General features: G+C 71.3%; 101 protein-coding genes and 4 pseudogenes (1 of these 105 only partly in view). 41 read left to right on the top strand and 64 right to left on the bottom strand.

Features of this window, described 5'->3' with window-relative positions; translation table 11 throughout:
* The 7 genes from BCF74_RS00510 to hrcA all read right to left on the bottom strand — a co-directional run.
* Positions 1-585 carry the 5' portion of a hemolysin family protein gene (locus BCF74_RS00510; protein ID WP_106296007.1) on the bottom strand. Its footprint begins 777 nt before the window's first position, so 585 of the gene's 1362 nt are visible here — the first part of the coding sequence; the start codon lies at positions 583-585; the stop codon falls past the left edge of the window.
* Between the two features lie 51 nt (positions 586-636).
* Positions 637-1104 carry an rRNA maturation RNase YbeY gene (gene ybeY / locus BCF74_RS00505; RefSeq protein WP_106296006.1) on the bottom strand — a complete coding sequence of 156 codons (468 nt, stop codon included), beginning with the start codon at positions 1102-1104 and terminating at the stop codon, positions 637-639.
* Positions 1101-2210: a PhoH family protein gene (locus BCF74_RS00500; protein ID WP_106296005.1), complete on the bottom strand. Its 1110-nt coding sequence runs from the start codon at positions 2208-2210 to the stop codon at positions 1101-1103. Before BCF74_RS00500 ends, ybeY begins: the two co-directional genes overlap by 4 nt.
* Before the next feature lie 25 nt (positions 2211-2235).
* A complete protein-coding gene (locus BCF74_RS00495; RefSeq protein WP_106296004.1) occupies positions 2236-2598 on the bottom strand; it encodes a histidine triad nucleotide-binding protein in 363 nt (120 codons plus the stop codon).
* Between the two features lie 256 nt (positions 2599-2854).
* Positions 2855-3598, bottom strand: a complete 744-nt coding sequence (locus tag BCF74_RS00490) for a 16S rRNA (uracil(1498)-N(3))-methyltransferase (protein ID WP_106296003.1) — start codon at positions 3596-3598, stop codon at positions 2855-2857.
* Between the two features lie 43 nt (positions 3599-3641).
* Entirely contained in the window at positions 3642-4772 is a 1131-nt protein-coding gene (gene dnaJ / locus BCF74_RS00485; RefSeq protein ID WP_106296002.1) for a molecular chaperone DnaJ, read from the bottom strand.
* Between the two features lie 67 nt (positions 4773-4839).
* Positions 4840-5871 (bottom strand): heat-inducible transcriptional repressor HrcA, encoded by a 1032-nt coding sequence (gene hrcA, locus BCF74_RS00480; protein ID WP_106296001.1) that lies wholly within the window; start codon positions 5869-5871, stop codon positions 4840-4842.
* A 138-nt stretch (positions 5872-6009) separates the two neighbouring features.
* On the opposite strand from hrcA, the gene BCF74_RS00475 reads away from it, so the two are divergent.
* The 3 genes from BCF74_RS00475 (at position 6010) to BCF74_RS17500 (ending at position 7555) form a co-directional block, all read left to right on the top strand.
* Positions 6010-6891, top strand: a complete 882-nt coding sequence (locus BCF74_RS00475; protein ID WP_106296000.1) for a DUF3097 domain-containing protein — start codon at positions 6010-6012, stop codon at positions 6889-6891.
* A gap of 192 nt (positions 6892-7083) precedes the next feature.
* On the top strand, positions 7084-7341 hold the full coding sequence (locus BCF74_RS17505) for a hypothetical protein (RefSeq protein ID WP_218279167.1): 258 nt from the start codon (positions 7084-7086) through the stop codon (positions 7339-7341).
* Positions 7322-7555: a DUF4870 domain-containing protein gene (locus BCF74_RS17500; RefSeq protein WP_218279166.1), complete on the top strand. Its 234-nt coding sequence runs from the start codon at positions 7322-7324 to the stop codon at positions 7553-7555. Before BCF74_RS17505 ends, BCF74_RS17500 begins: the two co-directional genes overlap by 20 nt.
* A gap of 12 nt (positions 7556-7567) precedes the next feature.
* On the opposite strand, the gene BCF74_RS00465 is transcribed toward BCF74_RS17500, so the two are convergent.
* Complete coding sequence (locus tag BCF74_RS00465) at positions 7568-8320, bottom strand: SDR family oxidoreductase (protein WP_106295999.1); 753 nt, start codon at positions 8318-8320, stop codon at positions 7568-7570.
* 79 nt (positions 8321-8399) lie between these two features.
* Positions 8400-9635 (bottom strand): radical SAM family heme chaperone HemW, encoded by a 1236-nt coding sequence (gene hemW / locus BCF74_RS00460; protein WP_106295998.1) that lies wholly within the window; start codon positions 9633-9635, stop codon positions 8400-8402.
* Between the two features lie 300 nt (positions 9636-9935).
* Here hemW and BCF74_RS00455 point away from each other — a divergent pair, with 300 nt between their 5' ends.
* A complete protein-coding gene (locus BCF74_RS00455) occupies positions 9936-10757 on the top strand; it encodes a tyrosine-protein phosphatase (RefSeq protein WP_245889133.1) in 822 nt (273 codons plus the stop codon).
* The gene (locus tag BCF74_RS00450) at positions 10754-11368 is read left to right on the top strand and encodes an NUDIX hydrolase (protein WP_245889132.1); all 615 of its coding nucleotides are present in this window, start codon (positions 10754-10756) and stop codon (positions 11366-11368) included. The genes BCF74_RS00455 and BCF74_RS00450 overlap by 4 nt, the downstream gene beginning before the upstream one ends.
* 120 nt (positions 11369-11488) lie before the next feature.
* On the opposite strand, the gene BCF74_RS00445 is transcribed toward BCF74_RS00450, so the two are convergent.
* From BCF74_RS00445 to lepA, 3 genes are all read right to left on the bottom strand, one after another.
* Positions 11489-11929, bottom strand: a complete 441-nt coding sequence (locus BCF74_RS00445) for a nitroreductase family deazaflavin-dependent oxidoreductase (protein WP_106295997.1) — start codon at positions 11927-11929, stop codon at positions 11489-11491.
* A gap of 57 nt (positions 11930-11986) precedes the next feature.
* Entirely contained in the window at positions 11987-12445 is a 459-nt protein-coding gene (locus tag BCF74_RS00440; protein WP_106295996.1) for a hotdog fold domain-containing protein, read from the bottom strand.
* A 100-nt stretch (positions 12446-12545) separates the two neighbouring features.
* The gene (gene lepA, locus BCF74_RS00435) at positions 12546-14411 is read right to left on the bottom strand and encodes a translation elongation factor 4 (protein ID WP_106295995.1); all 1866 of its coding nucleotides are present in this window, start codon (positions 14409-14411) and stop codon (positions 12546-12548) included.
* 147 nt (positions 14412-14558) lie between these two features.
* Between lepA and BCF74_RS00430 the strand changes: the two genes are divergently transcribed.
* Positions 14559-15020, top strand: a complete 462-nt coding sequence (locus BCF74_RS00430; protein WP_342747521.1) for a type II toxin-antitoxin system PemK/MazF family toxin — start codon at positions 14559-14561, stop codon at positions 15018-15020.
* 121 nt (positions 15021-15141) lie between these two features.
* Entirely contained in the window at positions 15142-15852 is a 711-nt protein-coding gene (locus BCF74_RS00425; protein ID WP_245889131.1) for a lysozyme, read from the top strand.
* Between the two features lie 117 nt (positions 15853-15969).
* Here BCF74_RS00425 and rpsT read toward each other — a convergent pair whose 3' ends face one another.
* The 6 genes from rpsT to BCF74_RS00395 all read right to left on the bottom strand — a co-directional run bounded on the left by rpsT (position 15970) and on the right by BCF74_RS00395 (position 24806).
* Positions 15970-16230: a 30S ribosomal protein S20 gene (gene rpsT / locus BCF74_RS00420; protein ID WP_106295993.1), complete on the bottom strand. Its 261-nt coding sequence runs from the start codon at positions 16228-16230 to the stop codon at positions 15970-15972.
* Positions 16231-16449: 219 nt separating this feature from the next.
* Positions 16450-17442, bottom strand: coding sequence for a DNA polymerase III subunit delta (holA, locus tag BCF74_RS00415; RefSeq protein ID WP_106295992.1), 993 nt, complete (start codon positions 17440-17442; stop codon positions 16450-16452).
* Between the two features lie 230 nt (positions 17443-17672).
* On the bottom strand, positions 17673-19973 hold the full coding sequence (locus tag BCF74_RS00410) for an ATP-dependent DNA helicase (RefSeq protein ID WP_106295991.1): 2301 nt from the start codon (positions 19971-19973) through the stop codon (positions 17673-17675).
* Between the two features lie 315 nt (positions 19974-20288).
* Positions 20289-21110: a glucose 1-dehydrogenase gene (locus BCF74_RS00405; RefSeq protein WP_106295990.1), complete on the bottom strand. Its 822-nt coding sequence runs from the start codon at positions 21108-21110 to the stop codon at positions 20289-20291.
* Entirely contained in the window at positions 21107-23899 is a 2793-nt protein-coding gene (locus tag BCF74_RS00400; protein WP_106295989.1) for an MGH1-like glycoside hydrolase domain-containing protein, read from the bottom strand. The genes BCF74_RS00405 and BCF74_RS00400 overlap by 4 nt, the downstream gene beginning before the upstream one ends.
* Before the next feature lie 100 nt (positions 23900-23999).
* The gene (locus BCF74_RS00395; protein WP_106295988.1) at positions 24000-24806 is read right to left on the bottom strand and encodes a DeoR/GlpR family DNA-binding transcription regulator; all 807 of its coding nucleotides are present in this window, start codon (positions 24804-24806) and stop codon (positions 24000-24002) included.
* Between the two features lie 154 nt (positions 24807-24960).
* Between BCF74_RS00395 and BCF74_RS00390 the strand changes: the two genes are divergently transcribed.
* The 8 genes from BCF74_RS00390 (at position 24961) to BCF74_RS00355 (ending at position 36600) form a co-directional block, all read left to right on the top strand.
* Positions 24961-26754 carry a glycoside hydrolase family 35 protein gene (locus tag BCF74_RS00390; RefSeq protein WP_106295987.1) on the top strand — a complete coding sequence of 598 codons (1794 nt, stop codon included), beginning with the start codon at positions 24961-24963 and terminating at the stop codon, positions 26752-26754.
* Positions 26755-26793: 39 nt separating this feature from the next.
* Positions 26794-29415: a DEAD/DEAH box helicase gene (locus tag BCF74_RS00385; protein WP_106295986.1), complete on the top strand. Its 2622-nt coding sequence runs from the start codon at positions 26794-26796 to the stop codon at positions 29413-29415.
* Positions 29416-29687: 272 nt separating this feature from the next.
* Positions 29688-30599: a hypothetical protein gene (locus BCF74_RS00380; RefSeq protein WP_106295985.1), complete on the top strand. Its 912-nt coding sequence runs from the start codon at positions 29688-29690 to the stop codon at positions 30597-30599.
* Entirely contained in the window at positions 30596-31786 is a 1191-nt protein-coding gene (locus BCF74_RS00375; RefSeq protein ID WP_106295984.1) for a GNAT family N-acetyltransferase, read from the top strand. Before BCF74_RS00380 ends, BCF74_RS00375 begins: the two co-directional genes overlap by 4 nt.
* On the top strand, positions 31786-32835 hold the full coding sequence (locus BCF74_RS00370) for a polysaccharide biosynthesis C-terminal domain-containing protein (protein WP_106295983.1): 1050 nt from the start codon (positions 31786-31788) through the stop codon (positions 32833-32835). The genes BCF74_RS00375 and BCF74_RS00370 overlap by 1 nt, the downstream gene beginning before the upstream one ends.
* Positions 32832-34754, top strand: a complete 1923-nt coding sequence (locus tag BCF74_RS00365) for an O-antigen ligase family protein (protein WP_106295982.1) — start codon at positions 32832-32834, stop codon at positions 34752-34754. Before BCF74_RS00370 ends, BCF74_RS00365 begins: the two co-directional genes overlap by 4 nt.
* Positions 34751-35521, top strand: coding sequence for a polysaccharide deacetylase family protein (locus tag BCF74_RS00360; RefSeq protein ID WP_106295981.1), 771 nt, complete (start codon positions 34751-34753; stop codon positions 35519-35521). The genes BCF74_RS00365 and BCF74_RS00360 overlap by 4 nt, the downstream gene beginning before the upstream one ends.
* Positions 35522-35538: 17 nt before the next feature.
* Complete coding sequence (locus BCF74_RS00355; protein ID WP_106295980.1) at positions 35539-36600, top strand: glycosyltransferase; 1062 nt, start codon at positions 35539-35541, stop codon at positions 36598-36600.
* 3 nt (positions 36601-36603) lie between these two features.
* Here the strand turns inward: BCF74_RS00355 and BCF74_RS00350 are convergent, their stop codons facing one another.
* Both BCF74_RS00350 and hflX read right to left on the bottom strand, forming a co-directional pair.
* Positions 36604-37665 carry a GNAT family N-acetyltransferase gene (locus tag BCF74_RS00350; protein WP_106295979.1) on the bottom strand — a complete coding sequence of 354 codons (1062 nt, stop codon included), beginning with the start codon at positions 37663-37665 and terminating at the stop codon, positions 36604-36606.
* Positions 37666-37704: 39 nt separating this feature from the next.
* Positions 37705-39186: a GTPase HflX gene (gene hflX, locus BCF74_RS00345; RefSeq protein ID WP_106295978.1), complete on the bottom strand. Its 1482-nt coding sequence runs from the start codon at positions 39184-39186 to the stop codon at positions 37705-37707.
* Between the two features lie 20 nt (positions 39187-39206).
* Between hflX and BCF74_RS00340 the strand changes: the two genes are divergently transcribed.
* On the top strand, positions 39207-39842 hold the full coding sequence (locus tag BCF74_RS00340) for a class I SAM-dependent methyltransferase (protein WP_106295977.1): 636 nt from the start codon (positions 39207-39209) through the stop codon (positions 39840-39842).
* A 74-nt stretch (positions 39843-39916) separates the two neighbouring features.
* Here the strand turns inward: BCF74_RS00340 and ggt are convergent, their stop codons facing one another.
* The 4 genes from ggt to def all read right to left on the bottom strand — a co-directional run bounded on the left by ggt (position 39917) and on the right by def (position 44323).
* Complete coding sequence (gene ggt / locus BCF74_RS00335; RefSeq protein ID WP_106295976.1) at positions 39917-41770, bottom strand: gamma-glutamyltransferase; 1854 nt, start codon at positions 41768-41770, stop codon at positions 39917-39919.
* A 76-nt stretch (positions 41771-41846) separates the two neighbouring features.
* Positions 41847-42725 carry a diaminopimelate epimerase gene (gene dapF, locus BCF74_RS00330; RefSeq protein ID WP_106295975.1) on the bottom strand — a complete coding sequence of 293 codons (879 nt, stop codon included), beginning with the start codon at positions 42723-42725 and terminating at the stop codon, positions 41847-41849.
* Complete coding sequence (miaA, locus tag BCF74_RS00325) at positions 42718-43647, bottom strand: tRNA (adenosine(37)-N6)-dimethylallyltransferase MiaA (protein ID WP_245889129.1); 930 nt, start codon at positions 43645-43647, stop codon at positions 42718-42720. The genes dapF and miaA overlap by 8 nt, the downstream gene beginning before the upstream one ends.
* The gene (def, locus tag BCF74_RS00320; RefSeq protein ID WP_106295973.1) at positions 43637-44323 is read right to left on the bottom strand and encodes a peptide deformylase; all 687 of its coding nucleotides are present in this window, start codon (positions 44321-44323) and stop codon (positions 43637-43639) included. Before def ends, miaA begins: the two co-directional genes overlap by 11 nt.
* A 120-nt stretch (positions 44324-44443) precedes the next feature.
* On the opposite strand from def, the gene BCF74_RS00315 reads away from it, so the two are divergent.
* Complete coding sequence (locus BCF74_RS00315; RefSeq protein WP_106295972.1) at positions 44444-44680, top strand: antitoxin; 237 nt, start codon at positions 44444-44446, stop codon at positions 44678-44680.
* A gap of 171 nt (positions 44681-44851) precedes the next feature.
* Here the strand turns inward: BCF74_RS00315 and miaB are convergent, their stop codons facing one another.
* Positions 44852-46369: a tRNA (N6-isopentenyl adenosine(37)-C2)-methylthiotransferase MiaB gene (gene miaB, locus BCF74_RS00310; RefSeq protein WP_106295971.1), complete on the bottom strand. Its 1518-nt coding sequence runs from the start codon at positions 46367-46369 to the stop codon at positions 44852-44854.
* Positions 46370-46486: 117 nt separating this feature from the next.
* Here miaB and BCF74_RS00305 point away from each other — a divergent pair, with 117 nt between their 5' ends.
* Positions 46487-47824 (top strand): pyroglutamyl peptidase, encoded by a 1338-nt coding sequence (locus BCF74_RS00305; protein ID WP_106295970.1) that lies wholly within the window; start codon positions 46487-46489, stop codon positions 47822-47824.
* Positions 47825-48006: 182 nt separating this feature from the next.
* On the opposite strand, the gene BCF74_RS00300 is transcribed toward BCF74_RS00305, so the two are convergent.
* The 5 genes and pseudogenes from BCF74_RS00300 to BCF74_RS17495 all read right to left on the bottom strand — a co-directional run bounded on the left by BCF74_RS00300 (position 48007) and on the right by BCF74_RS17495 (position 51680).
* Positions 48007-48729 (bottom strand): regulatory protein RecX, encoded by a 723-nt coding sequence (locus tag BCF74_RS00300; RefSeq protein WP_245889128.1) that lies wholly within the window; start codon positions 48727-48729, stop codon positions 48007-48009.
* 41 nt (positions 48730-48770) lie between these two features.
* A pseudogene (locus BCF74_RS17835) lies at positions 48771-49256 on the bottom strand (recombinase RecA family protein); the annotation flags it as partial.
* A gap of 186 nt (positions 49257-49442) precedes the next feature.
* Positions 49443-50303, bottom strand: a pseudogene (locus BCF74_RS17830) (LAGLIDADG endonuclease); the annotation flags it as partial.
* A pseudogene (gene recA, locus BCF74_RS17825) lies at positions 50295-50915 on the bottom strand (recombinase RecA); the annotation flags it as partial. The pseudogenes BCF74_RS17830 and recA, both read right to left, overlap by 9 nt.
* Before the next feature lie 291 nt (positions 50916-51206).
* A complete protein-coding gene (locus BCF74_RS17495) occupies positions 51207-51680 on the bottom strand; it encodes a GNAT family N-acetyltransferase (protein WP_245889127.1) in 474 nt (157 codons plus the stop codon).
* A gap of 45 nt (positions 51681-51725) precedes the next feature.
* On the opposite strand from BCF74_RS17495, the gene BCF74_RS00285 reads away from it, so the two are divergent.
* On the top strand, positions 51726-52598 hold the full coding sequence (locus tag BCF74_RS00285; RefSeq protein WP_218279165.1) for a ribonuclease HI family protein: 873 nt from the start codon (positions 51726-51728) through the stop codon (positions 52596-52598).
* A 123-nt stretch (positions 52599-52721) separates the two neighbouring features.
* Here the strand turns inward: BCF74_RS00285 and BCF74_RS00280 are convergent, their stop codons facing one another.
* Together BCF74_RS00280 and BCF74_RS00275 are read right to left on the bottom strand one after the other, a co-directional pair.
* The gene (locus BCF74_RS00280) at positions 52722-53729 is read right to left on the bottom strand and encodes an NAD(P)H-dependent flavin oxidoreductase (protein ID WP_106295965.1); all 1008 of its coding nucleotides are present in this window, start codon (positions 53727-53729) and stop codon (positions 52722-52724) included.
* Positions 53726-53968: a DUF3046 domain-containing protein gene (locus BCF74_RS00275; RefSeq protein ID WP_106295964.1), complete on the bottom strand. Its 243-nt coding sequence runs from the start codon at positions 53966-53968 to the stop codon at positions 53726-53728. Before BCF74_RS00275 ends, BCF74_RS00280 begins: the two co-directional genes overlap by 4 nt.
* 130 nt (positions 53969-54098) lie before the next feature.
* On the opposite strand from BCF74_RS00275, the gene BCF74_RS00270 reads away from it, so the two are divergent.
* From BCF74_RS00270 to BCF74_RS17625, 4 genes and pseudogenes are all read left to right on the top strand, one after another.
* Complete coding sequence (locus BCF74_RS00270; protein WP_106295963.1) at positions 54099-54695, top strand: ArsR/SmtB family transcription factor; 597 nt, start codon at positions 54099-54101, stop codon at positions 54693-54695.
* Positions 54692-55963 (top strand): MFS transporter, encoded by a 1272-nt coding sequence (locus BCF74_RS00265; protein ID WP_218279164.1) that lies wholly within the window; start codon positions 54692-54694, stop codon positions 55961-55963. The genes BCF74_RS00270 and BCF74_RS00265 overlap by 4 nt, the downstream gene beginning before the upstream one ends.
* A gap of 76 nt (positions 55964-56039) precedes the next feature.
* Positions 56040-56663 (top strand): annotated as a pseudogene (locus BCF74_RS17630) (Mur ligase family protein); the annotation flags it as partial.
* Complete coding sequence (locus BCF74_RS17625; protein WP_281257154.1) at positions 56646-57221, top strand: glutamate ligase domain-containing protein; 576 nt, start codon at positions 56646-56648, stop codon at positions 57219-57221. The pseudogene BCF74_RS17630 and the gene BCF74_RS17625, both read left to right, overlap by 18 nt.
* A gap of 92 nt (positions 57222-57313) precedes the next feature.
* Here BCF74_RS17625 and BCF74_RS00250 read toward each other — a convergent pair whose 3' ends face one another.
* Positions 57314-57553, bottom strand: coding sequence for a hypothetical protein (locus tag BCF74_RS00250; RefSeq protein WP_218279163.1), 240 nt, complete (start codon positions 57551-57553; stop codon positions 57314-57316).
* An 85-nt stretch (positions 57554-57638) separates the two neighbouring features.
* Positions 57639-58313 carry a M15 family metallopeptidase gene (locus BCF74_RS00245; protein ID WP_245889126.1) on the bottom strand — a complete coding sequence of 225 codons (675 nt, stop codon included), beginning with the start codon at positions 58311-58313 and terminating at the stop codon, positions 57639-57641.
* A gap of 87 nt (positions 58314-58400) precedes the next feature.
* On the opposite strand from BCF74_RS00245, the gene BCF74_RS00240 reads away from it, so the two are divergent.
* Together BCF74_RS00240 and BCF74_RS00235 are read left to right on the top strand one after the other, a co-directional pair.
* Complete coding sequence (locus BCF74_RS00240; RefSeq protein ID WP_106295960.1) at positions 58401-59147, top strand: response regulator transcription factor; 747 nt, start codon at positions 58401-58403, stop codon at positions 59145-59147.
* The gene (locus BCF74_RS00235; protein ID WP_281257151.1) at positions 59144-60211 is read left to right on the top strand and encodes a sensor histidine kinase; all 1068 of its coding nucleotides are present in this window, start codon (positions 59144-59146) and stop codon (positions 60209-60211) included. Before BCF74_RS00240 ends, BCF74_RS00235 begins: the two co-directional genes overlap by 4 nt.
* Positions 60212-60333: 122 nt before the next feature.
* On the opposite strand, the gene BCF74_RS00230 is transcribed toward BCF74_RS00235, so the two are convergent.
* The 3 genes from BCF74_RS00230 to BCF74_RS00220 form a co-directional block, all read right to left on the bottom strand.
* Positions 60334-62511 carry a DEAD/DEAH box helicase gene (locus BCF74_RS00230; RefSeq protein WP_245889125.1) on the bottom strand — a complete coding sequence of 726 codons (2178 nt, stop codon included), beginning with the start codon at positions 62509-62511 and terminating at the stop codon, positions 60334-60336.
* 192 nt (positions 62512-62703) lie between these two features.
* Positions 62704-63408: a DedA family protein gene (locus tag BCF74_RS00225; protein ID WP_106295957.1), complete on the bottom strand. Its 705-nt coding sequence runs from the start codon at positions 63406-63408 to the stop codon at positions 62704-62706.
* Between the two features lie 131 nt (positions 63409-63539).
* Complete coding sequence (locus BCF74_RS00220; RefSeq protein ID WP_106295956.1) at positions 63540-63899, bottom strand: TraR/DksA family transcriptional regulator; 360 nt, start codon at positions 63897-63899, stop codon at positions 63540-63542.
* Positions 63900-63953: 54 nt separating this feature from the next.
* Between BCF74_RS00220 and BCF74_RS00215 the strand changes: the two genes are divergently transcribed.
* Positions 63954-68708 (top strand): ATP-dependent helicase, encoded by a 4755-nt coding sequence (locus tag BCF74_RS00215; protein WP_106295955.1) that lies wholly within the window; start codon positions 63954-63956, stop codon positions 68706-68708.
* A 104-nt stretch (positions 68709-68812) separates the two neighbouring features.
* Entirely contained in the window at positions 68813-69688 is an 876-nt protein-coding gene (locus BCF74_RS00210; protein WP_106295954.1) for a DNA-formamidopyrimidine glycosylase family protein, read from the top strand.
* 117 nt (positions 69689-69805) lie between these two features.
* On the opposite strand, the gene BCF74_RS00205 is transcribed toward BCF74_RS00210, so the two are convergent.
* The 3 genes from BCF74_RS00205 to BCF74_RS00195 form a co-directional block, all read right to left on the bottom strand.
* Positions 69806-70111 (bottom strand): helix-turn-helix domain-containing protein, encoded by a 306-nt coding sequence (locus BCF74_RS00205; RefSeq protein WP_106295953.1) that lies wholly within the window; start codon positions 70109-70111, stop codon positions 69806-69808.
* A 142-nt stretch (positions 70112-70253) separates the two neighbouring features.
* Positions 70254-71393, bottom strand: coding sequence for a nicotinamide-nucleotide amidohydrolase family protein (locus tag BCF74_RS17915; protein ID WP_342747520.1), 1140 nt, complete (start codon positions 71391-71393; stop codon positions 70254-70256).
* A gap of 7 nt (positions 71394-71400) precedes the next feature.
* The gene (locus BCF74_RS00195; RefSeq protein ID WP_106295952.1) at positions 71401-72861 is read right to left on the bottom strand and encodes a MiaB/RimO family radical SAM methylthiotransferase; all 1461 of its coding nucleotides are present in this window, start codon (positions 72859-72861) and stop codon (positions 71401-71403) included.
* 54 nt (positions 72862-72915) lie between these two features.
* Between BCF74_RS00195 and BCF74_RS00190 the strand changes: the two genes are divergently transcribed.
* A complete protein-coding gene (locus BCF74_RS00190; protein ID WP_106295951.1) occupies positions 72916-74136 on the top strand; it encodes a dipeptidase in 1221 nt (406 codons plus the stop codon).
* Between the two features lie 16 nt (positions 74137-74152).
* Here the strand turns inward: BCF74_RS00190 and BCF74_RS00185 are convergent, their stop codons facing one another.
* The gene (locus tag BCF74_RS00185) at positions 74153-74863 is read right to left on the bottom strand and encodes a potassium channel family protein (protein WP_106295950.1); all 711 of its coding nucleotides are present in this window, start codon (positions 74861-74863) and stop codon (positions 74153-74155) included.
* 103 nt (positions 74864-74966) lie between these two features.
* Between BCF74_RS00185 and BCF74_RS00180 the strand changes: the two genes are divergently transcribed.
* Positions 74967-76067 carry a MauE/DoxX family redox-associated membrane protein gene (locus BCF74_RS00180; RefSeq protein ID WP_106295949.1) on the top strand — a complete coding sequence of 367 codons (1101 nt, stop codon included), beginning with the start codon at positions 74967-74969 and terminating at the stop codon, positions 76065-76067.
* Here the strand turns inward: BCF74_RS00180 and BCF74_RS00175 are convergent.
* From BCF74_RS00175 to dapA, 5 genes are all read right to left on the bottom strand, one after another.
* Positions 76051-78852, bottom strand: a complete 2802-nt coding sequence (locus BCF74_RS00175) for an FtsK/SpoIIIE family DNA translocase (RefSeq protein WP_106295948.1) — start codon at positions 78850-78852, stop codon at positions 76051-76053. The genes BCF74_RS00180 and BCF74_RS00175 overlap by 17 nt on opposite strands.
* 190 nt (positions 78853-79042) lie before the next feature.
* Positions 79043-80716, bottom strand: coding sequence for a MauE/DoxX family redox-associated membrane protein (locus tag BCF74_RS00170; RefSeq protein WP_106295947.1), 1674 nt, complete (start codon positions 80714-80716; stop codon positions 79043-79045).
* 13 nt (positions 80717-80729) lie between these two features.
* Positions 80730-81215: a hypothetical protein gene (locus BCF74_RS00165; RefSeq protein WP_146132839.1), complete on the bottom strand. Its 486-nt coding sequence runs from the start codon at positions 81213-81215 to the stop codon at positions 80730-80732.
* Positions 81216-81867: 652 nt separating this feature from the next.
* A complete protein-coding gene (locus tag BCF74_RS00160; RefSeq protein ID WP_106295945.1) occupies positions 81868-83553 on the bottom strand; it encodes a ribonuclease J in 1686 nt (561 codons plus the stop codon).
* A complete protein-coding gene (dapA, locus tag BCF74_RS00155) occupies positions 83550-84437 on the bottom strand; it encodes a 4-hydroxy-tetrahydrodipicolinate synthase (protein WP_106295944.1) in 888 nt (295 codons plus the stop codon). The genes BCF74_RS00160 and dapA overlap by 4 nt, the downstream gene beginning before the upstream one ends.
* A gap of 120 nt (positions 84438-84557) precedes the next feature.
* Here dapA and BCF74_RS00150 point away from each other — a divergent pair, with 120 nt between their 5' ends.
* Both BCF74_RS00150 and BCF74_RS00145 read left to right on the top strand, forming a co-directional pair.
* Entirely contained in the window at positions 84558-85367 is an 810-nt protein-coding gene (locus BCF74_RS00150) for a thymidylate synthase (RefSeq protein WP_106295943.1), read from the top strand.
* Between the two features lie 88 nt (positions 85368-85455).
* The gene (locus BCF74_RS00145) at positions 85456-85944 is read left to right on the top strand and encodes a dihydrofolate reductase (RefSeq protein WP_106295942.1); all 489 of its coding nucleotides are present in this window, start codon (positions 85456-85458) and stop codon (positions 85942-85944) included.
* Between the two features lie 72 nt (positions 85945-86016).
* On the opposite strand, the gene BCF74_RS00140 is transcribed toward BCF74_RS00145, so the two are convergent.
* Positions 86017-86853 carry an FAD-binding oxidoreductase gene (locus tag BCF74_RS00140; RefSeq protein ID WP_245889124.1) on the bottom strand — a complete coding sequence of 279 codons (837 nt, stop codon included), beginning with the start codon at positions 86851-86853 and terminating at the stop codon, positions 86017-86019.
* 89 nt (positions 86854-86942) lie between these two features.
* Here BCF74_RS00140 and BCF74_RS00135 point away from each other — a divergent pair, with 89 nt between their 5' ends.
* Genes BCF74_RS00135 through BCF74_RS00120 form a run of 4 tightly spaced genes read left to right on the top strand, consistent with a single transcriptional unit; the run spans position 86943 to position 89393 of the window.
* Complete coding sequence (locus tag BCF74_RS00135; protein ID WP_106295940.1) at positions 86943-87671, top strand: enoyl-CoA hydratase-related protein; 729 nt, start codon at positions 86943-86945, stop codon at positions 87669-87671.
* The gene (locus BCF74_RS00130) at positions 87668-88285 is read left to right on the top strand and encodes a GNAT family N-acetyltransferase (protein ID WP_106295939.1); all 618 of its coding nucleotides are present in this window, start codon (positions 87668-87670) and stop codon (positions 88283-88285) included. Before BCF74_RS00135 ends, BCF74_RS00130 begins: the two co-directional genes overlap by 4 nt.
* Complete coding sequence (locus BCF74_RS00125; RefSeq protein WP_106295938.1) at positions 88282-89082, top strand: AzlC family ABC transporter permease; 801 nt, start codon at positions 88282-88284, stop codon at positions 89080-89082. The genes BCF74_RS00130 and BCF74_RS00125 overlap by 4 nt, the downstream gene beginning before the upstream one ends.
* The gene (locus tag BCF74_RS00120; protein ID WP_106295937.1) at positions 89079-89393 is read left to right on the top strand and encodes an AzlD domain-containing protein; all 315 of its coding nucleotides are present in this window, start codon (positions 89079-89081) and stop codon (positions 89391-89393) included. The genes BCF74_RS00125 and BCF74_RS00120 overlap by 4 nt, the downstream gene beginning before the upstream one ends.
* Positions 89394-89400: 7 nt before the next feature.
* Here the strand turns inward: BCF74_RS00120 and dapB are convergent, their stop codons facing one another.
* The 4 genes from dapB to BCF74_RS00095 all read right to left on the bottom strand — a co-directional run bounded on the left by dapB (position 89401) and on the right by BCF74_RS00095 (position 92496).
* The gene (dapB, locus tag BCF74_RS00115) at positions 89401-90144 is read right to left on the bottom strand and encodes a 4-hydroxy-tetrahydrodipicolinate reductase (protein WP_106295936.1); all 744 of its coding nucleotides are present in this window, start codon (positions 90142-90144) and stop codon (positions 89401-89403) included.
* Between the two features lie 518 nt (positions 90145-90662).
* Positions 90663-91379 carry a hypothetical protein gene (locus tag BCF74_RS00105; protein ID WP_106295934.1) on the bottom strand — a complete coding sequence of 239 codons (717 nt, stop codon included), beginning with the start codon at positions 91377-91379 and terminating at the stop codon, positions 90663-90665.
* 7 nt (positions 91380-91386) lie between these two features.
* On the bottom strand, positions 91387-91707 hold the full coding sequence (locus BCF74_RS00100; RefSeq protein ID WP_106295933.1) for a hypothetical protein: 321 nt from the start codon (positions 91705-91707) through the stop codon (positions 91387-91389).
* Positions 91708-91761: 54 nt separating this feature from the next.
* Positions 91762-92496: a hypothetical protein gene (locus BCF74_RS00095; RefSeq protein WP_106295932.1), complete on the bottom strand. Its 735-nt coding sequence runs from the start codon at positions 92494-92496 to the stop codon at positions 91762-91764.
* A 237-nt stretch (positions 92497-92733) separates the two neighbouring features.
* Between BCF74_RS00095 and BCF74_RS17200 the strand changes: the two genes are divergently transcribed.
* Positions 92734-92874 carry a hypothetical protein gene (locus BCF74_RS17200; protein WP_170070081.1) on the top strand — a complete coding sequence of 47 codons (141 nt, stop codon included), beginning with the start codon at positions 92734-92736 and terminating at the stop codon, positions 92872-92874.
* A 171-nt stretch (positions 92875-93045) separates the two neighbouring features.
* Positions 93046-94701 carry a hypothetical protein gene (locus BCF74_RS00090; protein WP_106295931.1) on the top strand — a complete coding sequence of 552 codons (1656 nt, stop codon included), beginning with the start codon at positions 93046-93048 and terminating at the stop codon, positions 94699-94701.
* A gap of 18 nt (positions 94702-94719) precedes the next feature.
* On the opposite strand, the gene BCF74_RS00085 is transcribed toward BCF74_RS00090, so the two are convergent.
* The 5 genes from BCF74_RS00085 to BCF74_RS00065 form a co-directional block, all read right to left on the bottom strand.
* The gene (locus BCF74_RS00085; protein WP_170070080.1) at positions 94720-96369 is read right to left on the bottom strand and encodes a serine/threonine-protein kinase; all 1650 of its coding nucleotides are present in this window, start codon (positions 96367-96369) and stop codon (positions 94720-94722) included.
* A 218-nt stretch (positions 96370-96587) separates the two neighbouring features.
* Positions 96588-99020, bottom strand: a complete 2433-nt coding sequence (locus BCF74_RS00080) for a polyribonucleotide nucleotidyltransferase (protein WP_106295929.1) — start codon at positions 99018-99020, stop codon at positions 96588-96590.
* Between the two features lie 170 nt (positions 99021-99190).
* Entirely contained in the window at positions 99191-99460 is a 270-nt protein-coding gene (rpsO, locus tag BCF74_RS00075; protein ID WP_106295928.1) for a 30S ribosomal protein S15, read from the bottom strand.
* A 155-nt stretch (positions 99461-99615) separates the two neighbouring features.
* Entirely contained in the window at positions 99616-100164 is a 549-nt protein-coding gene (locus tag BCF74_RS00070) for a hypothetical protein (RefSeq protein WP_146132838.1), read from the bottom strand.
* 229 nt (positions 100165-100393) lie between these two features.
* A complete protein-coding gene (locus BCF74_RS00065; protein ID WP_106295926.1) occupies positions 100394-101917 on the bottom strand; it encodes an amidohydrolase in 1524 nt (507 codons plus the stop codon).
* A 63-nt stretch (positions 101918-101980) separates the two neighbouring features.
* Between BCF74_RS00065 and BCF74_RS00060 the strand changes: the two genes are divergently transcribed.
* Positions 101981-102364, top strand: coding sequence for an ArsR/SmtB family transcription factor (locus tag BCF74_RS00060; RefSeq protein ID WP_106295925.1), 384 nt, complete (start codon positions 101981-101983; stop codon positions 102362-102364).
* 1 nt (position 102365) lies between these two features.
* Positions 102366-102860, top strand: coding sequence for an SRPBCC family protein (locus BCF74_RS00055; protein WP_106295924.1), 495 nt, complete (start codon positions 102366-102368; stop codon positions 102858-102860).
* Between the two features lie 212 nt (positions 102861-103072).
* On the opposite strand, the gene lpdA is transcribed toward BCF74_RS00055, so the two are convergent.
* From lpdA to BCF74_RS00015, 8 genes are all read right to left on the bottom strand, one after another.
* Positions 103073-104470 (bottom strand): dihydrolipoyl dehydrogenase, encoded by a 1398-nt coding sequence (lpdA, locus tag BCF74_RS00050; RefSeq protein WP_106295923.1) that lies wholly within the window; start codon positions 104468-104470, stop codon positions 103073-103075.
* Between the two features lie 81 nt (positions 104471-104551).
* Positions 104552-104965: a type II toxin-antitoxin system VapC family toxin gene (vapC, locus tag BCF74_RS00045; RefSeq protein ID WP_106295922.1), complete on the bottom strand. Its 414-nt coding sequence runs from the start codon at positions 104963-104965 to the stop codon at positions 104552-104554.
* Complete coding sequence (locus BCF74_RS00040; RefSeq protein ID WP_106295921.1) at positions 104962-105210, bottom strand: type II toxin-antitoxin system VapB family antitoxin; 249 nt, start codon at positions 105208-105210, stop codon at positions 104962-104964. Before BCF74_RS00040 ends, vapC begins: the two co-directional genes overlap by 4 nt.
* Before the next feature lie 36 nt (positions 105211-105246).
* Positions 105247-107376, bottom strand: a complete 2130-nt coding sequence (gene mrdA / locus BCF74_RS00035) for a penicillin-binding protein 2 (protein ID WP_245889123.1) — start codon at positions 107374-107376, stop codon at positions 105247-105249.
* Complete coding sequence (locus tag BCF74_RS00030; RefSeq protein ID WP_106295920.1) at positions 107373-107861, bottom strand: hypothetical protein; 489 nt, start codon at positions 107859-107861, stop codon at positions 107373-107375. Before BCF74_RS00030 ends, mrdA begins: the two co-directional genes overlap by 4 nt.
* A complete protein-coding gene (gene mreC, locus BCF74_RS00025; protein WP_170070079.1) occupies positions 107858-108697 on the bottom strand; it encodes a rod shape-determining protein MreC in 840 nt (279 codons plus the stop codon). Before mreC ends, BCF74_RS00030 begins: the two co-directional genes overlap by 4 nt.
* Positions 108694-109725 carry a rod shape-determining protein gene (gene mreB, locus BCF74_RS00020; protein WP_106295918.1) on the bottom strand — a complete coding sequence of 344 codons (1032 nt, stop codon included), beginning with the start codon at positions 109723-109725 and terminating at the stop codon, positions 108694-108696. Before mreB ends, mreC begins: the two co-directional genes overlap by 4 nt.
* Positions 109726-109902: 177 nt before the next feature.
* A complete protein-coding gene (locus BCF74_RS00015; RefSeq protein WP_106295917.1) occupies positions 109903-111174 on the bottom strand; it encodes an MFS transporter in 1272 nt (423 codons plus the stop codon).
* A 75-nt stretch (positions 111175-111249) separates the two neighbouring features.
* Between BCF74_RS00015 and BCF74_RS00010 the strand changes: the two genes are divergently transcribed.
* Both BCF74_RS00010 and BCF74_RS00005 read left to right on the top strand, forming a co-directional pair.
* Positions 111250-111777 (top strand): MarR family winged helix-turn-helix transcriptional regulator, encoded by a 528-nt coding sequence (locus tag BCF74_RS00010; protein WP_245889122.1) that lies wholly within the window; start codon positions 111250-111252, stop codon positions 111775-111777.
* Between the two features lie 167 nt (positions 111778-111944).
* On the top strand, positions 111945-113460 hold a 1516-nt coding region (locus tag BCF74_RS00005; protein ID WP_146132837.1), incomplete at its 3' end, for an HNH endonuclease signature motif containing protein.

Here is a 113460-nt window from a genome sequence, read left to right as displayed (position 1 = left end):
GCCGAGCTCGAAGACGGAGTGGATCATCTGGCGCTCGCCCGCCTCGATGAGCGAGGACTCCCCGGCGAGGTCGACGAGGTCACGCAGCTCGGACTCACTCTCGAACGGCCCGTCGCGGTAGCCCTTGCCCGGTGTCACCGCGTTGGCGAGCACGACGAGTAGCTTCGCGAACGGCCCGAGGACACGGCGTAGCCCGATGGCGACCGGGGCGGCGAGCAGCGCGACCCTGGTCGAGTGCTGGTTGCCGAGGGTGCGGGGCGAGACGCCGACGAGGGCGAACGAGAGCACCGCGAGGATGCCGATCGAGACGAGCAGCGGTGTCCAGGTGCCGTCGAGGGTCCGGTGCACGGCGATGGTCACGAGGACAGCGGTCGTCATCTCGGCGATGACGCGGACGAACGAGACCACGGAGAGGTATGCCGCGCTGTCGCCGACGACGGTCACGAGGCTGCGGGAGCCAGCGCGCCCCTCCTCAAGCAGCTCCTGCGCGCGCACGCGTGACGTGCGCTGCAGCGAGGCCTCTGCGGCCGAGAGGGCGAAGGCGAGAACGAGGCCGAGAAGGCTGATGATGACGAGCTGGGTCATGCCGCCGGCTCCCGGTGTGCGCTGGGGTCGTCCCCGCTGGGACTACAGGGGTCAGGCACCGGCCCGGCCCCTCGTCGCGAGGAAGGTGAGCAGGAGCTGGCGCTGCAGCTCGAACATCTCCTTCTCCTCCTCGGGCTCGGCGTGGTCGTAGCCGAGGAGGTGGAGGATGCCGTGCGTGGTGAGGAGGAGCAGCTCCTCCTCGGTCGCGTGTCCGGCCTGGGCCGCCTGCTTCTCGGCGACGCTCGGGCACAGGACGATGTCGCCGAGGACACCCTCCTCGGGCTCCTCACCGTCCCGGCCGGGCCGCAGCTCGTCCATCGGGAAGGACATGACGTCGGTGGGGCCGGGGAGGTCCATCCACTGCACGTGCAGGGTCTCCATGGCGGCCTCGTCGACGAGCCGCAGGACGAGGTCGGCCTGCGGGTGGACCTTCATCTCGCCGAGGACGTAGCGCGAGAGCGCCACCAGCTCGAGCTCGTCGAGCTGGAACTCGGTCTCGTTGAGGACGTCGATGCTCACGCGTCGTCCCGGTCGTTGGGGCCGGCGCCGGGCGGCAGGTCACCGGCGTCGTGGATCGCCTTGCGCGGCCGGCGAGCCGGCCGGTCCGACGAGGGGCGGCGGTGCTGGGACTCGTCCCAGCGGCCATACGCGTCGACGATCTCGCCGACGAGTCGGTGCCGCACGACGTCCTGTGCGGTGAGCTCGGAGAAGTGGATGTCCTCGACCCCGCGCAGGATGTCGCGCACGACCCGCAGGCCGCTGCGGGTGCCGCCGGGCAGGTCGACCTGGGTGACATCGCCGGTGACGACGAGCTTGGACCCGAACCCGAGGCGGGTGAGGAACATCTTCATCTGCTCGGGCGTGGTGTTCTGCGCCTCGTCGAGGATGACGAACGAGCTGTTCAGGGTCCGGCCGCGCATGAAGGCCAGCGGAGCGACCTCGATCGTCCCGGCCGCCATGAGGCGTGGGATCGAGTCGGGGTCGACCATGTCGTGCAGCGCGTCGTAGAGCGGCCGGAGGTAGGGGTCGATCTTGTCGTTGAGGCTGCCCGGGAGGAACCCGAGCCGCTCCCCCGCCTCGACCGCGGGACGGGTGAGGATGATCCGGTTGACCTGCTTGGCCTGGAGGGCGGCGACCGCCTTGGCCATGGCGAGGTAGGTCTTGCCGGTGCCGGCCGGGCCGATGCCGAAGATGATCGTGTTGTCGTCGATCGCGTCGACGTAGCGCTTCTGCCCCAACGTCTTCGGGCGGATGGTGCGACCGCGCGAGGAGACGATGTTCATCGTCAGGACGTCGGCCGGGCGCTCGGCGGTCTGCGAGCGCAGCATCGAGATGGAGCGCTCGACGGCGTCGCGGTTGAGGGCCTGCCCACCGTCGATGACGGCGAGCAGCTCGTCGATGACCCGCTCGACGAGGGCCACCTCGGCGCTGGGACCGGAGATGTGGAACTCGTTGCCGCGGACGTGGATCGTCGTCAGCGGGAACTGTCGCTCGATGGTGCGCAGCAGCTCGTCGCGCGGTCCGAGGAGGGACACCATCGCGACGTCGGCCGGGATGGTGACCGTGTGGACGGGAGTGTGCGTCGACGGTTCCGTCGACGCGGAGGGATGCGGTGCGTCTGTCATGTCGCCCACGAGTCTACGGTTCCGCTCACCCGGGAGGCCATTGCATTGCGCGACCACCGAGGACGTGGACGTGCGCGTGGAAGACGGTCTGGTGCGCGTCGGCGCCGGTGTTGAAGACGGAGCGGTAGCCCCCGTCGGCGATGCCCTCCTGCGCGGCGACCTCGCGAACGGCGTCGAAGAGGGCGACGGTGTCGTCCGGGCGTTCCTGCGTGAGCGAGCCGACGTTGGGCGTGTGGTGTCGCGGGATGACGAGAACGTGCACCGGCGCCTGCGGGTCGAGGTCGCGGAAGGCGACAGTCGCGTCGTCCTCGCGCACGATGTCGGCCGGGATGTCGCCGGCGACGATCTTGCAGAAGAGGCAGTCCGGGTCGGTCGTCACTTCGCTCATGCTCCGACAGTAAACCGATCACCGGTCCTGTGCGTCTTGACGGCCTGACAACGGCGCCCGTGGGAGCGCGCCCGAACGCCACCGAACGTGCGCGTCCCGAAGAGTGCCTTTGCTCCAGCCGGCTGAAGCAATGGCGTTGTTTGCTCCCGCTGGCTGAAGCACATGGCGTTGTTTGCTCCAGCCCGTTGGAGCAAAGGCACCTCTCGCGGAGTGACCGGTTCGGGGCTCGCTCAGGGCCTCAAGACGGACTCGGGGGTCAGCGCCAACGCGCGGCTGCGCTGAGGACGGCCAGGGCTGCCGGGCCGGCACTCGAGGAGCGGAGGACGGTGTTCCCCAGGCGCACCACCCGTGCTCCGGCGCCGGCCAACACGTCGAGCTCCTCGGGTGCGATCCCACCTTCGGGACCGACGACGACGAGCACATCGCCGTCAGCGGGCAGCGGCTGCGCCGGGAGCGGCTCGGTCCCGTCCTCGTGCAGCACGTATGCCGTCCCGCCCGCGGCGATGCGCCCGGCCAGCTCCGCGGTGGTCACCACAGGAGAGAGGACGGGGCGGCGGGCGCGACGAGACTGTTTCGTCGCGGCGAGCAGGACGGAATCCCACTTGCGCCATGCCTTCTGCCCCCGGTCGCCGCGCCACTGCACGATGCTGCGCGCGGCCTGCCACGGCACGACCTCGTCGACACCGAGCTCGGTTGCGGCCTCGATGGCCTGGTCGTCCCGGTCACCCTTCGCGAGCGCCTGGACGAGGACGAAACGTGGCGACGGCTCGGCCTCGTCGCCGACCTCCTCGACCCGCACGCCCAACCGGTCCCGCTCCACGGCGACGACCTCTCCGGTGACCACGCGGCCCATACCGTCGGCGAGACGCACCCCCTCCCCCGGCTGGGTGCGCTTCACGGTCGCCGCGTGCCGGCCCTCGGGGCCGTCGAGCTCGACCACGTCGCCGACGGCGACACCGTCGAGAGTGCCCGCGGCGACGAGGTAGAGCGCAAGGCTCATCGCGCCGTCACCGACGCCGCACTCGTCACCGCCGCGCCCGTCATCAGCGCGTCTTGAACGCGTCGCGCAGCTTGCCGAAGACCGACCCTTGAGCAGGGTTGGCGACCCGACCGGTGGGCTTCTCCTCGCCGCGGAGGGTGGCGAGCCGCCGCAGCAGCTCCTCCTGCTCACCGGAGAGCTTCGTCGGGGTCTGCACCATCGCGTGGACGATGATGTCGCCGCGGCCCGACCCACGCAGGTGCGTCACCCCGAGGCCGCGCAACGTCATCTGCTCACCCGACTGCATCCCCGCACGCACGTCGAGCTCACGCTCGCCGTCGAAGGTGTCGAACGGCACCGTCGCCCCGAGCGCAGCGGCCGTCATCGGGAGCTCGAGCGTCGCGTGCAGGTCGTCACCCTGGCGCTGGAAGCGAGGGTCGCGGCGCACCGCGACCTCGACGTAGAGGTCACCAGCCGGACCTGCACCCGGTCCGACCTCGCCCTCCCCCGCGAGCTGGATGCGCGTGCCGGTGTCGACGCCCGCGGGGACCCGGATCGTCATCGTGCGGCGCGTCCGGACCCGACCATCGCCGGAGCAGTCGTAGCAGGGCGCCTCGATGACCTGACCGGTCGCCTGGCAGTTCACGCACGGCCGCGAGGTCATGACCTGGCCGAGGAACGAGCGCTGCACCGACTGCACCTGCCCCTGCCCGTTGCACACCTCGCAGGTGCGGGTGCCGGTGCCGGGCTGCATGCCGTCGCCGTGGCAGGTCGGGCAGCCCACGGCGGTGTCGATCGTCAGCTCCTTCTCGGCCCCGAAGACCGCGTCGCGCAGGTCGATGTCGAGACGGACAAGTGCGTCCTGCCCACGCGACTGCCGCGAGCGCGGGCCGCGGGTCTGCGCGCCGGCAGCACCGGCACCGAAGAACGCGTCCATGATGTCGCTGAACGAGAAGCCCTGGCCGAAGCCCGCTGCGGCACCGGCATACGGGTCGGCACCCATGTCGTAGCTGCGCCGCTTCTCCGGGTCGGAGAGCACGTCGTAGGCCTGCGAGACGCGCTTGAACTCCTCCTCGGCCTCGGGGCCCGGGTTGACGTCCGGGTGCAGCTTGCGGGCGGAGCGCCGGTAGGCCTTCTTGATGTCCTCGGCGGTCGCGTCACGGGCCACGCCGAGGTCGGCGTAGTAGTCGTTCACTTCGGGGGGCGTCCTTCGTGGTCGTCAGTGGTGTGGCGGACAGGTCCGGGCAGGGGCGGGGCCGGCGTCACTCGGCGAGGATCCGGCTGACGTAGGTCGCGACGGCGCGCACCGCGGCCATCGTCGTCGGGTAGTCCATGCGCGTCGGGCCCACGACGCCGAGCGCGGCGACGTGGTCGGACCCCGCGCCGTAGCCGGTGGTGACGAGCGACGTCGACTGCAGCCCGGCATACGGGTTCTCGGCCCCGATGCGGACGGCAACGCTGTCACCCTGCTCACTCACCGTGCCCAACAGCTTGAGCAGCACGACGTGTTCCTCGAGGGCCTCGAGGACAGGGCCGATCGACGTCGGGAAGTCCTCACCGGCGCGCACGAGGTTCGACGTGCCGGCGACGACGACGCGCTCCTCGCGCTGCTCGACGAGCACCTCGGTCAGCTCGGCCGCAATGGCCGCCAGCAACCCGCGCGCGGCGGGGTCGACCTGGGTCGGCAGCTCCCCCAGCCCGCCCGCCGCGTCGGCGAGCGTGCGGCCCACCGTCGCGCCGTTGACGTCGGAGCGCAGCGAGGCGAGCATCCGCTCGGCCGCGGGCTCGCCGAGGTCGATGCCCGTCTCGAGGACGCGCTGCTCCACGCGGCCGGTCGTCGTGATGAGGACGACGAGCAGGCGCGTCCCGCCGAGCGGCACGAGCTCGATGTGCCGGACGGACGAGCGCGTCAGCGAGGGGTACTGGACGACGGCGACCTGCCGGGTCAGCGACGCGAGGAGCCGCACCGTGCGGTCGACGACGTCGTCGAGGTCCATCGCGCCGTCGAGCAGGGTGCTGATGGCGCGCTTCTCGGCGCCGCTCAGCGGCTTGACGGTGCTGAGCCGGTCGACGAAGAGCCGGTAGCCCGCGTCGGTCGGGATGCGCCCGGCGCTCGTGTGCGGCGCCGCGATGAGGCCCTCCTCCTCGAGGACGGCCATGTCGTTGCGGACGGTCGCGGCCGAGACCCCGAGCTGGTGCCGCTCGAGCAGCGCCTTGGACCCCACCGGCTCGGACGTCTCGACGTAGTCCTGGACGATGGCGCGCAGCACGGCGAGCCGGCGGTCCTCACTCATGCCCCACACCTCCCTCGTCGTGGCTGCTCCTGTGCGCGGGTGACACCGCGGCGCGTGGTGACCACGCGTCGCATACACGTTGGCACTCGGGCGTGGTGAGTGCCAATTCTACGCCGTCGCTCGCGTACCCTCGCGCAGGTGACCGACCGCTATGGATCCGATGTGCTCGCCGGCGACTGGAAGGCCCCGCGTGGCGGCCGGTCCACCCCGCTCGCCGCCGAGATCGGCGTCGTCGTGGAGGACGTCGAGACCGGCTGGGTCGGCGCCGTCGTCCGCGTCGAGAAGGCCGGGGGCGTCCACGTCGTCCACCTCGAGGACCGTCGGGGGCGCACCAAGGCCTTCCCCCTCGGTCCCGGCTTCCACGTCGACGGCCGCCCCGTCACGCTGACCAAGCCGGCCGCCGCGGCGAACGCCAGGCTGTCGGACGCCCGCGCCGCCGCGAGCCGCACCGCGAGCGGGTCGCGCGCCGTCCACGACGCCAGGGCCAAGGTCGCGAGCGCCTCTCGGATCTTCGTCGAGGGCCGCCATGACGCCGAGCTCGTCGAGAAGGTCTGGGGCCACGACCTGCGCGTCGAGGGCGTCGTCGTCGAGATGCTCGACGGCGTCGACGACCTCGAGGGCGCGATCCGCGACTTCGCGCCCGGCCCAGGCCGCCGGATGGGGGTTCTCGTCGACCACCTCGTGCCCGGAACCAAGGAGTCACGCGTCGTCGAGGCCGCGTCGCGGCTGCAGCCGTTCGCGCCGCACGTCCTCATCGTCGGGCACCCCTATGTCGACGTGTGGCAGTCGGTCCGCCCCGAGCGCCTCGGCATGCAGCAGTGGCCGGTCATCCCGCGCGGCACGTCGTGGAAGCACGGCATCTGTGCCCACCTCGGGTGGCCGCACGACGACCAGGCCGACATCGCCCGCGCGTGGAAGCAGATCCTCGGCTCGGTGCGCACCTACGCCGACCTCGAGCCGACCCTTCTCGGTCGCGTCGAGGAGCTCATCGACTTCGTCACCGCACCCGAGGGCGCCTGACCGCCGCCAGCACGCGCAGGTATGCCGGGTGCGCGCCTCGCGCGCGGGTCCCCCGCGCTGCGTGGTCCGGCACACCAGCCGTGTGGGGTCGTCCCTGAGCGCACCCTGATCCCACCCCGAAACGGGAAGCTGCACCCGGCGACGTGCGCTTTCATGGATGACAGCCCGAAACGTCCCCCGGAGGAGGACCCCATGACCGAGCACCCCCAGCACCAGCAACCTCAACCGCAGCCGCCGTTCGACACGACCGGCGCCCCGCCGGCATACGGACACCCGCAGCAGCAGCCTGCGCCTTACCAGCCCGGTTCCGCCGCCCTGGCGCCGCAGGAGCAGCGCACGCTCGGCATGCTGAGCCACCTCATCCCACTCCTGGCGATGGTCTTCAGCGCCGGACTGGCGGGCTTCGTTGGGGTCGCTCATCATCTACCTGATGTTCAAGGACCGCGGTGACTTCGTGCGCAAGAACGCAGCGAACTCGCTCAACGTCCAGATCATCACCGGCATCATCCTCGTCATCTCGGTGCCGCTGATGTTCGTCCTCGTCGGCTTCGCGACCTACGCGATCGCGCTCGTCTGGGCGTTCGTCGTCCACGTCATCGGCGCGATGAAGGCCAACAAGGGCGAGCTGTGGAACCCGCCGATGACGCCGCAGTTCGTCAAGTGACGAGCTGACCTCTCAGACGCCGCCGCCGAGGAGCAGGCCGCCGTCGACCACGACGAGCTGGCCGGTCATCCAGGCGGCGTCGTCGGAGAGCAGGAACGCGACGACGCTCGCGATGTCCTCGGGCACGCCGAGCCGCTTCAACGGATAGGCCTGGGCCACCTCGTCCTCGCGACCCTCGTAGAGCGCCGTGGCGAACTTCGTCTTGACGACGGCGGGCGCCACGGCGTTGACGCGTACCGACGGGCCGAGCTCGACCGCCAGCTCCTCGGTGAGGTGGGTGAGCATCGCCTTGCTCGCGCCGTAGAACCCGATGCCGGGCGCGGTGCGCACCCCCGCTGTCGACGAGACGTTGACGATCGAGCCGCCGCGCTCCTCAAGGCCTCCGGCGACGGCCTTCTGCACCCACGACAGGGCGGCGATGCAGTTGACCTCGACGATCTTGCGGGCGGCGTCGAGGTCGATGTCGACGAGCCGGCCGTATGCCGGGTTGATCCCGGTGTTGTTGACGAGCAGCTCGACGGGGCCGAACCGTTCGGCCACCGCGGCGAGCACCTCGTCCTGGTGGGCTGGGTCGTCGGCACGGCCGGCGACGGACATGGCGACCTCGGAGCCGCCCAGGGACGCGACGGCCTCGTCGAGCGCCTCGGGCTTGCGGGCCGTGATGCAGACTCGGGCGCCTTCTGCGACAAGGCGTTCGGCGATGCCCAGGCCGATGCCGCGGCTTGCTCCGGTGACGACTGCGACCTTGCCCTCGAGACGCTTCATGCCTCCCAACCTAGGCGGTGGCCGGCCGGCATCAGGCACCAGCGTGGTCTCGCGCACACGACGGCGGGACCTGGCGGCGTCAGGAGCCGACGCCGAGGAGTCGCCGGACGACGGTGTCGGCGAGGAGGCGGCCACGCAGGGTGAGCACGGCCCTCCGGTCGCGCACCGCTGCCGGGCCGTCGAGCAGTCCGTCCGCGACGAGGCCGGCGACCGCGCGCCGGCCGACCTCGTCGAGCTCGTCGACGGCCAGGCCCTCGCGCACCCGCACCCCGAGGAGCACCTGCTCGTCGCGGACCTGGTCGGCGGTGAGCGTCTCGCGTCCGGCAGCCGGGGACGCACCCTCGGCGAGGCGCGCGGCATACGCCCTCGGATGCTTGACGTTCCACCAGCGGACGCCGCCGACGTGGCTGTGCGCACCCGGCCCGACACCCCACCAGTCGGCGCCGGTCCAGTAGCCGTCGTTGTGCCGGCAGCGACCGGCTGGGGTGCGGGTCCAGTTGCTCACCTCGTACCACTCGAACCCGGCGCCGCGCAGCACGTCGTCGGCGAGCTCGTACTTCGTCGCCTCGTCATCGTCGTCGGGCCGGGCCACCTCGCCGCGACGGACCTGGGCGGCCAGCCTGGTGCCCTCCTCGACGACGAGCGCATAGGCCGAGATGTGGCGTGGCTCAAGGGAAACCGCGGCGTCGAGGCTGCGCCGCCAGTCCTCGACCGACTCCCCCGGCGTGCCGTAGATGAGGTCGACGCTCGTGACGAGACCGACGTCCTTCGCGGCCGTGACGGCGCGCTCGACCCCCGCGGGGTCGTGCGTCCGGTCGAGCGTCGCGAGGACGTGCGGCACCGCCGACTGCATGCCGAGCGAGATGCGCGTGAAGCCGCCTTCGGCGAGGACGCGCAGCGACTCGGGAGTGACCGAGTCCGGGTTCGCCTCGGTCGTCACCTCGGCATGGTCCGCGAGGCCGAACCGGTCCCGTATGCCGTCCACGAGCCGCACGAGGTCGGCCGCCGGGAGCATCGTCGGCGTGCCGCCGCCGACGAAGACCGTGTCCACCCGCGGGGCCCGGTCGCCGAGGACCGAGTGCGCCAGGTCGAGCTCGGCGAGCGCCGTGTCGGCGAAGCTCGCGGTGCTCGCGCCCGGCCCCAGCTCGGTCAGCGTGTACGTGTTGAAGTCGCAGTAGCCGCAGCGCACCCGGCAGAACGGGACGTGCAGGTAGATGCCGAGCGGCCGCTCGCCCAGCCCCGCCAGCGCCGACTCCGGGAGCTCTCCGGTGGCGGGAGCGGGGTCACCGTCGGGCAGCTGGGGCACGGGCTCCATCCTCCCACCGCCTGTCGAGCGCCCGAGCCGTGGGTGAACACGGCGTGTCCAGCAAGACACGCCGTGGCAACCGAGAAAAGTCGAGAAAGTTTCGCCGAACCTCTTGCGCCCTGCCCGAGAAGCCGACTAGACATACCTCTACGCACTCACTTCGGTGAGAGCCTCGAAGAAAAGGACTTCGGTTCTTCTCTTCGTCGAGGGCCTCGGAAACTCATACTTTCCGAGGCCCTCACCTTTGTGTCACCCGGTTGTCTCACCCAGTGCTCAGGCGGCGCCCACGCCACCTCCTACGATGGCGGCGTGAGCCACACCCCGGGTCGCGAACCGACCGAGCCCCCCGCCGACCCGACGCCGCTGGACCGCTGGGTCGAGCTCGACGGGGTCGTCAACATGCGCGATGCCGGCGGGCTCCCCACCCGGGACGGTCGCATGATCCAGCCGGGACGACTGTTGCGCTCGGACAACCTCCAGGACCTCAGCGAGTCCGACGTCCGGCGGCTCGTCGACGAGCTCGGCGTGAGCGACATCGTCGACCTGCGCAGCGACACCGAGGTGAGCACCGAGGGCCCGGGCCCGCTCTGGGAGGTCGAGTCGCTGAAGCACCACCACCACAGCCTCTTCGGTGACGGCCGCAAGGTCACCGCCGAGCAGGCCCTCGCGATGCCGGAGCACTCGACCCGACCGGTGCGTGACGCGCAGTTCTGGTCCGACCACTACCTCGGCTATCTCTCGACCCGACCCGACTCGGTGAGCGCCGCCCTCGACGTCGTGTCGCGCTCCACCGGCGCGACGGTCATCCACTGCGCCGCGGGCAAGGACCGCACCGGCACCGTCACCGCCCTCGCCCTCGACGTCGCCGGCGTCCCGCGCGAGGCGATCATCGAGGACTACGCCCTCACCGGCGAACGGCTCGAGCGAATCATCGCCCGCCTCATGCCGCGCGACCTCTACGGCAAGGCCCTCAGCCAGCAGAGCGTCGAGGACCAGCTCCCCCGGCCTGAGACGATGGCGACGATCCTCGACACCCTCGAGAGCGAGTTCGGCGGCGGCGAGGGCTGGCTGCGCGCCCAGGGCTGGACCGACGAGGACATCGCCCGGCTGCGCGACCGGCTCACGACGTGAGCGGCGCTGCCGGTATGCCGTCCGGTGCCGACGGGGGTGACCCTCACCTTCGTGGGCTGCCCACCGTGCGCCCGGCGCCGAACCCGGACACCCGCCCGCGGGTCGACCGGCGCGCCATGCGCGTGCTCCTCGTCGACGAGGACGACCGGATCCTGCTCTTCGAGGACCGCGACCCCCTCCTGGACCCGCCGGCCGTCTTCTGGATCACGCCGGGCGGTGGCGTCGATCCCGGCGAGAGCGACCGGCTCGCCGCGGTGCGCGAGGTCGCCGAGGAGACCGGGCTGGCCATCAGCGCCGACGACCTCGTCGGTCCGCTGGCCCGGCGGCGGGTCGTCCACGGATACAGCGACGTCATCACCACCCAGGACGAGGTGTTCTGGTTCGTCCGCTGCGCGGCGTTCGAGGTGTCGACGGCCGGGCACACCGTGGACGAGCTCGCGACGATGACGGCCCACCGCTGGTGGACCCGCGCCGAGGTCGCCGCCGCCACCGAGGACATCTGGCCGCGCGACCTGCTGACCATCTGGAGCACCCTGCGCGACGACGACGTGGCACCGGCCGAGCCGCTCGAGCTCGACGAGGTGGACGAGTCGACCGTCTCCCCCGGCTGAAGCCCTCGCCCTGCTGGCCTTGCGTCTGCGTGCATGGCCAGGAACCGGACCATCGACGCAGACGCACGCAGGCGGGGAGGCGCGCGGACGGCATACGGCCCACGCGCGCAGCGCGCCGGGTCAGCCCTCGTCGACGGGCTCGAGCACGAAGACGGGGATGAGGCGGTCGGTGTTCTGCTGGTACTCCGCGTACGGCGGGAACGCCTCGACGCAGCGCGGCCACCACTGCTCCCGCTCGGCGCCCTCGAGCTCGCGCGCCCTCGCGGTCCACGAACGGGTGCCGTCCTGGAGCTCGATGACGGGGTTCTTGAGCAGGTTCGCGTACCACTTCGGGTTGTCCGGCGCGCCGCCCTTGGACGCCACCGCGGCATACACACCATCGTGCTCGACCCGCATGAGCGGCACCTTGCGCACCGAGCCGGTGACGCCGTTCATCGTGAGGAGGACGACGGGACGGCCCTGGATGTCGACCGAGTCCGTCGTGCCGGTCTCCTCGATCTTCTCGACCTGCTTGCGCACCCAGTCGCTGGGGCTGGGGACGTAGGTTCCGGTGATTGCCATGGCACCGATGACACCACGGCCGGGGCTTCCGGCGCGACGGCGGGGCCAGAGGGCGGACTACTTCCTGTCGCTCACGTAGAGCGTGATCGTGCCCTCGACGACCGTCGTGCCGTCCTCGCGGATCGCGCGCACCCGCACCGGCACGTCGCCGCCGCGCTCCCAGTCGGCGGGGTCGCTGTCGGCGGTGCAGAGCAGGTCGGTCGTCGACTTCGCGGTGTAGGCGACGTCCATGCCCTTGGGGATCCAGCGCTTGCCACGCGGCACGGTCGCCTCGGCGAGCAGGCCCATGACAGCCTCGAGACCGTTGCACGCGGCGATGGCGTGGACGGTGCCGATGTGGTTCTCGACGGCGCGGCGCTTGCGGATCGTCAGCTCGGCGTGGTTGGGCCGCATGTCCCGCACCTGCGGGCGGACCGTCCAGAAGTACGGCGCCTTCTGGGCGTAGAGGAACGAGAAGAGCTTCTTGCCCAGGGGCAGCGCGGCGGTGCGGCGGTAGAGCGCGAGGACATCCGTCATGGTGGCGATGTTACTTGCCGGTATGCCGTCCGCTCACCGCGCGTGGCCGCGCTCACCCCATCGCCCCGACGTCCTGGCGGGAGCGGTATGCCGCGCGCGGCTACTTCTTCTTCGGCTCGGCGGCGTCGGAGGACAGCGCGGCGATGAACGCCTCCGGCGGGACCTCGACGGTGCCGATGTTCTTCATTCGCTTCTTGCCGGCCTTCTGCTTCTCGAGCAGCTTGCGCTTGCGGCTGATGTCGCCGCCGTAGCACTTGGCGAGGACGTCCTTGCGGATGGCGCGGATGTTCTCGCGGGCGATGACCCGGGCGCCGATGGCGGCCTGGATCGGCACCTCGAACTGCTGCCTCGGGATGAGCTCCTTGAGCTTGCCGGCCATCATGTTGCCGTAGGCGTAGGCCTTGTCCTTGTGGACGATCGAGCTGAAGGCGTCGACGTTCTCGCCCTGGAGGAGGATGTCGACCTTGACGAGGTCGGCGGCCTGGTCGCCGGCCTCCTGGTAGTCGAGGGAGGCGTAGCCGCGGGTGCGCGACTTCAGCTGGTCGAAGAAGTCGAAGACGATCTCGGCGAGCGGCAGCGTGTAGCGCATCTCGACACGGTCCTCGGAGAGGTAGTCCATGCCCTGGAGCGAGCCACGCTTGCTCTGGCAGAGCTCCATGATCGCGCCGATGAACTCGCTCGGCGCGAGGATCGTCGCCTTGACGACCGGCTCACGGACCTCGGCGACCTTGCCGTAGGGGAACTCACTCGGGTTCGTCACCTCGACGTGGGTGCCGTCGTCCATCGTCACCTCGTAGACGACGTTGGGCTGGGTCGAGATGAGGTCGAGGTCGAACTCGCGCTCAAGCCGCTCGCGGACGATCTCGAGGTGGAGCAGGCCGAGGAAGCCGCAGCGGAAGCCGAACCCGAGCGCGGCCGACGTCTCCGGCTCGTAGACGAGCGCCGCGTCGTTGAGCTTGAGCTTGTCGAGGGCGTCGCGCAGGTCCGGGTAGTCCGAGCCGTCGATCGGGTAGAGCCCCGAGAAAACCATCGGCTTGGGGTCGCGGTAGCCGCCGAGCGCGTCGGTCGCCGGCTTGTTCGCCGTCGTGACGGTGTCACCGACACGCGACTGACGCACGTCCTTCACGCCGGTGATGAGGTAGCCCACCTCGCCGACCCCGAGTCCCTTGCCGGGAACCGGCTCGGGCGAGATGACACCGATCTCGAGGAGCTCGTGGTGCGCCTTGGTCGACATCATCGAGATCCGCTCGCGCGGGTTGAGGTTGCCGTCGACGACACGCACATAGGTGACGACGCCGCGATAGGTGTCATAGACCGAGTCGAAGATCATCGCGCGCGCCGGGGCGTCCGGGTCACCGACGGGCGCCGGGATCTGGCGGACGATCTCGTCGAGCAGCGGCTCGACACCGACACCGGTCTTGCCGGAGACGCGCAGGCAGTCCTCCGGCTCGACGCCGATGAGGCCGGCCAGCTCCTCGGCGTACTTCTCCGGCTGCGCCGCCGGCAGGTCGATCTTGTTGAGGACCGGGATGATCGTGAGGTCGTTCTCCATCGCGAGGTAGAGGTTCGCGAGGGTCTGGGCCTCGATGCCCTGAGCCGCGTCGACGAGGAGGATCGCGCCCTCACAGGCGGCGAGCGAGCGCGACACCTCATAGGTGAAGTCGACGTGGCCGGGGGTGTCGATCATGTTGAGCGCGAAGACACCCTGCTCCCCGGCAGCATCCTGCGCCTCCCACGGCATGCGCACCGCCTGGCTCTTGATCGTGATGCCGCGCTCACGCTCGATGTCCATGCGGTCGAGGTACTGCGCCCGCATCGCCCGCTCGTCGACGACTCCGGTGATCTGGAGCATCCGGTCGGCGAGGGTGGACTTGCCGTGGTCGATGTGGGCGATGATGCAGAAGTTGCGGATCGCCTCCGGCGGCGTGGCGTGCGGCTGCAGCACGGTGCGGGCGCGGGGGGACACTGGTGGAGTTCCTCGGGGGTGGTTCGTCGGCGCAGGGCGGGCCTGCCGGTCAGGCGTCGGACAAGTCTCCCATGCCGCAGGCGGGCGCCCGACCACCCCGGCGTGGACACGGCATACGGACAGGTTGCTCGCGTAGCGTCGGCGAACGTGACGACGAGCTACCCCGGCGACTACCTCGGACCGCTGAACCCGGCATACGCGCCGGACCCCGACGGCGACCCGGACACCGGCGAGGTCGTGTGGGCGTGGGTGCCCTACGAGGAGGACCACGCCCGTGGCAAGGACCGGCCGGTGCTCATCGTCGGGTTCGACGGGGTGTGGGTGCTCGGGATGCACCTCACGAGCAAGGACCACGACCGCGACGTCGAGCAGGAGCGGCGCGAGGGGCGGCTCTGGGTCGACGTCGGACCCGGCGGCTGGGACAGCAAGGGGCGGCCGTCGGAGGTGCGGGTCAACCGGATCGTGCGCATCGACCGGGCGAAGATCCGCCGCGAGGGTGCCGTGCTGGACCGGGCGCGATGGGACGAGGTCATGGCCGTCTGGGCGACGGTGAGCCAAGAACGGGCAAAGACTTCGTCAAGAACGTCTGCTCCGGTTGCGGACGATTAGTAGCCACCCCTTGGCTGGTCAGGCGAGCACTCGACGGGAGTGCCCGGCCCCGTCCTGACTCGCCAAGGAGTGCACGATGACCCGCCACCTGTTCACCCGCCCCGCCCACAGACGAAATGCCTTGAGACGCCTCGCGGCCGGCGTCACCGCGGCGGCCGCACTCGCCGTGGGGTCGGTCGCGGTCCGCGACGCCGTCCCGACGGCCGCTGCCGCCACCCAGACCCCCGGCATGGACGTCGCCTCGCACCAGGGCAACGTCGACTGGAACTACTGGTGGGGTCAGGGCATGAAGTTCGCCTACGTCAAGGCGACCGAGGGCACGACCTACAAGAACCCGTACTTCACCCAGCAGTACAACGGCTCCTACAACGTCGGCATGATCCGCGGCGCCTACCACTTTGCGCTGCCGTCGAACTCGAGCGGGACGGCGCAAGCCGACTGGTTCGTCAACAACGGCGGGGGCTGGTCGCGCGACGGCAAGACCCTGCCCGGCGCGCTCGACATCGAGTACAACCCTTATGGCGCAACGTGTTACGGCCTGTCCCAGTCGGCGATGCGGTCGTGGATCGCCGCGTTCCTCTCGCGCTACAAGGCCCGCACCGGCCGCGACGCGGTGATCTACACGAACCTCGACTGGTGGACCCAGTGCACCGGCAACACCACCCAGTTCAACGCGACGAACCCGCTCTGGGTGGCCCGCTACAACACGACGGTGGGCACGCTGCCGGGCGGCTGGCCGTACTACACGTTCTGGCAGTACACGAGCAGCCCGCTCGACAAGAACTGGTTCAACGGCGACCTGTCCCGACTCAAGGCACTGGCCCTCGGCTGAGACGAGGCCGCGCGCCGAGCTGCTGCACGGCATACGCGCCGAGGTGCCGGCGCAGGGCAGACGCGCAAGGGCCCGTCACCGATCACGGTGACGGGCCCTCGCGGGTGTGCGGGTCGATCAGAGACCGGCGACCTTCTTGGCCATGGCCGACTTCTTGTTCGCCGCGTTGTTCTTGTGCAGGACGCCCTTGCTGACGGCCTTGTCGAGCTTGGTGGAGGCGACCTTGAGGGCCTCCTTGGCAGCGTCGACGTTGCCGGCGTCCGCGGCCTCGCGGACCTTGCGGACCGCGCTGCGGACCTCGGACTTGACGGCCTTGTTGCGCTCGGTCGCGACCTTGTTGGTCTTGATGCGCTTGAGCTGGGACTTGATGTTTGCCACGAAGAGAAACTTTCTGGTGCGGTCGGTTGGTTGCCGTAGAGGGCGGCAGACGCGGCTCGGGACGGCGGCGTGGGGCACCGCTTGCGTGAGCCGCTCTGGGTGGAGCGTCGTGCGCGCACGACCTGGGCGCGCACGCGAGGGGCAAATCTACCAGCGGCGGTCCTGACCGGGCAAAACGATGCGGTATGCCGTGTGGTGGCCGTCGCTCGCCTGCGGCGGTCAGCCGGCGGCGGCCTTCTCGTGGGTGATGGTGAGGACGGCACGCTCGACGGCGTAGACCGGGTCACGGCCACCACCCTTGACCTCGTAGTCGGCGGCGGCGACGGCCTGGAGCGATCTCGCGAGGGACTCGGCAGTCCAGCCCTGGAGCGAGCGGCGGGCCTTGTCGACCTGCCACGGCGCCATGCCGAGGTCACGGGCGAGATCGGCGGAGCGGCCGCGGCCGGCCGAGCCGACCTTGATGAGCTGGCGGAGCTGCTGGGCGAGGACGGCGACGATCGGCACGGGGTCCACGCCGACGGCGATGGCATGACGGAGCAGACGCAGCGCCTCCCCCGCGTCGCCCGCGACGGCGGCGTCGGCGACCTTGAAGCCGGTGGCCTCGACCTTGCCGCCGTGGTAGGTCAGGACAATTTGCTCGTCGATGGTGCCGGTCGTGTCGGAGATGAGCTGTTGGGCGGCGGCGGCGAGCTCGCGCACGTCCTTGCCGACGGCGTCGACAAGGGCTTGCACGGCGGGGCCGGTGGCCTTGCGCTTGGCCCGGCGGAACTCGTGCATGGCGAAGTCGGCCTTGTCCCGGTCGGTCTTGATGGCCGGGGCGTCGATGACGCGGGCGCGCGACTTCTTCAGGGTGTCGAGGACCTTCTTGCCGCGGTTGCCACCCTTGTGGGTGACGACGAGCGTGACCTCCTCCGGCGGGGTGTCGAGGTAAGCCAGCAAGTCCTGCTGCAGCTCGTCGGTTGCCTCGTCGAGGTCGTGCACGACGACGCACTTGTCGCCGCCGAAGAGCGACGGGCTGGCGTGCACCGCAAGCTCGCCCGGCTGGTAGGCACTCGCGTGCAGGCGGATGACCTCGACATCGGGAGTGCGCTCGCGCACGGCCGCGAGGACCTCGGCAAGGCCGCGCTCGGCGAGGACCTGCTCGGGCCCGGCGATGAGGACGAGCGGTGGCACGCGGCGCTGCACGAGGGCGGGGTCACTCACGCGGGTCACTCTGCCACGCGGGTCCGACGACGAGCGCCCGGCTGGGGTGCTGCGGTGGTGGGGTTCAGCATTTCTGCGCCGATGGCTCGACCGGCGCCGAGGCTGGTCCGGGGCGCACCCATACCGACGCCCCTGGCCACGATCTGCGCCCCCGGCGTGAGGGGCGCAGCAACGCCGAAGGCGAGCGGGCGGCATACGGCGCAGGAACGGCCACGCGACCACCCCGCGCGCGGACGACCTCAGTCGAAGGTGAGGGTGGCGCCGGTGCCGGCCTCGAGGCCGAGGCTGTCGAGCCGGGCCGCGACGGCCTCGGTGGGCAGCTCGAGGGACTCGGCGAGCTCCTCGACCGACAGGCCGAGCTCGACACCGTCGCGCAGTTCCTCGTCGGCCTGTTCGGTCCACGCGTGGCCCTGCGTCACGGCCGTGCGCGCCGACGCCGACGGGGCGGGCGGTGGCGCGGTCGCGATCGGGCGCGAGTCTGTGGCGTCGACCTCGCCCTTCGCCTCGGCCTCGGCGACCGCGGCGTCCCCCATCGCCGTGCCCTTGACCGCTCCGGTGAGCCCGCGCAGCGCCGGGTCGGCGACCTCGAGCGGCGGCGGGGCGGTCGCATCGAGCCGCTTCAGGGCATTGAGCACGAGGTTGCGGTCCGCAGTGGGCCAGAAGGGAGGCAACGAGCGCTGGAGGAACCCGGCATACCGCGCACTCATCATCCGCGAGTCGAGGAAGGCGACGACGCCGCGGTCGTCTCCCCGTCGGATGAGGCGACCGGCCCCCTGGGCGAGCCGGAGCGCGGCGTGAGTCGCCGAGACGGCCATGAAGCCGTTGCCGCCCATGCGGGCGATGGCCCGTGAGCGGGCCGAGGCGAGCGGGTCGTCGGGGCGCGGGAACGGGATGCGGTCGATGATGACGAGCTGGCACGACGAACCGGGCACGTCGACGCCCTGCCAGAGGCTGAGGGTCCCGAAGAGGCAGGTGCGCGGGTCGCGTGCGAACTGCCGGACGAGGGTGGAGATCTGGTCCTCGCCCTGACAGAGGATCGTCAGGTCGCCCTCGAGGTCCTTGAGGCGCTCGCGCATCTCGTCGGTCGCCGCGCGGGCGGCGCGCATCGATGAGAAGAGGCCGAGGGTACGGCCCCCGGCGGCGCGGACCAGCGCCTCGATCTCGTCCATGCTCTCGGGCGAGGCACCGTCCCGGCCGGGCGGCGGGAGGTGCTTCGCGACGTAGGCGATCCCCTGCTGCGGGTAGTCGAAGGGGCTGCCGACGTCGAGACCGGACCACTTCGGCGACCCCTCGCCGCGCAGGCCGATGGTGCCGGCGACCGCGTCGAAAGTGCCGCCGAGCTCGAGCGTCGCGCTCGTGAGGACGACGGTGCGGTCCTCGAAGACCTTGTCGCGCACGAGCATCGCCACGCTCATCGGCGCGACCCGCAGCACGCTCCCCCGCCGTGGGTCCTTGTTGACCCAGACGACGTCGAGCTCGCGTTCCTCGAGGATGCGGGCGGCGTTCTCGTGCAGCTCGTCGACCGCGGCGCGGGCCATCTGCCGGGCGCCGTCGGGCTCCTGACCGGGTGGCGGCTTGAGCTCGGACTGCACCTGCCTCGTCGTGTCGCGGAGACGGCCGAGCGCGAGAGCGAGGTTGTCGGGGATCGCCGTCAACCGGCCTTCGGGGATCTCCTCCAGGACCGACTCGAGGAAGGTCGCGGCGTCGTCGATCGTCTCGCTCGAGTCCGCTTGTCTCCCAGCCCTTTTCGAGGCAGTGCGGGCCATGCCGGGGGTGACCTCGTCAGTGATGGTCGCGGTGACACGGTCGACGAGCTCGTGCGCCTCGTCGACGACGAGGACGTCGTGCTCCGGCAGCATCTGGCGTCCCTCGAAGGCGTCGATGGCCATGAAGGAATGGTTCGTGACGATGATGTCGACGTCCTTGGCGGCTTTGCGGGACAGCTCGACGAAGCAGTCGTTCACCATGGGGCACTTGCTGCCGAGACACTCCTCTGCACTGACCGACACCTGCCGCCAGGCACGCTCGGAGACCCCGGGGACGAGCTCGTCACGGTCGCCCGACTCGGTCTCGCCCGCCCACTCGCGCAGCCGGACGACCTCCTGTCCGAGACGGCCGGCCTGCTTGTCGACGTCGCCGACGCTGAGCAGGGAGCTTTCGTCGTCGTCGGGGAAGCCGCCCTCGAGCTTGTGCAGGCAGACGTAGTTGCGGCGGCCCTTGACGATCGCATAGGTCGGGCGACGGCCGAGCAGCGGCTCGAGCGCGTCGGCGACGCGGGGCATGTCGCGGTCGACGATCTGCGCCTGGAGGGCGAGGGTCGCGGTGGCGACGACCGCCGGGGTGCCCGTGTCGACGGCGTGCTGGACCGCCGGGACGAGGTAGGCGAGGGACTTGCCGGTGCCGGTGCCGGCCTGGACGAGGAGGTGTTCTCCGGTGTCGACGGCCTTGGCCACGGCGTGCGCCATCGTCACCTGGCCGGGGCGCTCGCTGCCTCCGACGCCGCTGACGGCGGCGGCGAGGAGGTCGTCGAGGGTCGGCACCGGGTCAGCCTATGCCGCGTTGGTTCGCCGCTCGTCCCGCCACCCACAGGTGCGTGCCGGAGGGGAGGAATTGGTGAGTTGTGCACGCACTCTCAGCGGACGGCATACCGGCGAGTCCCGTCCCGGAGCGTCCAATTGGGTGAGATCGGGACGGAAGGTGAGCGGACGGCATACCGGCGAGTCCCGTCCCGGAGCGTCCAATTGGGTGAGATCGGGACGGAAGGTGAGCGGACGGCATACCCGCGAGTCCCGTCCCCAACCGTCCAATTGGGTGAGATCGGGACGGGGGTGAGTGTGGTGGGGGTGGGCAGCCGGTCAGACGGCGCCGGGCTTCTGCATGAGGCCGCCGTCGGCCATGACCGTCGTCGCGGTGACGTAGGAGGCAGCATCGGACGCGGCCCAGCACACGACCTTGCCCATCTCCTGCGTGGTTCCGATGTAGCCAAGCGGGATCGCCGCCTCGAGCGCAGCGGTCTGCTCGGGGGTGTCGTCGGCGTTGATCGGGGTGTTGATGGCGCCGGGGCCGACACCGACGACGCGGATCCTGTCCGGACCGAGCTCGACCCCGGCGGTGCGGGTGAGCATGCGCATGCCGCCCTTGGAGATGCAGTAGGCGAGGTCGCTCGGCATCGGCCAGTCTTCGTGCGTCGAGGTGATGTTGATGATGACGCCACCGTCGCCCTGGCTGCGCATCTGCTCGGCGGCGAGCTTCGTGCCGAAGACGGCACCCTTGAGGTTGATCGCCATGAGGAGGTCGTACTTCTCCTCGGTGAGCGTCGCGACGGTCTCGCCGAACTCGACGCCGGCGTTGTTGACCATGACGTCGAGCCGCCCAAACGTCTCGACTGCGGTGTCGACGAGCTTGCGCAGGTCGGCGACCTTGGACACGTCGGCCTCGCAGCCGACGGCCTGCCCACCGGCGGCCTCGATGTCGCGGATGATCGCGTCGGTGTCCTCGGGCCGCGAGACGTAGTCGATGACGACCTTCGCCCCCTGCGCCGCCGCCTCGCGGACGATGCCCTCGCCGATGCCGGAGTTGCCGCCGGTGACGACGACGACCTTGCCCTCGAGCGGGCGAGCCTGTGCGCCAGCGGTTTTCGCGCCGGTGTGTGAGTCGCTGCGTACCTCGGTGCTCATGAGTCGATCTCCTTCTGCAGGTCTTGGGGCGTGGTGCAGATGAGGTGGGCGACGAGTGCCGTCCACCCGGTCTGGTGGGTGGCGCCGAGGCCGACGCCGGTGTCGCCGTTGAAGTGCTCGCTGAATGTCGGGTGGGCGTCCCACAGCGGCCCCGACGGGTGCTCGCGCGGCGTGCCCGGGCGACGCCCGCCCGCGCCGGCGCGGAAGAGTGAGATGAGCCGGTCCCTGATGCCGTAGGCGGCCTCCTCGAGCGACACCTGTGTCCCGGAGCCGGTCGGGAACTCGACCCGAATGTCACCGTCCGCGCTGTCGGCGAAGGTGAGCAGCGCGTCGAGGATGAGCACGTTGGTCGGGAACCAGATCGGCCCGCGCCAGTTGCTGTTGCCGCCGAACATGCCCGTCGAGGACTCGCCCGGGTCGTACTGGATGTGCACGCTCGTCTCGCCGAGGTCGAGGCTCTGCCCGCCGCGGTAGGCCGCCGAGAGGGAGCGGATGCCGTGCGGCGCGAGGAACTCGCCCTCGTCGAAGAGCCGCCGGAGCAGCGCCTCGATCCGCGGACGTGGAACCGGCGTGAGGGTGTAGTGCGAGCCGTCGCCGTCCTGGGTGTGCAGCAGCGCGTCGGTGAGCTCGGGCCGACGCTCCTGTGACCAGCGCAGCCTGGCCGCGAAGTCGGTGAGCTCGTCGAAGGACCAGCTGGGGACCTCGGCCACCGCGATGAGCGGGAGCAGCCCGACGAGGGAACGCACCCGCACCGGGTGGGCCTTGCCCTCGGGGTCGACGAGCATGTCGTAGAAGAACCCGTCCTCCTCGTTCCACAGCGAGACACCGTCGGTGCCGAAGTACTCCATGGCGTCGGCGATGGAGAAGAAGTGCTCGAGGAAGGTCGTGGCGAGCCCGTCCCACGCGCGGTCGACCCGGCTCAGCTCGAGAGCGATGCGCAGCATCTGCAGGCAGGTGAACGCCATCCAGCTCGTCGCGTCGGACTGCTCCAGCCGCCAGCCGGCCGGCACCTCCCGCGAGCGGTCGAAGACGCTGATGTTGTCCATCCCGAGGAAGCCGCCCTCGAAGAGGTTCGACCCGTCGCTGTCCTTGCGGTTGAGCCACCACGAGAAGTTGAAGAGCAGCTTGGTGAACACCTTGATGAGGAACGCCTGGTCCCGCGAGCCGTCGAGGACGTAGACCTGCCACGCCGCCCACGCGTGCACCGGCGGGTTGACGTCACCGAAGGACCATTCGTATGCCGGCAGCTGCCCGTTGGGGTGTTGCGCCCACTCGCGCACCATGAGGAGCAGCTGGTTCTTGGCGAACGCCGGGTCCATGTGGGCGATGGCGACGGTGTGGAACGCGAGGTCCCACGCCGCGAACCACGGGTACTCCCACTCGTCGGGCATGGAGACGACATCGGCGAGCGCGACATGCGTCCAGGAGGTGTTGCGCCCGTAGGGCTCCTTGGCCTTTCGGCTCTCCGGCGGCGGCGGTCCCGCCGGATCGCCCTCGAGCCACTCGCGCACGTTGTAGCGGTAGAGCTGCTTGCCCCAGTTGAGGCCGGCGAAGGCGCGGCGGGCGACGAGTCGCTCGTCGTCGGTGACCTGCCCGGGGATGACCGAGGCGTAGAAGTCATCGGCCTCGCGGCGACGGAGGGCGAGGACGTCCTCGAAGTCGTCGCCGAGGCCGGCGCCGAGCGGGCCCGGGTCGCCCGGCGTGCCGGGAGGCGGCGCACTGGCCGGTGTCGCCGAGTCCTGGATCACCGCGGGCGCCGCGGCCGTGGATCGTCCCGGCTCCCAGGCGTCATCACGCAGCCGGAGCCGGATGCGCACGGTCTCCCCCGGCGCGACAGCGTCGAAGCGGTAGCGGAGCCCGACCTTGGTGCCGCGGCCGTCGGGTGAGAGCAGGCTCCGGTCGCCACCGACGATCGCCGCCTCGACAGCGTTCTTGGGATAGGGGCTGAGGCTCTCGCCCGCACCGAAGCAGGCGGGCACGTTGGTCTCGTTGTCGCAGACGAGCACCTCCGGCGCCCCCTCGGCGACGAGCTCGACGACGCCGATGTGGGCGTGGGTGGCACGCAACAGCACCGTCCCGTCGGGCGCGTCGCCGACGACCTCGATGACCGGTGTGCGGGTGTCCCGGCCCCAGGCCCAGGTGTTGCGGAACCACAGCTGCGGGACGAGGTCGAGCGGCGCCGCCTCCGGCCCGCGGTTCGTCGCCTCGTAGGTCACGAGGACGTCGCCGACATCCGCCTTGGCATGCGTCGTCACGACGTCGAAGAACCGATCCTCGTCGAGCACACCGGTGTCGGCGAGCTGGAACTCGGGAACGTCGTAGCCGCGCGCGGCATTCTCACTGCGCAGGACGGCATACGGGAAGGCGCGCTGCGGGTAGCGATAGAGGTGCTGGGCCCAGCTGTGCGTCGGGGTCGCGTCGAGGTGCCACCAGTACTCCTTGACGTCCTCGCCGTGGTTGCCCTCCCCGTTGGTCAGGCCGAAGTAGCGCTCCTTGAGCCGGTCGTCCTGCCCGTTCCACATCGCGATGGCGAGGTTGAGGAAGCCGTAGCGGTCACAGAGCCCGGCGATGCCGTCCTCGCCCCAGCGGTAGGTGCGCTTCGAGGCGTGGTCGAAGGGGAAGAAGCTCCACGCGTCACCGTCGGCGGAGTAGTCCTCGCGGACGGTGCCCCACTGCCGCCCGGACACGTAGGGTCCCCAGGCGCGCCAGGGGTCACCGTCCTCCGGCGAGTCGAGGAGCCGTTGGTGCTCCGGGGTCTGCGGGCGTTCATCGGGCTCGACGGACGTCATGGCACCACTCTGTCAGGAGTCGACCTCGCGACGGCCGTGGGGGCGCGCCCTCGCGGGCCCACGAGGCGCGCCGACGACGAGGTCGGCGAGCGTGCGTGACCTACTGGCCGCGGTGTCCGTTCTCCTTGCCCGGCGGGGCCACGACCACCTCGATCCCGGAGGCCTTGACGGCCTCCTGGAGCGTCGCCGGCAGCGGACGGTCGGTGACGAGCGTGGTCACCGCCTCGAGGTCGACGATGCGCGCCAGGGTGACCCTGTCCAGCTTCGTGTGGTCGGCCACGACGATCGTCCGGCTGGCGCCCTTGATGAACTGGCCGCTCACCTTGGCCTCGGCCGGATGGATGGTGGTGACACCGCCGCGGACGCTGAAGCCGTCGACGCCGATGATCGCCGTGTCGACGACGATCTTCGCGAGCACGTCGTCGCTGAGCGGCCCGATGAGCTCGAACGACTGCGAGCGCGCCGTGCCACCGGTGACGACGATCGTGACGTTGGGCCGGATCGACAGCTCGTAGGCGATGTTGAGCGCGTTGGTCACGACGGTGATGCTCGCGTCGGCGGCAAGGTCCTCGCGGCGCACGATCTCGCGCACGACCTCGGTCGTCGTGGTCCCGCCGTTGACGGCGAGGACCTCGCCGGGGCGCACCAGTTGGGCGACCGCCCGGGCGATGGCGCGCTTGGCGTCGGCCTCCTTGGCGATCTTGTACTGCAGCGGCAGCTCGTAGGCCGACCCCAGCGCCGTCGCACCACCGTGCGTGCGAGTCACGAGGCGCTGCTCGGCGAGGAGGGAGATGTCGCGGCGGGCGGTGGCGGCCGAGACGCCGAGTGCCTCCTCCACGTCGGGGATCGACACGTGCCCGCGTTCGCTGATGAGCTCGATGAGGGCGTTGAGTCGTTGCTGTCGCATGAGGGTCGCAATCGTCGTGGGTGGGCGGCGCGGCGGTGGGGAGCGGGGCCCATGATACTTTTTCGAGCACCGCTTGTCCGCGTGAACCTGAGCAGAATCTCACTGATCCGGGCAGATTCACTCACCTTTCCGTCCACTCCTGAGCGGAGGCCCCATGGGCGCGTCAGACGCCGAGTCCGCCGACACCACCCCCGCAGCCGACGGCCCCTTCCCCGACCGCGTCGTGTCCGGCGCCGTCCACTACTTCCGTGTCCACCCGGACCTCTGGGAGGACCGGCTGGCCCGGCTCGCGGCGATGGGCCTCAACACCATCGAAACCTACGTCGCGTGGAACTTCCACTCGCCGGCGCCCGGGGTGTACGACTTCAGCGGCTGGCGCGACCTGCCGCACTTCCTCGAGATCGCCCAGGCGCAGGGCCTCGACGTGCTCCTGCGGCCGGGTCCGTTCATCTGTGCCGAGTGGGACTTCGGCGGCTTCCCTGGATGGCTGCACCGCACTGCGGGTATGCAGCTGCGCACCTCCGATCCCGCCTACCTCGCCGCGGTGGACGAGTACCTCGACGAGCTCATCCCGCGCGTGCTGCCGCGGCTGGCCACCCAGGGCGGGCCCGTCGTCGCGGTCCAGGTGGAGAACGAGTACGGCTCGTTCGGTGACGACACGGCATACCTCGAACACGTCCGCGACGGACTCGTCCGGCGCGGCGTCGACGTGCCGCTGTTCACCTCGGACGGGCCCGGCCCGGACTGGCTGGCGAACGGCACCCTCCCCGGGCTCGCCGCGACGGTGAACTTCGGCTCGCGGGCAGCGAAGGCGTTCGGCGAGCTCGAGGTCTTCCGCCCCGGAGAGCCGAAGATGTGCATGGAGTTCTGGCACGGCTGGTTCGACCACTGGGGCGAGGACCACCACACCCGCGACCCGCAGGAAGCCGCTCAGGTCCTCGACGACATGCTGTCCGCCGGCGGCTCGGTGAACTTCTACATGGCCCACGGCGGCACCAACTTCGGCCTGTGGAACGGTGCCAACTTCGACGGCGTCCTCCAGCCGACGGTGACGAGCTACGACTACGACGCCCCGGTCGGCGAGGGCGGTGAGATCACCGCGAAGTTCCACGCGTTCCGCGACGTCATCGGCCGGCATTTCGAACTCCCCGACGTCGAGCCGCCGCCGCTCCTGCCGCGTCTCGAGCCGCGCACCGTCGAGGTGGACCGGTGGGCGTCGTTCGACGACAGCGCGTCGTCGTGGGGCGAGCCGGTGCGCCGGCCGATGCCGGTGACGATGGAGGAGCTCGGCTCGGGTCGCGGGCTCGTGCTCTACCGCGGCAGCGTGCTCGTGCCACCGGACGGCCGCCAGCTCGTCCTCGACGACCTCGCGGACCGTGCCCACGTCTTCGTCGACGGCACGCGCGTGGCGGTCGTCGACGCGCCCGAGGCCGCGGCCGGCATACCGCTGACGCCGCGCACCGACGGTGAGCCCACCCCGGTGGAGGTGCTCGTCGAGAACCGCGGCCGGATCAACTTCGGCCCGCGCGTCGGGCGGGACCGCAAGGGCGTGTCGGGCATCCGCATCGCGCACCGCTTCATCCACGGCTGGGAGAGCACGGCCGTCGAGCTCGACGCCGAGGGGTTCACTGCCGGGATCTCGTTCGGCTCGCCTGACGAGGTGCCCACCGAGGGTCCGGTGTATGCCGCCGCGACCGTTGTCGTCGACGCGCCGGCGGATGGGTACCTGGCTTTGCCGGAGTGGGGCCGGGGGTTCCTGTGGCTCAACGGTTTCCTGCTCGGTCGCTACGACGCGGCGGGGCCGCAGCGCACGCTCTATGCCCCGGCACCGCTGTGGCGCGAGGGCGAGAACGAGCTCGTCGTCCTCGAGATGGGGACGCCGGGGAAGGCGATCGAGATCCGCGACCGGGCCGATCTCGGGAAGGCCGCCGAGTTCCGCGCCGAGTGACCAGACCGGCGGTCACGCCGGATGGGAGGATGGCCCGCGATGAGCCCGTCCTCCCCGCAGTCCTCCGCCCCGGCCCACCCCCTCGCTCAGCGTGCCCTGTCCTCGGTGACCACCGACGCGGACGAGCTGTATGCCGCGTTCGTCGAGTGGGCGGAGACCTCCGGTGTCGCGCTCTACCCGCACCAGGACGAGGCGGTCATCGAGGTCGTCTCCGGCCGCAACGTCGTCCTCGCCACGCCGACGGGGTCGGGCAAGTCACTCGTCGGGGTCGCGGCCCACTTCGCGGCGCTGTCCGGGGACCGGGTGAGCTTCTACACCGCCCCCATCAAGGCGCTGGTCAACGAGAAGTTCTTCGCCCTGTGCGAGGTCTTCGGCGCGGAGAACGTCGGCCTGCTCACCGGTGACGCATCGGTGAACGCGGACGCCCCGATCATCTGCTGCACCGCCGAGGTCCTCGCGAACATCGCTCTGCGAGAAGGGTCCTCGGCCGATGTCGGGCTCGTCGTGATGGACGAGTTCCACTACTACGCCGACCCGCAGCGCGGCTGGGCGTGGCAGGTGCCGCTCCTCGAGCTGCCGCAGGCGCAGTTCCTCCTCATGTCGGCGACGCTCGGCGACATGACCGCGATCTCCGAGGACCTCGAGCGGCGCACCGGTCGCGAGGTCGCCCACGTGACGACGGCCGAGCGACCCGTGCCGCTGAGCTTCACGTGGTCGCTCACGCCGCTGGCCGAGATGGTCGAGGAGATCGTCTCGACGCACCAGGCACCCGTCTACGTCGTCCACGCCAGCCAGCAGGCGGCCGCAGAGTATGCCGCCTCGCTGACGAACCTCTCGCTGCTCACCAAGGAGGAGAAGGCGGCGATCGCCGAGCGACTGGCCCCGGTCCGGTTCGCCGCGGGCTTCGGCCGGACGCTGTCGGGGCTGCTGCGTCGCGGCATCGGTGTGCACCACGCCGGGCTGCTCCCCCGCTACCGCCGCATCGTCGAGCAGCTCGCCCAAGCCGGGCTGCTCAAGGTCATCGCCGGCACCGACACCCTCGGCGTGGGCATCAACGTGCCGATCCGCACGGTGCTCTTCACCGGTCTGGTGAAGTTCGACGGGCAGCGCGAGCGCGTCTTCCGCTCGCGTGAGTTCCACCAGATCGCCGGGCGCGCCGGTCGGGCGGGCTACGACACGAGCGGGTCGGTCGTCGTGCAGGCTCCCCCGCACGTCATCGAGAACGAGCGCAACCTCGCCAAGGCCGGCGACGACCCCAAGAAGCTGCGCAAGGTGCAGCGCCGCAAGCCGCCCGAGGGCACGGTCGTGTGGACCGAGCAGACCTTCGACAAGCTCGTCGCGAGCGAGCCGGAACCGCTCGTCTCGCGCATGCGGATCGACAACGCGATGATCCTCAACCTCATGGCCCGTCCCGGCGACCCGGTGGCGGCGATCAGCCGGCTCGTCCGCGACAACCATGAGACCCCGCAGGGACAGGCCCGCCTCGCCCGGCGCGCGATCCGTCTCGGCCGATCACTCCTCGAATCCGGGGTCATCCAGCGCCTACCCGAGGCGGGACCGGGCGGCCGCACCGTGGACCTCACCATCGACCTGCCCGCCGACTTCGCCCTCAACCAGCCCCTGGCCCACTTCGCCCTCGCCGCCCTCGACCTGCTCGACCCCGAGTCGCCGACGCACGCCCTCGACGTCGTCTCCGTCGTCGAGGCCGTCCTCGATCCGCCCCGCCCGGTGCTGCGCGCCCAGGAGCGGGCGGCGCGAGGTGAGCGGATCGCCGAGCTCAAGGCCGAGGGCGTCGAGTACGACGAGCGGATGGCCCTCATCGAGGAGGTCACCCACCCGCAGCCGCTGCGCGAGCTGCTCGAGCCGGCATACGAGACCTATCGCCAGACCCACCCTTGGCTCCCCGACGACGCGCTCGACCCCAAGAGCATCGTGCGGGAGATGTGGGAGCAGGCGATGGGCTTCGGGGACCTCGTGCGCCGCTACGGCCTCGCTCGTTCCGAGGGCGTCGTGCTGCGCTACCTCTCCGACGCGTGGCGCACCCTGCGCCAGACCGTGCCCGAGGCGCACCACGACGAGGAGCTCGACACGATCATCGAGTGGCTCGGCGAGACGATCCGCCAGACCGACTCCTCGCTCATCGACGAGTGGGCCGCTCTCACCGACCCGGAGGCGGTCCGCAACGCCGCCGCCGCACACGGTGAGGCGCCACCGCCACCACGCCCGATCACGGCCAACGAGAAGGCTTTTCGCGCCATGGTGCGTCAGGCGATGTGGCGACGGGTGGACCTTGCCTCGCGCGATGACGTCGACGCGCTCACCCGGCTCGAGGCCGATGTCGCAGCAGCTGCCGACGACGGCCGCACGGTCGCCATGGACGAGGACGCCTGGGACATCGCCCTCGGTGACTACTGGGACGAGCACGGCTCCATCGCCACGGACGCCGACGCCCGTGGGCCGTCGCTGCTGCAGATCGAGCCGGCACGCGATGCCGTGCCCGGTCTGGAGGATGACGGGCCCCAGCGCATCTGGCGGGTGCGCCAGATCCTGAGCGACCCGGTCGAGAACCGCGACTGGGTCATCGAGGCGGTCGCCGACCTCGACGCGAGCGACCGGACGGGCGAGCTCGTCCTCGCCGCCACGGCGCTGCGTCGTCTCTGACCACATCGGCGCCCCCCGCACCCGCGCGCCGATCATCCCGCGCCAGCTGAGCCGGCCGCGCCGGCCGCGTCGTCCACCCACGCGGCGGGCGATCGCGGCCGTTCCGCGAGGCCCACCTCACGCCGTCTCCGGCGACGGCCCTCCAATCTCGTGCTCGTACGACTTGCCGACTCCCGCATCTCCATTAGAGTGACGCTCAGTCACAAGTGAGAACGCTGTACTCACTTGTGACTCATAGTCTCGATGAGGTTGGGAAAGGGTGTGGGGTTCGGATGAGGACGTCGTGGACGTACGAGGACATCGGACGTTGGGAGTCCGGTGGCCCGCATGTGGCGCGGCACCGCCTGCATGAGGACCCGGTCTTCGACACTGACGGGCTGGCCGCACTGCTCGACCGCATCCCGCGCGACATCGTCCACCCGTACACGATGGGCACCGACGTGACCCGGACCGACGAGTGGCAGCGCGGCCGCACGACCGATGTGCCCGGCGCCGAGCTGCTCGAAACGGTGGCCCGCGGACGTCTGTGGCTCAACGTCGTCGGCGTGGGGGACGCCGACCCGACTCTGGGTCGACTGACGCGCGGTCTCTACGAGGAGATCTCCGAGCTGGTGCCGGGGTTCGCCCCGACCTCGGTCAAGACGACGCTGCTGATCTCCTCACCGACCGCGCAGGTCTACTACCACGCCGACAATCAGCCGAACGCGCTGTGGCACCTGCGTGGCAGCAAGCGCGTCCACGTCTATCCGAGAGGGTCGCGGTTCATCGAGGCGCGTCAGCTCGAGGCGATCGTCGCCGGTCGCAGCGACGAGCAGCTCCCCTACGACCCGGCCTTCGAGGAGCACGCCTGGTCGGCCGTGCTCGAGCCCGGACAGGTGGCGTGGTGGCCGCAGAACTCCCCGCATCGCGTCGCCAACCTCGAGGGGCTCAACGTGTCGCTGTCGACGGAGCACCGCACACCCGCGTCGACACGGCGTGAGCGGATCGACGCCGGCAACCACCTCGTGCGGCAGCGACTCGGGCTCGCCCGGGTCGCAGAGCACGACTCTCCGGTGCTCGACCACGGCAAGGCCATCGCCGCGCGAGTGGACGGACGCATCGCGCGGGGCCGTCAGCTCCCCGGGCCGCGCCCCACGTTCGTCGTCGACCCGTCTCAGCCGACAGGAGTCCGGGAGCTCGCATGACGACCGCCTCCCTCGGTGGCCGTGCCACCGTCCGGATTCCCCGTGCCCAGACGGTCGACCTGTCCGCCGCCCTCGACTCCGTCACCGAGCTGCACGAGCGGCTCGGGGTGCCGGTGACCACCCGTGCCGACCACGTCGCGACCTGGAGCCGGCTGACCCGGACCCCCGTGACCGCGGTCATCGTGCCCGGCCCGGACGGACTGCGGGCAGCCGCGCTGCTCACGGTCCGTCGACGTGGGCCGCTGCTCGACGTGCGACTGGCTCTGGACGGGATCGCCGACGAGCAGCGCCTGCCCGCATGCGACCAGGGCGCAGCCGAGGAGCTCGCCGGCCAGGTGGTGCGCCTCCTCGACCATGCCCCTCTCTGGCGGCTCGATCTCGAGCAGCTGCAGCCCGGTAACCCCGTTCTCGCGCACCTCGAGACCGTGCTCGCGAGCCGGGGGCCCGTCGCAGTGGGTGCCGGCGACGTGCTGCCCGAGGTGCGCTGGTCGGGCGGCCGGCCGAGCGAGGGGTGGAGCCGCAAGAAGACCCGCCAGAAGGTGCGCCAAGCTGCCCGTCGGCTCGACGAGTCTGGCCGCCCGTGGAACCTCGAGCGGCTGCTCGACCCGGACGCGGTCCGGGCCGCCCTGCCCGCGACACTGGCCCTGCGCGAAGAGCGCGAGGTCGCCCTCGGTCGGGCGGACGACCTCGCCGACCCCCGCCGCCGGGAGCTGCACACCGCCCTCGTCGAGCGCCACCTCGAGCGCGGCGCCGTGGAGCTGTGGCAGCTCACGGTCTCCGGAGAGCTCGTGATGTATGCGATCGCCGTCGCAGACGGCGAGAACGGCGAGGTCCGCCGACTCGTCGACAGCCGTATGCGGCCCGGTGCGGAAGAGCTGTCCGCGGGCATTCTGCTGTTCGGGCGCATGCTGCAGGCCTGGTACGCCGACGGGCGGGTCGAGGTGGTCGACCTCGGGCGAGGACTCAACGACTTCAAACGGCAGATCCACACGGGCGATCGACCCACGGCGCACCTGCGAGCCTGGTCCCACCCTGCGCTCGCCCGGGCCGAGGACGTCACCCGTGCTGGCGCCGAGACCCTCCGCATGCGGCTGCGCCATCTGCGGGACAGCTCCAGCGCCGCCGCCGCGACGGTGCGCACGATGCGCCGCCTCCAGAACCGACGGCGCGGGACACCGGTGACGTGATGGCGGCCTACGACATCTATCCCGCATCCACCGTGACATCCACCGCAACCGCGAGCGCGGGAGCCGGGCTCGCCGCAGCACCCGGCGCGAGCCAGGCCCCGCCGCCCCTCGACGACACGGGCGCAGCGACCACGCGGGCCGACCGCCACCCCCTACCGCAGGGCCGCACCCCCCGGCACTTCTCCGCCGCGCCGCTGGTCCTCGTGGACCTCCTCGTGCCGGCCCTGCTCCTCGTCACGGGGTCGGGACGCGCCCTCGCTGCGGTGTCCCTGGCACTGGGGACCACCCTCGTGCACCGCTGGCTCGGCCTCTACCGCCGCCGCCTCACCGAGAACGCTCTCGACGACCTGCCCTACCTCGCCGTCGGCGTCCTCGTCGGAGCGAGTGCCGTCGCGGTCATCGCCGAGGTCGTCGACCCGCTCGAGCTGCGCCACCTCTGGGCCGTGGCCCTCGTCATGCTCGCCTGCATCGTCCTGGGCCGCAGCCAGGTCTACGCACACCACCGTCGGCAGCGACGCCGGCCCGGCGGGCAGGTCCGGCTGCTCGTCGTCGGTGAGGGTGAGGCGGCACAGGAGCTCAGCCGACGGGTCGCGAACAACCGCGACCAAGGCATCGAGCTCGTCGGCTATGTCGGCTCGCACCGGACCCGCGAGGACGCCACGCTCACGCCGCTGGTGAGCCCCGACCCGATCGTCCTGCGCGCGAGCGCGGTGGCCCTCGGCCTCAACCTCGCGCTCAACATGCTTCTCATCCCGCGGTTCGGTGCCGTCGCCGCCGCCGCGACGACGACCCTCGCCTACCTCGCCCAGGCCCTGGTCGCGATGCGTGGGCTGCGGCGCGAGCTGCGCCCGGACGGCGTCCGCCGCAGCCTGCTCGTCGCCGGAGCCGCAACCCTGCTCAGCGCCGTCGTCCTCGTCCTGCCCCTCCCCGCCCTCGTCGCGGTCGGGCTGGGTGGGATGACGTATGCCGCCGCGTGGTGGCTCGCGAGCAGCCGCTTCGACCCGGTGTCTTCGGGCTTCGTGCGCAACGCGATGGGGCGAACGGCATGAGCGCACTCGTCGCCTCCCCGGCCGCGCGACCCGCCTCCGGCCCCGCCACCAGCCCCGCCGTCGCCGCCGCGACCGTGCCGCCCATGACCCGGGCCGAGCTCCGCACCCGTCGGACGCAAGAGCAGACCCGATCGCCCGTCCTGGAACGGATGCTGGCGTTCTCGCTCGTCGCCGTCGTCGTGGCCACGCCGTGGTTCCCGAGCCTGCTGCCCGTCCTCATGCTCGGCCCGTGCGCACTCGTGTCGCTGCAGGCCGCCGCAACCCGTCGGCTGCGCCGTCCGCGGGTGCTCGCCGTGCTCGCCGTCGTCCCCCTCACCCAGCTCGTGAGCCTGCCGACCGCACCCGATCTCCCGCGGGCAGCGGTGCTCGCGATCATCAGCGTGCTCGGCTGGGGGTGCGCCGCGGCCATGGTCCAGCTGACCGACCCGCGTCGAGTCAAGCTCGTCCTCACCACCCTCCTCGTGGTGCTCGTGGCCGTCCAGGCGCAGGCGCTGGCCTCGACCGGCCAGCTCAGCAGCTCCGCCGGTGGGGCCGTCGTGAGCGGACGCCTCCAGGGGGTCTTCGCCCAGCCGAACGAGCTGGGTGCCTTCGTCGTGCTGCTGCTCCCGGTGCTCGTGGCCGCAGCGGTGCAACCGCGCCTCCACGCGGCGCTGCGAGGCCTTCTCGCGCTGGCCGTGCTCGTGGTCCTCGGCGGCCTCGTGATGAGCCTCTCGCGCGGCTCGTGGCTCGGCGTGATCGCCGGGCTCCTCGCGCTCGCACTCATGCTCCCGGCCGCGCGCCGGCCGCTCGGGCTCGGTGCGATCGCCTCGGTTCTCGGCCTCGTGGCCGTCATCGTCGCCGCCCCGAGCGGGGTCATCGGCATCATCGGACAACGGGTGGGCTCGATCCTCACCCCGTCGGCCTCCCCGTCCGACGAGCGTCCCTTCATCTGGCAGCTGGCCTACGACGTCTTCCGCGCGCACCCGGTGACGGGCGTCGGACCCGGTGGTCTGGAGCGCGCGGCGAGCGCAAGCACGTCGCCGGTGTCGGTCGAGCCACCGCTGCACGCACACAACCTGCCGCTCACGGTTCTCGCCGAGACGGGCATCATCGGCCTCGTCGGGCTCGCGGTCCTCGCCGCAGCGGTTCTGCTCGCCCTGGGTCGGGTGCTCCGGAGCACCGACCCTGCTTCGCGGATGTGGAGTAGCGTCGGCCCCCTGGCCGGTGTCATCGGCGCGGGGGCGCACGGGGTGATCGACTTCCCATGGCGGAACCCCGCGCTGACCTTGACCGCATGGCTGCTTGCCGGAGCGGTGGGCGCCAGCCCTCTCGCCGCGCCACGATTCACGACACTCCTGAGGAACATCGACTTCATGACGTCATCACCCGCCAGCGGCCGCGCCACCACCCGAGCAACCCGCACGAACGGACGTGGCCGCGTCCTGCCCGTCGTCGTCGCTCTGCTGGGCCTCTCGGCCCTCGCGGGAGCGCTCTACGTCATGCCGCAGAACTACAAGGCGACGGCGACGCTCGGCCTGCGCTCCACCGGTGACTCGCGCCCCCCGGCCGACGAGCTCAAGCTGCTCGCCCAGCAGTATGCCGTTGCGCTCTCGGCGGACACCGTCGTGGACCGCGAGCAGGCCCGCCTCGGGATCGCCGGCAAGCCGTCGGTCGACGCCAGCACCGACCCGGACACCGCAACCATCCGCGTCGTCGCCACGGCGTCGAGCCGACGCGATGCCGCGGAGCTGGCAAACGCGATCTCGTCGCGCGCCGATGAGAACCTGTCCCCGGACCGTGGCGTGAGCATCGTGCAGCTCGCGCCGGCATCGGCGGCACACGCCTCGGACAGTCCTCCGAAGCTGCTGGCCTTCGGGGTGGGCAGCGTCGTCGTGCTCTGCCTCGCGCTCGGGCTCTGGCTCCTGCGGAGACCGGCATGAGGGGCCGTACGCCGCTGGTGCTGATGTATCACGGGCTCGGCGTGGTGCCTCGTGAGCTGGACCCCGCGCACCTCTTCGTCCCCGTCGCGGCCTTCGCAGCTCAGCTCGACCGGCTCGCGTGCAAGGGCTTCGAGCTCATCGACGAGTCGGCCTACCTCGACGTCCTCGACGGCCGCGCAGCCCACCCGCGCGGCGTCCTCGTCACCTTCGACGACGGCTACTGCTCGATCCTCGAGCACGCCGCTCCGGTGCTGGCTCAGCGGGACGCCCCCGCCATCTGCTTCGTCTCGCCCGGCCTCGCCGGGCAGAGCGCCGCTCCGGCGGCCGCACCGGCATACCAGCTCATGGACGACGACGAGATGCGCGCCCTCGCGCAGACGCGGGTCGCCCTCGGCTGCCACTCGTGGACGCACGACTCGATGGTCGACATGAGTGACGCGTGCCTCGACGAGGCGACGACACAGGCCCGTGAGCGAATGCGTCAGGTTCTCGGTCGGACGCCGCGCACGTATGCGTACCCGTACGGCGACCACGACGCCCGTGCGCGGCAAGCGGTCCGAGAGGCGGGCTTCGAGTGCGCTTTCGCGACCTACACGGGCGGGGGGCGGTTCGCGATCCCGCGCATCGACGTCAACGCCGGTGACACGCCGCGCACGTTCGACCTCAAGCTGCAGCGCGCCTACCCCCTCGCCCGTCGCGCCCTGGGTCACGTGCCCCGGGTACGCAGCTTCGTCCACGACCTCGTCGGGCACGCCGAGCGGGTCTGAGACACGGAGACGACGACATGGCGATGACCGACCGGCCGATCCGCGTCCTGCACGTCACCGAGTGCTACAGCACCGGCGTCAGCAGGGCCATCCGCAGGCTCGTGTCGCTGCGCCCCGACGCGGAGCACCACCTCCTGTGGACCGGCGACGACGACCCCGCCGCCGACGGGTTCGCCACGTGCACGCCACTCCCGGCCACCCCGCCGGCCCGTGTCCGGGCGGTCGCGCGGGTCGCCCGTGACATCGATGCGGACGTCGTGCACGCCCACTCCAGCTGGGCCGGGGTCTACGCGAGGGTGGCTCCGCTGTCTGCCCACGTGGTCTACCAGCCGCACGGCTACAAGCTCACGGACCCCGACCTGCCGCCGCCACTGCGTGCCGCGTATGCCGTCGCCGAACGCCTGCTCGGTGCGCGCACGGACGAGGTCGTGGCCTTGTCACCGCAGGAGACCCGGCTGGCGGCACGCCTGTCTCCGCAGGCGGTCCGTCAGCTCATCCCCAACGTCGCCACGCTCGCCGGACCGGTCCCGGCCGCGCCCCAGCCGGTGGTCGCCATGGCTGGGCGCGTGTCCGCCCAGAAGGGTCCGGAGTTCTTCGCCGAGGTGGCCCGACGAGTCACGGCCACGGTTCCCGAGGTGCGGATGGTCTGGATCGGCAGCGCCGACGACGAGCGCCTCGGTGACGTGCTGACCAAGGCCGGGGTCGAGATCACCGGCTGGGTCGACCAGCGCCGCCTGGCCACGCTGCTGTCGAGCGCGAGCGCCTACCTGCACACCGCCGCCTACGAGGGGTTCCCGCTCAGCGTCCTCGACGCCGCGGTCTGCGACCTGCCCATCATCGTGCGCGACATCCCGGCGTTCGAGGGCACACCACTGGAGCGGGTGACCGACCCCGCCGAGGCGGCCGACACCGTCCTCGAGGTCCTCGCCCGGGGTCCGGCGCGCGAGCGCGCGCTGGCCGGCGCGCGCCGGCTCGTCGCGAGGATGAGCGTGGACGCCCAGCGCGCCGCCGCCGCGGACCTCTACGCGACGGCGAGGCGCCGAGCGGTCAGCGAGCGCGAGCCGTCCCTGTCCGCATGACCCTCAGTCGCGGACATCGGGTGTGAGCACCCGACCGTCGAGACGACGAGCCATCCAGATGTCGTCGCGGTCGTCGCCCGGGGCGACCCGGATGGCACCGAGCACCCGGCCGGTCACCTCGTAGCCGCACGCCTCGTAGAACCGAGTCGTGCCGGTGCCGCTGCGGACGTTGAGGGTGAGGATTTCGAGGCCGAGCTTGCGCGAGACGCGGTGCACCCCGGCCATGAGGAGCCGGCCGAGGTTGCGACCGCGTGCGTCCGGGTCGGTCATCACCCGCCAGACCGTGGCGACGTGAGGCATGAGCGGTGTCGGCGCCGGCGTCACGAGGGCCATGCCGATGACACGGCCGTCGACGGCCGACCGCAGCAGCACGGCCGTCGATGCCCCTTCGGCCATCGCTTCCTCGTGCCGGGCCAGGGCAGCGTCGACGTCCCCGCGCGGCGCACCCGGGGTGAAACCGACCGCTCCCCCGGCGTCGTTGGTGCGCACCCAGAGGTCGAGCACCTGCTCGCGCGTGGCCGCGTCGAAGGCGGTGGCCGCTTCGACCCGCGGCGCCTCGAACACGATCGATGGGGCCTCGTCGGGCAGGTCGTCGCGCAGGACCTTGGCCCCGACCGCTTGGAACCCCGCTCGGAGCGCCGTGCGCACCGAGGGGACGTTGACCTCCTTGACGAGGGCGCGCACCGGCAGCTCGGGCAGGAACTCGAGGGCATGAGCGGCCGCCGCCCGGGCGATCTCCGTGCCGAGTCCCTGGCCGAGCCGGTCGAAGGCGAGCCGGTAGTAGAGGTTGAGGAAGGCTCCGTCGATGTCCTTGACCCCACCCACTCCGACGAGCTCGCCCGACTCGCGATCGAGGGCCACCCAGAAGCCGAATCCGCGCTCGTCCCAGTGCTTTCGAGCCGCGTCGAAGAACTCGACCGCCGCGTCGTCAGTCTGCGCCATCGCGTGCGGGGCATGCGAGTAGGTCCGTGGGTCACGATGCAGCGAGACCCACGCGTCGCGGTCCGCCGCGGTCGGCGGCCGAAGGGTCAGGCGAGGGGTCTCGACAACGCGCGCGGACGGCATACGGTGATCTTATTGCAAATAACTTGCAATAAGGGAGGTTCAGGCGCGGTATGCCGCGAGCTCGGCGGCGAGGTCGGCGTTCACCTTCGCGGTGACGCGCGTCCCGTTGCCGACGTGCTCGCTCGCGAGGACCTCACCCTCCTCGTGGAGGCGGCTCACGAGGTCGCCGCGGTCGTAGGGCACGAGGACGTCCACGTCGATGTCCGGCTGCGGGAGCTCTTCGGCGATGAGCTGGCGCAGCTCCTCGATGCCCTCGCCCGTGCGGGCCGAGACGGCGATGGAGTGCTTCTCGTGACGGCGGATCCGGTCGAGCACCTCGGGGTCGGCGATGTCGGCCTTGTTGACGACGATGACCTCCTTGACGTCGGCCGCGTCGACGTCGGCGAGGACGGCGCGCACCGCGGAGATCTGGCCCTCGGGGTCGGGGTGGGAGCCGTCGACGACGTGCAGCAGCAGGTCGGAGTCGGCGACCTCCTCGAGCGTGGACCGGAACGCCTCGACGAGCTGGTGCGGCAGCTGGCGGACGAACCCGACCGTGTCGGCGAGGGTGAACTCGCGCCCCTCGGGGGTCTCGCTGCGCCGGACCGTCGGGTCGAGCGTCGCGAAGAGCTGGTTCTGGACGAGCACGCCGGCGCCGGTGAGCCGGTTGAGCAGCGAGGACTTGCCCGCGTTGGTGTAGCCGGCGATGGCGACGCTCGGGATGGCGTTGGCCCGGCGCGAGCCGCGCTTGGTCTCGCGGTGGGTCTTCATGCCGGAGATGTCGCGGCGCAGCTTGGCGATGCGCGAGTTGATGCGGCGCCGGTCGAGCTCGATCTTGGTCTCACCGGGGCCGCGCGAGCCCATGCCCTGGCCGCCGGCCGCCTGGCCACCGGCCTGCCGGGACATCGACTCACCCCAGCCGCGCAGGCGCGGCAGGAGGTACTGCAGCTGGGCGAGCTCGACCTGGGCCTTGCCCTCCCGGCTCTTCGCGTGCTGGGCGAAGATGTCGAGGATCAGCGCGGTGCGGTCGATGACCTTGACCTTGACGACGTCCTCGAGCGCACGCCGCTGCGAGGGCGCGAGCTCGGTGTCGCAGATGACGGTATCGGCGCCTTCGGCGATGACGATGTCGCGCAGCTCCTCGGCCTTGCCCTTGCCGAGATACGTTGCGGTGTCGGGCTTCTGGCGTCGCTGGACGACGCCCTCGAGGACGAGCGCACCGGCGGTCTCGGCGAGGGCGGCGAGCTCGCGCAGCGAGTTCTCGGCGTCCTCGAGGGTGCCCTCGGACCAGACGCTGGCGAGGACGACGCGCTCGAGCCGGAGCTGGCGGTACTCGACCTCGGTGACGTCCTCGAGCTCGGTCGAGAGGCCAGCGACGCGGCGCAGGGCCGCACGCTCCTCGCGCTCGAGCTGGTCGCCGTCGTAGAGGCGGGGACGGGAGGTGTCGTCGCCGTCCTCCTCGATCAGGAAGCCGTCGCTGTCGTAGGCATCGTCGGAGAGGGCGGCGGCGTTGTCGGAAAGGATGTGGTGTCGCTCAGTCATGTTCCCTCTAGGGTCTCACTATGACCGGCTCAGGGCGAACGGATTCCGGCGAGCACTACTTCACTGCGCAGCCGGCGACCCGCGACGAGCGACGACCGCTCACCGTCCGGCTCGCCGGGCGCGACGTCACCGTCGAGGTCGCCCCCGGCATCTTCAGCCCCGGTGGCTTGGACAAGGGCACCAGCGTCCTCCTCGACGAGGTGCCCGACCCGCCGCCGTCCGGCCGGTTCCTCGACCTTGGCTGCGGATGGGGGCCGCTCGCCCTGACGATGGGCCTGCTGTCCGAGCACGCCGACGTCCTCGGCGTCGACGTCAACGAGCGCAGCGTCGACCTCACGAACCGCAACGCCACCGCCCTCGGCCTCGGCCACGTCCGCGCGGCGACGCCGGACGCGGTCGGTGACGACGCGGCCTACGACCTCATCTGGTCCAACCCGCCGATCCGCATCGGCAAGCCCGCCCTGCACGAGCTGCTGCGCACCTGGCTGCCGCGTCTTGCCCCCGGCGGGGAGGCGTGGCTCGTCGTGCAGCGCAACCTCGGCTCGGACAGCCTGCAGAAGTGGATCGAGTCCGACCCGTCAGGGCCGCGTATGCCGTGTGCGCGCCTCGCGTCCTCGAAGGGCTTCCGCGTCCTGCGCGTCGACCAGCCCGCCTGATCGCCACTGGCCTCGTGTGCCTCGTGTGCCTCACGCAGACGCAGGTGTCTGCGTGAGGCACACGAGGCGAGGGGTCACTGCGGGTCGACAACCATCGCCGACCCGCCACCGCGACGCTTGGTCGGCTCGGCTGCGGCGGTGAACAGGTCGGTCGAGAAGGTGCGGATCGCCGTGCCGTTGCCGATCACCGGCCGCAGGCGGAGGACGTGTCCCTTGGCCCGCAGCTCGTCACCGATCGCGCCGGAGAAGACAGCTGCCTCGGCCTCCTCGGTGCCGTTGCGGGAGGAGAGCCGGGGCGCCGCGACGGCCTCGCCGACGGGGAGGCCCCGGTCGATGACACCGGCGACGATCTGGGCGACGGTCGTGATGATCGTGGACCCGCCCGGGCTGCCGGCCGTGAGGTACGGCGTGCCGTCCTGGAGGACGATCGTCGGGCTCATCGAGCTGCGCGGCCGCTTGCCGGGACCAGGCAGGTTCGGGTCGGGCACACCCGGTGTCGTCGGCGTGAAGTTGAAGTCGGTGAGCTCGTTGTTGAGCAGGTAGCCCCAGCCCGGGACGACGATGCCCGAGCCGCCGTACTGCTCGATCGTCAGCGTGTAGGTGACGACGTCGCCCCACTTGTCCGCGACGGTGAGGGAGGTCGTCGACTGGCCCTCGTGAGGAAGGGCGGACGTGCCCGCGGGAGTGCACCCACCGGCATACGAGCCGTCGGGTGAGCCGAAGGGCACCGGACGCTTCAGAGCACGCTCAGGGTCGAACAGGCACGACCGCTCGTCGGCGTAGGCCTGCGAGGTGAGCTCCGCGGTCGGCACGCCGGGCACGTCGCCGACGTAGCGGTTGCGGTCGGCGAAGGCCATCGCCGACGCCTCGCTGAACCAGTGCAGGTACTCCGCCTCGCTGAGGTCCTTGACGCTCCTGCCGGTGCGCTTCTCGAACGACTCGAGCAGGTTGAGGATCTCCGAGACCGCGATGCCACCGCTGCTCGGCGTGTCCATGCCGTAGACGTCAAAACCCTTGTGCTCACTGCGTGTTGGCGCCTTGAAGGGAGCCTCGTATGCCGCGAGGTCGGCTTCGGTGAGCTGCCCCTTGGGGACCGTGACCCCCGGCGCGGTCGTGGGGTTGCGGACCTCGTCGACGAGCGCCTCACCCATCCGTCCGGTGTAGAGGGACGCGGCGCCGTGGGTGCGCAGCTCGCGGTATGCCTTGGCGAGGTCGGGGTTGCGCTGGACCTTGCCGACCGGGACGGGCGCCCCGCCGGGCAGGTAGATCTCGGCGGTGGCCGGGAACATCGAGAACCGCTCCTGGTTGTCGAGCGTGTCCTGGTAGAAGGTCTGGTCGACGACGAAGCCGTTGCGGGCGATCTTCTCGGCGGGCTTGAGGGCCTGGTTGAGGCTCATCGTGCCGTAGCGCTCGAGGGCCCGCTCCCACGTGGCGGGCGTGCCGGGGACGCCGACGGACAGGCCGGAGTTCACGACCGTCATGAAGTCCATCGCCGAGCCGTCGGGGTTCTGGAAGACGTTCTCCGTGAACGTCGCCGGGGCGGTCTCGCGGCCGTCGATCGTCTCGACCTTGCCAGTCTTGGCGCTGTAGTGCACGAAGAAGCCGCCACCGCCGATGCCCGACGAGTAGGGCTCGACCGCGGCGACGGCAGCGGCCGTCGCGACGGCGGCATCAGCGGCGTTGCCGCCTCGCTCGAGGATGTCGATGCCGACCTGGGAGGCCACCGGGTCGACGGAGGCGACCGCTCCCCCGCCGCCGGTCATGACGGGGACCTTGGGCAGCTCGTGACCGACCGGTGGCGGGCCGGTGCGGGTGGGGGCCTTGGCCGAGGGACTGTCCGGGGGTGGCGCCGCCGTGGCGGGGACCGTGAGCGCCGCGACGACGCCGGCGGAGGTGACGAGCGTGAGCAGGGTCGTGGGAGTTCTCATGCATCGACGCTAGGAGTGACTGGCCAGTACCGCATCCGGAGCGGTGTCGTATGCCGGCCGCTCGCCGGGGCGGGTCTCAGGCAGGAAGGTCGACGGTGCCGTCGGCGACGAGGGCCGCCGGGCCGGCGAGCTCGACCTCGTGGTTCGGCATACCCCGCACCCGCAGGCGGCCGCCGGGCACGTCGACGGTCCAGTCCTGGGTCGGCTCGGGCTGCCCGGCCCACCAGCTCGTGGCAAGGGCCGCAGCGACGACGCCCGTGCCGCAGGACCGGGTCTCGCCCACTCCACGCTCGTGGACCCGCATGGCGATGTGGCCGGGGCCAAGTGGCCGGACGAACTCGACGTTGCTGCCGTGTGGCGGCGCCGGGCTCACCTCGGGGGCGCTCGTGAGGTCGAGGGTGGCGAGGTCGACAGCCTCGGGCAGGGCGACGACGGTGTGCGGGTTGCCCACGTCGATCGAGAGTGCCGACCACGGCTCCTCATTCGCGTCGAGGCGGACGAGGGCGTCGAAGCCGTCGCGGGTGGCGACCTGCTCGTCGACGAGGCGCCACGGCCCCATGTTCGTCGCGACGAGGTCACCCTCGAAACGGATGCGCCGCAGCCCCGCGCGCGTGGCGATGGCGAACTCGTCGCCCGTCTCGAGGCCCTCGCGCCGGAGGTACTCGGCGAAGACGCGCGTGCCGTTGCCGCACATCTCGGCGACCGAGCCGTCGGCGTTGTAGTAGTCCATGAACCACGCCGCCTCGCCCGCCTGGGCTCGCACGCCGTCCTCGGTGGCAGCGGACGTCGGCACGACCCGGATGACGCCGTCACCGCCGATGCCGGCCCGCCGGTCGGTCAGCCACCGCACCGTGTCGGCGTCGAGGGTGAGTCGCGCGTCGGCGTCGGGCAGCAGGACGAAGTCGTTCTCGGTCCCGTGACCCTTGGTGAAGCGCAGCGTCGTCATGTCAGCCATTGTCGGCCACGGCCCTGTGGACGTGGGCCACCGCCTCGTCCAGGGCACCCTCGGCGAGCGGGTTGAACCAGGTAATCCGCGGGTCCGGTCGGAACCACGACAGCTGCCGGCGGGCATAGCGACGCGTCAGCTGAGCTGTCTCGGCCCGCGCTTCGGTCTCGGTCATCGTGCCGTCGAGCTGGGCCAGCGCTTGGGCGTAACCGAGGGCTCGCGACGCGGTTCGACCATCCCGGATGCCCTGCGGCACAAGGCCTTCCACCTCGTCGACAAGCCCTGCCTCCCACATCCGGTCGACCCGGGCATCGATGAGCCGGTCGAACTCGTTGCGCCCAGGTGCCAACCCCACCATGACCGTCGGCAGGAGGAACCGCCGCTCCGGCATGGACGCACTGAACGGCCGCGCGGTCAGCTCGATGACCTCCAACGCCCGCACGATGCGGCGCGTGTTGCGCGGCTCGATGGCCTCAGCGGCGACCGGATCGCGGTCGCGCAGCACGGCATACAGCTCCGCGACGCCATGCGACTCGGCCTCCCCCTCGAGGCGCGCGCGCACAGCCGGGTCGGTCGGCGGGATCTCGAGATGGTCGAGGGCAGCCCGCACGTAGAGGCCCGAGCCGCCCGCGACGACCGGGTGCAGCCCGCGCCCGCGCACGTCCGCGATGTCGCGCCGCGCCTCGCGCTGGTAGGCCGCGACGCTCGCCTCGTCGGTGACGTCGAGGACGTCGAGCTGGTGGTGCGGTATGCCGCGTCGCTCACTGATTGGCAGCTTGGCCGTCCCGATGTCCATGCCGCGGTAGAGCTGCATGGCGTCGGCGCCGACGACCTCACCACCGAAGGTCTCGGCGAGCCGCAGGGCCAAGTCGGACTTGCCGCTGGCCGTCGGTCCGACGACCGCGAGGACGAGCGGGCCGTCAGCGGGCAAGCTCGTCCTCGGCGGCCTGGGTGCCGGACGCGCCGGACTCGGCCGTGTCTGCGTGCCCGCCCTCGGCGATGACGTCCTCGTCGTACTCGTCGTCATCGACGTCGTCGTGCCCGAACGGGTCACGGTCGACGCCGGGCATCCAGGTCAGGCCGGGCACGCCCCACTCGTGCCCCTTGATCGCCTTCTTGGCCTTGCGGGCCCACTTGCCCTGGAGGCGGTCGACGTAGAGGAAGCCGTTGAGGTGGTCGTACTCGTGCTGGAACATCCTCGCGAACCAGCCGGTGGCGGTGTACGAGATCTCGTTGCCGTCGAGGTCGAGCCCGGTGAGCGTGGCGGTCTCGCCCCGGCGCAGCGGGAACGACTCACCCGGCACCGACAGGCAGCCCTCGGACTCGTCCGAAGGGCTCGGGTCCCCGACCGGCGGCTTGCTCGCGGAGACGTAGGGGTTGATGACGACGCCACGCGGCGGGATGCCGTCGTTGTTGTCCATCTGCCAGGTGAAGATCCGTAGGCCCACCCCGACCTGCGGCGCGGCGAGCCCGACGCCTCGCGCGGCGTCCATCGTCTCGAACATGTCGGCCACGAGCTCGCGGATGCCGTCGTCGATGACCTCGACGGGTTCGGCGCGACGGTGCAGGACCGGCTCGCCGGTGATGGTGACTGGGCGGATCGTCATGAGCCCATTGTCGCAAACCCCTCTCCTCTCATCGAACTCACAGAAAGCTCGCGGTGGAACGACCCGACGTCATGAGGCACAGTGGGGGCTGTCCGATTCCCAAGAAGTGAGGAACGAACCATGAGCATGTTCGACAAGGCCAAGGACCTCGCCGCCGAGAACTCCGACAAGGTCGAGCAGTTCTCCGACCAGGGCCTCGACAAGGCGGGCGAGTTCGCCGAGTCCAAGGGCCTCGGCGCCGACCAGGTCCAGCAGGGCCGCGACTTCGTCGACGGCCGCATCGGCAACGACGGTGAGGCCGGTGCCGAGGGCGCCGCAGCCGACGGCACCCAGGGCGCCGAGGGCGAGCAGGCCTGACGCCAGCCGCCCCAGCACGACGAAGGGCCCCGACCACTGTGGTCGGGGCCCTTTCGCGTGCCGTCGCGAGCTGAGCAAGGGAAAGGGGGCCTACGCAGGGGAACTGTTCCCTTGTTCGGGGCCCCTTTTCCGGGGACGGCGGGAAAGGGGTGACAGGCGCTCGTATGCCGGTCAGGCGCCGCAGGCGGGCGCGCTCACCGGCGCGGCGGCCGGCTTGCCGATCGACGGCATCCCGAGCGAGACCGCGGGCTTGCCCGGGACGGCCGCGTCCTGGAGGGCGGCCCACGCGTCACCACCGGAGGTGCGGCGCACGGCATACGTCCCGCCGTGGAGGGCACCGTCGGCGACGAGGTGGTGCGGCGCACCGTAGGTGACGTCGACGCTCACCATGTCGCCCGGGCGCGGCCGCTCGCCACCCTCGGGGATGGAGAAGTGCACGAGGCGGTTGTCGCGGGCGCGGCCACTCATCCGCGCGGTCTCGGTGTCCTTGCGACCCTCGAACGGCGCGACGAGCACCTCGACGGTGCGCCCCTCGATGGCGCGGTTCTCGGCCCAGGACAGCTCGTCCTGGAGGGCGACGAGTCGGTCGAACCGTTCCTGCACAACGGCTTTCGGCACCTGCTCGTCCATCGTCGCGGCGGGCGTACCGGGACGGATGGAGTACTGGAACGTGAACGCGCTCGAGAACCGCGACTGCTCGACGACCCGCAGCGTCTCGGCAAAGTCCTCCTCGGTCTCGCCGGGGAACCCGACGATGATGTCGGTCGTGATCGCCGCGTCGGGGATCTGCTCGCGGACGCGCTCGAGGATGCCGAGGAACTTCTCGCTGCGGTAGGACCGTCGCATCGCCTTGAGAACGCGGTCGGAGCCGGACTGCAGCGGCATGTGCAGGCTGGGCATGACGTTCGGCGTCTCCGCCATGGCGGTGATGACGTCGTCGGTGAACGCCGCCGGGTGCGGGCTGGTGAACCGCACCCGTTCTAGGCCCTCGATCTCGCCGCACGCGCGGAGCAGCTTGCCGAAGGCCTGCCGGTCGCCGAACTCGACGCCGTACGTGTTGACGTTCTGCCCGAGCAGGGTCACCTCGACGACGCCCTGCGCGACGAGCGCCTCGATCTCCGCGAGGATGTCGCCGGGCCGTCGGTCGGTCTCCTTGCCGCGCAGGCTCGGCACGATGCAGAACGTGCACGTGTTGTTGCAGCCGACCGAGATCGAGACCCACGCGGCATACGCGGAGTCACGACGGGTCGGCAGCGTCGACGGGAAGGTCTCGAGGCTCTCGAGGATCTCGACCTCGGCGCGCTTGTTGTGCCGGGCCCGGTCAAGCAGGGCGGGCAGGCTGCCGATGTTGTGGGTGCCGAAGACGACATCGACCCACGGCGCCTTCTGCACGATCGTCGAGCGGTCCTTCTGCGCCATGCAGCCACCCACGGCGATCTGCATGTCGGGGTTGCGCGACTTCACCGGCCGCAGCTGACCGAGGTTGCCGTAGAGCTTGTTGTCGGCGTTCTCGCGCACCGCGCACGTGTTGAAGACGACGACGTCCGCGGCCTCGGGCCGGGCGTCCGCGGGCAGGCTGGCGAGGTCGACGTAGCCCGCCGTCTCGAGCAGCCCGGCGAGGCGCTCGGAGTCGTGGACGTTCATCTGGCATCCGTGCGTGCGCACGTCGTAGGTCTTGGTCTCACTCATCGCACTGTCAAGGGTACGTCCCGATCGGACAGGTTCTGGTCACCGCTTGCCGTGGGTGCCCGGCGGTCCTAGCGTCGAAGGTCTCCCTGCCGCAGTGCTCACCGAGGAGTTCTCCGTATGCCGTCCCGCGCCCGTTCCGCCCTCGTCCTCACCTCGACCGCCGCACTGGCGGTGACCCTCGCGGCGGGTGCCGCGACCGCCGCCCCGGTCGCCGCAGGCTCGACCGCCGCAGCTTGCGTCGACACCTCAGCGACGCTGCCGTATGAGGAGTCGTTCCTTGCCCGCACCGAAGCCCAGCAGCTCATCGCCGGCGGCGGCTTCGACGACACCGTCGCCGCGTTCCGGGAGGCGCTGTGTGGTGTCGGCTCCGCCGGTGCAGCGGCGACGCTCGTCAAGGAGCAGGGCGCGGCGCTGTGGCGGCTCGCGGTCGACCGGGTCCAGGGACGCGTCGACACCGGCGGCTGGCTCAGCGCCGGCGACGACCGGCCGCTCTACTGGGCGCGGCTCGCGATGGTCGCCGACCTGCGCCGGTGGACGCCGGACTTCGAGCTCACGGCGGCCCAGCGTCAGCAGCTCATCGACACGATGGACCGGGTCTTGCGCGGGCAGGACGACATCCGCTTCCCGGCCGCCGACCGGATCACCCGCACCCTCGTCACCGGGTTCGACCCGTTCACGCTGAACCGGGACGTACGCCAGGCCAACCCGTCCGGTGCCAGCGCCCTCGCCCTCGACGGTGTCACCGTCAAGGGACCGAACGGGCCGATCCGCATCGAGGCGGCGCTGTTCCCGGTGCGGTGGCGCGACTTCGGGCAGGGCATGGTCGAGAAGGCGCTGCTCCCCCACTTCCGCCCCGGCAAGAAGCAGGTCGACGTCTTCGCGACGACGAGCCAGGGCCGGGTCGGCCGGATCGACATCGAGCACTACAACGGCGCGTGGCGGGCGGGCTTCGGTGACAACGAGGCGGTCTGCTACCGCGGCATCGCGCCGATCCCGGCCGGTATCCCGACCGTGACGCCGCAGCCGCAGTGGACGGTGTCGACCCACCCCATCACGGCGATGGTCAAGGCCGGCACGGGCCCGTTCCCGGTCTACGACAACACCCAGGTCACCGAGGTTCCGGGCGACACCCCGATCGACCCGGTGACGACGACGTGCCCGGCCGCGCCGAGCCCGGGCACGGTGCGCGCGGACGGGCCGACGCCGGGGTCGCAGGCGCGTGCCGGCGGTGGCGGCAACTACCTGTCGAACGAGATCGCCTACCGCGCGACGCTGCTGCGTGACGCGGTCGGTCTCGATGCGCCGGGTGGGCACATCCACACGCCGGTCCTGCAGGGGCTTGACGCGAGCAAGCCGCAGGAGCTGACGAACCCGACCTTCGAGGCGAACCGGGCCGCGATCAACGCCCAGATCCGCGACCTCGTCCTCGTCGCCGCCGGAACCGTCAACGACTGACCCCCCCAACCCCGACTTATTGCGCACAGTTCGCATCCGCAGCGGCGCAAGGATGCGAACTGTGCGCAATAAGTCGTCAGGCGGCGCGACGAGGTCGGACGACACGTCGGGCGCGAGGCGCCGCTCCGGGCGTGTCGCCCGATCTCGTCCAACGGGTCGAGATGGCGATGCCCCGGGGCGCATCAGTCGCGCTGGTGTTCCGGCGCTGCGTCGAGGGCCTCGCGGATGACGCGCATGGACACCTCGGACGGGTAGCCCTTGCGCGCGAGCATCCCGGCGAGGCGGCGCATCTGCACGGTGCGGTCGAGGCCGTGCAGCCGTCGCAGCCGCTTCTCGACCAACGAACGCGCCCGGTCCTCCTCGGCCGCGGGGTCGACCTCGTCGTCGAGCACCGCCTCAGCGAGCTCGTCGGAGACGCCCTTCTGCCGCAGCGTCTGCGCCAGCGCCCGGCGGGCCAGGCCGCGCCCGACCTGCTGGGAGCGCACGAGCATGCCGGCGTAGGCCTCGTCGTCGACGAGACCGACTTCCTCCATGCGGTCGAGCACCCGTGTCGCCACGTCGGGGTCGCAGCCCTTGCGCGCGAGCACCTGCTCGAGCTGGCTGCGTGACTTCGGCGCGTTCGTCAGCTGCTTGAGGACGATCTGCCGGGCGACGTCGTGGGCATCCGGCTCGGCGTCCTGAGCTGCCGGATCCTCCGGCGGAGGAACCTGCCGGGCGTCGCGCCGCGAGCCTCCACGCCGCGCCCCTCCCCGCCCTGGTCGACCCGGCTGGGCTCCACCTCGCCGCGGCGTCTCGTCGGCGGGTGCGGCGAGGGCTGCATCCATGGCAGCACGCAGCTCCTCGGGGGACGCCTTCGTCCCCGCCGCCCACTCGGGCGGCGGGGACGAGGAGTCCGCAAACGGCATACGTGATGCTTTGGATCAGGCTGTGCGAGAGGCGAACCCGGTCAGAAGTCGACCGGGACCTCGGGCACGGCCTCGAGCGGCTTGTCGGTCTTCGGGCCGACGCCGAGCTTGTCCTTGACCTTCTTCTCGATCTCGTCGGCGAGGTCGGGGTTGTCCTTGAGGAAGGTCCGGGCGTTCTCCTTGCCCTGCCCCAGCTGGTCGCCCTCGTACGTGTACCAGGCACCGGCCTTGCGGACGAACCCGTGCTCGACACCCATGTCGATGAGGCCGCCCTCGCGGGAGATGCCCTGCCCGTAGAGGATGTCGAACTCCGCCTGCTTGAACGGCGGCGAGACCTTGTTCTTGACGACCTTGACGCGAGTGCGGTTGCCGACGGGGTCGGTGCCGTCCTTGAGGGTCTCGATGCGGCGCACGTCGAGTCGGACCGACGCATAGAACTTCAGCGCCTTGCCGCCCGTCGTGGTCTCGGGGCTGTTGTGCACCATGACCCCGTCGACGAAGTAGTTGTGCGTGCCCGCCACCTCGATGTCGAAGCGGTGCATGGACCGCGTCGGCGGCTTGACGTGGATGTCGAGCACCTTCGCCGGGACGAGCACCTCACGCGGCTCCACGAAGCTCGGCTCGACACCGAACTTGCCCCGGTGGCGCGGCAGCAGCTTGTACTCCATCGACGGGTGGACGTAGGGCGCGACGATCGACTGGAAGCGGTCCGTCCCGGCGGTGGTCATCTGCAGGACGGCCTTCTGCCGGGCTCCGCGCAGCGACACCCGGGACTCGACCCCGTGCTCGTCGCGCAGGTAGTCGACGAGTCGGCCACGGCTGGCCTCGCTCATCGCCTCGACGCAGATCGCGATCCGGCCGCTGCCGCCGGCCGTACGCTGCTGCAGTCCCTTCGACCGCAGCGCGAACGTCCCGTCGTCCATGTACCAGATCGCGAGCGCGAGCGGCGTGAGGGACTTGATGACGTCCTCGGTGAGGTGCTTCTTGCCGTCGCCCCAGTACATGACCGAACGCAGCTCGCCGAGTTCGGGCAGCGGGGTGAGGTCGATGTGCACCGAGCCGTTCGGTCGGACCGAGCGGGACTGGCCGATGTTGCCGAAGAGCGAGGCCTTCCAGTCGGCGTACTCGGTCTGCTTGGCGCCGTGCCCCATCCGGAACCGGACACCCGAGCGGCCGCGCGTGTTGGGCGCGAGGTGGCCGTCACCCATGAGCCCGCCGAGGACGATCTGGAACTGCTCGTCGCTCAGTCGCGCGGTCTCGTTGACCATGACCCGGTCGCCGGCGAGCAGCTCACCGGCCTCGCGCCAGCCGCCGGGCGTGCGCACGAGGTGGTTCTCGGTCGCGGCGAACTGCGAGCGTCCGTTGCCGCCGCTCTTGGCGACGGTGAACTGCAGGAAGCGGTCGGTGACGCCGTTGTCGAACCAGTTCGTCACCGGCCGGTTGGCGATCGTGTTGGTCTCGGGGTCGTAGGTGCGGACCTCGACCGGCAGCTTCTGGTTGACGATCTTGCCGATCTTCTCGGTGGAGCCGTCGGCGAGGGTGACGCGGGTGTTGTAGGAGAAGCACCCGAACATGACGCCGATCTTCTCGCGGAGCTGGTTGATGAAGATCGCCGTCGTGCCGGTGCTGTTGAGGGCACCGGTGATCTTGCGCAGCGCCTGGCTCATGAGCCGGGCCTGCAGACCGACGTGGCTGTCACCCATCTCGCCCTCGATCTCGGCCCGCGGCACGAGCGCGGCGACGGAGTCGATGACGATGATGTCGAGGGCGCCGGAGCGGATGAGCATGTCGGCGATCTCGAGGGCCTGCTCACCGGTGTCCGGCTGGGACACGAGCAGGTTGTCGGTGTCGACGCCGAGCTTCGCGGCGTACTCCGGGTCGAGGGCGTGCTCGGCGTCGATGAACGCCGCGATGCCGCCGGCCCGCTGCGCGTTGGCGACCGCGTGCAGCGCGACCGTCGTCTTGCCCGAGGACTCCGGGCCGTAGATCTCGACGACACGACCCCGGGGCAGGCCGCCGATGCCGAGGGCGACATCGAGCGAGATCGACCCCGTCGGGATGACCTCGATCGGGGGTCGCACGTCGTCGCCGAGGCGCATGACCGCGCCCTTGCCGTGCTGCTTCTCGATCTGCCCCAGGACCACGCCAAGGGACTTCTCACGGTCGTTCGTGACTGCTGCAGCCATCTGTCCGCACCTACTCTTTCCGTACTCGTGTCGGGCGCGCCCACCGGCGACCTGTCGTTCGCGGTCGGTCTCGTCGCGATCTTCGGGTCAGACGCTAGGTGCTCGTACCGACAGCCGTCCGCAGCTGCCGTGGAGGCTGTGGACAACCGCTGCCGGTCGGGTCACCTGTGGACAACATAGACGAACACGTGTTCGACCTCGGGAGGTGCCTCGCGACACGCCGCACCGTGTCGTGCCGGTATGCCGTCCGCCCTCGTATGCCGTCCGCGCGCCTCGCGCGCGACCCTCACCTCACGTCGTCGCGGCCGGCGCGGCGACGCGGCGCATCGGGACGTGCGGGATCCCGTCCTCGAGGAAGCCACGGCCGTCCACGACGAAGCCGAGCGCGGCATACCAGTCGACGAGGTGCGCCTGCGCGTCGAGGACGATGTCGCGCTCCCCCCAGCGCTCGACGACCTCGCGCACCATCGCCGCCGCAAGCCCGCGACCGCGGGACTCGCGCGCGGTCGCAACCCGGCCCACACGGCATACGTCACCGTCGTCGAGGACCCGCAGTGTCGCGACCGGCTCCCCCGCGGCATCGGCGCACCAGACGTGCCAGGTGCCCGGTTCGAGGTCGCGGCCGTCGAGGTCGAGATAGGGGCAGTCCTGCTCGACGACGAACACCGCCTGCCGCAGCGCCCACAGCCGATACGCCACCTCCGGCGCCAGCTCGGTGAACCGCTGCACCCGCACGTCCACGACGGAATCCCTCGACTCGTCCACGACCCCACCGTAGATCGGCACCCCCAACTGGCAGACTCCCCCACCGTGACGATCATCGCGGCTGCAGACGGATCCGCCCTCGGCAACCCCGGGCCCGCCGGATGGGCGTGGTACGTCGACGACGAGCACTGGGCCGCCGGCGGCTGGCCGCACGGCACGAACAACCAGGGCGAGCTCACCGCCGTCCTCGACCTGCTCGAGCAGACCGCCGACACTGACCAAGACCTCGTCATCCACTGCGACAGCATGTACGTCATCAACTCGATCACGAAGTGGATGCCGGGCTGGAAGCGCAAGGCTTGGCGCAAGGGTGACGGCAAGCCCGTCATGAACGTCGAGATCATGCAGGCCCTCGACGCTGCGATGCAGGGCCGGAAGGTTCGCTTCGAGTGGGTCAAGGGCCACTCCGGTCATGAGCTCAACGAGAAGGCGGACCGGCTCGCGAACGGCGCGGCCGCGGCATACCAGCGCGGTGCGGCACCCGACAGCGGACCCGGCTGGTCGGGCGCCACGCCAACCACCCGCGAAATCCCTTCTGCGACAACGGAACCCGACCTCTTCAGCGAGCTCGTCGCCGAGCCCACCGACGAGGAGCAGGTCATCGCCCTCGAACGCTCGCTGCTCGCCGACGAGACCCGCTCCGACCCCGCGGCCGTCGCCGCCCTGCTCCACCCGCAGTGGTCCGAGATCGGTCAGTCCGGACGGCTGTGGACCCGCGAGGAGATGCTCGACGAGATCGCTCCCCTCGCCTCGCCGGTCACCCTCGACGTCGTCGCCTGTATGCCGGCCGGTCCCGACGCGATGCTGCTCACCTGGCGCGCCGTCACCGACGAGGGTTCGACGCTGCGGTCCTCGCTCTGGGTGCGAGCCGGTGGCGGCTGGCAGCAACTGTTCCACCAGGGCACGCCCGAGGCCTGAGCGCGGAGGCGCCGCAAGAACGTCCCGCTCCACCCGAGAAGCCTTGTCGGGTGCAGCGGGCCATTATCGGGTGACCCGATAATGCTGAGGCGGGTGTGACGCGGGGGCGGGGCGAGTTGAGCGTCAGACGCGCGAGAGCAGCTCCTCGGCGATCTCGGCCGCCGGTGCCGAGCGCGCGCTCCGGTGGCCGGTGCCCGCCCAGAGGTGCACGAGGTCGGGCTGACCGGTCGCCTTGCCGTGGGCGCGCAGCGGCGCGGTGAGGTGGTGGACCTGCGGGTATGCCGCGGGCGCGACCTCGGTGAAGACCTCGGTCCACGACGTGGTCAGGGCGCGGGCGCTACGACCGGTGAACGCGCGCGTGACGACGGTGTCGGTGCGGCGGGTCAGCTCGTGCCGGTGGACCTCGGCCGTCCCCGCCTCGTCGGCGCGCAGGAAGGCGGTGCCACACGCCACCGCCTGCGCTCCCGCATCGACGAGCGCGGCGAGGTGCACCGAGTCGGCCACTCCCCCAGCAGCGATGACCGGCAGCGTGGTGAGGCGGCGCACCGCCGCGAGCAGGGCCCGCGTCGCGGGCTGCGGACCGCCGCTGTCGACCGGGCCGCCACGATGCCCGCCGGCCTCCCACCCCTGCGCGACGATGCCGTCGACACCGAGCTCCTCCGCCCACGCTGTCTCGCTCGCGTCGTTGACGGTCACCCACACCTCGATCCTGGCCTCCCGCAGCCGGTCGACGACGTCGGCCGGCGGCCAGGCGACGGCGAACGAGACCACGGCCGGCCGCTCCGTGAGCAGCACCTCGATCTTGGCGTCGAAGGAGTCGTCGTCATGGACCGGCTCCCCGAGCGCGACCCCGGCCTTGTCGGCGAGCGGCTGCAACCGGGACGCGTAGTCGAGGACCCGAGACGTGCTGCGCGAGTCGAACGGCGACGGGGCGAACACGTTGACCCCGAACGGCGCGTCCCCGACCGCCTGGCCCAAGAGCACGATGTCGTCGCGCAGCCGCGCGGGCGACAGATACGCACCGGCGAGGAAGGCGAACCCGCCGGCCCCCGTCACGGCCGCGGCGAGCTCGACGGTGCTCGGCCCGCCGGCCATCGGCGCGAGGACGAGCGGACTGCCGATGACGGTCACGGGGCGTCCGGGCCGGCGCCGGGTCGCGGAGGGCGGTCGACGCCGAGGCGGCGCTCCTGCGGCACGTCCATGTCGTCGCAGAGCGCGAGCCAGACGATGCGCGGGTGCACGCCCTCGTCGAGTGCCTGCTGGACGGTGCGACCGCCGAGGACACCGAGCACGTGACCTCGGGCGAGGGTGCGCGCGTAGGACTCCCCGAACTCGTCGTCCATCAGCTCCCAGAAGTGGCTGATCCGCATGGCCGCGAGTGTGTCACACGCCCCTCTCGACACCGCCCGGGCGGGGGCCGGCCCGGAGGGTTCCTCAAACGGGGAGATCGCGGGCTCCTTCATCCTGCGTTCACACAGATTCCTTTGTAGGGTCATCGACATGTCGCGCCCCCTGGAGCCAGACCCGCGCCGGGACGTCGTCCTCGACGCCACGACGCTCAAGGCGCTGACGCATCCCCTCCGGCCGAGGATCCTCAGCGCACTGCGCCTCCACGGACCGTCGACGGCCTCCCGGCTCGCCGAGCACCTCGGCGTCAACACCGGTGCCACGAGCTACCACGTGCGCCAGCTCGCCGAGGCCGGCTTCGTCGTCGAGGACCCCGAGCTCGGCAACGCCCGCGACCGGTGGTGGCGGGCCGCTCACGCACGCACGTTCTTCGACACCCATGACGCGGACCAGGAGATGTCCGCCGCCTACCTGTCCGCACTCGCCGCGGGGTACGCCGACAACGCCCAGCGCGCCATCGCCGAGATCGCCACCCTGCCGGCCGAGTGGGAGGACGCCGGGACGTTCAGCAACTGGACGCGGCGCCTCACCCCCGAGGAGACCTCCGAGCTCATCCACGAGCTGACCGAGACCGTGCGGCGCTACCGACCCCACCAGGGCACGGACGACGCACCGGAGGGCGCCCGCCCCGTGTCGGTCAACCTCGAGGTGTTCCTCGCTCCCGGCATGGGTGACGAGAGCTCCCCGTGACGACGGGCAAGGTGCGCCGCAGCCGGCGCAGCCTCTACGGCATGCTCGCCGCGTCGGGTGTGTCCGTCCTCGGCACCCGCATCACGACCGTGGCGCTGCCGTGGTTCGTCCTCCAGGAGACGGACTCCGCGGCGCTCACGGGTCTCGTCCTCACCGCCGAGATGGCTCCGTACGTCGTCGTCAAGGCGCTCGGTGGTCCTCTCGTCGACCGCCGCGGTCCACGCATCATCAGCGTCGCCGGCGACGTGCTCAGCGGAGCGCTCCTCGCGCTCATCCCGATCCTGTATGCCGTGGGGCAGCTTTCGCTGCCCGACCGGATGCCGTTGCTGCTCGCCATCGTCGCTCTCGCAGGAGCGGTGCGCGGCCCGGGTGACGGGGCACGCAACGCGATGATTCCCGCCGTCGCGGACGCCACCGGGATGGACGTCGAGCGCGTCACCGGGCTCGACTCGACCGTCGACCGGGCGGCCGCGCTGCTCGGCATCGGAGCCGGCGGGTTCCTCGTCGCCGGGTTCGGCGGCCCGCAGACCGTCTCGGTCACCGCCGCCATGGCCTTCGCCAGCGCCGTGCTCGTCGCCATCTTCATCCCGCGGGTGGTCCTCGGGGACCCCGACGAGGAGGGGTCCTACTTCGCCCAGCTCCGCACCGGGTTCGCCTTCCTCCGCCGGGACCGGCTCCTGCGCGCGATCATCGCGATGATCACCGTGACCAACCTCCTCGAGGCGGCCTACATCGCGGTGATGCTCCCCAACTGGGTCCACGACCACGGCTACAGCCCTGCCCTCATCGGCATCCTCGGCATGCTCTACGGCGGCGCCGCCGTGCTCACCAGCCTCGTCGCGACGACGATGGCCGGCAGGTTCAGCCGCCGGACGGCATACCTCCTCGGGTTCTGCCTCGCCGGCGCCCCCCGGTACCTCACCCTGGCGTTCGACGCGCCCCTGTGGCTCATCATCGTCAGCAACGTCGTCGCCGGGTTCGGCACCGGGTTCATCAACCCGACGATCAACTCGCTGTTCTTCGAACGAGTCCCGCGCGAGATCGTCGGACGCGTGGGCTCGCTCGGCAACGCCCTCGCCTGGGCCGGGCTGCCCCTCGGCGGCATCGTCGGAGGCGCCGCGGTGACCGTGCTGGGACTTGCGCCCGCGCTGGGACTGGCGGGGGCGGCATACCTCATCTCGACGGCACTCCCCGGCGCACGGCCGGAATGGCGCGAGATGGACCGTGCACGAACGCCCGTCGACAAGGTCCACAGCGCCGGCACGTGAGCGCCGCGAGCTCGTCGCTCCCGTAGGCTCGGCCACGGGAGCGACGAGAGGGGGCAGCGTGATCCAGCCGGTGTCGATGCCGGACGGCCGACCGCTCGTGCTCGCCGTCACGGGGACCAATGGCAAGACCTCGGTGAGCACGGCGACCCTGCAGCTGCTGCGCGCCATCGGGTGGCCCGCCGCCGGCTACGACTCGACCGGGATCACCGACGTCTCCGGAGAGCTGCACACTCCCCGGGTCCGACGTTCGCCCGACTACCTACCGGACATGATCGCGCACCAGGCTCGCGCCGGCGCCCGGGCCATGGCCATGGAGGCGTTCGTCGGAATCCTCGCCGAGGGCATGTTCGAGCGGGTGGTCGTCGACACAGCGGTGTGCACCGGGCTCGAGCTCGACCACCTCGACGTGCACGGATCACCCGAGGCGTACTGACGGGCCAAGCTGTCGCTCTTCGGGAAGCACCTGCGCCCCGACGGCATCGCCGTGATGTCGGCCGACTGCGCCCTCGGGGACCGGGTTGCCGCGACGGTCGCCGAGCGGGGCGCGCGGCTGGTCACCCTCGGCGAGGGTGGCGATGCCCGCCTCGTCGGGGCGGAAGCCGTCGACGGCACGCTGCGGGGCAGCCTCGTCCTTGGCGGTGACGCGTTCGACGTCACCCTGCCCTTCACCCATGACATCGCCGTGACGAACGCACTGCTCGCGGCACTCGCCGTCATCGGTGCGGCTGGCGACCCGTCTGCCGTGACGGCTGCGCTGGCGGGCATCGCCCCACCCCCGGGACGGCTCGAGACGGTGGCCGAGAGTGACGGCGTGACCGTGATGGTCGACACCGCGCACAACCCGGGTGCACTGCGCACTGCCCTGACACACGTGCGCCGACGAACCTCCGGACGGGTGGTGCTGGTCTTCGGGGCCGGAGGCGAACGCGACCAGGGCAAGCGGCCCCTCATGGGCCGCGTGGCGGCGGAGCTCGCCGACCTCGTCGTGCTCACCGACGACAATCCTCGTCGGGAGCCACCGGGGCGGATCCGCCGGCAGGTCCGTTCAGGGTGCCCCGGCTGCATCGAGATCCCGGACCGGACCGACGCGATCGTCGCCGCGCTCGAGATGGCTCGACCGGGCGACGTCGTCCTCGTCGCGGGCAAGGGTGACGAGACGACACAGCTGCGGTCGTCGGGGCCCGTCCCCCATGACGACCGTGAGGTCATCCGGCGCGCGATGGACACCCGCGCGATGGACGCCCGCCCGCAGCAGTGACGCGGCGGCGGCTCGTCGGAGCCGCCGCCGCGTCGTGGTCACACAGTGCCGCCGTCGGGGTCCCAACCGCCATCGGTGCCGCCGTCGGGGTCTCACCCGCCATCCGTGCCACCGTCGGGGTCCCAACCACCGTCCGTGCCGCCGTCGGGGTCCCACCCACCGTCGGTGCCGCCGTCGGGGTCCCACCCACCGTCGGTGCCGCCGTCGGGGTCCCAACCACCGTCGGTGCCGCCGTCGGGGTCCCAACCGCCATCGGTGCCGCCGTCAGGGTCCCAACCGCCATCGGTGCCGCCGTCAGGGTCCCAACCCCCGTCAGGTCCGTAGTCCGACATCATGATCCCCTCTCATGTTCGTGACGTTGCCCTTCGACGGTAGCGGAGCCCACGGGACCCGTCGAGAGATCGACGCGGCCGATCGTCATTGCATCCGCGGGTCCTGCGTCGGGTCGTCGTACATGCGCGGGCAGCCACTCGTGACCGCGTCGGGCAGCAGCTCGAAGTGCCACGGCTCGTTCCGGTAGGTCTGGCACAGCCCGTATGCCGCACCGTGACGGGCAAACCACGTCGCCCCCCGCGTCGGTCCGATGTCGACAGCGTCACCGGAGACGTGGGCGGAGGCTTCCGGTGTTGCCACCCAGCGTGCGGCCTCGGCCTTCGAGCCGTACGTGTCGATCGCGTCGTCGAGCAGCTCCCGCTGTTGTTCGGGGGTGCGCCAGCCGCTGTTGAGCTCGACGCGCACCCCCTCGGTTGCGGCGTCGGCGGCCGCCCGGCGCAGCGCTCCTCGAAGGTCCGCGTCGAGACCGACGACCTCGTCGTCATCGGAGTCGAAAACCGTTGTGACGCTGGACTTCTCGCTGTGCACCCCCGGCGCGTGCGCTGGGGGCGCGGTGTCCCGTGAGGTGACGCCGACCTCGCGAACGACCCCGCCGGCACCGCTGGCCGTCGGGACGCTCGAGGTGTCGCCGACGCCGTCGCGGGCCGTGACGGTCATGGCGGCGACGCCGATGAAGAGGGCGGTGACGAGGGCGACGGTCAGCCGGACGACGGCTCGCGCCGGGCTCTGTCGGGTGGTCTGGGCAGGTGTCGGTCTCATGCGTCCAGTGCACGAGGAGGCGCGTTGCGAGGACGTATGCCGTTTCCGATACGTTCGCGATACACGCGGGCTCCTAGGCTCGGGGCCATGAGGGTTCTGGTGGTGGAGGACGAGCCGCTCCTGGCCGAGGCGATTCGTGACGGGCTGCGTCTGGAGGCGATCGCCGCCGACCTCGCCGGTGACGGAGACACCGCGCTCGAGCTGCTCGCCGTCAACTCCTACGACATCGCCGTCTTGGACCGCGACATCCCCGGCCCGTCGGGGGACGAGGTCGCGGCGCGGATCGTCGCATCCGGGAGCGGCACGCCGATCCTCATGCTCACCGCCGCGGACCGTCTCGACGACAAGGAGTCCGGGTTCGAGCTGGGCGCCGACGACTACCTCACCAAGCCCTTCGAGCTGCGCGAGCTCGTCCTGCGGCTGCGTGCCCTGGACCGCCGGCGGGCGCAGCCGCGGCCGCCGGTGCGAGAGATCGCCGGGCTGCGTCTCGATCCGTTCCGCCGTGAGGTCTTCCGCGACGGGCGTTACGTCGCGCTGACCCGCAAGCAGTTCGCCGTCCTCGAGGTCCTCGTCGTCGCCGAGGGTGGCGTCGTCAGCGCCGAGGACCTGCTCGAGCGGGCCTGGGACGCCAACGCCGACCCGTTCACGAACGCCGTGCGGATCACCGTGTCCGCGCTGCGCAAGCGGCTCGGCGAGCCGTGGGTGATCGCCGCGGTGCCGGGGGTCGGCTACCGCATCGACACGGCATACGACACGGCATCCGACGCCGGCGCCGCAGGCGACACCCACAGCGGGGCGACGACGGACAGCGCGTGGCTAGGCGACCGGGGATGAGCGTGCGGCTGCGACTGACCCTCAGCTATGCCGGGTTCCTCCTCGTCGCGGGCGGGCTGCTGCTCGCGACGGTGTGGGTCTTCCTGCTGCGCTACGTGCCCGACCGGACGCGCTACGGACCCGGCCCCGGACCCCACAGTCCGTCGCGGACCGAGCTCGTCGACGCCTTCCTGCCACGGGCCGGTCAGGCGATGGTGTGCCTGCTCGTCCTCGGGCTCGTCGGAGGCTGGTACCTCGCGGGCCGGATGCTCGCGCCACTCACCCGGATCACCGCGGCCACCCGGAAGGCCGCGGGCGGGTCGCTCTCGCACCGGATCGACATGGACGGGCGGCAGGACGAGTTCCGCGAGCTCGCCGACAGCTTCGACGACATGCTCGCGCGGCTTGAAGCACAGGTGGCCGAGCAGCAGCGGTTCGCGGCCAACGCCTCGCACGAGCTGCGCACCCCCCTCGCGATCACCCGAGCGATGCTGGACGTGGCGGGTCGGGACCCCGGCACGGACCCGCGCGAGCTCATCGACCGGCTGGCGCTCGTCAACGACCGCGCCATCGCGCTCACCGAGGCACTGCTCCTGCTGAGCCGGGCCGACCAGCAGTCCTTCGTGCGCGAGCCGATCGACCTGTCCCTGCTCGCAGAGGAGGCCGCGGAGACCCTGCTCCCACTCGCCGAGGAGCGCGGCGTGACGGTCGAGGTGTCGGGCGAGGCCGCCCCCGCGAGCGGCTCACCGGCCCTGCTCCAGCAGCTCGTGACGAACCTCGTGCACAACGCGATCGTGCACAACCTGCCGGGCGGTGACGATGGGTCGGTATGGGTCCGCACGGACGCCGAGCCCGGCGCCGCCGTACTGAGGGTCGAGAACACCGGTGCCGGGCTCACCCCGGCGGTCGTGGGCACCCTCGCCGAGCCGTTCCAGCGTGGCAGTGAGCGCGCCCGCAGCGACCACGCGGGGGTCGGCCTCGGCCTGGCCATCGTCGCGAGCATCACTCGCGCCCACGACGGGACGCTCACCCTCGAGCCCCGGCGTGGCGGTGGCCTCGTGGTGACGGTGTCACTGCCAACCTGACACCGCCCGCCCCGGAGCTGTGGCGCAGTTTGCGCGTGAACGCCCAGAAAAACCTGCGTCCGAGAGCGCAAAGTGCGGCTGCCGACCGTCCAGCCGCGGCGCACCCACTCGGCGAGCACCCCTCAGGCTGCGGCGGCCTTGGCCTCCAGTGCCTCGGTCAGCAGTGCCACCAGGGCCTCGAGCTGGACGTCGGCGGACGAACCGACCTCCTCGTCGGACCCGTCGAGGGCGCGTGCCGCGAGCCCGGCCTTGTCGTCGATGAGGACGGCGATCTTGGGGTCGAGGGTCTGCGCCGCGATGATCCGCCACGCCGTCACCGGCTCGGTCTGGCCGATCCGGTGGACGCGGTCGATCGCCTGGGTCTGCTCGGCCGAGGTCCAGGACAGCTCTGCGAGGACGACGTTCGACGCGACCTGCAGGTTGAGCCCGACGCCGGCAGCCGTCAGCGAGCACACGACGATGTGCGTGTCCGGATCGGTGAGGAAGGCGTCGATCGCCTCCTTGCGGGCCTTGGCACTCTGCTCGCCGCGGATGGACGAGTAGCCGATGCCGCGGTCGGCGAAGAGCTCCTCCGCCTTGTCCATGACGTCGACGTGCTTGGCGAAGAAGACGACCTTGCCGACGTTGCGGGCCAGCTGCGCGGCATAGTCCGCCGCGAGCCCGGCCTTGGCCTGGCCGATCCGGCGCATCATCGTGAAGACGTTGTCACCGGTCTTGTCCGAGCCGGCGCCGTCGCGCTCGGCCTTGGCGACCCGGCGCACGAGCGCCTCGTCGATCGCCGAGCCGACACCACCGGCACCGACACCGATGCCGGCGCGGGCAGCCTCGTCACGCGCCGCCACCGCGGCCTCGTAGCGCGCCACGAGCCGCTCGGCCAGCTCCCGCTCGGCGGCCCGGATGGAGCGCTCGGCGCTCTCGTCCAGCTCGACCGGGACGTCGGCGACCCGACGCGCGGGGATGTCGGAGGCGACGTCCACCTTGCGACGGCGCACGATGCCGAGGTCGATGACACTGCGGCGGGCCGCGGCATAGAAGCCCGGCTGCGCCGGCGTCAGGCCGGTCTCCTCGAGGGCCGCCTTGAGCGCCGGGCGCGGCGCCGTGTCGTCGATCCAGCCGAGGAACTGCCAGATCGCCCGGAAGTCCTCGATGTCGTTGATGAGCGGCGTGCCGGTGAGCGCCATGAGGAGCGGGTTGGCGCGGCGGGCGCGGATGCGCTCGGACAGCTCGAGCACGTGCTGGGACCGCTGCGAGCGCTTGTTCTTGATGAAGTGCGCCTCGTCGACGACCATGCCGCCGAAGCCGTGGTTGCCCAGCCAGCCGACGTGCCGGTCGAGGATCTCGTAGTTGACGATGACGATGTCGGCGAAGCCGTCGATGCCCTCGCCGTCACCGTGGATGACCGTCGCGGTCCGGTTGGGCGTCCACAGCTGCGCCTCGCGGGCCCAGTTCGCCTTGACGACGTTGGGCACCGCGACGAGCAGCGGGAACGCCCCGGCCGCCTCGGCGGCGAGCAGTGCCTGCGCGGTCTTGCCGAGGCCGGGCTCGTCGGCGAGGAGGAAGGTGCGGTGCCCGTTCGCGGCCGCCTGCACGAGCTGCGCCTGGTGGTGCATGAGGTCGAGCCCGCGCATCGAGAACGGCAGGTCGGTCGGCTCCGGCAGCTCCATCGAGGTGGCGTCGCCGCCGGACTCGAACGCCCGGAAGAGCGGCGTCAGCAGCTCCCAGCTGCCGAGCCGGTTCGTCGTCGGGCGGCGGGTGGCCTGCACCGCCGAGAAGTCCGGCGCGAGGAACGGGTTGGCGAGCTGGCGCGCGATCGCCGTCGCGGGAGCGACCCGCTTCGACGGCGTCACCGCGGCGGCGTCAGCGGCCACGGGCGCCGGCTCGGGCTCGGGCTCCGGCTCGCGACCCGCGGACCGCAGCATGTCGTTCTTGAGGTTCATCGCGGCATACGAGACCTCGGCGTCCTCGGCGAGCAGCGCGAGCAGCGAGGTGTCGCGGGCGGCGGTCTTCGCGAGGATCGTCGCCACCCCGTCGAGCCTCGTGAGGACGTTGGTGCGCTCGGCCTCGGAGACGCCGGTGTCCGCCTTGATGCGCGCGCGCTCCTCGCGCACGAGCAGCGCGATGACCTGGTATGCCGTCCGCTGGCTTGGGCGGATCCTGCCGCGTTGCGCTGCGGCCTCGACCTGACGGACGGCCTTGGCGAGGACGGGGATGATGCCCTCGTTGTCGCGGGGCTGGGTGCGGCGTCGGTCGCGCGACGCGGTGCGCGGCGCGCCGGTGTGACGCGAAGTCTGCTGAGCCAAGCGGAGCCTTCTCCTGACGTGTGCCTCGCCGACGTGTGTCGGCGCCGACCGGGGTGCCCCGACGAAGAGGCGGGGCGGACGACCGAGCCGCGCGGGCGGCATACCGGTCTCGCGGTGCGCGTGCCGAAGGTGATCCTTCGGCCCCCGTGTCACTGACGTGCCCGCGCCGATGCGGCCGGGCACTCGGCAAGTCTACGCCCTCGGACCCTCGGGCTGGCGCGGACCGGCCGCAACCTCCTCGCGTGTCTCGTCGGTGCGGCTGGCGGCGTAGCGGCCGTGCGCGCGGCGGACCACGACGACGAGGGCCAGCACCGCGAGGCCGCCGAGGATGACGTCACTCGCGACACCGACCCACTGACCCACGAGACCCCACTGGGTGCCCAGGGCGTAGCCGGCGCCGACGAGTGCCGTGTTCCAGAGGGCGCTGCCGGCCGCGGTCGCGATGCTGAACGGCACCAGCGGCATGTGCTGGGCACCGGCCGGGAGGGAGACGAGGCTGCGGACGCCCGGGACGAACCGGCCGAAGAAGACCGACGACCGGCCGTGACGGTGGAACCAGTCGGACGCCTTGTCGAGGTCCTCACGGTCGACGAGCGGGATCTTCGCGACGAGGGTGAGGGCCCGCTCGAGCCCGAGCCGGTGGCCGAGCCAGTAGAAGACCCACGCACCGACGAGTGACCCGAGCGTCGCGAGCACGATCACGAGGACGAGGGAGAGCCGGCCCTGCTGCGCGAGGAACCCCGCCAGCGGCAGGACGATCTCGCTCGGGATCGGCGGGATGAGGGTCTCGAGCAGGGTGAGCGCGCCCACGCCGACCTCCCCGACTGCCTCGATGACGTCGGCGAAGAGGCCGGTGAGGCCGGTGAGCTGGGGGTCGGCGGCTGCGAGCGCAGTCATGCTCCCAGCGTGCCTCAGCGACCTGAACGTTGTCTGAGCCGCGAGTGGGGAGCAGGAATGTCCTGTGCCGTGTCTTTCGTATGCCGTGTCTTTCGTATGCCGTGTCGTTCGCCTGTGTCGGTGGCGGGGGGTCAGGGTGCGCTCGTCGCGCAGTCGATGCAGGTGCGCGCGACCGGGCGGGCCTCGAGTCGGGCGGGCGCGATGGGCTCCCCGCAGACCTCGCAGGTGCCGTAGCTGCCGTCGTCGATCCGCTGCAGGGCGGCGTCGACCTCGGCGAGGTGCCCCTCGACCTGTTGTGCGAGCGCCGACACCTGGGCGCGCTCGAAGGCGATCGTCGCACCCTCGGGGTCGTGCTCGTCGTCGGCGTTGGAGTCCTTCGAGGCCTCGACGACGTCGGCGAAGTCACCGCGTAGACCCGCGAGGCGGCGCAGTGCTTCCTCGCGCTCGGCCTCCAGGGCTGCGCGGGCGTTCTCGGGCGGACGGGACGTCATCGGTCGAGCATCGCAGCCACCACTGTCAGTGCCGGGTGAGAGGCTGGGCGTCTCATGACAGGCGACGTCCTCGACCGGTTCTCCCCGGCCACCCGCGCGTGGTTCGAGGGGTCCTTCAGCGCGCCCACCGCCGCGCAGGCGGGCGCCTGGGAGGCGATCAGCTCGGGGCGGCACGCCCTCGTCGTCGCTCCGACCGGGTCGGGCAAGACGTTGTCCGCGTTCCTGTGGGCGCTCGACCGGCTCGCGTCGACGCCACCGCCGGAGGAGCGGCTCCAGCGCTGCCGGGTGCTCTACGTGTCGCCGATGAAGGCGCTCGCCGTCGACGTCGAGCGCAACCTGCGCTCGCCGCTCGTCGGCATCGGTCACGCCGCGACCCGCCTCGGCCTCACTCCCCCGGACATCACCGTGTCGGTGCGCTCCGGTGACACCCCGGCGAACGAGCGTCGCGCGTTCGCCCGCACTCCCACCGACGTGCTCATCACGACGCCGGAGTCGCTCTTCCTCATGCTGACGAGCCAGGCGCGCGAGGCCCTCGCCGGAGTCGAGACGGTGATCCTCGACGAGGTGCACGCCGTCGCCGGCACGAAGCGCGGCGCGCACCTGGCGCTGTCGCTGGAGCGGCTGGATGCCCTGCTCGACCGGCCGGCCCAGCGGATCGGCCTGTCCGCCACGGTCGAGCCCGTGGAGGAGGTGGCCCGCTACCTCGCGGGTGGCCGCCCGGTCGAGGTCGTCCGGCCGGAGTCGACCAAGGAGTGGGACCTCGACGTCGTCGTGCCCATCGCCGACATGTCCGCGCTCGGCGAGGTCGTCGAGGACGACCTGTCCGGTCCGGCTGCCGGTGCCGAGCGGCGCGCGTCGATCTGGCCGCACGTCGAGGAGCGCATCGTCGACCTCGTCGCCGCCCACCGCTCCACCCTCGTCTTCGCCAACTCCCGTCGCCTCGCCGAGCGGCTCACCTCCCGGCTGAACGAGATCTGGGAGGACCGGCTCGACGCCGCGGCGGAGCCGGACGGCGAGGCGGACGCGCAGGCGCGCGGACGGCATACCGGATCGCCGGCACGCACACCCGCCCAGCTCATGGCGCAGTCCGGCGCATCCGCGGGGGCGCCGGCCATCCTCGCCCGCGCACACCACGGTTCGGTGAGCAAGGAGCACCGCCAGCTCATCGAAGAGGACCTCAAGGCGGGGCGGCTGCCCGCGGTCGTGGCGACGAGCAGCCTCGAGCTCGGCATCGACATGGGCGCCGTCGACCTCGTCGTGCAGGTCGAGTCACCGCCGTCGGTCGCGTCCGGGCTGCAGCGCGTCGGCCGCGCCGGCCACCAGGTGGGGGCCGTGTCGCGCGGCGTGCTCTTTCCGAAGTTCCGCGGCGACCTCGTCCAGACCGCCGTCGTCGTCGAGCGGATGCGCGCCGGTGCCATCGAGTCGCTGCGCGTGCCCGCCAACCCCGTCGACGTCCTCGCCCAGCAGGTCGTCGCGATGTGTGCGATGGACGACTGGACCGTCGACGACCTCGAAGCCCTGGTGCGCAAGGCGACCCCGTTCGCGAGCCTGCCGCGGCCGATCCTCGAGTCCGTGCTCGACATGCTGTCGGGCCGCTACCCCAGCGACGAGTTCGCCGAGCTGCGGCCGCGCATCGTGTGGGACCGCGTCACCGGCGTGCTCACCGGCCGCCCCGGCGCGCAGCGCCTCGCCGTCACCTCCGGCGGCACCATCCCCGACCGCGGCCTGTATGCCGTGTTCCTCGCGTCGTCGGAGGGGGCTGGTCGGCGGGTCGGGGAGCTCGACGAGGAGATGGTCTACGAGTCGCGCGTCGGCGACGTGTTCACGCTGGGGACGTCGACCTGGCGGATCGAGGACATCACCCACGACCGAGTGCTCGTGACACCGGCGCCGGGGCTGCCCGGTCGCCTGCCCTTCTGGAAGGGCGACCAGCAGGGGCGCCCGGCGGAGCTGGGGCGGGCCGTCGGGGCGTTCGTGCGCGAGGTCGTGGGTCTCTCGGACTCGGCTGCGCGAGAACGGGTTTCGGCTGCCGGGCTCGACGAGTGGGCGACGGACAACCTGCTCGCCTACCTCGCCGAGCAGAAGGAGGCGACCCGGCACGTCCCCGACGACCGCACCATCGTCGTCGAGCGGTTCCGCGACGAGATCGGCGACTGGCGCGTGGCCGTGCACAGCCCCTTCGGCGGTCAGGTCCACGCGCCGTGGGCGCTCGCCGTGTCGGCGCGGATGCGGGAGCGGTTCGGTGTCGATGTGCAGGCGATGCACGGCGACGACGGCATCGTCTTCCGGCTGCCGGACCTCGAGTTCGACGATGGCGGCTCCGGGTCGGGTGACAGCGCCGGTGCCTCCGGCGGCATCGGGCGCGAGCTGCTCGATCTCGTGACTCTGGACGCCGACGACGTCCACGACCTCGTCACCGCCGAGATCGGCGGGTCGGCACTCTTCGCCGCGCGGTTCCGCGAGTGCGCCTCGCGTGCCCTGCTCCTGCCGCGCCGCCGCCCGGACCGGCGGCAGCCGCTGTGGCAGCAGCGTCAGCGCGCGGCGCAGCTGCTCGAGGTCGCGTCGCAGTACGCGTCCTTCCCCATCGTCCTGGAGACGGTGCGCGAGTGCGTGCAGGACGTGTTCGACGTGCCCGGGCTCGAGGCACTCATGCGCTCGGTCGCCTCGCGCGAGGTGACGATGGTCGACGTCGAGTCGCGCCAGCCGTCGCCCTTCGCGCGGTCGCTGATGTTCGGGTACGTCGCGCAGTTCCTCTACGAGGGCGACTCCCCACTCGCGGAGAAGCGGGCCGCGGCGTTGGCTCTCGACCCGTCGCTGCTCGCCGAGCTGCTCGGACGCGGCGAAGGGCTGTCCCTGCGCGACCTCCTCGACCCCGAGCAGGTCGCCCGCACCGAGGCCGAGCTGCAGCGGCTCGTGCCGGAGCGGGCCTGCCGCGACGCCGAGGACGTCGCCGACCTGCTGCGCACCCTCGGCCCACTGACCCTCGCCGACATCCGGGCCCGGTCGCGAGAAGGCCTCTCCCACAAGGAGATCGGCGCGTGGCTCGTCGACCTCGAAGGTGCTCGGAGGGTCATTCGGGTCCGCGTCGCCGGTGACGAGCGCTGGGCCGCCATCGAGGACGCCGGGCGCCTGCGCGACGCGCTCGGCACGTCCCTGCCCGTCGGCGTCCCGCAGGTCTTCCTCGAGTCCGTCCCTGACCCGATGGGTGACCTCGTCGCCCGGTTCGGCCGCACGCACGGACCCTTCACCGTCGCGACCGTCGCGTCGTGGTGGGGTGTCGGACCGGCCGTGGCGCAGGACGCCCTGCGCCGCCTCGTCGGCGCCGGTCGGGTCGTCGAGGGCGAGCTGCTCCCGGTCGAGAACGGCGGCGGCCGGCACGGCATGGACTTCTGCGACGCCGAGGTGCTGCGCATGCTGCGTCGCCGCTCCCTCGCCGCGCTGCGGGCCGAGGTCGAGCCGGTCGCCTCGGTCGAGCTCGCTCGCTTCCTCCCGTCGTGGCAGGGCGTCGGCGGCGGGCTCCGTGGGCGCGAGGGTCTCGTGCGTGCCATCGAGCAGCTCGCCGGGGCCGTCCTGCCCGCGAGCGCCCTCGAGTCGCTCGTCCTGCCTGCGCGCGTGTCGGGCTACTCCCCCGCCCTCCTCGACGAGCTGACCTCCTCCGGCGAGGTGCTGTGGCGCGGGCACGGGTCCCTGCCCGGCGATGACGGGTGGGTCTCGCTGCACCTCGCCGACACCGCCCACCTCACTCTCGCCCCACCCGAGGACCGCGAGCTCACCGACGGCGAGGCCGCGATCCTCGACGCGCTGGCCGGGGGTGGCGCGTTCTTCTTCCGGACCCTCTCGGACACCGTCGGCTCCACCGACGACGATCAGCTGCTCACCGACCTCTGGTCCCTCGTGTGGTCGGGACGCGTCTCCGGTGACACGCTCGCCCCCGTGCGCGCCCTGCTCGCCGGTGGCCGCACGACCCACCGTCGCTCCTCGACCAGCCCGCGCTCCACCAGGTATGCCGGCCGGCGCGGTGCCCTCGGAGCCCTCTCGGGCGGTCGTGGAGCCGGGAGGCCGCAGCTTCCGAGCCGCTCGGGCCCGCCCGCGGGGGCGGGGCGCTGGTCCCTGCTGCCGGAGGTCGAGACCGACGCGACCGTGCGGGCCTACACCACGGCCGAGGTGCTGCTCGACCGCTACGGCGTGGTGACCCGGGGGTCGGTCGTCGCCGAGGACGTGCCCGGCGGTTTCGCCGGGGTCTACCGCGTTCTCGCCGCCGCCGAGGAGTCCGGTCGTGTGCGGCGGGGCTACTTCGTTGAAACCCTCGGCGCGTCCCAGTTCACGACCACCGGCGCCGTCGACCGGCTGCGCGCCGGTGCGCGCCAGCCCGGTGAAACCGAGCGCGGCGGGCCGGCCGCACCCGCCGCGGTGGTGCTCGCCGCGACGGACCCAGCGAACGCCTATGGTGCCGCCCTGCCGTGGCCCGAGCGGGGCTCGGACGTCGAGGACGACGAAGGAGTTCCCGGCGCTCGGCGCGGCCACCAGCCCGGTCGCAAGGCCGGCGCCCTCGTCGTCCTCGTCGACGGCGAGCTCGTCCTCTATGTCGAGCGGGGCGGCAAGACGCTGCTCTCCTGGACCCAGGACCCGGACCGGCTGCAGGCGGCGGCCGACGCCCTCGCCCTCGCCGTGCGCGAAGGGGCCCTCGGCCGGCTCACCGTCGAGAAGGCCGACGGCGACGCGATCCTCGGCTCCGAGCATCCTCTGGTTCAGTCGCTCGCCAACGCCGGCTTCCACGCCACCCCTCGCGGGCTCCGGCTGCGGCGATGAGGTACCCGACGTGAGAGCCGACTGTCCAGTTCTCGTTGCGACGACGCATCACACACGCCTCGCCCCGGGGACACGTTGCCCTGTCCTCGACGGAAGGACGTCCGATGCCCGAGGGTGACACCGTCTGGCGCACCGCTCAGCGCCTGCACAGGGCCCTCGCCGGTGAACCGCTCGTGACGAGCGACCTGCGGTTCCCTTCGGTCGCGACCATCGACCTGCGCGGTGGCACGACCCTCGAGGTCATCAGCCGAGGCAAGCACCTTTTGCACCGCATCGACCACGAGGGCCGCGCCGTCACCGTCCACTCCCACCTCAAGATGGAGGGCCAGTGGCGCGTCGAGGCCACCGCTGACGCCCGGGGCTGGCTGCGGCGAGCGGACCTGCGCGCCGCCCTCGGCACCACCACGTGGACCGCGCTCGGGCTTCGGCTCGGCACCCTCGACGTGGTCCCGACCGCGGGAGAGGCCGACCTCGTCGGGCACCTCGGCCCCGACGTGCTCGGCCCCGACTGGGACGCCACGACCGCTGTCGCCAACCTGTGCGCGAGCGACACGACGATCGGCGCGGCCCTGCTCGACCAGCGCAACCTCGCCGGTGTCGGGACGCTCTGGGCTTCGGAGTCGCTGTTCCTCGAGCGGCTCCATCCCTGGGCGCCGGCAGCCGACCTCGACCCGGCCGCGGTCGACGCGCTCGTCGCGCGCGCCCACGCCCTGCTCGTCGCGGCGCGGGCACACCCCATCCAGACGAGCACCGGGAGCCGGCGCAAGGGCGAGGAGACCTTCGTCCATGCCCGATCCGGTCGACCGTGCCGCCGCTGCGGGGACACCGTGCGGGTGGCGATGATCGGACCGCCCGGGCGTGAGCGCACGATGTTCTCCTGCCCCACCTGTCAGGGCGGGATCGCCCCCACCGACGACGGACGACCCCAGCGACCACTCGGCTCGAGCCGCGGCCGGAGCAGCCCCTACCGTCGCGCCTGACGAGCGTGACCCCTCGGGCTCGGCAGCCGCTCCCGGGCAACCTTGAGACTCAGCCGACGTGAGCCACGACCGGGGGATTCCCGCTGTCGGCAGCTCCCGACAGCGCGACAGCGACGGTCAGGCAGCCGAGGCAGAGACGACCGGCTCGCGGCCGGCGCCGACGGGCAGGGTGACCGGGGCGCTGAGCGACTCGACGACGGCGATCCGGCGGCTGACGTCGTCGAGGACGACGGACATGGGCACGTCGAGCGCCTCGCAGACGGCGGCCAGCAGCTCGGAGGACGCCTCCTTGACCCCGCGCTCCATCTCACTGAGATAGCCGAGCGACACCGATGCCGCGGCGGCGACGTCCCGCAGGGTGCGGTCCTGGGCCCGGCGCCGCTCGCGCAGCACCTCACCGAGCTCCTGTCGGAAGAGAATCATGCGCGCCTCCCATCGGCGTCGGTCCGGCGACCTTCGCAGCGAAGGTCTCTGGTCGTGGAGTCCACGCTACATCGCGGACCACGCGACACGCCCGACAGCCCGGCGCGGACAGTGCGGCGGCGTGTCGAGGGCATCGCTCTGGTCAACCCTGGACGGGCCCGTCCTCTTCCATGAGTCGCGCCTTGGCGAGGTCGAGCGCGGCGACGACCGAAGCCGCCCGCACGGTCTCGCGACTCCCCGAGAGCTCAAGGCGCTGGGAGCGAGCGCTCCCGGCATACGCCACGGCGACGAAGACGGTTCCGGCGGGCACACCGTCCTGCGGCCCCGGGCCGGCGACGCCGGTCGTCGAGATGCCGACGTCGGACCCGAGCTCCCGGCACACCCCGAGCGCCATCTGCTCGGCGACGTCGGCCTGGACGGGACCACCGGTCTCGAGCAGGGTGGGGTCGACTCCGAGCTGGTCGGCCTTGACGTCCGTCCCGTAGGCCACGATCGAGCCACGCATCGTCGCCGACGAGCCGGGGATCTCCGTGAGTGCGGCCGCGACGAGACCACCGGTGAGCGACTCGGCCGTGGCGACGGTGAGCCCGCGGGACACGAGGGTGTCCACGAGCGCGCGTGGGGACGCCGCCTTCGTGCCGACGCGCTCCTGCGCCAGCCGGCTCGCCCGCTTCATCATGGCGCGCTCGCTCGTCTGCCGCAGACGCAGCGCCTTGGCCGCGATGTCCAGGCCGGTCACGACCGTGATGACGACGGCGACCGCGAGCACGACTGCGGCGCACCAGCGCCACACGTCGGGTTCCGGCAGCGACCACAGCGGCATGCTGAAGAGGAAGAGCCCGAGGCTCTGCACGGCGGTCTTGACCTTGCCGCCGCGACCGGCCGGCATGACGCCGTGCCGGATGACGAAGAGGCGCAGCACGGTGATCCCCCACTCGCGCAGCAGCACGACGAGCGTGACCCACCACCACACGTCACCGATGACCGAGAGCCCGATGAAGGCCATGCTCATGAGCAGCTTGTCGGCGATGGGGTCGGCGATCTTGCCGAAGTCGGTGACCAGACCGCGTTTGCGCGCCAGGTCGCCGTCGACGCGGTCGGTGAAGGTCGCGGCGGCGAAGATGCCCGCCGCCCACCAGCGCAGTCGCGCATCCGTCGACCCGGCGGAGAGGAGCAGCGCGCCATAGACCGGGACGAGCAGGATGCGCAGGACCGTCAGGGCGTTCGCGAGGTTCCACGAGCTGACCGGACGAGCCGCGTCACCGAGCGTCGCAGGAGTCACGGAGCCCTCACACCGGGTCCGCGACGAGGTCGACGCCTTCGCCGCCCGACACGACCGCCAGCACCGTGTCGCCGACGGCTGCCCGCACCCCCACGACGCGGGTGGTGCCGTCGACATCGGGGCCCTGGTGCTCGGCACGACCGACGACGTATGCCGTCCGCGCACCGTCGGCGGGGTCGTTGCGGTCGCCGTCCGGGTACCCGCCGACCTCCTCGACGAGGACGCGGACGGTCTCGCCGAGACGGTCCTCGGCGCGCTGGGCCGTCAGCTCCTCGACGAGGTCGGTGATCCGGGCCACCCGCTCCGCGATGGCGTCGTCGGGGACCTTGTCGTTGAGCTGCTCGCCCTCGGTGCCGTCCTCGTCGGAGTAGCCGAAGACGCCCACGACGTCGAGCCGCGCCGCGGTCAGGAACTCGGCGAGCTCGTCGACGTCGGCCTCGGTCTCCCCCGGGAAACCCACGATGACGTTGCTGCGTATGCCGGCCAGGGGCGCGCGCGTGCGCGCGTCATCGATGAGCCCGAGGAAGGACTCGGTGCCTCCGAAGCGGCGCATCCGCCGAAGCAGCGGTGCCGACGCATGCTGGAAGGAGAAGTCGAACCACGGCATGACCTCGGGCACCGCGACCATGGCGTCGAGCAGCCCGGGGCGGACCTCCGCCGGCTGGAGGTAGGACACCCGGACTCGCTCGATTCCGTCGATCCCCCCGAGCTCGGGCAGCATGGCGTCGAGCAGCGCCAGATCGCCGAGGTCCTTGCCGTAGGACGTCGAGTTCTCACTGACGAGGAAGAGCTCGCGCACCCCCTGCGAGGCCAGCCAGCGAGCCTCGTCGATCACATCCGTGGGACGGCGCGACACGAAGGACCCGCGGAACATCGGGATGGCACAGAACGCACAACGCCGGTCGCAGCCGCTCGCGATTTTCAGCGGCGCCCACGGGCCCGAGTCGAGTCGCCGGCGAGGCGCGCCCCCGGACTCGGTGGACGCGCCGTGGCCGGGCAGCGCGACGGAGGCCGCGGCGTCCTGGCGGGTCACGGGGGACAACGGGAGCAGCTTGCGCCGGTCCCCGGGCGTGTGGCTCGCGACGGTACCGCCGTCGAGGATGGTGCGCAGGTGGGTCGACATGTCGGCGTACGAGTCGAACCCGAGCACCGCGTCCGCCTCCGGCAGCTCGTCGGCCAGCGTCTGACCGTAGCGCTCGGCGAGGCAGCCGACGGCGACGACCTTCTGCGTGCGTCCCGTCTCCTTGAGCGAGCTGGCCTCGAGCAGGCTGTCGATGGAGTCCTTCTTGGCCTGCTCCACGAAGCCGCACGTGTTGACGACGGCGACATCGGCCTCGGCGGCGTCCTCGACGAGGGTCCAGCCACCGGCCGCGAGCCGCCCGGCGAGTTCCTCGGAGTCGACGTCGTTGCGGGTGCAGCCGAGGGTCACGACCGCGACCGAGCGGGAGGTCGTCGCGGGTTCAGCCATGCCGTCCACTCTAGTTGGCCTCGAAGGTGGCGCCGTGCCGCATACGTTGGGGCCATGACGACACCGAGCCGCATCACCGACCTCCTTGCCACCCACCCCGTCTGGGACGGCCACAACGACCTGCCGTGGGCGGCTCGTGAGCAGGTCCGCTACGACCTCGACCGGCTCGACATCGCCGCCGCCGTCGCGAGCACCCACACCGACATCCCCCGCCTGCGCGCCGGTGGCGTGGGCGCCCAGTTCTGGTCGGTCTATGTCGACGCCAAGCTCGCCGGCGAGGCCGCCGTCACCGCGACCCTCGAGCAGGTCGACTTCGTGCACGTCATGACGCACCGGTATGCCGGCCAGCTCGCCCTTGCGACGTCCGTCGCCGAGGTCCTCGCGGCCCGGGAGACCGGCCGCATCGCCTCGCTCATGGGCGCCGAAGGTGGGCACAGCATCGACAGCTCGCTCGGCACCCTGCGCATGCTGTACGCGCTGGGCGTGCGCTACCTCACGCTGACCCACAACGACAACGTCCCCTGGGCCGACTCCGCCACGGACGAGCCGGCCCTCGGCGGCCTGTCCCCCTTCGGCCGCGAGGTCGTGCGCGAGATGAACCGGATCGGCATGGCCGCCGACCTGTCCCACGTCTCGGCCGACACCATGCGCGACGCCCTCGACGCGACCAGCGCGCCGGTGATGTTCTCGCACAGCTCCGCGCGCGCCGTGTGCGACCACCCACGCAACGTTCCCGACGACGTGCTGGCGCAGCTCCCCGCGAACGGTGGCCTGTGCATGGTCACCTTCGTCCCGAAGTTCATCTCCCCCACGGTGCGCGAGTGGGACCTCGAGGCGGCCGACGCCGCCGCTGCCGAAGGTATCGACTCCGCCGACTACACGGCGAACCGCGACTTCCTCGCCACCTACCGGGAGGACCACCCCGAACCGGCCGCGACCATCGACGACGTCGTGGCGCACGTCGAGCACGTCCGTGAGGTCGCCGGCATCGACCACATCGGGCTCGGCGGCGACTACGACGGCGTGACGCTGCTGCCGGACGGGCTCGAGGACGTGGCCGGCTATCCGCGGTTGCTCGAGACGCTCGCGGAGCGCGGCTGGTCCGACGACGACCTCGGCAGGCTCACCTGGTCCAATGCACTGCGCGTCCTCGGCGGCATCGAGGACGTCGCCCGTGACCTCTCCGCGTGGCGCGGGCCGAGCCTGGCCACCATCGAGGAGCTCGACGGGGCGGTCGCCGGCACCGCCGACACCGGCGACACCGGCAGCGCCTGAGCCCGCGCGCGCAGCGTCAGCGCTGGGTGTTGCGCATGACGGTGAGCGCGACGAGGCGCGAGATCACCATGGCGACGTACATGACTCCGCTGAGCTGCTCGATGATCGACACCGAGCGGGCCTGCGGCAGCACCGGCACGACGTCGGACAGGCCGACACTCGTGAGGTTCGCGCCGGAGAAGTAGAGCAGCTCGAGGAACTGCTTCTTCGGCGCCTCGTTGTAGCCGATGAACGACCCCGGCCACACCTCCTGGATCGCGAGGAAGACGTACGCGTACGCGAAGAGCAGCACCGTGAACGCGGCCCCCACGGCGAAGAGCTCGTCCTTGGTCACCCAGGCGTCCTCGAACATGTAGGACACGAGGCCGTATGCCGTGTAGAAGTAGAAGATCGCGAGCGCCGTGTGCGCGAGCGGGACGACGAGCGAGTTGCCCGGGTCGATGGCCGCCCAGATCTCGAGGATCCCCGCGGGGAGGCCGAGCAGGATGGACAACCACGTCAGCGCCGGCGTGCTGCGGACGGTGAAGACGGCAACGGTGAGGGCACACAGGCTGAGCACCGTGAGTGCGACCCTGCCGTAGGTGAGTCCCTGGAGCCACGGCAACAGCAGGACGACGAGCAGCTGGACGGCGAGCAGGAAGGCCGATGGCTGCTTGCGGAGCACCGCTCGCCAACGCTGAGCGCGCGTGGGCCGCTCGCGCAGGTCGTCCCAAGGGGTTGTGTCCATCACAGCGGACAACTCTAGGCGCGTTCACGCATGGGTGAGCCCGTCGGGCCGGGGTGACGTCGACCGCGTCCTGACGACGTCGACCGCGGCCTAGCATGTGCCCATGCAGCAGGCCGCGTGGGTTCTCGCCCCCCTCGTCCTCGTCGCCGTGCTCCTCCTCAGCGCCGCGGCCAAGGTCGGCAAGGGCGCCTCGCTGCAGTCGGTCATCGCGAACCTCCGTCTCCCGGCCCGGATCCTTCCCGCTCGGCTGGCTCGGGCCATCCCGGCGATCGAGCTCGCGCTCGCGCTCGGCCTGCTCCTCCCTTGGTGGCCCTTGGTGCTCGTCGCCGCCGTGGCCACACTCGGGCTCATGGTCGTCTACTGGCTGCTCATCGCCCGCGGGTTGACGATCACGCCGCGGCCGTCGTGCGGCTGCTTCGGTCAGGCCGGTGACCACCGGATCCGCCCGCGCACGCTGTTGCGCAACACGCTCCTCGTCGCGGCGGCCGTCGCCACCGTCGCCCTGGCCCAGTCGGGACGGACCGTCTGGTCCGTGCTCGCCGGTGCCGCACCCGGTGACGTGCTGTGGCTCGCCCTGGCCACCCTCACCGCACTCGTGACGTGGATCGTGGCCGGTGGGCAGGGCATCGCGCTCCCGCGCCGCACCGCGCGGCAGCAGCAGGAGCCCATGGACGCCCCGGACGGCAGCGACGTGGACGGTGCGGAGCTCGACTACGTCCGAACGCCGTTCCCCTCCGCGGTGCTCTTCGACCCCGCGTCCGGCCCGGCGACCCTTGCCGAGCTGGCCCGGGAGCGCGCCCAGCTGCTCGTCTTCGTCAACTGCTATTGCGCCTCGACCAGGGACGCCATGGCCGCCCAGCCCGGGTGGCAGCAGCGGCTGGAAGCGCTCGACGTCCGGCTGGTCTTCTCGGTCCCGATCAAGGAGGAGTTCGTGGGCGACCCGCCGTCGGGAACCCTCCTCGACCACGCTGCCCTCGCGTGGCAGGCGTTCGACCTCACCGCCTCACCGAGCGCCGTCCTCCTCGGCGCCGACCAGCTCCTCGCTGGCGGCCCCGTGGCCGGTGAGGACGAGGTGAGGAGCTTCATCGGTGAGATCGAGGAGCAGCTGCGCGGCGGCATACCGGACAACGACGACGGCGCCGGCCCCGAAGGAACCGGCACCGTCGTGGAGAGCGAGCAGGCGGGCGTCACCGACGCCCGGTGAGCTCCCAGGCGTCCTCGCTGTCGTCCTCGTCCTCGTCCCAGGCGTCGGCCTGGGGGCGGGAGTCGAGGTCGGCCGCAACCGCGTCGCTGCCGTAGCGGTCCGTCGCAGGCGGCGCAGCGGGCTGGGCAGGCTCCGGAACCGCGTCGTATGCCGTTGCCGCAGAGGGCTGTTCGCCCACCTCGGCGTGGGTGGACTCCGTCTCGGCCTGGTCGTCGTAGACCGGCTCGGCGTCGGGCACGTCCTCACCGCGCAGCAGTGCGAGGGTCGTCGGCAGGTCATCGGGGCGGACGAGCACGTCGCGCGCCTTCGAGCCCTCGGACGGGCCGACGACACCGCGCGACTCGAGGAGGTCCATGAGGCGCCCGGCCTTGGCGAAGCCGACGCGCAGCTTGCGCTGGAGCATCGACGTCGAGCCGAACTGCGTCGTGACGACGAGCTCGGTCGCCTGCAGCAGCAGGTCGAGGTCGTCGCCGATGTCGTCGTCGATCTGCTTCTTCGCCGCGGCGACGGTGACGTCCTCGCGGTAGGTCGGCTTGAGCTGGCCGGTGACGTGGCCGACGATCTCCTGGATCTCGGTCTCGGTGACCCACGCGCCCTGGACGCGCATCGGCTTGCTCGCACCCATCGGCAGGAAGAGCCCGTCACCCTGGCCGAGCAGCTTCTCGGCACCGGGCTGGTCGAGCACGACGCGGCTGTCGGCGAGCGAGGAGGTCGCGAACGCCATGCGTGAGGGCACGTTGGCCTTGATGAGTCCGGTGACGACGTCGACCGACGGCCGCTGCGTCGCGAGGATGAGGTGGATGCCGGCCGCACGCGCGAGCTGGGTGATGCGGACGATCGACTCCTCGACGTCGCGCGGGGCGACCATCATGAGGTCGGCGAGCTCGTCGACGACGACGAGGAGGTAGGGGTAGGGCTGGATGACCCGCTCCGACCCGGGCAGCGGCTGGACCTTGCCGGCGCGGACCGCCTTGTTGAAGTCGTCGACGTGCTTGTAGCCGAACGCGGCGAGGTCGTCGTAGCGGGCGTCCATCTCGCGCACCACCCACTGGAGGGCCTCGGCGGCCTTCTTGGGGTTGGTGATGATCGGCGTGATGAGGTGCGGGATGCCCTCGTACGCCGTGAGCTCGACGCGCTTGGGGTCGACGAGCACCATGCGGACCTCGTCGGGCGTGGCCCGCATGAGGATCGAGGTGATCATCGAGTTGACGAAGCTCGACTTGCCCGAGCCGGTGGCACCGGCGACGAGCAGGTGCGGCATCTTCGCGAGGTTGGCGATGACGTAGCCGCCCTCGACGTCCTTGCCGACGCCCATGACCATCGGGTGGTGGTTGTCGCGGGCCGCCCGGCTGCGCAGGACGTCACCGAGGCAGACCATCTCCTTGTCCGGGTTCGGGATCTCGATACCGATCGCGGACTTGCCCGGGATGGGACTGAGGATGCGCACGTCCGCCGACGCAACGGCATACGCGATGTTCTTGGAGAGCGCGGTGACGCGCTCGACCTTGACGCCGGGACCGAGCTCGACGACGTAGCGCGTGACCGTCGGGCCGCGGGTGAAGCCGGTGACCTGCGCATCGATGCCGAACTCGTCGAGGACCGTTGTCAGCGACTCGACGACGCGGTCGTTGGCCTCGCTGCGGTCCTTGTGCGGCGCGCCCTGCTTGAGTGCGGAGTTGTCCGGGAGCGTGTAGGTGACGTCGCCGGCGAGGCTGAGCTGCTCGACCCGCTGCGGGAGCGGTGTCGTCGGCGGCGCCTCGAGCTTGGCCGGCTCGTGCGGGATGGGTGCGGTCGCCTTGGGTGCGGCGTCGGCGACACCGGTGGTCGCGCCGGGGGCGAGCACGCCGGGCGCGGTCGGGCGCTTTTCTCCCGGGCGCGGACCGCCCTTGGCGGCCTTGCCCTTGCCGGGCTTGCCGGCGTCCTCGTAGTCCACGACCGCGGCCTGCTCGTAGGCCTCGTCGCCGTCCATCGGCTCGTCGCTGGACTGCGCGCGCTTGCGGCGCGGCTTGCGGACCGGCACCTCCTGGGTGTCGTCGGTCGCGTCGTCCTCGTCGTATGCCGGGTGGCCCAGCAGCGTCGCGCGCAGCTGGTCGAGACGGTCGGGGATCTCGTGGACCGGGGTGGCGGTGAGGACGAGGATGCCGAACATGCCCAGCAGGATCAGCAGCGGGATCGTGCCGTAGATCGACACCGCGGCCTCGAGCGGGCTGGAGGCGAGGAAGCCGATGATGCCGCCGGCGGCGCGCATGCCGTCGGCACCGGCCGGAGGCTCGGGGATGCCCGCGGAGACGTGCACGATGCCGCACGCCGAGAAGGCGAGCAGGACCGTGCCGATGAGCATGCGGTTCGTCGCGGGGTTCTCGCGCGGGGTGCGCCACAGGTGCAGGCCGAAGAGGAGCAGGACGATCGGGAGTGCGTAGGCGACCCTGCCGAAGGTGCCGGCGGCGACGGCGTGGACGACGTCGCCGACGTAGCCCTGCAGGCCCCACCACTCGCGGGCGGCGACGACGACGGCGAGGGCGATGAGCGCGAGGCCGAGGCCGTCACGACGGTGCTCGGGCTCGAGGTCCTGGCCGGCGTTGCTCACCTTGCGGACGGTGCCGCCCGTGACGTGCGCGAGGCCCATCCACGCGCCGCGCACGGCGGCGACGGGCATGGGGGCGCCGGCCTTCTTCTTGCGGGCCGGTGCCTTCGTGCGGCTCGTCGTGCGAGCGGGTGCGCGGCGGTTCGCCGGCCGCGAGGAGGCCGTGCGAGCGCGCGCAGGTGTGGTCGAACGTGACGCCATGCTCCGCAGGCTACGCGACAGTCACACCCATCACACGGAGCACACGCGCACCACGCCTGACCAACCTCGCCCGCCTCAGTGTTATCGGGTCACCCGATACCGCCCTGCTTCACCGGACAAGCCTTCTCGGGTGGAGCGTGAGGTCCCGGGGTGGCCGCGGTCCCTGAGGGCCGTATGCCGTGGGCGCGGCTCAGTGGTCGTGCGCGTGGCCCGCGTGGGCGTGGCCGTGCGCATGGTCCGCGTGGGCGTGGACGGGTGCCGTCGACTGGGCCGCCGAGGGGGCACTGGCCGAGCGGACGGGGAGCAGTTCACGGTCCTCGGGGTCGGGGACGCCGCCCTGGAGCTGGAGCTGCTCCACCTGACGCGTGGCAGGGGTCTCGACGAGCGTGCCCTTCGCCCGGGCACGCTCGACGAGCATGCGCAGCACCGAGCCGCCGCCGACGCCGCCACCGGCCCCGACCCGCGCCTCCTCGACGGGGAAGCCCGCAGGGGTGCCGGGCAGGCCGAGGATGCCAGACGCGTCGATGTCGACGGTCTGGAACGCCGGGCCGGTGAGACCCTGCGATCGGACCGAGCTGATCGGCTCGTTGACGAGGAGGACCACCTCACCGCGCTCGGAGAACTGCACCATCTCTGCGGCGATCTCGGAGCAGTAGGGGCATGAGTCACGCCACGCCACGACCGGAACCGGACCCGTGCTGACAGAGGCCAGCGCGTCCATGAACGGGACCTGCTCCCCCGTCTCTGTCCGCACGAGGAAGTCCTGCAGGTCGCTCCCGGTGTCCGGAAGGTGCTCCTGCCCGCTGTCGCTCCCCCCGATGGGCCTGGGTTCCCTCGCCTGATGGGCCATGCCCGTCATCATGTTGACGCCGATCGCCTGGATGACTGCGGTGATGAGCTCCATGATGCTCTCGCCACCGAGGGCCGGGCCGGCAGCGACCTTGCCATTGGTGCCGAGCACGACTGCGCCCGGAGTCCCGCCGATGCCGAGCGCGCCGAGGGCACGTCCGTCGGGGTCGGCATAGAGGAAGTCGGCGTCATCGGGGTATGCCGCAACGCTCGACCCGAGGTCAGCCCACGACACGATCGTGACGCCCACCTCCTTGTCGAGGGCCGCCCGCCAGCCGGCGAACGCCGGCGAGAGCTCTTTGCACACCGAGCACGTCGGGGAGACACCGATGACGAGTTGTGCCTTCTCCCGGGCCAAGTCGGCGAGGGGCACGTAGGCGCCGTCACGTCCCAGTACGGCGGCTTCGGGGATGTCGAGTGTCGGACGAGCCGCGGGTCGCGCCAGCGCCGCGTCACGCTCCGACGTGAGGGTGACGATGGATCGTCGAGCCGCGTCGAGGCGGGACCAGAGGATGGCAGCCGTCGCGACGAGAACCGTTGCGGTGAGGGCGAACGCGACCTCGGCGGCCCCCAAGCGCACCAGCGACGGCACGACTCCGGGGAACGGTCGGTCGAGCAGCAGTGCCGCCGCAGCGGAGAGCGCGATGGCAACGTTCCGCAGGAGAGTGCGCTCGCTGATCGGCTCCGCCGAGACCTCCCCGAAGCAGTGGCATGTCGGTCGTTCTCCACGGGCCAGGCTCAGGCCCACGACGATGACGAAGCCGATGGCGAGGGCGAGTGCGAGAGCGGCCACCCCGGTGAAGGCGCTCCCCCACGTCACGAGCAGCAGGACACCGAGCGCGATCTCGACATACGGCAGCACCCGGGCGATGACCGGGACGAGCGGCTCGGGCAGGAACGAGAAGCCTCGCACCCCGGCCAGGGCACCCGCACGGTCGCGCAGCTTGAGGACACCGCTGGTGAGGAACAGTCCGGCCACGACGAGCGTCGCGACCAGGTGCAGCGCCGTGATCATTGTCAGCGCGCGCTCACGGTGCTGCCGGGGTGCATGCCGGGTAGGGAATGTTGCTCGCCGCCCCGAACGGGGTCGTATCGCGGGGACCACACGTCTTGGTGTTGTCGTCGCACTGGCAGTACCCGATCCCGATCGAGAACCCGAAGCTGGTCACGCCGGTCACGGATGCATATCCGATCGCCACACTGGCGATGTCCTTGCAGACGTACCCCGTCGCACATCGAGGCGAGACCAACACGTCCAAAGCCGCCAGGCTGGAGATCAGGGTGTTGTAGGCAGTGGTCACCACGCCCAGTGGAACGCCAATGAGAGAGGTGTTCCCACATGAGGACGAGTAGGAACAAAGGGTGCCGAGCCGCCCGTCGTTGAACGGCGACACGCACACGTTGGTGGGGAGTCCGGCGGAGTTCTCGCAGATCTCGATCCCAGCGATGCTCAACAGGCGGACGGACCGCGCGAATGCTGACAGCGCTGTCGTGAAAGCGTTGATCGCCGTCACGAGTGCGCCACCGGTATCCAGGCACACCCCGAAGCAGGTGCTCCCCGCACACGTTGAAGTGAACACATTCGAACCGACACAGACATTGAACAGGCCGAGTGGGCCGGTGCCGACACAGACGAGGCCAGACGGGCACTGACACGTCCCTCCGGGCACGCCTGCCAAGATGCACTGCGGTGGCCCGCTGGCACCTGTGCATGCAGCACAGATCGGTGACGCAGCCATGGCCGGTGCCGCGATGGCGGTGGCCAGCACCGGCAGACTCCACGCCGCCCCCCTTGGCGACCGCCCGTCGTGATGGCGCCTGCGCCGGCGCGATCGCGTCGGCCAGGTCGTCGATGTCGATGTCGATGCTCATGAGCCGACCCCTCGCGAACGGTTCGCACGCTGGCAACTGGTCACTCCGGGCATCGGAGTGAACTAGTTCATATAGATACTCCCCGGCACAGTGAGCTCACAAGGGTTGAACAGTGTTCTTCTTGGCGTGGCCCAATCACGTTGCGCTGCAAGGGTTCTCGGCACGTCACCCGAGGGAGGGGCATCGTCGGACCAATCTCCCGCTGCCTGTTACGGGGTAACCAGATCCCCCGGCTCGATCGAGCCGGTTACCGATCAGACACGTCCGATCACCCACCGCACCGACCGCGGGCGCTCAGGCCTCGATGACCACCGGAATGATCATCGGCCGGCGGCGGATCTTGCGCCCGACCCAGCCACCCACGGCACGGCGCATGACCTGCTCCAGCTGGTAGGTGTCCGTGACGCCCTGCGCGGTCGCCTCGTCGAGGGCCTGGGTCAGCTTCGGCATGACGTCATCGAAGACGACGTCATCCTCGACGAACCCGCGCGCGGTGATCTCCGGCCCCGCGACGATCTTGCCCGTCGAGGAGTCCATGACGACGATCACCGAGATGAAGCCCTCGTCCCGCAGGATCTGGCGGTCCTTGAGCAGCGCCTCGTCGGCGGCGCCGACGGACGAGCCATCGACGTAGACATAGCCGCACGGCACCGCTCCGGCCACCCGGACCTTGCCGTCGACGAGGTCCACGGCCACGCCGTCCTCGACGACGACGACGCCCTTGGGGTGGACGCCGGTCTCCAGGGCGAGGTCGGCGTTCGCGCGCAGGTGGCGCCACTCGCCGTGCACCGGCATGACGTTGCGCGGCTTGACGATGTTGTAGCAGTAGAGCAGCTCGCCGGCGCTCGCGTGACCGGACACGTGCACGCGCGCGTTGCCCTTGTGCACGACGTTGGCGCCGAGCCGCATGAGCCCGTTGATGACACGGTAGACGGCGTTCTCGTTGCCGGGGATGAGCGAGGACGCCATGAGGACGGTGTCGCCCTCCCCCACCTCGATGGGGTGGTCCCGGTTGGCCATCCGCGACAGCGCAGCCATGGGCTCGCCCTGCGACCCGGTGCAGATGAGGACGACCTTGTCGTCGGGCAGGTCACCGAGCTTCTTGAAGTCGACGAGGATCCCGTCGGGCACGTGCAGATATCCCAGGTCGGCGGCGATGCCCATGTTGCGCACCATCGACCGACCCACCATCGCCACCTTGCGGCCCGACTTCTCCGCGGCGTCGAGCACCTGTTGCACGCGGTGCACGTGCGACGAGAAGCAGGCCACGATGATCCGCCGTTTGGCGTCGCGGAAGACCTTGTCGATGGCCGGCGCGATGTCCTTCTCGGGTGTCGTGAAGCCCGGCACCTCGGCGTTGGTCGAGTCGGTGAGGAAGAGATCGACCCCCTCCTCCCCGAGCCGGGCGAAGGCGCGCAGGTCGGTGAGCCGCCCGTCGAGCGGCAACTGGTCCATCTTGAAGTCGCCGGTGTGCAGCAGCGTCCCACCCGACGTCCGCACGAAGACCGCGAGCGCGTCCGGGATGGAGTGGTTCACGGCGACGAACTCGCAGTCGAAGACCCCGAACGTCTCGCGCATGCCCTCCTTGACCGCGAGGGTGTAGGGCTTGATCCGGTGCTCCTTGAGCTTGGCCTCGACGAGGGCCAAGGTGAGCTGGGAGCCGACGAGCGGGATGTCCGGCTTGAGCCGCAGGAGGTAGGGCACGGCGCCGATGTGGTCCTCGTGGCCGTGGGTGAGGATGATCGCCTGCACCTCGTCGAGCCGGTCCTCGATGTAGGAGAAGTCCGGGAGGATGAGGTCGATCCCCGGGTGGTGGTCGTCGGGGAACAGCACACCGCAGTCGATGACGAGCAGCTGGCCGCGGTGCTCGACGACGGCCATGTTGCGGCCGACCTCGCCGAGGCCACCGAGGGCGACGACGCGAACGCCGCCCTCCTTGAGCGGGCCGGGCAGGGACAGCTCGGGGTGCGGGTGGCTCACGCGAGACCTGCCTCGGCAAGGCCCTTGCGGAGCAGCTCGAGGTGCTCCGGCGGTGACTCCACGAGCGGCAGCCGGACGAAGGCCGACTCGATGACGCCCAGCTCCGCGAGTGCCGCCTTGGACATGATCGCCCCCTGCGAGGTCGTCATGATCGCGTCGACGGCGGGAATGAGCCGCTGGTGGATCTCGCGCGCCTGCGCGAGGTCACCCGCGTCCACGGCAGCCAGCATCGCGGCATACTCCCTGCCCGCGACGTGACCGACGACGGAGACGACGCCGACGGCACCCTGCGCGAGGTGAGCCAGCGACAGCACGTCGTCGCCGCTGAACCACAGCAGGTCGGTCGCGGCCATGACGTGCGTCGACGCCCACAGGTCGGCCTTGGCGTCCTTGACGGCCAGGATCCGCGGGTGCTGGGCGAGCTCGATGAGGGTCGCGGTGTCGAACGCGACGGCGGTCCGGCCCGGGATGTCGTAGAGCATGATCGGCAGCTCGGTGGAGTCGGCGACGGCCCGGCAGTGCGCGAGCAGCCCGGCCTGCGTCGGCTTGTTGTAGTACGGCGAGACGAGGAGCAGCGCGTCGGCGCCGGCCTCCGCGGCACGGGCGGCCATGTGCACCGAGTGGGCCGTGTCGTTCGAGCCGACCCCGGCGGTGATCGCGGCCCGGTCCCCGGCGACCTCCTTGGCGATCCGCACGGCCGTGATGCTCTCGTCGTCGCTGAGGGTGGCCGACTCACCGGTCGTGCCGTTGACGACGATCCCGTCGTGACCGCTCGCGAGGAGGTGCTCGACGACCGCCCGAATCCCGTCCTCGTCGATCGATCCGTCGGGGCGCATCGGGGTAACCATGGCCGTGATGAGGCGGCCGAAGGGGTTCGTCGTCATGGGTTTCAGCCTAGTGCGTGCGTATGCCGGTCCCGGCCGCGCGTGCGTATGCCGGTCCCGGCCGCGCGGGGCCGCGCGCCGGTCCCGGCGCTGTCGGTGGCCGGAACTACTCTTGCGGCCATGCGCCAGTACCTCGACCTCCTCGACCGGATCCTCGACGAGGGTGTCGACAAGTCCGACCGCACCGGCACCGGCACGCGCTCGGTCTTCGGCCACCAGATGCGCTTCGACCTCGCCGAGGGCTTCCCCGTCGTCACCACCAAGAAGCTGCACCTCAAGTCGATCATCGGCGAGCTGCTGTGGTTCCTGCGCGGCGACACCAACGTGCGCTGGCTCCAGGAGCGCGGCATCACCATCTGGGACGAGTGGGCCGACGAGGCGGGCGACCTCGGCCCGGTCTACGGGCACCAGTGGCGCTCCTGGCCCACGCCCGACGGCCGCAACGTCGACCAGATCACCAAGGTCATCGAGTCGATCCGCACCAACCCCGACAGCCGCCGGCACATCGTCAGCGCGTGGAACGTCGCCGACGTCGACGACATGGCACTCCCCCCGTGCCACGCGCTCTTCCAGTTCTATGTCAGCCCGGCCGAGGGCGACCGGCCGGCCCGACTGCACTGCCAGCTCTACCAGCGCTCGGCCGACGTCTTCCTCGGCGTGCCGTTCAACATCGCCTCCTACGCGCTGCTCACGATGATGGTCGCCCAGCTCACCGACCTCGAGCCGGGCGAGTTCGTGCACACCCTCGGCGACGCCCACCTGTACTCCAACCACCTCGAGCAGGCGCGCCTCCAGCTCACCCGCGAGCCGCGTCCGCTGCCGACGATGCGCATCGCCCCGAAGGGCGCCATCGACGAGTTCGACCTCGGCGACTTCGAGCTCGTCGGCTACGACCCGCACCCCGCGATCAAGGCCCCGATCGCGGTCTGAGCGACGTATGCCGGCCGCGCGCGGCCGGCATACGAGGTCACCGTGGAGGTCGGTCACCAAGCTGGGCGGGACCTCCTAGGGTGAGGGGATGACCCGGGTGAGCCTCATCGCAGCTGTCGGCCGCAATGGCGTCATCGGTGCCGAGGGGGGCATGCCGTGGCACCTGCCGGAGGACTTCCGGTTCTTCAAGCGCACGACGATGGGTCACCCCATGGTCATGGGACGCAAGACGTTCGAGTCGATCGGGCGGGTCCTGCCGGGGCGTCGCACGATCGTCGTGACGCGGCAGGCCGACTGGCGCCACGCCGACGTCGAGACGGCGCACTCCTTCGCGGAGGGGCTCGACCTCGCCGGCCCGGGCGAGGAGGTCTTCGTCGTCGGCGGGGGCGAGATCTACCGGCAGGCGATGCCGTTCGCGCACCGGCTGCTCATCACCGAGGTCGACCAGGCACCCGAAGGCGACGCGACCTTCCCCGACATCGACCCGGCGCAGTGGCACGAGACGGCCCGCGAGGAGCAGGACGGTTTTGCCTGGGTCACCTACGAGCGCACCGCCGCCACCCCGAATCCCGACTGATTGCCCGTTCGGGCACTCCCACCCCCCACTGATTGCGCACAGTTCGCACGCAGCCGTGCGAACTGTGCGCAATCAGTCGGAGGAAGCGGGAGAGCGGGCGGGTTCCACGGGGTCGACGGGGCCGGTGGAGGTGAACCGCTCCCGGTGGATGTGCTCGGGCGCGACGCCTTGGGTGCCGAGCCAGTCCTCGACGTCGACGATGAGTCCCTCGGGTCCGCACAACCACCAGTCGTCGACTCCCGCGACGCCGCCGGGCTCGTTCCGGACCTCCTCGACCACCTCGGTCAGCACAGCCGGGTCGATGCGTCCGTGCCGCACTCCGTCGACGGACTCGCGGGACAGGACGTGCTCGACGTGCAGCCGCCCCCCGGACGCCTCCGCGAGAGCCGCCACCTCGGCCCCGAGCACCGTCGACGCCCGCGTCCGGTTGGCGACGACGAGGGTCACCGTCGACTCGGGGTTCTGCTCGAGTGCCGCGGCCGTGATCGCGAGCACGGGCGTGATGCCGGACCCGCCGACGACCCCGACGTGGTGGCGGGGCCGGTCGTCCTCGTCGAGGGTGAACGTCCCCATCGGCGGCAGCACCCCCATCGTCTCGCCGACCTCGACCTCGTTGGCGAGCCACGGCGACATCCGCCCGCCCTGCACCGCGGCGGCGGCCACCCGGATGATTCCCTCACGGCGGGCCCGGCTCGGCGGAACCCAAATCGAGTACGACTGGCGCACGTCCTCGCCACCCACGAGTGCGCGCAGGGTGACGTACTGCCCCGCGCGGTAGTCGAGGAACTCCGGCATACCGCTCACGTCGAAGCCGATCGAGACGGCGTGCTCGGCCACCGGATCCACCTCGGCGACCGCGAGCGGCCGGAAGGTCGGGCGCGGCTTGGCAGGACGACGGAGCAGGGACACCCCCACAGTCTCACACTCCGACGTCCTGTGCCCCACACCACGCCCGCCCGGCACCACGGCCGTGCATGCCGGTGACCTAGGCTCGGTGGGTGGCGATACACACCCGGCAGCACGAGCGCGTCAGCGTCATCACCATCGACCGCCCCGAGCGGCGCAACGCGCTCAACCACGATGCACTCGAGGACCTCGACGCCGCCGTCAGCGAGGCCATCCAGCAGTCCCGCGCCCTCGTCCTCACCGGCGCCGGCGGCCACTTCTGCTCCGGCGCCGACCTCACCGAGCTCGAGGACGTCTCCTTCACCGACCGCCTGGCCGAGGTGCTGCTGCGCCTGTCGAGCGCACCGATCACGACCGTCGCCGCCATCGAGGGCTCGTGCATGGGCCTCGGCATGCAACTCGCCGTCGGATGTGACCTGCGTGTCGTCGCCGACTCCGCGAAGTTCGCCGTCCCCGTCGCCAAGCTGGGCCTCATGGTCAACCACTGGACCCTCGAACGGGTCGCCCGTTTCTGGGGTGAGGGCGCGGCCCGCCACATGGTCCTCACCGGTGCCGTTCTCACCGCCGACGACGCGTGGCGGCTCGGCTTCGCCCAGGTGCGCGGCGGCCTCGACGACGCGCTCGACCTCGCGGCATCGGCCGTCGACCTCGCCCCGCTGAGCCAGTCCGGCTCCAAGCTCGGCTTCGACACCCACGGCGGCAACCACGCCGAGGTCGCCCGCTACGAGGCGGCGTTCGCTCGCGCGTGGTCCAGTGACGACCTCACCGAGGGACGCGCGGCGTTCCGCGAGCGCCGGACGCCGGTCTTCGAGGGCCGATGAGCGAGCACACCCACCCGCACTCCCCCAGCCACGACCACGGCGACGACCGCGGACCGGTCGCCGACGCCAGCGTCCGCACCGCCGTTCCGACGGACGCGCCGGCGGTCGGGGTCGTCCAGTCCGCCGTGTGGACGCAGGCGTATGCCGGCCGCGTGCCGGACGAGGTCGTGTCGGCTTTCGAGGCGCCCGCCTTCGCCAAGGCGTGGCGCCAGTCCCTCGAGAACCCGCCGGCCGGAGTGCACCGGCTCCTCGTCGCCCGTGCCGGAGAGCAGGTCGTCGGTTTCCTCGCCATCGGACCGAGCCAGGACCCGGACGCCGGGCCGGCACGCGGCGAGGTCACGGCCATGGGCGTGCACCCGGGCGCCCGACGCGTCGGCCACGGGTCGCGGCTGCTCAACGCCGGCATCGACCACTTGCGCGGCGCCGGGGCCGAGGACGTCGCGATCTGGGTGCTCGCCGACGACGAGGCGACGCGCGCGTTCCTCGTCGGGGCGGGGCTCGGCCCCGACGGCGCCTTCCGCGACCGGGTCGTCTCGCCCGACGGCGAGACCCTGCGGGAGGTCCGGCTCGTCGCCTCGCTGACGCCGCCGGACGGCGACGACACGGCGCCATGAGCAACGCCGGGGAGGCCGCCCCGGGCGAGCCGAGCACGGCCGGCGACGGGACGGCATACGACGAACTCCCCACGGAGACAAGGCGATCCGTCCTGCGGCAGTCGCTCTCAGTGGGCCTCGCGACCGGTGCCTATGGCATCAGCTTCGGCGCGCTCGGGGTGTCGTCGGGGCTGAGCATCCTGCAGACGTCGCTGCTGTCGGTGCTGCTCTTCAGCGGCGGCTCGCAGTTCGCGGTGGTCGGCATCCTCGGCGCCGGCGGCACCGGGTCGGCGGCCGTGGCGACCTCGACGCTGCTCGGTGTGCGCAACGGCCTCTACGCCCTGCAGACCTCGCGCCTGCTCGACGTGCGCGGTTGGCGTCGGCTCGCTGCCGCGCACCTGACGATCGACGAGTCGACCGCCGTCGCCGTCGGTCAGGACCTGCGCCGCGCCGGGCGGCTCGGCTTCTGGGCGACGGGACTCGCGGTCTTCGTGTTCTGGAACCTCATGACGCTGCTCGGCGCGTTCGTCGGCAACGCCCTCGGCGACCCCACTCGCTGGGGGCTCGACGCCGCCGCAGCCGCCGCGTTCACAGCGCTGCTGTGGCCGCGCCTGCGCAGCCGGGACGCCGCCGCGACCATGGTGCTCGCCATCGCGATCGCGCTGCTCACCTCTCCCCTGCTGCCGGTCGGCGTCCCCGTCATCCTCACGGTGCTCGCCGCACTCGTCGTCGGCCTCACCGGCGGCGGACGACACGAGCGCGCCGACGAGGACGACCCCGAGCCCGACCTCGACCCCGGCGCGGAGGTGGCGCGATGAGCGACTGGACGATCGTGCTGCTGTCGTCGGCGCTGGCCTTCGCGACGAAGCTCGCGGGCTACGTCGTGCCCGAGTCGTGGGTCGAAGGTCCGCGGCGTCGGCGGGTGCTGGCGCTGCTGCCCGTCGCGCTGCTCGCGGGACTCGTCGCGATCCAGACGTTCGGCGGTGACGGCGGGTCGCTGCACGTGGACGCGCGGCTCGCCGCGGTGGCGGTCGCGGTCGTGCTGCTCCTGGTGCGCGCGAACTTCCTCGTCGTCGTCATCGCCGCGGCGGCCGTGGCCGCCGGGCTGCGCGCGATCGGCTGGGGCTGACCCGGGCTCAGATCCCGAGGTAGTTCTCGAGTCCGACGGTGAGCCCGGGGTGGTCGGCGACCTGACGGACTGCGGTGATGACGCCTGGCATGAACGAGACGCGGTCGAAGGAGTCGTGCCGGAGCGTCAGCATCTCGCCGGTCTGCCCGAAGAGCACCTCCTGGTGGGCGACGAGCCCGCGCAGGCGCACCGAGTGCACGGGTATGCCGTCCGCGCGCCCTCCGCGCGCGCCGCCCGGGTCCGACGTGGTCGCGTCGGGAACGTCTCCGAGGCCGGCCTGCTCGCGCGCCTGCGCGATGAGGGCGGCGGTGCGGGCGGCCGTGCCGGAGGGGGCGTCGACCTTGTCGGGGTGGTGCAGCTCGATGACCTCGACGGACTCGTAGAACTCGGCGGCCTTCGCGGCGAAGGCCATCATGAGGACCGCGCCGATGGCGAAGTTCGGGGCGATGAGGACGCCGACGTCCGGGTGGTCGGCGAGGCGGGTGCGCAGGTCGGCGAGCCTGGCCTCGTCCCAGCCGGTCGTGCCGACGACGACGTTGATGCCGCGGTCGACGCAGTGCGCGACGTTGGCGGGCGAGGCGTCGGGAACGGAGAACTCGACGACGACGTCTGCTCCACCGAGGTCGCCGAGCTCGTCACCGGCGTCGTAGCGCCCGACGAGGTCGAGCCCGTCCGCCTCCTCGACGGCCCGGCACACCTCCGACCCCATGCGTCCGGCCGCACCGATCACCGCAACCCGCCTCGTTCCCATGGCCGCAACACTAGTCACGTCAGGTGCGGGCCACTCGTCCCGCCGACAATCACCGCAGCCCGCGCCGCCCCCACACTCGCCCAGAGTGAGCGATTACTAGCGAGCCCGCGGCGTGGAGGACGGGTCGCGCAGGAGCTGCGGGACCACCATCGCGACAATTGCGGCCGGCGCGCCCGCGAACAACGCCAGCGGTACTGCCAAGAGTGGGGTTTCGCCTGCTGCCACCAGAACGGCGGCGGCACCTGCCGCCAGGAGCGGGAGAGTGAGCACTGCAGCCACGGCACCACTGACGGCCCGCCCACCAGCCCGAAGTTTGCCCCGTAACACAAGCAGGCCTACGGCAGCGAGGACGGCAGCACTCAAGCCGACGAGCAGGGCCAGTCGCTGAGGGCCGTTCGTCTGGGCCACCATCGCCCCCAGAAACACGGCGATGACTCCTTGGAGAACCGCACCGCAGATGACGATGAGCGGCGCACGCCGCGCCATTCCCGGTTGCGTGCCTCGACCCTGATCGTCTGTCATGCGAAAGTCGGCCACTTTCCACCGGGAAAGGCGGACAGGTCCGTGAGTGCGCCGTTGAGGTTGCCCTTCTGGACGGCGCACGTGCCGAGCAGGATTCCGGTCCCAACGAGAAGGGCACCGATCATGCCCGCGATGGCGACCTTCACCCCCAGCGGTATGCCCACAACGGCGCCGGGACCAGTTGCCGTGGACGCAGCCGCCACCAAGGCCCCGCCGATGCAGGCGATGACCGCCGTCACGATGGAGCCCCACCAGACGATGATCGCGAGCGCGACGGCATCAAGTGCACCCGCGATCTTCTCGGCGATCGGACCGACCGCACGAAGGGCGTTGACCTGATCCTTGGCCCGGCTCACGTACCGATCCGAGGCGACACCCTTCCAGAAGGCGTCGATATCAGACGTCTCCTGACTCACTGTCCCTGCCCATGGCGTCACAACACCGCCCACGTCCTGCCTCCAGCTTGTCGCATTGGAGTACATGAGCCAAGGTGCACCAAACACGTTCCAATGCTTGCTGAACCAGTCCGTGAACTTTTGCCAGAGCGGAACGACGTACGTGTTCCAGAGTTCAACCGCCTTCTCAGCGGCCCAGCCGAACCACCGAGCAATTTTGCGCACGGCCTCGTTGAACTTGCGCAGACACTCGTCCATCTTCTCCTGAAGCTCCCTGTACTTCTCACGCAGCTTCTCGATGAGTTCTTGTGCTGTCATGACGTCCTCACGGGTTAGTGGGGGACCACTGCCCCCCGATTCGGGCCAACGCATCCTCATCGTCGCGCCGGTACTGCTCTTCGATGCCCTTGAGGGTGTCGTCGATGAGTTTCATCGACGACGCAGCCTCGCCAAGGAGGTCGGCGACCCGGGTCCGGATGTCGGAGTAGGTGCTGTTGAACCCGGCCAGGTCAGCCACGACCGAAGAGTCGGTTGTGGTCACGTCGATGGAGACCGCGTTGTTCTTCGCCTTCGTCATGTCGTTCTCGGCGTCAGCCCAGGTCTCTGCGGCATCGAGAAGCGCTTGCCGTTCCGCTTCGTAGGACACGTCATACCTCTTTCTTGTGGGTCCTGCTTCGTGGTGTTGCCCGGCTCGTCGACCTCACGGCTGTATTCCCAGCCGGCGACTCAAGGTGTACGGATTTCCCACTCGCGACAAAGTGGCCTGCATGTCGGCAACGACCGCGTCAAGCTCCGAAAGGCCGACGTCGATTTGGGTCTGGGCCCGATGGAGCGTTTCGGTGGCCAGGCGGCCAATGTTCGCGGGGTGGGCACGTGCGAGCCACCGCGGATCCAGATCGAAGCGTGATATGTCTCCATCGGCGTTGATGTCAACGATGACCTCGCCGTGACTACTGCGAGCTGACGCCGTATGACGCCCAAAGGAATCCAGTGCGCGTTCCACATCGGCAAGGGCCGCCTCCGCCTCGGCATACACCTCTGCCATGACTCGCTCGGCCTCCTCCGGCGAGGCCAGTGCGCCCCGGCCCGCATCCCCGTCATCTGGAGGAATCGGCGCCGGTCGCGCCGGGGGAAGGGGTGAGGACTCCTGCTCCTCCAGGGCAGCCGCGTACTCGGCCGCGACCGCGGCCTGTGCCTGAGCGATGGTCTCCAGGATGACGCCACCAAGCTCACTGTCCTGAACGGTGTTGCGCCAGTCGTGGGAGATGCGTATGTCGCGCACTCCCCCGTCCGCGGCGACGCGGACCGTCACCACACTCGCGGCGTCCCTCTGCTCCCGCTCCACCGGGTCCGGCACACTGACCTGGAGTCGCTGAATCTCGCGATCATTCCTTTCACGGATCTCGTAGAGCTCCTCGCGGATGTCGTCAGCCACGGCTCCTCTTCCCTCATCGACAGTACTCGCCACGTCCGGCCCTGCGCTCTGAGTCTGACGTGATTCACGCCCGTGCGGCAATGGGGAGGTCTCCCCTCCCTGGCGTACAGGTCCACGGCGGCGCGGGCGAGCATGTCGTTTACTTTCTGTTCATCTTGCGTCTATGCTTGGGTGAACAACAGGTGAACGGCTCGGGAGCGCCGTTCACCCACCGCAGGTCCACGAGAGGAGACACCGATGAAGAAGGTCGCCACGACCGTCACGGGTCCGGCCTGCCTGACGATGCGTTGGGTGCCGGTGACCAGGGACGGTCGCACCCGTATGGAGATGCGCTGGAGCGCCCCCACCCCGGTTCGCCGCGCCACCAAGGTCGCCTGAACCACCCCTGCCAGCGCTGCCCCCGCCGCATGTGCGGCGGGGGCAGCGCTGTGTCCGCGGCCGGCATACCCGCGCCTGTGGATGTCGACGGGCGCCACGACGCCACTCCTGCCAGACTGTCCCCGGGGGGTCCGCCGTGGGATCCCATGTGTGCGGAGGGGAAACAGATCGATGAAGAAGACCGTAGGGATCTTGCTCGCCGTGCTCGGGCTGCTGCTCAGCGCCGCCGGCGTCGCGGGGATCGTGCTCATCGGCAGCGACAACACCATCGAGTCACCGAGCTCGACACTGAAGATCGGTGACGCGAAGGCGGTGGTCTCGACGCCGGGCCTGCTCGCCTACACCGATACGACGATGCGGATCACTGCGGAGTCGTCGGGCGGCTCAGTTTTCGTCGGGCAGGCGCACCCGGTCGACGTCACGAGCTACCTCGATGGCGCGCCGACGTATGCCGTGACGAGCGTTGGGACGTCGGGCGTCAGTGGGGAGGCGGTCGAGGGGGACGCCAAGGCCGCTCCCCCGGACCCGACGAAGCAGACCTTCTGGACCGAGAGCACGTCCGGTGCGGGCTCCCAAACGCTTCAGCTGGCGCTGGATGGCAAGCCGACGACCTACGTCGTGATGCCGCTCGGCAAGCCCGGCGACATCACGATGTCGAGTGGGGTGGTCATCCCCGGTGGGTTCGGCCTCGCCATCGGCGCTCTCATCCTCGGGGTGCTTCTCCTCATCGGTGGCATCGTGCTGGCCCGGCGGCGCAGGACTCCGTCCGGGCCTGACGACGCGGCCGTGAACCGACCGGCTGCGGACGCGCCAGCCGGGCGTGCACCGACCGGGGCCGACGAGCCCGCGGGTGCACGGACGCTGAGCCGTGCCGTGACCGTGTCCGTGCTCGCCCTGACCGTGCCCGCGCTGGCCGGGTGCGGCGTCGTCCCGCAGAAGGTCGAGCCGTGGAAGAACTCCGAGGTCACCAAGCCATCCATGACGCCGGACCAGGCTGACCTCGTTCTCAAGGACCTCGCCACCCGCCGCAACGCCATCGCCAAAGCGACCGCCACGTCGAACGACGCGCGCCCATGGAGGGACGTGTCCTCCGGGCCGCTGTACACGACGGAGGTCCTGCAAAGCCAGTACCGGCAGATGACGAAGACGTCCGAGAAGTCCGTCGTGTCGCTCGTGGGGACGAAGAGCTACATCCCGGCGTTCTCGGGATATCCCATGTATGCCTTGGTGGCCGGCACCGAGGCCTACGACAAGGGCAAGCCCATCGAGGTCCTCAACGTCGTGCAGCGCACGAGCGTGATCGCGCCGTGGACGATGCTGGCCGCGGCGCACGTGCCCGCGAAGTCGCTGCCCGCCTCTGCCGCGCCGGGGGGAGCAAGCACCCCGGGCCCGGAGCAGCAGAAGCAGGCCCTGGCGGCCGCCAACGCGGTCATGGCCCGCATCAACACGGGCAAGGGCGGTCCGGCCCTTCCCAAGGAGCTCGAGTCGTTCCTGTCAGACATGCGTACCACGGAGGGTGCGTCGAGCCTGGTGCGCGCCCAGCTCTGGCCGTCCGACGCCGAACCGCTCGAGCCCGGGGGTCCGGTGCAGGCCGTGGCGACGCCCACCGGGTCGCTGGTCCTCGCCTCGTACGACCTGTTGAACACCCAGACCGCAAACCCCGGGAAGGTGTTCCGCGACAACCCGGAGAGCAGCTACCGGAAGGCCACCCAGCAGACGGGAAACCAAGAGATCGTGCGCTACCGGCTGGCGGTCATGGTGGCCATGACGGTGGACAAGCAGGGCAAACCCACCGTCATCGGCTTCGACCAGGTGCCCGTGCGCTGATCTCGAGCTCCACGGCGGTCAGAGCCGTGAGTCGCCGGCGATCAACCAGGAGTCTCCGCTGCGGACCACCCGCCATTGGCGACGCTCGGTCGACGGCGCCCCGGAGCGAGGGTCGTACCTCAGCTGCATCGTCACCGTCCCGTCCGACGCATCCGCGTCGACGGCCGAGACCCGCACCGACTCGATGGTGCGCCAGAACCCGTCGTACGTACTCCTGCCGATGCGCGCCTGCAGCTCCGGAGTGAACATCGCCCAGGTCGCGTCCCGCCCATCGGCGCTCGTCACCCCGGCGTAGTAGTCACGAGCGAAGGCGGCGAGCTGTGCATCCGTCCCCGCTCGCGCAGACGGTGACGACGAGGGCGTCGGTGTGCGGGAGGTGCGCGTCGGGCTGGGCGTCGACGGCGTCGGTGTCGACCGAGTCGGGCTGGGGGACGACGGCGTCGGCGTGGGCGATGACGACGTGGGACGCGGTGCCGACGTCGTGGGTGCCGGACTCGAGCTCGTCGGCGTCTGTGCGGTGCTCTCCGGACCCGGGTCGCGCAGCAGCAGGTATGCCGTCCCCGCCAGGAGGAGCGCGACGAGCACCACTGCGGCCGGCCACCAGCGGCGCCGACCGCCGCTGTCTCCCGCGCTCGGCGAAGGCCGCACGACGGTGGGCACGTCGTCACCGGCGTCATCGTCGCGGTCGCGGCGGCCCAGCTCGTCCCACGGCCAGCCGTCGCCGACCGCGGCAGGTGCCCGCGTGCCGTGCTGCTCGCCGGCGCGCACGCCGCCACCGACGCGGTCGTCCGCGTTCGCGTCTGCGTCCGCACTCGCGTCTGCGTCCGCATCCGCTGCCCCCATGACGGGGAGCACCGCCGTCGGTGGTCCGGCGGCGGCGAGGTCGTCGAGCTCGTCAGCAGCCTGGGCCATGGTCCAGCGGGTCTGCGGGTCGGGGTCCATCATCGAGCGGATCGCCGGCGCCAGCCGTCCCGCCCGCTCCATGGGACGGGCCCGCTCGTTGAGGATGTCCTGGAGGATGGCCAGCGGGTTGTCGTGCGAGCGGAACGGGGACTGCCCCTCCACCGCGTGGAACAGCGTCGCGCCCAGTGCCCACACGTCGGAGGCGGGAGTCGGGTTGCCGCCGCGCGCCAACTCGGGCGAGAGGTATCCGGGTGTCCCGGTCATGTAGCCGGTGAGGGTCAGTGCCGGATCCGCCGTCATCCGCGCGATCCCGAAGTCACTCACCTTCGGCGTCCCGGACCGGTGGACGAGGATGTTGCCGGGCTTGAGGTCGCGGTGCACGATCCCGCGCTCGTGCGCGCGCGCCAGCGCCCGAGCCAGCGCTGCCCCCATCGAGGCGACGCGGTCCGGCGGCAGCGCGCCCTCGTCACGGACGAGCTCAGCAAGACTGCGCCCGTCGACGTACTCCATGACGAGCCAGTGCGCCTCGTCCTCGTCGACGACGTCGAAGACCGCGACGGCGTTGGGGTGGTTCAGGGACGCTGCGATTCGCGCCTCGCGCATCGCTCGTGCTGCGGCCGCCGGCTCCCCCGGGAGTGCCCCGATGCGCTTCACCGCGACCTCGCGCTCGAGGACGGTGTCACGACACAGCCACACGGTGCCCATGCCGCCCTTGCCGACGGCCCTCAGCACCTCGTAGCGACCGGCGATGACCTGCGCAGACACGATGTCCTTCCCTTGTGACAGCAGCCTTGTCACCCTACGTCGGGAGCGCCCGCGGGACAGATCCACCCTGCGTGAGCGCACGGCGAGAGGGGGCACGGCCGCGAGCGGCATACCGACCACGCGAGACCCCCACCACGATCAGGGACCGGACATGGCGAGGGGCGGCATACCGAGGACATCTCGGTATGCCGCCCCGTCACCTGCGTGGGACCGTCAGGTCACTCGTCGCGCTGGCCCTCGGAAGCCTCGGAGCGCTGGCCGCGACCGCGACCGCCACGCCGACGGTTGCGCTGGCGACGCTCGCCGCGCTCCTCGCCGCCGTTGCTGTCGTCGCCGGCCTCACCGGAGCCGGCGTCGTCGCTCGAGCCAGCGTCGCCCTCGGACGCCGGAGCGTCACCGGCAGGAGCCGACGATGCCTCGGAACCGCCCTCGCCCTCGGCGAGGACCGCGGCGAGCGAGAGCTTGCCGCGCGGGTCGATCTCCTTGAGCTCGACCTGGACCTTCTGGCCGACCGAGAGGACGTCCTCGACCGCGTCGATCCGCTTGCCGCCGACGAGCTTGCGCACCTCGGAGATGTGCAGCAGGCCGTCCTTGCCGGGCAGCAGCGAGACGAACGCTCCGAAGGTCGTCGTCTTGACGACGGTGCCGAGGAAGCGCTCGCCGATCTCGGGCATCTGCGGGTTCGCGATGGCGTTGATCGCCGCGCGGGCCGCCTCCGCCGACGGACCGTCGGTCGCGCCGATGTAGACGGTGCCGTCGTCCTCGATGGAGATGTCGGCGCCGGTGTCCTCCTGGATCTGGTTGATCATCTTGCCCTTCGGGCCGATGACCTCACCGATCTTGTCGACCGGGACCTTGACGGCGATGACGCGAGGAGCGAAGGGGCTCATCTCGTCGGGCGCGTCGATGGCCTCGTTCATGACGTCGAGGATGTGGAACCGGGCCTCACGAGCCTGGGTCAGCGCGCCACCGAGGACGTCGGCGGGGATGCCGTCGAGCTTGGTGTCGAGCTGGATGGCCGTGACGAACTCGCGCGTGCCGGCGACCTTGAAGTCCATGTCACCGAAGGCGTCCTCGGCACCGAGGATGTCGGTCAGCGCGGCGTACTGCGTCTGACCATCGACCTCCGCGGACACCAGACCCATCGCGATGCCGGCGACCGGGGCGCGCAGCGGCACACCGGCGTTGAGCATCGACAGGGTCGAGGCGCAGACCGAACCCATCGACGTCGAGCCGTTGGAGCCGAGGGCCTCGGACACCTGGCGGATCGCGTAGGGGAACTCCTCGCGCGTCGGCAGCACCGGCATGAGCGCCCGCTCGGCGAGCGCGCCGTGGCCGATCTCGCGGCGCTTGGGCGAGCCCACGCGGCCGGTCTCACCGGTGGAGAACGGCGGGAAGTTGTAGTTGTGCATGTAGCGCTTGCGCGTCACCGGCGAGAGGGTGTCGAGCTGCTGCTCCATGCGGAGCATGTTCAGCGTCGTGACGCCGAGGATCTGCGTCTCGCCACGCTCGAACAGCGCCGAACCGTGGACCCGCGGAAGCACCTCGACCTCGGCCGAGAGGGCGCGGATGTCGGCCAGGCCGCGGCCGTCGATGCGGACCTTGTCGCGCAGGATGCGCTCGCGGACGAGCTTCTTCTGCAGCGCGCGGTATGCCGCCGAGACCTCCTTCTCGCGGCCGACGAAGTCACCGGTGGTGCCCGTCTCCGCCTTGGGGTCGTAGTCGCCGACGAGCTTGAGGTGCAGCGCCGACTTGATCTCGTCGAGCCGGTCCTCGCGCTCCTGCTTGCCCGCGATCTGCAGGGCGGCAGCGGCGTCCTCGGAGGCGGCGGCCTCGACCGCTGCGTAGACGTCGTCCTCGTAGTCGAGGAAGATCGGGAACTCCTCGACCGGCTTGGCAGCCTTCTCGGCGAGCTCGGCCTGGGCCTCGCAGAGGACCCGGATGAAGCCCTTCGCGGCCTCGAGACCCTCGGCGACGACCTCCTCGGTCGGAGCCTGCTTGCCCTGGTTCTTGACCAGGTCCCAGGTGCTCTCGGTGGCCTCGGCCTCGACCATCATGATGGCCACGTCGTCACCGGCGATGCGGCCGGCGACGACCATGTCGAACGTCGAGCGCTCGATGTCGGAGAACTGCGGGAACGCGACCCACTGGCCGTCGATGAGCGAGATGCGCGTCGCACCGATCGGGCCGGAGAACGGCAGACCGGAGATCTGCGTGGAGGCCGACGCGGCGTTGATCGCGAGCACGTCGTACTGCGTGTCCGGGTTGAGCGCGAGAACGGTGATGACGACCTGGACCTCGTTGCGCAGACCCTTCTTGAAGGTGGGGCGCAGCGGGCGGTCGATGAGACGGCAGGTGAGGATCGCCTCGGTCGAGGGGCGACCCTCGCGACGGAAGAACGACCCGGGGATCTTGCCCGCGGCATACATGCGCTCTTCGACGTCGACGGTCAGCGGGAAGAAGTCGAAGCCCTCACGGGGGGACTTCCCGGCGGTGGTGGTGGAGAGGAGCATCGTGTCCTCGTCCAGGTAGGCGCTGACGGCGCCTCCGGCCTGCTTGGCCAGGCGTCCGGTCTCGAACCGGACGGTGCGGGTGCCGAACGAGCCGTTGTCGATGGTGGCTTCGGCGAAGGTGATCTCAGGACCCTCCATGGGTCCTCCTTTTCTCTTGATTCCAACGAACCGCGTGCATCGTCGTTGTGCACGGGCGTGCTTCTGGTGGTGCTGTCGCTATGAAGTTGTGCGGTGTGAAGTTGTGGTCCTACACATCCGAAAGAGCGGCCCTCCTGGTGTGGAGGACCGCTCCGACGGAAATCCGGGGGTCAGCGACGCAGACCGAGCTTCTTGATCAGCGAGCGGTAGCGCTCGATGTCGATGCTCTCGAGGTAGCGCAGCAGGCGGCGGCGACGGCCGACGAGCAGCAGCAGACCACGACGGCTGTGGTGGTCGTGCTTGTGCTGACGCGAGTGCTCGGTCAGGTCCTTGATGCGCTGCGTGAGGAGCGCGATCTGGACCTCCGGGGAGCCCGTGTCGCCCTCGGTCGTGGCGTACTCGGACATGATCTTCTTCTTGACGTCTGCGTCCAAAGGCATGGGCGACTGACTCCTTCTCACTCGATTGCGCGGCGCTCCCGGGCTGGTTCACCGGGGCTCTCTGAAGTCCGCGGCCGGTTCTCACGGCGGGACAAGGCTACCAGCGCCGTGAGGACCGCCCTAATCAGTGCGGTTGGAGTCGCGCTCGGGAGCCCTCAGCAGCCCGGGGGCAGCTTGATGCCGCAGGTGGGCGGGGTCGCCGGGTAGGTCTTGACCGCCATGATGGGCGCGTGGTTGTCCGGGTCGCCGCCCTCCACGGACGAGTGCCCCCACGGGATGGATGCCGTGACCGTGACGCCCTGCTGGTTCGCCGAGTCGCTGCTCGACGCGTTGAGGATGAAGGTGACCGAGTCGCCGGGATCGAGCCGCACCGGGAAGTCGACCGTCTCGCCGGTGGCCGGGTCGATCGCCTGGGCGAAGGCGAGGTCGATGGAGGGGCTGTCGTCGGTGATCACGATGTCGTCATAGAGCCACACCGTCTCGGGCGTGTTGTTGACGATGGTGATCTCGAAGATGTAGCCCTTGACGAAGACCTTGCACGAGCCGCCGGGCGACTTGCACGCTTCGCCGAGCACGGCGGTCGGCCCCGGCGCTGACGCTGCGAGCGCGGGTGCGGCGGCGGCGACGGCCATCACGGGCACACTCCACGCGGCCCCCATGGCGATGGTGCGCCGGCTGGGCAGCGCGGATCGAACTTCAGTCATGTCGACTTCTCCTGTCTTGACGTTCACTGCAGTCGACCCAAACGCAACACCCGCGGACAACTCGACAGCCCGCCTTTGCGGGGATATGGCTCGCTATTGATGCGGTGGTGCCGCGACGGCCCATGACTGGCGGGCCATGAGCCGACCGAGGTGAGCCATGCCCGGACCGTTGCCAAGGACTAGTCAGTCCTCGGCCGACTCAGCCCCTCTGGCTCCGTCACGGCCTCCCTCAGGCGCGGTGGCGCACGACCCCGTTGACGATGGTCGCCGCCACGGTGACCGCCCGGAGGTGTCCCGCCGCCGCGGGGCCTGCGTCGCCGGCGGCGAAGGGGTCCTCGTCGACGAGGAGGAGGTCTCCCCGACTGCCTGCCGCCACCGTCGACGCACCGTCCGTGCTCGCGGCGAGGGCCTCGGCCACGGTGAGCGACTCGGCGACGTTCCACGGTTCCCGCTCGTCGGCGCTGCGGTGCACGGCAGCGGCCATCGACTCCCACGGGTCGAGCGGCGCGACGGGCGCGTCGGACCCCAGCGCCAGCCGCACGCCGGCGTCGAGCATCGAGCGCAGCGGGAAGCACCGGTCGGCCCGGTCGGGCCAGCACTGCTGGGTCACGTCGCGGTCGTCGAGGAGGTGGCTCGGCTGCACGCTGGCGACGACACCGAGGCGCGCCATGCGGTCCACGGCGCCGGCGGCGACGAGCTGTGCGTGCTCGATCGACCCGCGAGCACCGGTGTGCGAGAAGGCATCGAGCGCCGAGTCGACCGCGGCGTCGCCGATGGCGTGGACGGCGACATCGAGTCCGTGGGCGGTCGCCGTGGCGAGCAGCTCGACGAGCTCGGCCGGGCTGTTGTTGGGCCGACCGCGGGGGGCATCGAGCTCCTCACCGCCCACGTAGGGCTCGTGACACCAGGCCGTGCGGGTGTTGAGCGACCCGTCGCTGATGATCTTGAGCGGGCCCATGGTGACGAGCCCGGCCTCGTCGAGGACCTGACCGGTCCGCCGCCCGGCGGCGATCGTCTCGGCGAGCCCGACGGCATACGTCGCCGTGCGGACGCGCAGCGGGGCGAGCCCGGACGCGGACCGCTCCACCCATTCGTCCGCGTTGTCGGCCCACTCCATCTCGGCGACACCGACGACGCCGCGCCGCAGCGCAGCGTCGAGGGCCTTCGCGTATGCCGTCCGCCGGTCCTGCATGGACCGGGTCACCTCCTCGAGCCGCGCGAAGCTCGCGAACCACTCGTTCTCCTCGACGACGGTGTCGCGCAGCGACAGGTCGAGCAGACGCAGCGCTGCACTGTTGAGCCAGCCGTGGTGGGCGTCGCCGCTGATGAGCACGACGGGGAGGTCGCCGGTCACGGCGTCGAGCTCGGCGACGGTCGGCTGGCGTGACCAGGCACCGGTGCGGTGACCGTAGGCCTGCAGGACGGTGCCCGGCGCTCCTCCCGCGCGGGCATCGACCTCGGCCGCGACGCAACGCACGACCTCGTCGGCGCTCTCCGTCCCGGAGAGGTCGAGCCGCGAGGCGCTGGCCGCCCACTGGCCGAAGTGCACGTGCTGGTCCCACAGCCCCGGCATCAGCCACCGGCCGTCGGCCTCGAGGACCTCGTCGGCGCTCTCCGCGCGCAGCCCGGTCGCGACGTCCGTGACGCGGCCGCCGACGACGCGCACGTCGAGCGGCCCACCGTCACGGGGAGCGGGCACTCCCCCGACCGGGACGAGCCGGGCGCCGCGAATGAGCAGGGAGGTCTGGGTCACGGCGCAACTCTAGGTCGCACAGGGGGTTGACAACATACAACCGTTTGGTTGTATGTCGTGGTCATGAGCCAGACGAGCGAGGACCGGGCCGACGCCCTGTTCCACGCGCTCTCCGACCGGACCCGGCGCGACATCCTGCGCCGCGTCCTCGCCGGTGAGCACTCCGTCTCGGCCCTGGCAGCGAAGTACGACATGAGCTTCGCCGCCGTCCAGAAGCACGTCGCCGTCCTCGAGAAGGCCGGCCTGCTGACGAAACGGCGTTCCGGCCGTGAGCAGCTCGCCAGTGGCGACGTGGACGCGGTGCGCTCCGTGACCTCGATGCTCGACGAGCTCGAGGCCGTGTGGCGCGGCCGTATCGACCGGATCGACGCCCTCCTCGGCGCCGACCCGGACACCACCTCCCCCACCGCACCCCCATCACCCACACCCACACCCAAGGAGAAGTGACATGCCCGTCACCGGCATCACCAAGGACACCGACACCCGCACGCTCACCATCACCGCGGAGTTCGCCGCCCCGCAGGAGCGGGTCTGGAAGCTCTACGAGGACCCGCGCCAGCTCGAGCAGGTCTGGGGCCCGCCGGAGTACCCGGCCACGTTCACCGCCCACGAGCTGCGCCCCGGCACCCGCTCGACGTACTACATGACCTCCCCCGAGGGTGAGAAGTTCGGCGGCTACTGGGACATCACCGGCGTCGAGTCGCCGTCGCAGTTCACCTTCGACGACGGTTTCGCCGACGGCGAGGGCAACCCCAACCCGGACCTGCCCGTGTCGCAGAACGTCTACGCGTTCACCGAGGCCGACGGCCGGACGACGGCGGTCTTCACGAGCACCTACGCCTCCGCCGAGGCGCTCCAGCAGGTCCTCGACATGGGCGTGGAGGAGGGCGCGACCGCGGCGATCAACCAGGTCGACGCCTTCCTCGCCGCCAACCCGGCCTGACGCCGACGCCTGGCCGATCCGGTTCGCGAACCACCCCGTTGCTCGCGGACCGGATCGAGCCGGTTCTCGTGCGGGGCCGTGGTTCGCGAACCATCGTGTGCCACGGCCGCCTCCCAGGCGGAACCCGAAAACACAAGTATGCCGGCCGCGCGTGGCGCGCGGCCGGCATACCTGACGTTTGAAATCCGTTGCGGCACAAGGCCGCTCACGGGTCAGAGGTTGATCATGTGGCCCGCGATGCCCTCGACGGCCTCCTTGACCGCCTCGGACAGCGTCGGGTGCGCGAAGACGTTGCGCGACACCTCGTCGGCGGTGAGGTCCCACTTCTGGGCGGTCGTGAGGACCGGCAGCAGCTCGGTGACATCGGGGCCGATCATGTGCGCGCCGAGGATCTCGTTGTGCTTGGCGTCGGCGACGACCTTGACGAAGCCGACGGTGTCGCCGAGCCCCATGGCCTTGCCGTTGGCACTGAAGGGGAAGGTCGCGGTCTTGACGTCGTAGCCCTTCTCCTTGGCCTGCGCCTCGGTGTAGCCGAAGGAGCCGATCTGCGGTTGGCAGTAGGTCGCCCGCGGGATGAAGTCGTACTCGACCGGCATCGTCTCGGCGCCGGCGATCGTCTCGGCGGCGACGACGCCCTGCGCCTCGGCGACGTGGGCGAGCATGAGCTTGCCGGTGCAGTCGCCGATGGCGTAGACGTTCGGGACGTTGGTGCGGCAGTACTCGTCGATGGCGATGGCGCCCTTGTCGGTGAGCTCCACGCCGGTGGCGTCGAGGCCGAAGCCCTCGGTGCGCGGGGCGAAGCCGATCGCGGAGAGGAACTTGTCGGCCTCGAGGACCTGCGAGTCCCCACCTCCGGCCGGCGACACCGTGACGCGCACACCCGAGCCGGTGTCCTCGACGCCGTCGACCTTGGTCGAAAGCATGACCTTGACGCCGAGCTTCTTGTACTGCTTGAGCAGCTCCTTGGACACGTCGGCGTCCTCGGTCGGCACCATGCGGTCGAGGAACTCGACGATCGTCACGTCGACACCGAAGTTCTTCATGACGTAGGCGAACTCGACGCCGATGGCTCCCGAGCCGGCGATGACGATCGAGCCGGGCAGTTCGGGGTCGAGGATCTGCTCCTCGTAGGTGACGACGTTCTTGGAGACCTCCATGCCGGGGAGCATTCGGGTCACGGCGCCGACGCCGAGGATGAGGTTGTCGAAGGTGATCGAGCGCTTCTCGCCGTTGTTGAGGGCGACGTCCATCGATGTCGGGCTGGTCAGGGTGCCCCAGCCGTCGATCTCCTCGATCTTGTTCTTGCGCATGAGGAAGTGGACGCCCTTGACGATGCCCTCGGAGACCTTGCGCGAGCGCGCGTGCGTCGGGCCGTACGACATCGTGGCGTCGCCCTCGATGCCGAACTTCTCCTTCTCGTGGGTGAGCGTGTGCGCGAGGTCGGCGTTCTTGATGAGCGCCTTGGAGGGGATGCAGCCCACGTTGAGGCAGACACCGCCCCAGTACTTGGACTCCACGACTGCGGCCTTGAGACCGAGCTGGGAGGCGCGGATCGCCGCGACGTAGCCGCCGGGTCCGGCGCCGAGAACAACGACATCGAAGTCAGCCATGCCGATCAGCCTAGTTGTATGCCGCCCGCTCACCACGCGCTCCCCCGCGGCGGTGCTCGACCCACCATGGCCGGGTGCGCGTCAGGGGTCGACGAACGACCGGGTCTGCAGGCCCGACGTCGCCGCGAGCACCTCGAAGTCGGCGTCCCGATGCACCACGACGCTGCCGGTCCGCAGGGCGATGGCCGCGATGAGACAGTCGTTCAGATGACGCACCGTGCGGCCCTGGCGTCTCGCGCGGCGGTGCAGGGCCGCCGCCGCGGGGAAGTCGAGAGCCGGAACCACCCGCACGAGGGTGAGGCTGTCGACGAGCCGCTCGACGTGGGCCAGGGCGTCGTCACCGGATGCCCCCGCCAACAGCTCCATGGCGATGACCTCCGTCGTGGCAATCGTGGCCGGCTCGGCCACGAGGCGCGACTCGACGTAGCGGCTCGCCGGCGAGTCGGTGCCGCGAAGGAACTCCACCCAGACCGACGTGTCGAGGAGGTCCCTCACACCCCTGACCGGCCGTCCGTGCCCACTCGCTCACCCTCCGGGGTGTCAGCGTCGCCGCCGCGCAGCGCGTCGAGGTCGCCCTCCCAGCCGATGCCCTTGAGGCTCCACACGAAGTCCGGCGTGATCGCGGACCCGGCGGCCTTGCGCAGGGCGAGGTCCACCGCCTCGCGCTTCGAGGACAGGTCGTACTTGCGGATCACCTCGGCGACGAGGTCGTCGTCGATGTCGATGTTCGTGCGGGTCATACACCAACGGTACACCTTCATGGTGTATCGCTCCCCTCACTTCATGACGCGCAGGGCCTCGTGGACGGAGCGGGCCACGCGGGCCGAGGTCTCGCTGCCGAAGCCACCCTCGCTCACAGCGACGGACACGGCATACCGCGGTTTCGTCGACGGCCCGTAGGACAGGAACCACGACGTCGCCGTCTCGCCGAACGCCTCGGCCGTCCCGGTCTTGCCGGAGACCGGCCAGTCGGCTGGCATCCCGGCGAACGCTGCCTGCCCGGTGCCGGAGACGACCACGGCGCGCAGCGCCGTCTGGAGGTATGCCGTGAGCTGCTTCGACAGCCCGAGTGACCTCGTCGGGCCGGCCGGGATCGCTTGTGCCGCACCGGAAACGGGGTCGACGGTGCGCACGCCGACCCGTGGCTGGCGGAGGGTGCCGCCGTTGGCGACGGCCGCGTAGGCAGCGCCCATCTGCAGTGGTGTCGCGGCGACGTCGCCCTGGCCGATGGAGAAGTTGACGGCATCGCCGGCGCGGAACTGCCAACCGCTGCGGCAGTTCTCCACCGCGACCTGCTTGAGGTAGGCCGCTCGCGCGGGGTCGGTGCGCGCGACGTCCGGGTAGCCGTTCTTCGCCCGGGCACAGGTGTCGTCCTTGGTCTGCTCCCACACCGCCCGCTTCCACCGGCGGTCGGGGATCCGGCCGGCAGACTCCTCGGGGAGGTCGATGCCGGTGCGCTGGCCGAGCCCGAAGGTGCGGGCCGTGGTGATGAAGGGGTCCTTGGCGTCGTCGCCCTTGAGGCCTCCGAGGGCCTGCCAGGACCGGTAGGCGACGTCGTAGAACACGGTGTCGCAGGACACCTCGAGCGCGCGGTGCAACGAGATCGGGCCGTAGGGGCGGGACTCGAAGTTGCGGAAGACCCGGTCGCCGATGCGGTAGTTGGCGGGGCAGGCATAGGTCCCGTTCAGCGGGTTGCCGGCCGCGATGAGGGCGGCGACGCTGACGACCTTCATCGTCGAGGCCGGCGGCAGGGCCGATGCGGTGACCCGCGAGAGCAGCGGCGTGCCGGACTCCGTGGAGGAGATCGCGGCGTACTCCTTCGAGGAGATGCCGCCGGTCCACACGTTGGGGTCGTAGGTCGGCGCACTGGCCAGGGCGACCACCTGGCCGTTCGTCACGTCGAGGACGACGGCGCCACCGGAGTCGGCAGGCTCACCGCGGCTGCGGGCGGCGGCGATCTCACGGGCGAGGGCCTTCTCGGTCGCGGCCTGGACCCCTGCGTCGATGCTCGTCACGAGGTCACGGCCGGGCACCGGGTCGGTGCGCGACACGACCCCGGTGACGAGGCCGCGCGCGTCGACGGACACCACTGTCCGACCAGGCGTGCCGCGCAGGGCGGCGTCGTACTGCTGCTCCAGCCCGGCCCGGCCGACGAGGTCGTCGGCGGTGATCGCGCCATCACTCTTGGACACCTCGGACTCGGTGGCGCGGCCGAGATAACCGAGCAGGTGGGCCGCATTGACCCCCAGGGGAGCCGGGTAGCGCCGCACGGGCACCGCCTCGACCGCGACGCCGGGGAACCGGTCCGGCCGCTCGACGATGCTCAGCGCACGCTGCGGGTCGACTCCGCTCGCCACCGGGATCGGCACCTGCGGCGAGCCGGCCCAACAGGCCGGCGCCGGCGGGGCGTCCTTCTCACCGCAGAGGTGGGTACGGGCGAGGAGGTCTGCCGCCCTCAGTCCGAGGACCTCCGCCATCCGGGTGAGGAGGGCCCGGCCGCCGTCCGCGCTGTCGGCGATGACCCGGCGCTCGACGGTGATGACCGTGACGGAGGTGTTGTCCGCCAACGGCTTCCCCGTCCGGTCGAGGATCCGACCGCGCACGGCGGGAACGACGATCTCGCGGGTGTTGAGCTGGGCCGCCGCACTCCGGTAGTCCGCGTGGTCGGTGAGCTGCACCTGCCCCAGCCGCCCGATGAGCAAGGTGAACAGCACGCCCACGACGAGCGCCACCGCGAGGAAGCGCCCGTGGTGCGCCGAACCGTCTCGGGGCCGTGCGCCTGCCGCGCGTGGCCCGGCGAGCGGCCCAGCGAACGGGGTGGCGAGCGGCCCGCCACGCCGGCGCGAGGACCCGCGCGGCCGGCGCAGGGAGGGTCGGCGCGCGACTCCCCCGGGACGGCGCCTCACGCGAATCGCCTTCTCTCGGCGCGCTGTTCGAGCCGCAGGACCAGGGGGACCACCACGAGGGCCGCCGTCGCCGTGACCACTACCCGCAGGAGCGCGGCAGCGCCGTCGACAGGCACCCCTTGGGCGAGGGCGAGCGCACCCCGCGCCACCTCGAGCCCCGCCGCCGCGAGCGCGACGACGGCGGTGACCCACGCGAGGGAGACCGGACCGACACGGCGGGCGAGGCCGACGACGAGCCCGGCGGCGGCATACAACAGCGCCTGTGTCCCGAGCACCGCGGAGCCGGGAGGGAGGAGGTCGAGGAGCCAGCCGCCGGCGAGACCGGTGACGAGGCCGGAGCGCGGGCCACCGCCCAGGGCCGCCGACGCCACGACGACGAGGACGAGGTCGGGCAACGGAGCCAGCCCGCGGGCCGACAGCGTCACCGCGAGCACCCCACCGACGACGAGCAGGAGTGCCCGGGTGACGAGGCCGGTGACGTTCACGACCCTCCCCCGGTCGCAGCCGGTCGCGGCGCCGACCGCGGCTCGGTCAGCAGGACCCCGACGACGGAGAGTCTGCCGATGTCCACCGCCGGGCGCACGCTGCCCGACGGAGCGAGACGCCCGCGCTGGGGCTCGACCGCGCTCACGGTGCCGATGAGCACGCCGGGCACGAACGGACGGCCGTCGACGCTGCCGAGTGTACGCACCTCGTCGCCGACGGCGAGCCGGCCGGCCTCGACGAGGGTCATGCCGAGCTCGCCGGGTGCGCGCCCGGTCGCTGCCGAGCCAGGGCCGCCGACCGTCGCGAGCGCCCCCGCGGCACCCACCCGCGCGCCGACGACGACATCGGGGCCACCCACGACGAGCACGTCCGAGGTCCACGGCGCGACCGCGTCGACCCGACCCACGAGACCACCCGCCGCGACGACGGTGCGGTCGACCTCGATGCCGTCACGGCTGCCGACGTCGATGGTGAGGCGGACGACCCCCTGCGGGCCGGGAGCGCCCACCCCGACGACCCGGGCCGGCACGACCGTGGCGCCGGACGTCGCCGGGGAGGCGAGCAGCTCGGCGACGGCTCGACCCTCCTCGGCCGACAGCCGCGCGGTGCGCAGGTCCTCGGCGAGGCGCTCGTTCTCGCGACGCAGCTCTTCGACACCGGGACGGTCCCCGGGTGCGAGCACGCGCTCGAGCGGGCCGAGCACCGTCGCTGCCCCACGGCGCAGCAGGTCGGGTCCCGGCGCGGCGACGAGGTCGAGGACGACGAGGGCCAGCGTGACGACCAGCGCGACCCCGACGAGCCGGCGCCGCCGGCGCTGCGATCGGGCGTCCCTCACGGCCGACGGTTGTCCACGAGGACGCGGTGCAGGGTGTCGAACTCCTCGATGCAGCGCCCCGCCCCGCGGGCCACGGCGCGCAGCGGGTCGTCGGCGACGACGACCGGCACGCCGAGCTCGTGGCGCATCCGCTCGGCGAGCCCGCGCAGCAGTGCTCCCCCGCCGGTGAGGGTCACGCCGCGGTCGAGGATGTCGCCGGCGAGCTCCGGCGGGCAGACGTCGAGCACGGCCCGCGCCAGCTCGACCATCTGGAGCACGGGACCCTCGATGGCGCGACGCACCTCGGTCGAGGAGATGGCCACGGTCTTGGGGAGGCCGGTGACGAGGTCGCGGCCGCGCACCCGTTCGCTCAGCTCCTCCCGGAGCGGGAAGGCCGACCCGATCGCGACCTTGATCTGCTCGGCGCTGCGCTCACCGAGGAGCAGGGAGTACTCGGACTTCACGTGGGCGATGATCGCCTCGTCGATCTCGTCGCCGCCGGTGCGGATCGACCGGGACGTGACGATGCCGCCGAGGCTGACGACCGCGACGTTCGTCGTGCCGCCGCCGAGGTCGACGACCATCGACGCCTGGGTGTCCTCGATGGGGAGTCCGGCGCCGATCGCGGCCGCCATGGGCTCCTCGATGACGTGGACCCGTCGCGCGCCCGCCCGCAGGGTGGAGTCCTCGAGGGCCCGGCGCTCGACGCTCGTGATGTCGCTCGGCACGCAGACGACCATCCGAGGGCGGAACAGCCGCGACGGCGCGACCTGGTCGACGAACCAGCGGAGCATGCGCTCGGTGACGTCGGCGTCGGAGATGACGCCGTCGCGCAGCGGCCGGACCGCGCTCACGGAGTCCGGGGTGCGGCCCAGCATCTCCTTGGCCCGGTGACCGGCCGCGAGCAGCTGGTCGGTGCCGGTGCGGACGGCCACGACCGAAGGCTCGTCGAGCACGACTCCCCCGCCGCGCTCGTAGATCACCGTGTTGGCCGTCCCGAGGTCGATCGCGAGGTCTCTCGCGCGCACCCATCGGTCCAGCCCAGCCACGGTCGCGATGCTACGCGGGGCGGCTGTGGGTGACGGGGCCCAACACGCAGGTATGCCGGCCGCGCACCTTCCGTGCACAACTCACCCTTCCTCCCCTCCGGCACACGACACGCCGGTATGCCGGCCGCGCGCGGTGCGCGGCCGGCATACGGTCCTGCTGTCGTCGCCTTCCGTCGCTCAGGCGACGAGGACGGTCTCGTCGTCGCGCAGCGGCTCGGCGACCGGCTTCGGCGCGCGCAGGGTGACGTGCAGGCGCCACGCGGCATACACGGCGAGGAGGCTGATGCCGATGTGCAGGCCGATGAACGCGTCGCCGAACCCTGCGCCGAGGATGACGCCCGCGACGAGCGGTCCGACGGCCGAGAACCCGGTCTGGAGGGCAGTGAACATGCCCAGGGTCGTCCCGACGAGTCCGCTCGGGGCGAGGCTCGCGGCGAGCGGGTTGAGGACAGGGGCGTACATCGTCTCGCCGACGGCGAAGATGCCGTAGGTCGTGACGAAGATGACCGCGGCCAGCTCGGGGGCGTGGGCGGCGGTGGCGAGGACGACCCACGAGAGCGTCCAGATCGCGCCGACGACCATGAGCAACGCCGGGCCGGAGGTGCCCTTGGTGACCCGGACGACGACCATCTGGAGGGCGATGATGACGACGCAGTTCACCGCGGCGGCAAGGCCGATCGTCGTCTCCTCGACGTCGAGGATCGTCAGGGCGTAGGCCGGGAGGCCCGCCTCGAACTGGGCATAGAAACCGAGCGCGAGGGTCACCGTGACCAGCGCCGTCCAGCGCAGGGCGGGGACGGCCCAGATGGCGCGGATCGCGTCGCGGGGGCTGACGCGCGGTGCGGCGTGGTCGGTGATCGCCTCGTCGTCGACGATCGGGTCCTGCACGGTCGTGGCCCAGCGCGGCATACCGGCGACGGCGATGAGCGCGGCGGAGACCACGAACCCGGCGCCGGCCGTGGCGAAGGCCGGCCACATGCCGTGGGTCCGGTCCAGGTCGACCATGTAGCCGGCGGCGAAGGCACCCACGGCCATGCCGAGCGCCTGGCCGGTGAACTGCCACGCGAAGACCTTGCGACGGTCGGTGCCGCCGACCCAGCGCAGGACGAGGACGGCCTGGGCCGGGTTCGCGCCGGTGACGCCGATGCCGAAGACGAGCATCGCCGCGAGGAAGGTCAGCGGGGTGCCCGCGACGATGAGCGCGAACGCGGCGGTCGCGGCGACGAGCTTGGCGGACACGGCGACGCGCACCGGGTCGAGCCGGTCAGCGAGTCGGCCGCCGACGGGTGCGGCGAACAAGGCCCCGATGGAGAACAGGCTCGCGGCGCCGGCCGCGACGAGGGAACCCCAGTCACGAGTGGTGGCGGCGTAGGCGTACTGGTAGGGCAGCACGGTGCCCCAGCCGAGCATGGCGACGGCAGAGGCGAGGATGAGCAGACGGGCACGCATGACGGGATCAACCCTCCTTCGATGGTGAATATTTCGAGTCGGCAGACTTCGATTTCGAAATATTAGCATGCGAAGATGGATGGCATGCCCACGGCCAAGCGACGTCCGAGCAGCGCGAAGCAGCGCTACCAGGAGGCTGTGGCGACGTATGTCGCGGCCGGTGGCGACGAGTCGGTCCAGCGGGTCATCACCGCGGTGAACTCGCTGACCCGCAAGCTCGACCAGTGGTACGCCCGCCAGCTCGTCGACCTCGACCTCTCCCCCGGCGAGTGGGCGGTCGTCACCGAGCTCGCCAAGGCCGAGGGGCAGCCGGTGACGCCGAGCCGGCTCGCCGACGCGGGCAACGTCGCCGCGTCGTCGATGACGCACCGGCTCGACAAGATGACCGAGCGTGGGCTGGTGCGCCGCTCCCCCGACCCGGACAACCGGACGCGGGTGCTCGTCGAGCTCACCGACGAGGGCTGGCAGCTCTTCGTCGCGGCGGTGCGCGAGGCCAACGTCGTGGAGTCGGACGTGCTGGCCGGCCTGACGAAGTCGCAGCGGTCGGCGCTGGCGGACCTGCTCGAGGTCGTCATCGCCGACCTCGACGCGCTCGACACCTGAGGAGGGCGCTCGGGCCCCGCAGCGTCGCGTGAGTCTCGTATGCCGCGGGCGCGTTCGGGAACGTCGGGCGCGCGTGGCGCTGGGACACGGGGCGCCTTCGGTCGCATCCGTGCAGGTCAGCGGGCTTTTCGGGGTGGCTGTCGGTGGTGGGTGGTTGTGTTGTTCGTATGAGCAGCGTGGCCGTGTCCGAGACCGCCTCCCCGGTGGAGGCGGTCCGGTCTGCGCTCGCTCGGATGGATGCTGCGGTCGGCGACGTGTTGTCGGGCTTGGCTGCGCTGGCCGGGTCCGGCGGGGCGGGGGTGCCGGAGCGGGAGTGGCGCGAGCTGTTGTCGTCGGTGGAGCGGGTCGGGCGGCGCGTGGACGCGGCCCGGTTGCGGACCATCGCGGGGGCGTCGGCGGCGGGCGCGCCGGAGCGGACCGGGTTCGTCGACACCGGCTCGTGGGTGTCGAAGCACACCGGCGCCAACCGTCCTGCGGCGGCCAGTGACGCGCTCGTCGCTGGCGCCCTCGGCGACGGTGACGGCGAGGCGACGCTCTCGCTCGTGGACCCGACAGCCGATGCCGACGGCGGCGAGGACTCGGGCACGGACGCGGGGTCAGCTGACGGTGGGGCTGCGCGGCCGCGGACCCCGGCCAGGGTGGCACTCGATGCCGGGGAGATCACGGTCGAGCACGCGAAGGTCATCGTCCACGCCCTCACCGAGCTCCCCGCGTCCGTCGATGCCGCGGGCCGGCTCGAGTGCGAGCGTGAGCTGGTGCGGCTCGCAGCGAACCGGACCCCGGCACAGCTGCGCAAGGCCGCCCGACGCGTCCTCGACGTCGTCGAGAAGGACACCGCTGTCGTCGACGCCCACGAAGACCGTGTGGTCGCTGACACCGAGGACCGGGCCCGGGAGAAGTCGGCGTTCTGGATCAAGGACAACCACGACGGCACCATGACCGGCCACTTCACCGTCCCCTGGTACTCCGGAGCCGCGCTGAAGAAGATCGTCGACGCCATGACCGCACCCCGACGCTCCACCCGCCTCGCCTCACTCTCACCAGTACCCGAGAGCAGCGTCAGTCACGATGGCCACGGCCGTGACAGGCCGAGCAGCAGCCCGAACGACCTCAAGTCCAGCGGTGCCGGCTCGGACGGCGCCCGCGACCCGAGCAATGCGGGCCGCGCGAACGGTGCCCTGTGCCGTGACACTGGCGAAGGCGAGAGCGCCGGGGCCGAGTGGCGCGCCGAAGAGCTGACCTGGCAGCAGAAACGCGGCCTGGCGTTCGCCGACCTCCTCCAGCGCCTGCCCACCGACCACCTGCACCCCAAGACCGCCGCGACGGTGATCGTCACCGTCGGGCTCGACGCCCTGAGCGAGCAGACCCGTCAGGTCGCCGGCACCGACGTCGGCGACAGCATCTCGGCGGGAACCGTCCGACGGCTCGCGTGTGAAGCCGGTGTCATACCTGCAGTGCTCGGCGGCAGCTCCGTCCCGCTCGACCTCGGCCGGCAGCGACGCCTCCACACCGAAGCCCAACGCGCCGCCCTCGCCCTGCTCTACGACGAATGCGCCGCCGACGGCTGCGACCGACCCCTGGCCTGGACCGAAACCCACCACCTCACCGCCTGGCGCGACGGCGGCCACACCCGCATCGACGACGCCGTCCCCCTCTGCGGCACCCACCACCACGCCATCGACC

This window comes from Knoellia remsis, from assembly GCF_003002895.1.
Taxonomy (GTDB): Bacteria; Actinomycetota; Actinomycetes; order Actinomycetales; family Dermatophilaceae; genus Knoellia; species Knoellia remsis.
The sequence above is the reverse complement of the archived record's forward strand: the minus strand, read 5'-3'. Positions and strand labels throughout refer to the sequence as shown.

What these genes read in the sequence shown, in the direction of transcription:
- BCF74_RS00405 (WP_106295990.1), bottom strand. Translation starts at nt 21,110, where the DNA reads ATGAGCACCGAGGTACGCAGCGACTCACACACCGGCGCGAAAACCGCT.
- BCF74_RS17500 (WP_218279166.1), top strand. Translation starts at nt 7,322, where the DNA reads ATGTTCAAGGACCGCGGTGACTTCGTGCGCAAGAACGCAGCGAACTCG.
- BCF74_RS00125 (WP_106295938.1), top strand. Translation starts at nt 88,282, where the DNA reads ATGAGCAACGCCGGGGAGGCCGCCCCGGGCGAGCCGAGCACGGCCGGC.
- BCF74_RS00145 (WP_106295942.1), top strand. Translation starts at nt 85,456, where the DNA reads ATGACCCGGGTGAGCCTCATCGCAGCTGTCGGCCGCAATGGCGTCATC.
- BCF74_RS00245 (WP_245889126.1), bottom strand. Translation starts at nt 58,313, where the DNA reads ATGAGACCGACACCTGCCCAGACCACCCGACAGAGCCCGGCGCGAGCC.
- BCF74_RS00350 (WP_106295979.1), bottom strand. Translation starts at nt 37,665, where the DNA reads ATGCCGTCCGCGCGCGTTGTCGAGACCCCTCGCCTGACCCTTCGGCCG.
- lpdA (WP_106295923.1), bottom strand. Translation starts at nt 104,470, where the DNA reads ATGGCTGACTTCGATGTCGTTGTTCTCGGCGCCGGACCCGGCGGCTAC.
- dapF (WP_106295975.1), bottom strand. Translation starts at nt 42,725, where the DNA reads ATGGCTGACATGACGACGCTGCGCTTCACCAAGGGTCACGGGACCGAG.
- BCF74_RS17505 (WP_218279167.1), top strand. Translation starts at nt 7,084, where the DNA reads ATGACCGAGCACCCCCAGCACCAGCAACCTCAACCGCAGCCGCCGTTC.
- hemW (WP_106295998.1), bottom strand. Translation starts at nt 9,635, where the DNA reads ATGGAGCCCGTGCCCCAGCTGCCCGACGGTGACCCCGCTCCCGCCACC.
- BCF74_RS00150 (WP_106295943.1), top strand. Translation starts at nt 84,558, where the DNA reads ATGCGCCAGTACCTCGACCTCCTCGACCGGATCCTCGACGAGGGTGTC.
- BCF74_RS00040 (WP_106295921.1), bottom strand. Translation starts at nt 105,210, where the DNA reads ATGACCCGCACGAACATCGACATCGACGACGACCTCGTCGCCGAGGTG.
- def (WP_106295973.1), bottom strand. Translation starts at nt 44,323, where the DNA reads ATGACGATCCGCCCAGTCACCATCACCGGCGAGCCGGTCCTGCACCGT.
- BCF74_RS00195 (WP_106295952.1), bottom strand. Translation starts at nt 72,861, where the DNA reads ATGGCTGAACCCGCGACGACCTCCCGCTCGGTCGCGGTCGTGACCCTC.
- BCF74_RS00120 (WP_106295937.1), top strand. Translation starts at nt 89,079, where the DNA reads ATGAGCGACTGGACGATCGTGCTGCTGTCGTCGGCGCTGGCCTTCGCG.
- BCF74_RS00185 (WP_106295950.1), bottom strand. Translation starts at nt 74,863, where the DNA reads ATGGACACAACCCCTTGGGACGACCTGCGCGAGCGGCCCACGCGCGCT.
- BCF74_RS00380 (WP_106295985.1), top strand. Translation starts at nt 29,688, where the DNA reads ATGAGGACGTCGTGGACGTACGAGGACATCGGACGTTGGGAGTCCGGT.
- BCF74_RS00220 (WP_106295956.1), bottom strand. Translation starts at nt 63,899, where the DNA reads ATGACGTCCCGTCCGCCCGAGAACGCCCGCGCAGCCCTGGAGGCCGAG.
- BCF74_RS00205 (WP_106295953.1), bottom strand. Translation starts at nt 70,111, where the DNA reads ATGATTCTCTTCCGACAGGAGCTCGGTGAGGTGCTGCGCGAGCGGCGC.
- BCF74_RS00315 (WP_106295972.1), top strand. Translation starts at nt 44,444, where the DNA reads ATGAGCATGTTCGACAAGGCCAAGGACCTCGCCGCCGAGAACTCCGAC.
- BCF74_RS00080 (WP_106295929.1), bottom strand. Translation starts at nt 99,020, where the DNA reads ATGGAGGGTCCTGAGATCACCTTCGCCGAAGCCACCATCGACAACGGC.
- BCF74_RS00390 (WP_106295987.1), top strand. Translation starts at nt 24,961, where the DNA reads ATGGGCGCGTCAGACGCCGAGTCCGCCGACACCACCCCCGCAGCCGAC.
- BCF74_RS00240 (WP_106295960.1), top strand. Translation starts at nt 58,401, where the DNA reads ATGAGGGTTCTGGTGGTGGAGGACGAGCCGCTCCTGGCCGAGGCGATT.
- BCF74_RS00495 (WP_106296004.1), bottom strand. Translation starts at nt 2,598, where the DNA reads ATGAGCGAAGTGACGACCGACCCGGACTGCCTCTTCTGCAAGATCGTC.
- BCF74_RS00445 (WP_106295997.1), bottom strand. Translation starts at nt 11,929, where the DNA reads ATGGCAATCACCGGAACCTACGTCCCCAGCCCCAGCGACTGGGTGCGC.
- BCF74_RS00250 (WP_218279163.1), bottom strand. Translation starts at nt 57,553, where the DNA reads ATGTCGGACTACGGACCTGACGGGGGTTGGGACCCTGACGGCGGCACC.
- BCF74_RS00170 (WP_106295947.1), bottom strand. Translation starts at nt 80,716, where the DNA reads ATGATCACGGCGCTGCACCTGGTCGCGACGCTCGTCGTGGCCGGACTG.
- BCF74_RS00015 (WP_106295917.1), bottom strand. Translation starts at nt 111,174, where the DNA reads ATGCGTGCCCGTCTGCTCATCCTCGCCTCTGCCGTCGCCATGCTCGGC.
- BCF74_RS00395 (WP_106295988.1), bottom strand. Translation starts at nt 24,806, where the DNA reads ATGCGACAGCAACGACTCAACGCCCTCATCGAGCTCATCAGCGAACGC.
- BCF74_RS17200 (WP_170070081.1), top strand. Translation starts at nt 92,734, where the DNA reads ATGAAGAAGGTCGCCACGACCGTCACGGGTCCGGCCTGCCTGACGATG.
- dapB (WP_106295936.1), bottom strand. Translation starts at nt 90,144, where the DNA reads ATGGGAACGAGGCGGGTTGCGGTGATCGGTGCGGCCGGACGCATGGGG.
- BCF74_RS00090 (WP_106295931.1), top strand. Translation starts at nt 93,046, where the DNA reads ATGAAGAAGACCGTAGGGATCTTGCTCGCCGTGCTCGGGCTGCTGCTC.
- hflX (WP_106295978.1), bottom strand. Translation starts at nt 39,186, where the DNA reads ATGACTGAGCGACACCACATCCTTTCCGACAACGCCGCCGCCCTCTCC.
- BCF74_RS00400 (WP_106295989.1), bottom strand. Translation starts at nt 23,899, where the DNA reads ATGACGTCCGTCGAGCCCGATGAACGCCCGCAGACCCCGGAGCACCAA.
- miaB (WP_106295971.1), bottom strand. Translation starts at nt 46,369, where the DNA reads ATGAGTGAGACCAAGACCTACGACGTGCGCACGCACGGATGCCAGATG.
- BCF74_RS00340 (WP_106295977.1), top strand. Translation starts at nt 39,207, where the DNA reads ATGACCGGCTCAGGGCGAACGGATTCCGGCGAGCACTACTTCACTGCG.
- BCF74_RS00055 (WP_106295924.1), top strand. Translation starts at nt 102,366, where the DNA reads ATGCCCGTCACCGGCATCACCAAGGACACCGACACCCGCACGCTCACC.
- BCF74_RS00180 (WP_106295949.1), top strand. Translation starts at nt 74,967, where the DNA reads ATGCAGCAGGCCGCGTGGGTTCTCGCCCCCCTCGTCCTCGTCGCCGTG.
- BCF74_RS00355 (WP_106295980.1), top strand. Translation starts at nt 35,539, where the DNA reads ATGGCGATGACCGACCGGCCGATCCGCGTCCTGCACGTCACCGAGTGC.
- BCF74_RS00270 (WP_106295963.1), top strand. Translation starts at nt 54,099, where the DNA reads ATGTCGCGCCCCCTGGAGCCAGACCCGCGCCGGGACGTCGTCCTCGAC.
- BCF74_RS00275 (WP_106295964.1), bottom strand. Translation starts at nt 53,968, where the DNA reads ATGCGGATCAGCCACTTCTGGGAGCTGATGGACGACGAGTTCGGGGAG.
- BCF74_RS00210 (WP_106295954.1), top strand. Translation starts at nt 68,813, where the DNA reads ATGCCCGAGGGTGACACCGTCTGGCGCACCGCTCAGCGCCTGCACAGG.
- BCF74_RS00225 (WP_106295957.1), bottom strand. Translation starts at nt 63,408, where the DNA reads ATGACTGCGCTCGCAGCCGCCGACCCCCAGCTCACCGGCCTCACCGGC.
- ggt (WP_106295976.1), bottom strand. Translation starts at nt 41,770, where the DNA reads ATGAGAACTCCCACGACCCTGCTCACGCTCGTCACCTCCGCCGGCGTC.
- BCF74_RS00215 (WP_106295955.1), top strand. Translation starts at nt 63,954, where the DNA reads ATGACAGGCGACGTCCTCGACCGGTTCTCCCCGGCCACCCGCGCGTGG.
- BCF74_RS00305 (WP_106295970.1), top strand. Translation starts at nt 46,487, where the DNA reads ATGCCGTCCCGCGCCCGTTCCGCCCTCGTCCTCACCTCGACCGCCGCA.
- BCF74_RS00060 (WP_106295925.1), top strand. Translation starts at nt 101,981, where the DNA reads ATGAGCCAGACGAGCGAGGACCGGGCCGACGCCCTGTTCCACGCGCTC.
- BCF74_RS00490 (WP_106296003.1), bottom strand. Translation starts at nt 3,598, where the DNA reads ATGAGCCTTGCGCTCTACCTCGTCGCCGCGGGCACTCTCGACGGTGTC.
- BCF74_RS00070 (WP_146132838.1), bottom strand. Translation starts at nt 100,164, where the DNA reads ATGACTGAAGTTCGATCCGCGCTGCCCAGCCGGCGCACCATCGCCATG.
- BCF74_RS00465 (WP_106295999.1), bottom strand. Translation starts at nt 8,320, where the DNA reads ATGAAGCGTCTCGAGGGCAAGGTCGCAGTCGTCACCGGAGCAAGCCGC.
- BCF74_RS00440 (WP_106295996.1), bottom strand. Translation starts at nt 12,445, where the DNA reads ATGACGGATGTCCTCGCGCTCTACCGCCGCACCGCCGCGCTGCCCCTG.
- BCF74_RS00385 (WP_106295986.1), top strand. Translation starts at nt 26,794, where the DNA reads ATGAGCCCGTCCTCCCCGCAGTCCTCCGCCCCGGCCCACCCCCTCGCT.
- BCF74_RS00375 (WP_106295984.1), top strand. Translation starts at nt 30,596, where the DNA reads ATGACGACCGCCTCCCTCGGTGGCCGTGCCACCGTCCGGATTCCCCGT.
- BCF74_RS00105 (WP_106295934.1), bottom strand. Translation starts at nt 91,379, where the DNA reads ATGACAGCACAAGAACTCATCGAGAAGCTGCGTGAGAAGTACAGGGAG.
- rpsO (WP_106295928.1), bottom strand. Translation starts at nt 99,460, where the DNA reads ATGCCTTTGGACGCAGACGTCAAGAAGAAGATCATGTCCGAGTACGCC.
- hrcA (WP_106296001.1), bottom strand. Translation starts at nt 5,871, where the DNA reads ATGAGTGAGGACCGCCGGCTCGCCGTGCTGCGCGCCATCGTCCAGGAC.
- BCF74_RS00235 (WP_281257151.1), top strand. Translation starts at nt 59,144, where the DNA reads ATGAGCGTGCGGCTGCGACTGACCCTCAGCTATGCCGGGTTCCTCCTC.
- BCF74_RS00175 (WP_106295948.1), bottom strand. Translation starts at nt 78,852, where the DNA reads ATGGCGTCACGTTCGACCACACCTGCGCGCGCTCGCACGGCCTCCTCG.
- BCF74_RS00370 (WP_106295983.1), top strand. Translation starts at nt 31,786, where the DNA reads ATGGCGGCCTACGACATCTATCCCGCATCCACCGTGACATCCACCGCA.
- BCF74_RS00500 (WP_106296005.1), bottom strand. Translation starts at nt 2,210, where the DNA reads ATGACAGACGCACCGCATCCCTCCGCGTCGACGGAACCGTCGACGCAC.
- BCF74_RS00300 (WP_245889128.1), bottom strand. Translation starts at nt 48,729, where the DNA reads ATGCCGTTTGCGGACTCCTCGTCCCCGCCGCCCGAGTGGGCGGCGGGG.
- BCF74_RS00130 (WP_106295939.1), top strand. Translation starts at nt 87,668, where the DNA reads ATGAGCGAGCACACCCACCCGCACTCCCCCAGCCACGACCACGGCGAC.
- BCF74_RS00365 (WP_106295982.1), top strand. Translation starts at nt 32,832, where the DNA reads ATGAGCGCACTCGTCGCCTCCCCGGCCGCGCGACCCGCCTCCGGCCCC.
- BCF74_RS00360 (WP_106295981.1), top strand. Translation starts at nt 34,751, where the DNA reads ATGAGGGGCCGTACGCCGCTGGTGCTGATGTATCACGGGCTCGGCGTG.
- BCF74_RS00190 (WP_106295951.1), top strand. Translation starts at nt 72,916, where the DNA reads ATGACGACACCGAGCCGCATCACCGACCTCCTTGCCACCCACCCCGTC.
- BCF74_RS00010 (WP_245889122.1), top strand. Translation starts at nt 111,250, where the DNA reads ATGGATGGCATGCCCACGGCCAAGCGACGTCCGAGCAGCGCGAAGCAG.
- dapA (WP_106295944.1), bottom strand. Translation starts at nt 84,437, where the DNA reads ATGACGACGAACCCCTTCGGCCGCCTCATCACGGCCATGGTTACCCCG.